The sequence below is a fragment of the Microbacterium sp. MF43 genome, from assembly GCF_012847295.1.
In the GTDB taxonomy this organism is placed as follows: Bacteria; Actinomycetota; Actinomycetes; order Actinomycetales; family Microbacteriaceae; genus Microbacterium.
In genome coordinates this window covers 228,428-343,770 of sequence record NZ_JABBDY010000004.1, presented here as the reverse complement: position 1 = coordinate 343,770, position 115,343 = coordinate 228,428, and the positions used below count along the sequence as shown (strand labels likewise).

The window sequence follows — 115,343 nt, the reverse complement described above, 5'->3', positions numbered from 1 at the left end:
CCGGTGCGCAGCGACAGGTGGATGTGGCAGCTGTTGCCCTCGCGCTCGTTGAACTTGGCCATGAACGTGACGGCCTTGCCGTGCCTGTCGGCGATCGCCTTCGCGCCGTTCTTGTAGATCGTGTGCTGATCGGCGGTCTCGAGCACCTCGGCGTAGCGGAACGCGATCTCCTGCTGACCCAGGTTGCACTCGCCCTTGACGCCCTCGGTGTAGAGGCCCGCGCCGTCCATGCTGACACGGATGTCGCGCAGCAGGGGTTCGAGCCGACCCGAGGCGAGGAGGTCGTAGTCGACGTTGTAGTCGGTGGACGGGGTGAGGTCGCGGTAGCCCTTCGCCCAGGCATCCCGATACGAATCATCGAAGACGATGAACTCGAGCTCGGTGCCGGAGTAGGCCACGAGACCCCGGTCGGCGAGGCGCCGGCGCTGCGTCTTGAGGATGTCGCGGGGAGACTGCACCACCGGGTCGCCGCCTTCCCACGCGAGGTCGGCCATCACGAGGGCGCTGCCCGGATGCCACGGCACGCGGCGGAGCGTCGCAGTGTCGGGCAGCAGCATCATGTCGCCGTAGCCCGTCTCCCAGCTCGACATCGCGTAGCCGTCGACGGTGTTCATGTCGACATCGACCGACAGGAGGTAGTTGCACGCCTCTGCGCCGTGGCCGAGCACCTCCTCCTGGAAGAGCCGCGCCGAGACGCGCTTGCCGACGAGCCTTCCCTGCGCGTCGGCGAACGCGACGATGACGGTGTCGATCTCGCCCGCCGAGATCGCGGCGTCGAGGTCCGCAACGGTGAGATTCCCCGGCATGCGCACATCCTCCTGTCTCACGCGTCGCGAGCGCGGTCCGCTCGGCCGCGCTCCGGTCCACTGTAACGAGATTTTCCTCCCCAAAGGTAGACACAGCCCACCAATAAGCGCCACAATCAGCGCAAGACGCACCCCCTGCGTCCAACCCGAGTGCACGGAGGATCGATGTCACAGTCGAGCGATGGTTCCGCGAAGGTTGCTGGGGCGACCTATACGCGTGCTGGCCAGGACTACTTCCAGAAGCGGACGCTGAAGCGATCAGCCGGCGTGTGGGGGCTGTGGGGACTAGCCGTCGCCGCCGTCATCTCCGGAGACTTCTCCGGCTGGAACTTCGGCATCGACTTCGCAGGCTTCGGGGGCATGCTCATCGCCTTCGCGATCCTGGTGGTCATGTACTACGGCATGATCTTCTCGATCGGCGAGATGGCGGCCGCCATGCCTCACACAGGGGGTGCGTACTCGTTCGCGCGCTCCGCGATGGGGCCGTGGGGCGGTCTGGTCACAGGCCTCGCAGAGACGATCGAGTACGTCGCGACCACGGCCGTGATCGTGTACTTCTCGGCGTCCTATGCCGATGCGATCACGAGCGAGCTCCTCAACTTCTCGATGCCCACCTGGATCTGGTGGATCATCCTGTACGCGGCCTTCATCGCGCTCAACGCCGCGGGCGCCTCGATCTCGTTCAAGTTCGCGATCGTGGTGTCGATCATCTCGATCGGCATCATCCTCGTCTTCTCGGCGATGGCGCTCTTCTCGGGCCAGTTCAGCTGGGACAAGCTCTTCGACATCCCGCCGGACCCCGGCCAGACGGCGTTCCTGCCCCACGGCTGGATCCCGATCCTGTTCGCCCTCCCGTACGCGATGTGGTTCTTCCTCGGAATCGAAGAGCTTCCGCTCGCCGCCGAGGAGTCGCACAACCCGCAGCGCGACATCCCGCGCGCCGGGTTCATCGCTCGCACGACGCTCATCATCACGGGCCTGCTCGTCCTGTTCCTCAACACGGGCGTCGTCGGAGCCGAAGCGACCGGTGTTGCCGGTGAACCACTGCTGGACGGCTTCCGGGCGATCGTCGGAGATGAGCTTGCCGCCGTCCTCTCCCTGTTCGCCCTCATCGGCCTCCTCGCGTCGCTGCAGGGGATCATGTTCGCCTACGGCCGCAACATGTACTCGCTCTCCCGCGCCGGCTACTACCCCCGGTTCCTTTCGCTGACCGGAAAGCGGGCCACGCCGTGGGTGGCACTCGTCGTGGGCGCCGTGATCGGCTTCGTCGCACTCCTCCTCGTCGACGCACTCGGCGGCACAGGTGGCGTGGCGGGCGCCATCGTCCTCAACATCGCGATCTGGGGAGCCGTGATCGCCTACGCGCTGCAGATGGTGTCGTACGTGATCCTGCGACGGAAGTACCCGAACGTCGAGCGGCCGTACCGCAGCCCGTGGGGCATCCCCGGAGCCGTCATCGCCGGCGCGGTGTCAGTGCTCATCTTCTTCGGATTCTTCATCAACGAACCCGCGCGACCGGCCATCGTCGCCATCGCGGTGGTGTACGTGATCATCCTTCTCGGGTTCGCCTTCTTCTTCCGGCACCGCCTCGTGCTCTCGCCCGAGGAGGAGTACGCGATCTCCGGCGGCCTGCACCGTGACCCGCAGGCGGAAGGATACGACGCGATGGAGACCGAGGTCTTCGGCAGCGACAAGCCCTAGCAAGGGGTAAGCGCGGGGTCGGAGCGGTCCGGGGGGACGCTTCGACCCCGCATCCTTTTCTGGGCGCGTCGGGCAGACGAATCACGAAAACGAGGGCCTTGTCCCCCATAAGGGGGACAGGATGCGCGTTTCTAAAGCGAATCCTGAGCACTTTGTCCACCGAAGTGGGGACAGACAAGGTTCAACCAATCCACGTAATCTTGTACGCGAGGTGTCCCCAGCACCTCGGAGCGTGATGTCCCCAGCATCACCTCACACATTGTCGAAGATCCGCGCCTTGGGGGCGCCCGTCTAGATCGACAGTGGCAGGCCCCCGGGAGTCCCCAACCCCGGGGGCCTTTTCCGTGCCTCGGACGACTACGCGCCGAAGCCGCGAGGTCGCGGCCAGTCGGGGGCCTCGTCAGTAGAGCAGGAATTGGGCTGTCGACTCCGCCTCGATGCCGGCGATCTGCACCGACAGGTGATATGACGCCCCGCCTCCCGGTGCGCGCTGGCGCGTGTCGTCGTCGCACGTGTCGACCGACGAGCGGGTGCGGTCCCAGACGAGCGGTGACGCGCTCGCCACGGACTGTCCGGCCTTGAGTGTGACGACCATGTCGCTCGACTCGGTCTGGCAGTCGGTGGAACGCCACCAGACATCCGATCCGCTCGTCACCGTGAACACCTGGCCGCTCGTGCCCACGTTGAGCGTGCAGTCGGCCGGGGAGGTGTTGGTGAGCTTGATCGTGAGAGCCGGCTGCTGATCGGCGGCGTAGGAGCTGCGGTCGGTGACCGCCTCGACGGCGACATCGCCGTCGTCGCAGGGATCGAGGGCGGGCTGTCCCGTGCCCGACGGAGTCGGTGCGGGTGTGGCGACAGCTTCGGCGGTCGGCGTCGCCGTCGGCGTCGCGGGAGGGGTGGGGGAGGCATCCGGTGTCTGCGACACCTGGGGCGACGGATTCTCGGATGCCGCGCCCGCCCACGGCTGCGCCACGAGAAGCCACACCACCCCCGCGACGATCGCGAGGAGCGCCAGCAGCAGCACCAGCCGGCGGCGTCGGTACACCGCCGGGGAGTGGCTTCTGCGGGGGCTCGTACCGGTCACCTCTCCAGCGTAGGTCGAGGCATCCGCCCCACCCGTCCGGCACGCCCGCTCCCGGCCTTCACAGGTGGCGCAAGGGCGGGATCGATAGGGTCGAACGGACATCGAGGAGGACCCCATGAAGTGCCCCACCGACGGTTCCGTGCTCGTGATGAGCGAGCGCTCCGGCGTCGAGATCGACTACTGCCCCACCTGCCGCGGCGTGTGGCTCGACCGCGGCGAGCTCGACAAGATCCTCGAGCGCGCGGCGCGCGAATCGGCGGGCGCAGCACCCGCAGCGCCGGCGGCGTCGGGGTACGGGCAGCAGGGGTATGCCCCGCCCGCGCAGGACCCTTACGGTCAGCAGTCATACGACCCGCGTTACGACCAGCGGGGCTACAACCCGGGGCACCGCCCGAAGAAGAAAGAGCACTGGCTCAGCGACCTGTTCGACTGAGCCCGCCCCCGAGAGGCTCAGAGCAGGAAGAGCAGCACGACCTCGAGGATCCCGGTCAGCATCGCAAAGAGGATCACCGAGAGCACCGGGACAGCGAGAACCCACGCGGGCGACATCCGCATGAGCCAGATGGCGAACACCAGCAGCGCGGCCCACGCCGCCCACAGGATCGCCAGGCCCCACAGCGGCAGGAATTCCGTCGCGCCCGCGTAGAGCCCGGCCGTGCCCAGGAACGCGAGCAGGCCGACGCCTCCGAAGACGTACGACCAGATGCCGGGCCTCAACCGAGGACCTTCAGCATGCGGGTGTTGCCGAGGGTGTTCGGCTTGACGTGGGCAAGATCCAGGAATTCCGCGACACCTTCGTCGGGTGAGCGGATGAGCTGGGAGTAGACGTCGGGATCGACGACCTGCTCGCCGATCGGGGCGAACCCGCGCCGGGTGAAGAAGTCGACCTCGAACGTCAGGCAGAACAGCCGCGACAGACCGAGGCGGCGTGCGTTCTCCTCGAGCGACTCGACGATCGCGCGGCCGACGCCGTGGTGCAGCCACTCGTCGACGACGATGAGGGTGCGGATCTCACCGAGGTCCTCCCACATGACGTGCAGCGCCCCGCAGCCGACCAGGTTGCCCGCCGCATCCTCGGCGACGACGAACTGCTGCGTGGCCTCGAAGAGCACCACGAGGTCCTTGCCGAGCAGGATCCGGCGCTGCACGAACGGCTCGAGCATCGCCTGGATGCCGCGCACGTCCTGCGTCCGCGCCGGACGGACCGTGAACTCACTCACCCGTCCAGCGTAGGGCCCCGGCCGACCCGGCCGAGGCCGCGGGCGTCGAGGATTCACGAGCCACGCCGTGACAACGCCTCAGCGCGCGACCTGCGCGGCGTTCTGCCTGGTACTTCGACGCCGATCGCGGGGCCGGAAACGACGAAGAGCGGATGCCTGCAGCATCCGCTCTTCGCGTCGTCCTTCAGAACTCAGGCGTTGGCCGCGAGATCCGGCGTGGCCGTGATCTCGCCGTTGTGGACCACCCCGACCGCAACCTTCTCGCCGCGCGGACCGTGGTCGAACACGAACTCCCCGTTCTGTGCGTCGACCTTCACGTGGTCACCGGGCTCGAGCTCTCCGTGCAGGATCTTCTCGGACAGCCGGTCCTCGACCTCGCGCTGCATCGCACGACGCAGCGGGCGGGCACCGAGGGCGGGGTCGAAGCCGATCTCGATGAGCTTGTCCTTGGCGGCGTCCGTCAGCTCGAGCGTCATGTCGCGGTCGAGCAGACGCTCGCCGAGGCGCTTGGTGAACAGACCAACGATCTGCCGCAGTTCGTCCTTGTCGAGCTGCGGGAAGACGATGATGTCGTCGACGCGGTTGAGGAACTCGGGCTTGAAGTTGCGCTTGAGCTCTTCGTTGACCTTGCCCTTCATCCGCTCGTAGGTCGTGCCGCTGTTGCCCTCGACCTGGAAGCCCACGGGGCCGCCGGCGATCGCCGACGAACCGAGGTTCGTCGTCATGATGATCACCGTGTTCTTGAAGTCGATGACACGACCCTGACCGTCGGTCAGGCGACCCTCCTCGAGGATCTGCAGGAGCGAGTTGAAGATGTCGGGGTGGGCCTTCTCGATCTCGTCGAAGAGCACGACCGAGAACGGCTTGCGCCGGACCTTCTCGGTGAGCTGGCCGCCCTCTTCGAAGCCGACGAATCCGGGAGGGGCACCGAACAGACGCGAGACGGTGTGCTTCTCACCGAACTCCGACATGTCGAGCGAGATCAGCGCGGCCTCGTCGTCGAAGAGGAACTCGGCGAGCGCCTTGGCGAGCTCGGTCTTTCCGACGCCCGTGGGTCCGGCGAAGATGAACGAGCCCGAGGGGCGCTTCGGGTCCTTGAGTCCGGCCCGCTGGCGGCGGATCGTCTTCGACAGGGCGGCGATCGCCTCTTCCTGGCCGATGACACGCTGGTGCAGCGCCTTCTCCATGAACACGAGCCGCGAGGACTCCTCCTCGGTGAGCTTGAACACCGGGATGCCGGTCGCCTGCGCGAGGACCTCGGCGATCAGCCCCTCGTCGACGACGGCGTGGCTGGCAACGTCACCCGAGCGCCACTGCTTCTCGAGGCGCAGCCGCTCGGCGAGCAGGGACTTCTCCTCGTCGCGCAGCGAAGCGGCCTTCTCGAAGTCCTGCTCCTCGGAGGCGACCTCCTTGTTCTCGCGCACCTTGGCGATCTTCTCGTCGAACTCCCGCAGCTCGGGCGGGCTCGACAGGATCGACAGGCGCAGGCGCGCGCCGGCCTCGTCGATCAGGTCGATCGCCTTGTCGGGCAGGAAGCGGTCGGAGATGTAGCGGTCGGCGAGGTTCGCCGCCGCGACGATGGCTCCATCGGTGATCTGCACCTTGTGGTGCGCCTCGTAGCGGTCGCGCAGACCCTTGAGGATGTTGATCGCGTGGGGCAGGCTCGGCTCGGCGACCTGGATCGGCTGGAAGCGGCGCTCGAGCGCGGCATCCTTCTCGAAGTGCTTGCGGTACTCGTCGAGCGTTGTCGCACCGATCGTCTGGAGCTCACCGCGCGCGAGGAGCGGCTTGAGGATCGACGCGGCGTCGATGGCGCCCTCAGCGGCACCGGCGCCCACGAGCGTGTGGATCTCGTCGATGAAGACGATGATGTCGCCGCGCGTGCGGATCTCCTTGGTGACCTTCTTCAGGCGCTCTTCGAAGTCGCCGCGGTAGCGCGAACCGGCGATGAGCGAGCCGAGGTCGAGGGAGTAGAGCTGCTTGTCCTTGAGCGTCTCGGGGACGTCGCCCTTGACGATGGCCTGCGCGAGACCCTCGACGACGGCGGTCTTTCCGACACCGGGTTCGCCGATGAGGACGGGGTTGTTCTTGGAGCGGCGCGACAGGATCTGCATGACGCGCTCGATCTCCTTCTCGCGCCCGATCACCGGGTCGAGCTTGTTGTCGCGCGCGGCCTGCGTGAGGTTGCGGCCGAACTGGTCGAGCACCTGCGAGCCGCCCTGCGTGGTGCCCTGGGTCTGCTCGCCTGCGCCGCTCGCGACGCCGGCCGGCTCCTTGCCCTGGTAGCCCGAGAGCAGCTGGATGACCTGCTGGCGCACCTTGTTGAGGTCGGCGCCGAGCTTGACCAGCACCTGGGCGGCGACGCCCTCGCCCTCGCGGATGAGGCCGAGGAGGATGTGCTCGGTGCCGATGTAGTTGTGGCCGAGCTGGAGCGCCTCGCGCAGCGAGAGCTCGAGCACCTTCTTGGCGCGCGGGGTGAACGGGATGTGCCCGGTCGGCTGCTGCTGACCCTGGCCGATGATGTCCTGCACCTGCTCGCGCACGGCGTCGAGGGAGATGCCGAGGGATTCGAGTGCCTTGGCGGCGACTCCTTCGCCCTCGTGGATCAGACCGAGCAGGATGTGCTCAGTCCCGATGTAGTTGTGGTTGAGCATCTTCGCCTCTTCTTGGGCGAGGACGACCACCCGACGTGCGCGGTCGGTGAATCTCTCGAACATCGTTCACTCCTCCGGGGCGCCACCGGTGCGCGGATGCACTCCTGGCGCCTTACATCGAGGGTAACGAGAGGGTCGGGGCCGCAAGTCCGTGTTCGCCAGGGGCGGATCGGTCGTGACGTACGGGGACGGATGCCGCGGCATCCGTCCCGTTTCGGTTCTTGACGCGTGCACTGCGCCGCCATATCGTTTTTCAATAACAACGTTTATCGATATGGAGGCGATCGTGCCGACAGAGGTCCTCTTGGTTACGGTGGTCCTGCCGATCGCGGTGGGCACCGCCCTCGTGCTCGTCATCGTCGCGCGCCGGCGTCCGCCTCGCGGAGGGAATCTCACCCCGCTGGAGTCATGGATCGTCTCACTCGTCGGCGCGGGAGGAATGCTCGCCGCAGCGCTCGGCACGCTCAGCCTCGTCACGAATGCAGTCGTCGTCTTCGGCTCGGAACCCTCGATCGTGAATGACATCGGGTACTACGGCTCACCCATCGACCGCCTCGACGGCGTCGAGCATCTCGTCAACAGCGGGTACCAAACCGCATGGGTCGAGGTGAGCGGCCTCCCGCTCGGTCCCCGCTGGCTCCTTTATCTCGAGACGGCTCTCCCGGCGCTCACCTCCATCGCGATCGGGGTAGCCGTGGCCTGGCTGTCGATCATGCTCCTCCGAGGCAGGCCCTTCACGCGCGCGTTGCCTCATGTGATCGGCGCCGCAGCTGTCGCAGTCGTGATCGGCGGCTTGGGAGGGCAAGTGGCAGGCGCGTTCGGGCGCACGGCGACCGTGGAGTATCTGGGCGTGAGAGAAGTCACCGGGGGCGACGACGGGAATGGCCCGTATCCCGGCCTGAGCCTCTTCACAATGAACCTCGACTTCGCGCCCATCGGCTGGGCGCTCGGCCTGGCGCTCGTCGCGGCGGCCTTTCAGATCGGGGTGCGCATGCAGAAGGACACGGAGACGCTGGTGTGAGCCCCGCCGAAGAGGACGGCCCGTCCGGGGTCCACTGCCGCCTTGACGAGCTCCTCGAGGAGCGCGGCATGACGCTCACGCGCCTGTCGGAGCTCGTCGGCGTCTCGGTCGTGAACTTGTCGATCCTCAAGAACGACCGCGCGCGGGCGATCCGTTACTCCACGCTGTCCGCGATCTGCCGGGCTCTGGACTGCGAGATCGGCGAGCTGCTGGTCCGCGCCGACTGAGCGGCGGGCCGAGCGCTGCCGTTTCCTGCACGCGCTGCGTGGATCGGTGCAGCGCGCGCAGGAAAGGGGCGCGCCATGCGAAGGGACGGATGCCTCGGCCGAGGCATCCGCTCCCCTGCCGACTCAGTTGGGGATGATCGGGATCCGCACGTTGTCGAACTCCGCGCCGGTGAGGATCGCGAAGATCTCGGCGTCCTCGTCTTCGACCTCGAGCACGGAGGCGACCGTGCCGCGCGGGGCCATGTCCATGGTGCAGACCTGGTCGGCGGGCGGGGTGACGAAGGTGACGGTGATCTCGGTCGCGCTCGTCGCCTCGGTGTTCTCGACGACGGGCACGCACGAGGACGAGCCCCACGTGAGAATGACGAACTGGCCGTCGACGTCGGTCCACCCGGCGCTCGGGAGGTAGTCGGTCTCGCCTCCGGTCTTGAGGCCCGGCACGCCGCCGAGGTCGGTGTCGCCCGTCCAGCCGTCGCCCGTGACCTTGATCTCGAGGTCCTGCTCGGGATCGACGTCTCCGGGAACCTGAACGAGTGAGACGCGCGGCACGAGATCCGCGGTGCACGCGGTGTCGCCCTCCACCTCGACCAGCGTGACGTTCAGCACGCCGTCGGCGTACGTCGTCTCTTCGGCTGTGGGGATGCACGTGGAGCTGCCCTGCGTGACGATGCCGATCGCGCGGCCGCCGTCGAGCCAGGCGGCTCCGACCTCCTGTTCGTTGCCCGAGCCGTTGTCGTCGTCACCTCCCTCGGATGCCGACGGGGTGGTGCCGCCGCTTCCGGTGGCGCATGCCGCGAGCACACCGGTGAGGAGGACTGCCAGGCCGAGGCCGGCCAGAGCGGAGCGAGTGCGAGGAGCCATGGGAGAACCCTTCCGTGAACGGAGCGGACGCCGGGCCGAGGCATCCGTCGACCTTATGGTGTCCCAACCGGGACGGGAATCTCAGGGGTCTCGGTCACGCTCGGGTCACAATCACCCCGAAGATCACCTATTGCAGCGCCGAGGTCAGCCTCGCGAGATTGTCGAGCACCGTCGAGCGCAGCGGCTGCTTCATCCACTCCTCGAGGGTCAGCTCGCGGCTCAGCGAGCGGTAGCCGTCTTCGACCGCGCGCATCTGGCGGATGAACTCCTCGCCGCGCACGAGCATCGAGATCTCCATGTTGAGACCGAACGAGCGCATGTCCATGTTGCTCGAGCCGACGATCGCGACCTCGTCGTCGATCGTCATCGACTTGGAGTGCAGGATGAAGGGGCGCTGGTACATCCAGATCTTCACGCCGGCGCGCAGCAGCGCCTCGTAGTAGCTGCGCTGGGCGTGGTACACGAGGGCCTGGTCGCCCTCCTCCGAGACGAACAGCTCGACGTGGATGCCCCGTTGGCACGCCGTGGTGATCGCGAGCAGGAGAGCCTCGTCGGGCACGAAGTACGGGCTCACGACGATCGCCTGGCGCTGGGCGGCGTACAGGAGCGCCGCGAACAGCTTGAGGTTGTTCTGGAACTCGAAGCCCGGCCCCGACGGCACGATCTGGCAGTCGAGGTCTCCCGGACCGGACTTCACGTCGAACAGGTCGATCTCGTCGGTGAGGATCTCATCGGTCTCGCTGTACCAGTCCGACAGGAAGACGGCGTTGACGGATGCCACGACCGGCCCCTCGATGCGCACCATGAGGTCGACCCAGTGGAGGCCGCGACGGATGTTCTTGCGCAGGTTGTAGGTGGAGTCGGTGACGTTCTGCGAGCCCGTGAACGCGACGCGCCCGTCGATGACGACGAGCTTGCGGTGATTGCGGAGGTCGGGACGCTGGTACTTGCCCTTGAGCGGCTGCACGGGGAGCATCAGGTGCCACTGCGCCCCCATCGCGGTGAGCCGCTTGAGCGTCGCCTTGTAGAACGGCTTTCCGCGGTTCGCCCAATGGTCCAGCAGAACACGGACGGTGACCCCGCGCGCGCTCACCTCTTCGAGCGCGGTGAAGAAGTTGTCGGTCGCGTGGTCGGCCTGGAAGATGTAGAACTCGACATGCACGTAGCGCTCGGCCTTGCGGATCGCATTGGCCATCTCGTCGAGGCTCTCCTGGTAGCCGCCGATGATGTGCGCGGAGTTGTCGCCGGCCAGGGGCATGGCGCCGAGGGTGCGGTTGAGGGTGACCAGCGAGGTGAACCAGTCCGGCGCATGAGGGCGCAGCGTGCCGAAGTCGAGCGACGCGCTCGTGTCGTGGATGTAGTCGTTGATCCGCTCCTGCTTGCGGCGGCGCTTGCGCGGCAGCCGGGGATTGCCGATCAGCAGGAACAGGAAGACGCCGATGATCGGGATGAAGTAGATCGCGAGCAGCCACGCCATCGCGGCGGTGGGGCGGCGATTGCGCGGAACGATGATGATCGCGGCGATCCGGATGACGAGGTCGGTCACGAAGACGAGCACCAGCCACCACGTCGCGTCGAACGTGACAGTGATCACGAATGCTCCTCGCGTTCCCCGGATGCGTGTGCCCCACCTTAGTGGGGACCGGGGTCAGCGCTCGGATGCGGTGGGTGTCTCGACGGATGCCGCGACCGGCGGCAGGCCGCGCTTGGCGCGTTCCTCGGCTTCGATGCGGGCGTATTCGCGCCGTTCGGTGCGGTCCGCGCGGATGATGCTGCGGAGCACGAAGAAGAAGATGGCACTGACGACGATCGTCGGGAGCAGCGTCCACACGACGGCGACCCAGTAATCGTCCATGCATCAAGGATACGCGGCCACCCACCGCCGCTCTCGCGCTTCCCCCACAAGCGGAGCGCATCACGCGATGTTCCCAGGGGGGCGGATGCCTCCCCCGCCGGTCTCCCGCCCACGGCAGAGTCGGTCGGCATGACGACGATCATCAAGGCGGCCGACGCCGCGGAGTTCCTGTCCCTCGTCCCGCGCATGCTCGGCTACCAGCCCGCCGAGAGTCTCGTGATGATCCCCTTCGCCGGGGCGAGGAGCCTCGGCGCTCTGCGCTTCGACGTACCTGGCGACGACGAGTCCGTCGACAGCATCGCCGCGACGGTCCTGGGCATGGTGTGCCGGCTGCCTGAGGCCGACGCCGTCGCAGCCGTCGTGTACAGCGCGGCCGAGTTCGCCGGTGGCGGGATGCCGCACCAGGCGCTCCTCGCAGCCGTCGAGCGCCGCGCCGACACGTGCGGGCTGCGCACCACCGACGCGCTGTGCGTCGCTGCTGACGGCTGGGGCTCGAGATACGACCCCGCCCTGCCCGCCGGCGGCCGGCCGCTCGCCGAGCTCGACGTCCTGCCGGAGGGCGCCGACGCGGTCCCCCCTGCCCTCGGCGACCAGTCCGACGGCGCGACCCTGCCCGAGGTCGGACTGCTGCGCGCCGAGCGAGTCGGGCGGGCGTTGCGCGCATTCGACCGGGCGGTGGAGCTCCTCTGCGGGGAGGACGACCGGGCGAGGACGGCGGGCGAGGCATCCGTCGACGACGACCGGGTCGACCCGACGGCGCTCGCCACGGTGTGCCACCTCGACGACCTCCCCGCTCTCTTCGAGGATGCGCTCGCGTGGCACCCCGACGACCTCACCCCGTATCAGAGCGCAGCGCTGGCGTGGTGCCTGTCGAGGCCGTCCCTGCGCGACGTCGCCCTCGTGCAGTGGACCGGCACGATGGACGACGGCGACGAGGCGTTCGAGGCGCAGCTGCGGTGGGAGTCCGGTGAGGAGTATCCGGTGCACCTCGCGATGCGGCTGTGGGGCGACGGCGACCGACCCGACGTCGAACGCCTCGAGCGCGCGCTCACGCTCGCGCGGCACGTGGCCGCCGAAGCCCCTCGCACGTCGAAGCCGGGCCCGCTGGCGATGTGCGCATGGCTCTCGTGGGCGCTCGGTCGCTCGACCCATGCCGACCGCTACGCCGCCGAGGCCTGCGCGATCGAGCCGGAGCACGGCCTCAGCGAGATCGTGCGCTCCTTCGTCCACGCCGGCCACCTGCCCGACTGGGCGTTCCGGCGCTCCTCGGGGGCGCGATGACCGCGTGCTACTTGACGAGCGGGAAGAGGATCGTCTCGCGGATGCCCAGCCCGGTGATCGCCATCAGCAGGCGGTCGAGCCCGAGCCCCATGCCCCCGGTGGGCGGCATGCCGTGCTCGAGAGCCCGCAGGAACTCCTCGTCGATCCGCATCGCCTCGAGGTCGCCGCGCGCCGCGAGCTTGGCCTGCTCGACGAAACGCTCGCGCTGGATGACCGGATCGACCAGCTCGGAGTAGCCGGTGGCGAGCTCGAACCCGCGCGTGTAGAGGTCCCACTTCTCGACGACGCCGGGGATCGAGCGGTGCTCCCGCACGAGCGGGCTCGTGTCGATCGGGAAGTCCATGACGAACGTCGGGCGCGTCAGTCCCGGCTTCACGAAATGCTCCCACAGCTCCTCGACGAGCTTGCCGTGGGTCGCATGCGGCGGAACGTCGACGCCGACCTCGTTCGCGAACGCGACGAGCTCGTCGAGCGAGGTCTCGGGTGTGACCTCGCGACCCGACGCCTCCGACAGCGAGCCGTACATCGGGATGCGGTCCCACTGCCCGCTCAGGTCGTAGACGGTGCCGTCGGCCCACGTCACCGTGGTCGAGCCGGCGATCGCGACGGCCGCGTTCTGAATGAGCTCCTGCGTGAGGTCGGCGATGCCGTTGTAGTCGGTGTACGCCTGGTACGCCTCGATCATCACGAACTCGGGGCTGTGCGTCGAGTCGGCGCCCTCATTGCGGAAGTTGCGGTTGATCTCGAACACCCGGTCGATGCCGCCCACGACAGCGCGCTTGAGGTAGAGCTCCGGCGCGATGCGCAGGTAGAGGTCGGTGTCGAAGGCGTTCGAGTGCGTCGTGAAGGGGCGGGCGGATGCCCCGCCATGCTGCACCTGCAGCATCGGGGTCTCCACCTCGATGAAGCCATGGGACGCGAAGGTCTGACGCAGGCTGGCGTTGGCCCGGGACCGCGCGATGACCGTGTCCCGCGCGCGGTCGCGGACGATCAGGTCGAGGAACCGGCTGCGCACGCGGCTCTCCTCCGAGAGCTCGGTGTACATGTTGGGCAGCGGAAGGATCGCCTTCGATGCGATCTCCCACTCCGACACCATGATCGAGAGCTCGCCGCGGCGGCTCGAGATGATCTCGCCCTTCACGAAGACGTGGTCTCCGAGGTCGACGAGCTCCTTCCAGCGCTGGAGCGACTCCTCGCCGACCGCCGCGAGCGAGACCATCGCCTGAATGCGGCTGCCGTCGCCGGCTTGCAGCGTCGCGAAGCAGAGCTTGCCGGTGTTGCGGCTGAACACGATCCGACCGGCGACGCCCGCCGTCTCACCGGTCTCGGCGCCCGCCTCGAGGTCGCCGAACCGCGCGCGCAGCGACGGGATCGAGTCGGTGATGGGCAGCGTGACGGGATAGGGGCCGCCCGAGGCATCCGCCCGTTCTTCGATCAGGCGCTCGCGCTTGGCCAGGCGCACCGCCTTCTGCTCGAAGATGTCCTCCTCGGACGGCTCGGGCGCGTCGGCGCGCGTGTTCGCGGGCGAATCGGTCATGGGTGGGGCTCCTCGCAAAGTCGCCGCCAAGTCTATCGGCGGCGCCTCGGCTCTCCCTGTGGGGGCGGATGGCTCACCCGACCGCCGGTGGAAGGTCGAGGGCATGACCGAGCGGCGCCCACCGCACATGGTCGCGCACCTCCGGGTCCGCCTCGGCGAAGACCCGCGTCGCGGCCTCCTCCTGCTCGGAGAAGTGACTCCACCCTTCGACGTGGACCGGCACGGCGGCATCGGGCTGCACTGCTTCGATGAGGGTCACGGCGTCGGCCGCGCTCATCGTGTACGCGAGCGGACCCGTCAGCGGGAACTTCACCGATCCGAGGTGGACCAGCGCGACCTCGGGGCGCATGCCGGTCACGGCGCGACGCAGACGGCCGTACAGCACGGTGTCACCGGTCATCCAGAGCCCCGGCCGGGCGGCACCCGAGAGAGTGAGCGCGAACCCCACCACGGGGCCGACGATCGGACGCGTGAGCGGCGCGCCGTGCCGGCAGGGGGTCGCCAGCACCTCGATCGACGGCTTGCCCTCGGCGGTCAGCGTCGTGCCGTGCCCGGCGGCGAGTCCGCGGATGTCGCGGTGCGGGACCGCCTTGGCCCCCGCGACCGTCGTGAGCACGGTGGTCGCGCGCGCGAGAGCGCCTGCGCCGGCCTCGTCGAGGTTGTCGGCGTGGTGGTGGTGGCTGAGCAGCACGACATCGATGTCGCCCAGATCGTCGAGTGAGACCGCAGGCCCCGTCGTCTTGCGCGAACTCGTTCCCGCCCCGAACGAGTAGGTGCGGCCCGGCGGGTCGAAGGTCGGATCCGTGAGGATGCGCCAGCCTTCCCATTCCACGAGCGCGGTCGGTCCGCCGATCCTGGTGACGCGCATCGGGCCCCCTCCGTCAGCCGATGTAGATCGCCGCGTTGTCGATGAACCGGTGTCCGGCGACGCTCGCGGCGATCAGCGCCAGCGCCCTGCCCTCGTGCCCCTCGTCGACCGGCAGGAAGGAGACCGGGTCCACGACGCTGAGGTACTCCAGCCGGATGCGCGGCTCGCCCATGAGAGCCGACTGCGCCGCGGCGATGCAGGCGTCGACGCCGCGATCGGCGTTGGCGGCCGCGGCATCGAGGGCGACCGGGAGCCGGCCGACGGCGACCCGATCGCGATCCTCGAGCATGCCCACCCGCGTCGAGACCGGAAGCCCGTCATCACCGCGGACCGTCTCGACCGTGACGACCTCGACGTCGAAGAAGAGGTCGCGGATCATGCGCCGTACGAGGAAGACGCGCTGCGGGTCGCGTTCGCCGTACACCGCGACATCCGGCTGGACGATGTGGAGAAGCTTCGCTTCGACCGTCAGAAGCCCGTCGAAGTAGTACGGACGCGTGCGACCCTCGTACCGCAGGCCGAGGTCTCCCGCGCTCACCTTCGTCGTCGCCGAGCCGTTCGGCAGAAGCTCGGTGGCGTCCGGCGCGAAGATCAGATCGACGCCGAGCGACTCGAGCAGACGCTCGTCCTCGTCCGGAGTTCGCGGGTACGCGGCGAGCTCGGCCGCATTCGCGAAGCGCAACGGGTTCACGAAGATCGAGACGACGACGATGTCGGCGACCTCGCGGGCCCGATGGACCAGGTCGATATGTCCGTCGTGGAGCGCCCCGATGGTCGAGATGAGGGCGACCCGCGCCCCGTCGGCGGCGGCCGCCTTGGCCTCGGCCAGGCGCGCGCGCAGCTCGACGACGGTGCTGATCATCCGTCGATCGTAGCGGTGGGGTCGCCCGGCGACCCCGAAGCGGCTGCGGCGAGGGCCTGATCGATCGTGGAGTGCACGAGGGCGGAGAGGTACGCGCCGGGGTTGGGCACCCCCGCTTCGGCGAGCAGCCCGGCGGCCTGGCGGATGATCGACCTCGAGAACTCCGTGGCCGCGCCGACGGCCTCGGCGTAGGTCGGGCGATCCTCTTCGGCGATGACGACCGGCTCGCAGCCCAGTTCCACGGCGAGCGCCTGCGCGATCGGCAGGACAGGCCCGGGTGCCGTGACCGCGGCGTAGCCGGTGGACAGCTGGCGCAGGTCGATCGACGTCCCGGTGAAGATGACGGCGGGGTGGACGGCCAGCGGGATCGCGCCCTTCGCCACGGCGGGGCCGAGAACCGCGGTCCCGTAGGCGGGGTCGGTGTGCAGCACGAGCTGTCCGGGCTGCCACGCCCCGAGCGCCGCGAGTCCCGCGACGAGGGACTCGAGCTGGTCGTGGGGCACCGCCACGATCACGAGCTCGCTGCGCCGCACCACCTCGGTCGCGTCGAGGGTCGGCACGCCGGGGAGCACGGCCTCGACCCGCTCCGGGTCGGAACCGGCGGTGATGCCCACGATGGCGTGACCGGCCCCGCCGAGGGCCGCGCCGACCACCGGCCCGACGCGGCCGGCGCCGATGATCCCGACGCCGAGTCGCCCGTCGCGGTTCACGCTCGGCCCTCCGCTGCCCCGGCCTCCTGCGCCCATCGATGGGTCCGGTCGCCGGAGGCGCCCAGCACCGCTCCGCGCGACGCGTCGGCGAAGAGCCTGAGCGCGACGTCGCGGTCGATCGCCGCGAGGCCCGCATAGACGGGGCCGGCGACGACGTGCGGACGCAGAGACGCAACCCGCGAGGCACGGTCGAGGGGACCCTGGTGCAGTCCGATGCTCTGGAGCCGCGCGAGCGGAAGGATGCCGAGCCGTCGCCAGATCAAGCCCCGCCGCAGCAGGAGGAGGTCGTCGGTGAGCCGGAAGCCGTTGCGCCGGTACGACAGCGGACGGATCCACCACGCGCGCGGCGGCGTGTTGACGAACGTGTCGTCAGCACCGGGACCGAGCATCCCCTGCTGCACGACGAGCGGCCATTCCACATCGGGGACGTCGGGCTGCAGCAGCCGCAGCACGCGCTCGACGTCTGCGGCGGTGCCGACCGGGAGGGCGGTCGTGAACTGGTCGGTGTTCGCGTCGGTCGCGCTGCGTCCGCTCAGACGGTTGATCCGGATCATCCACCACCCGGCGGGTCGCCAGAGGATCGGCTGCGTGACCTCGAGCGCATGGACTCGGCCGGGCGGAACGATCTCGGTGATCGTGGTCAGCAGCCCGAAGGTGATCCGCACCCCATCCGGGGTCGGCGCGATCGAGTAGCGCAAGGACCGCACGATCGAGCGCACCCAGTACGCCGCGAAGCCGATGAGCGTCGGGACGAAGGCGAACAGCAGCCAGGTCACGCCGAGAGACACGCCGACGATCACGGCCACGGTGGCCAGCACCAGCGCGACGGTCGACATGCTGACGATGTGCGACAGCACGAGCCGCCCGACCGGGATGTGGACCACTGAATCGGGCACCTCCACCGGCGCCTCCGGTCCCTCGATCAGCCCCGTCAGCTCCCGCCCGACGGTGTGGCTGAGGGCCGCCAGCCGGCCGTCGGTTCGGGACGGGTCGGCGGATGCCGCGGCATCCGCCAGCCTTCTTCCCGACGCGAGCCGCAGGATGTCGGCCCGCACCGCCTCGGCGTTGGCGGTGGAGAGGTACTCGAGCTTCACGTTGGAATCGGCTCCAGCGCCGACGACCTCGAGCTTCGCCATGCCGAGCAGACGGGCGATCATGGGCCGCGTGAGGTTCACGCCCTGCACGCGGTCCAGGGGCGCGCGACGCTGAGTGCGGAACAGGATGCCGCTGCGCACCTCGACGTCGTCGCCGGTGATGCGGAAAGTGTGGAAGCGCCACGACATGTAGAACACGGCGACGATGATCAGCAGCACGCCCAGGACGGCGAGCGCCGCCACGAGGTAGAGGTTGTTCGCGATGACGAAGTCGATCGGGTCGCCGCTCGTCTCCCACTCCACGATGTCGTCCGGCACGTCCTCGTCGAAGGAAGGCGCGAGACCCGGGAGGAAGAGGAACAGCAGTCGGTCCCGCAGGTTCGCGATGACGATGCCGATGACGACCAGAAGGAACAGCCCGCCGCGAAGGAGCGGCGTCAGCGGATGGAGTCGATGCCACTCGCCGTCGCTCAACGGCGACCGGACGAGGCTCTGCGGTGGGACCGCGTGCGCGGGTACCGGGTCGGTCATAGTCCTGTGCGCCGGCTCTCCGCCACCGCGACCAGGTGGTCGCGCAGGGTCTCGGCGGTCGTCTGCTCGAGGCCGGGGATGACGACGCCGGTCGTGGCGGCAGCCGTGACGAACTTGAGCTGTGCGATGCCGAATCCCCGGTCGAGCGGTCCATGCGTGATGTCGACGAGCTGCATGCGCCCGTAGGGGACGGCGACGAAGCGCTGCCACAGGATGCCCCGGCGGAAGACCAGATCGTCGGTGCGCAGCTGGTACCCGATGGAGCGCGCCTGACGCGGCAGGATCGCCAGCGTCCACACCAGGACGACGGTCATGATCCCGCCCGGGATCCACGCCCACATCTGGTCCATGAGGAGCGTGAGGACGAGCGTGGCGGCCACCACGATCAGCAGGAACGATCCTGTCGAGATGAGCTGCACCCGCACGTACTTCGGCGAGATCTGGTGCCACACGCCCGTCTCGAGGATGAGCCGGTTCTCGGAGCGCGGCTCGGCGAGCCGCTCGAACGCCGCTCCAGCCGGCTCAGTGGCCGTGGATGCGGGGCTCGAGTCCGGGGTCGTCGCCTCCGGGCTGTTCGTCATCGTCGTCCTTCCGGATGGTGCACAGGTGCTCCGCCACGAGGGCTGCCACCACCAGCAGCGCACCGCAGACGGCAGTTGCGATCACCGTCGCCATCGAGCCTAGCGAGGGAGTGACGGGCCGGGTCGCCAGGAAGGCGAGCAGCCCCAGCGCCAGCCCGCCGATCGCGGCGCCGACGATGCTCGACGCCTTCGCGAGCATCGCCACGCGCACTGCGCGGAAGGGATTCACCGTCGAGCCGGAGCCGCGGGTCGCCCGCCGGATGGGCAGGGCGAGCGCCACGACGATGGCACCGAGCACCACGAGCAGGATCGGCAGGGTGACCGCGGGAGTGAACGTCGGGCGCCCGGATGCCGTGAGCAGCTGATTCACGACGAAGCCCGCCGCTCCTCCCAGCACCGTGGCCACGACGAGCACTCCCGCTCCGGTGCGCTTCACTGCGGGCTCCTCAGCCGGGCGAGCGCCTCGTCGACGCGCCCCACCCCTGGGAGCACGGCATCAGGGTCGACGGCGAGCCACGGCTCCAGCACGAAGTCGCGGTCGGCCGCACGCGGATGCGGCAGCGCGAGGCGCGGCGACGCGCTGCGCAGATCCCCGTACGCGATGAGGTCGAGGTCGAGCGTGCGGTCGCCCCACCGCACCCGCCGCTCGCGACCGTGGCGCTCCTCGATCGCGTGCAGGTAGCCGAGCAGCACCGAAGGCGCGAGCCGCGTCCGCACGATCGCGACGGCATTGAGGTAGGACGGAGCCGAGGCATCCGGACCCTCCAGCGTCACCGCGACGGATTCGATCGGATCGGACGCTCTCACCGAGTCCACGAGGGGCAGCCGACTCAGGGCGTCGACCGCAGCCGCGATCGTGGCGCGCCGGTCGCCGAGGTTCGCGCCGAGGGCCACGACGGCGTCGACGGGGGCGCGCGGCACGCGGTCGACATCCCCGTGGATGCCCTGCGCGAGACGTCGGTTCATCGCACACCCCTCGTGCGCTCGATCGTCACCGAGACGTCCGCGAACGACAGCGGGATCGGCGCCTGCGGCTTGTGGACGGTCACCCGGGCCGAGTCCACCGGCTCGAGTCGGATCAGGTGGTCGGCGATGCGCTCGGCGAGGGTCTCGAGAAGGTTCACCGGCTCACCGGCCACGATCGCCGCGATCTGCTGCGCCATCTCGCCGTAGTGGACGGTGTCGGCGACGTCGTCGCTCGCCGCCGCCCCGCGCGTGTCGACGCGCAGCGTGACGTCGACGACGAAGTCCTGGCCATCGCGGCGCTCCTGGTCGTACACGCCGTGCCGGCCGAAGACCCGCAGACCGGTCAGCGTGATCTCGTCGGTGATGCCCATCGGCTCTCCCCTTCCCAGGCGGCGGCGATCCGGAGGGCGTCCCGGGTCCACGCGACGTCGTGAACGCGCACCGCCCACGCACCCGCCTGCGCGGCGAGCACGCTCGTGACGGCGGTCGCCAGGTCGCGGCGCCGTTCGTCCACGTCCTCCCCCTGCGCGAGACACTCGGCGAGGAACCGCTTTCGACTCGTGCCGATGAGCACACGCGGGCCGAGACCCGTCAGCCGGCTCGTGCCGCGCAGGGTCGCCCAGTTCTGCTCGCCCTTCTTGCCGAAGCCGATCCCCGGATCGATGATCACGCGCGACGGCGCGATACCGGCGACCGCCGCGGCTTCGACCCGCTCGCCCAGCTCGACCAGCACCTCCGCCACGACGTCGGCGTACTCCGCTCGCGCATACATATCGGCCGACGGTCCGCGCCAGTGACCGAGGGCGACGTCGGCGCCGGTGGGCGCGACAGCGGCGAGCAGGTCGGGATCGGCGAGTCCGCCCGACACATCGTTCACGATGCGCGCGCCGGCCCCGACGGCGGCGACTGCGGTCGAGGCGTTCATCGTGTCGATGCTGACGACGGCGCCCGCCTCGGCGAGCGCGCGCACCACCGGGAGAACGCGCTCCTGCTCGAGGGACGGCGCGACGCGCTCCGCGCCGGGGCGCGTCGACTCACCGCCGATGTCGAGGATGTCCGCACCGTCGGCGAGCAGGCGCCGGCCGTGGGCGACCGCCGCGTCCACGTCGAAATAGCGGCCGCCGTCGCTGAAGGAGTCGGGCGTCACGTTGACGATGCCCATGATGAGCGTCATTCACGGCCTCCGGCGTGACCGGCAGACAGGAGCGAGATGAGCTCTGCCCGGGCCACCGGGTCGGCGAGCTCGCCCCGCGCGGCGATGGTCACGGTCGAGGCATCCGCCTGTCGCCCGCCCCGCATCGTCACGCACTCGTGGGTCGCATCCAGCACCACGAGCACGCCGCGGGTGTCGAGCGACGCCGAGATCGCATCGGCGATCTGCTCCCCCAGGCGCTCCTGCACCTGCGGGCGCGACGACAGGATGTCGACGACCTTCGGCAGGGCGCCGAGTCCGACGACCTGCTCACCCGGCAGGTAGGCGATGTGGGCATGACCGCGGAACGGCAGCAGGTGGTGCTCGCAGACGGACCGGAAACGGATGTCTCGCAGCATCACCGCTCCGGAGGGCAGGGTGTCGGGCGCCGGCCCGCGCGTCACCGAGATGGTGTGAGCGAGGGGAGCCGAGGCATCCGCCCCCACACCGGAGAAGAACTCCGAGTAGGCGTCGGCGACCCGCTCGGGCGTGAGGCGGAGTCCCGGGCGATCGGGGTCTTCGCCGATCGCCTCGAGCAGTTCACGCACGAGCGCAGCGACGCGCTCTCGGTCGACGGCCACGGGCCGAGCCTACGCGGTCGCGGGGCGCGCCTGACCGCTGGGGCGACGCTTCGCGGCCTTCTCGGCCGCCGGCTGCTCGGCCTCGGTCTGCGCTGCCGTGCTCACCGGTTCGGCGCGCGAGGGCACCTGCACCGGGGGCAGCACCGACACCGGGCGCTGTTCGCTGGACAGCCACTGCGGACGCGGGGGAAGGCGCTTGACGTCTTCGAAGATCTCGGCGATCTCGACGTGGTCGAGCGTCTCCTTCTCGAGCAGCGCGAGAGCCAGCCGGTCGAGGATCTCGCGATTCTCGTTGAGCACGTGGTACGCCTCGTTGTGGGCCTGCTCGATGAGGCCGCGCACCTGCGCGTCGACGCGCTCGGCGACCCGCTCCGAGAAGTCGCGTCCGTGACCCATGTCGCGGCCCATGAAGACCTCGCCGGACGACTGACCGAGCTTGACCGGGCCGACGTCGGTCGTCATGCCGTACTCGGTGACCATCTTGCGGGCGATGTTGGTGGCCTTCTCGATGTCGTTGGATGCGCCCGTGGTCGGGTCGTGGAAGATGATCTCCTCCGCCACGCGACCGCCCATCGCCCATGCGAGCTGATCCTGGAGCTCGTTGCGGGTGATGGAGTACTTGTCGTCGAGCGGCATCACCATCGTGTAGCCGAGCGCCTTGCCGCGCGGCAGGATCGTGATCTTCGTGACCGGGTCGCTGTGGTTCATCGCGGCGGCGACCAGGGCGTGGCCGCCCTCGTGGTAGGCCGTGATGAGCTTCTCCTTGTCCTTCATCACGCGCGTGCGGCGCTGCGGACCCGCGATGACACGGTCGATCGCCTCGTCGAGGGCGCGGTTGTCGATGAGCTGCGCGTTCGAGCGCGCCGTGAGCAGCGCGGCCTCGTTGAGGACGTTCGCCAGGTCGGCGCCGGTGAAGCCCGGCGTCTTGCGGGCCACGACCTCGAGGTCGACGCCGTCCGCGAGCGGCTTGCCGCGGCCGTGAACCTCGAGGATGCGCTGGCGTCCGCGCAGGTCGGGCGCATCGACGCCGATCTGGCGGTCGAAGCGACCGGGGCGCAGGAGTGCCGGGTCGAGGATATCGGGACGGTTGGTCGCCGCGATCACGATGACGTTCGCCTTGGGATCGAAGCCGTCCATCTCGACGAGCATCTGGTTGAGCGTCTGCTCGCGCTCGTCGTGCCCGCCGCCCATCCCGGCTCCGCGGTGACGTCCGACCGCGTCGATCTCGTCGATGAAGATGATCGCGGGTGCGGTCTCCTTCGCCTGGTTGAAGAGGTCGCGCACGCGGCTCGCGCCGACGCCGACGAACATCTCGACGAAGTCCGAGCCCGAGATCGAGTAGAAGGGCACCCCCGCCTCGCCCGCGACGGCGCGGGCGAGCAGCGTCTTGCCGGTGCCGGGAGGGCCGTACAGCAGCACGCCCTTCGGGATGCGCGCGCCCACCGCCTGGAACTTGGCCGGGTCCTTGAGGAAGTCCTTGATCTCCTCGAGCTCCTCGATCGCCTCATCGGCGCCGGCGACGTCGCCGAAGGTGACCTGGGGCATCTCCTTCGTCACGAGCTTGGCGCGCGACTTGCCGAACTGCATGACCTTGCTGCCGCCGCCCTGCGCGCTCGAGAGCAGGAACCAGAACAGCAGACCCAGCAGCAGGATCGGCAGGAGGAGCGAGATGAAGCCGTCGAACCACGTCGCGCGCGGGACCGCGTCGTTGAAGCCGTCCTTCGGCTCGGCGGCGCTGATCGCCTCGACCACCTCATTGGCGCGCGCCGACACGTAGTAGAACTGCACGTCGCTCGCGCCCTCGTACTCGTCGGAGAGCTTCATGTCGACGCGCTGATCGCCGTCGGTGTTGAGCACCTCGACGACGGTGTCGCCGGCCAGCAGCTCGAGCCCCTCCTGCGTCGAGATCTGCTTCGCGCCGTTCAGGCTCGAGATGAGCGAGAACCCCACGATGAGGAAGACCCCGATCAGCAGGACGTAGAAGAGCGGGTTGCGAGTGATCTTCTTGAAGTCCATGGTGCGGGCGCCAGCCCGATCCCTTTCGTCGACGACCCGCCCCGAGGCGGACGGCTGCCTGGCGGCGGTTGAATCAGGGTATCGCGGGGTTCCTAGGCGCTGACTGTGCATTCGCCCCGGGCGTAATCGCCCGGACCGGTGGCGTTCTCACCCTCGTCAATCGAGCGCAGTGCGCCGCCCTCGGCCGCTGAGCGAGCGCAGCGAGACGAAGCGCGCCGCCCTACGAGTACACGTGCGGGGCGAGGATCGCGACGTCGCGCAGGTTGCGGTACTTCTCGGCGTAGTCGAGGCCGTAGCCGACGACGAACTCGTTGGGGATGTCGAACCCGACGTACTTGCAGTTCACCTCGACCTTGGCGGCGTCGGGCTTGCGCAGCAGCGCGAAGACCTCGATCGACTCGGCGCCGCGCAGCTCGAAGTTCTCGAGAAGCCAGCTCAGTGTCAGACCAGAGTCGATGATGTCCTCGACGATCAGCACGTGCTTGCCGTGGATGTCGGTGTCGAGGTCCTTCCGGATCTGCACGACGCCGCTCGACTTGGTGCCGGCGCCGTACGACGACACGGCCATCCAGTCCATCGGCGCGCTGGTCGGCAGTGCCCGTGAGAAGTCGGCCATGACCATGACGGCGCCCTTGAGCACCCCGACGAGCAGGAGGTCCTTGCCGGCGTAGTCCTCAGCGACGCGAGCGGCGATCTCCTCCAGCTTGGCCAGGATCTGATCCTCGGTGACGAGGATCTCGGTCAGTTCGCTCTGGATGTCGGCCGCGCGCATGCAGAGAGTCTAGGACGATCGGCCGGGAGCGCCCTCAGCCCCGGGGCGGCCGCGCGGTGAACTCGATGCGGCCGCCGACGCGGCGGGCGAGGCATCCGGGCAGATCGATCGGTCCTTGTCCGGACCAGTCCGTGACCAGACGCGCGACTTCGAGCGTCTGCGCGCGCGTGAGGCTCTCGTGGAACTCGCTGGCCACGACATGCCGGATGATGCGATGCCGCAAAGCCGCGGGGTTCGCCGCGAGGGCCCCGACCGATACCGAGATGCCCGCCTCGACGTGCTCGACGATGTCCTCGATCGTCTCGTCGATCATCTCGTCGAACGCCTCGGCGTCCTCGCGCAACTGCGCGGCTGTGCGGGCGAGCGCCTCGGCGACACCCGGCCCCAGCTCCGCCTCGAGCACGGGCAGCACCCGCTCACGGACGCGGACGCGCGTGAACCGGGCGTCGGCGTTGTGCGGGTCGTCCCAGGGCTCGAGGCCCTCGGCCGTGCAGGCGGCGCGCGTCGTCGCGCGGCGCACGCCGAGCAGCGGGCGCAGCAACGAGACGCCGTCGAGGTCGAATGCCTCGGCCATCCCCTGAAGGCTGGCAGCCCCCGCGCCGCGGGCGAGGCCGAGCAGAACCGTCTCCGCTTGATCGTCGAGCGTGTGCCCCACGAGCATCGCCACCGCGCCGGCGTCGCGCGCGGCCTTGCGCAATGCACGGTACCGCGCGTCTCGCGCGGCCGCTTCCGGGCCGCCGGCGCCTGCGACGTCGACCCGCACCACGCGCGCATCGGCGCCGAGCGCCCCCGCCGTGGCGGCGGCGGATGCCGCGGCATCCGCCGAACCCGCCTGCAGCCCGTGATCGACCGTGACCGTCACGACGCGGAGGCCGAGCTTGGGCGCCTCGAAGACGGTGGCCGCGGCGAGCGCGAGGGAGTCCGCACCGCCCGACAGCGCCACGAGCACGACCGCGCCTGGGTCCACGCCGGAGAGCGCGGAACGCGCCGCCCGACGCACCTCGGCGACGGCGGGGTCGAGTCCGGGACGATGGGTCACGCCACCACGGTACCGAGGCCGAGGCGGGCACAACTCCTCCTCCGTCGTGTGGAGGTGGGTCCGCACCGGCGGCGCTGCCGAGCCAGGAGGAGTTGTGCACGCTGCGGCGCTCCGCCCGCGCTGCGCCGATCCGCCCGTTGGGACGGGCGGCTGCCAGCGGCATCCGGTCCGCTTCGCTCGCCCGACGACCGGGAACTAGGCTGGTCGCGGCATCCCACCGTCTCTTCGAAGGAGTACCACCATGGGCGCGTACGACGCCGTCATCGAGATCCCCCGCGGCAGCCGCGTCAAGTACGAGGTCGACCACGGCACCGGCCGCGTGTTCCTCGACCGCATCCTGTACACCGCGTTCGGCTACCCGACGAACTACGGATTCTTCGAGAACACCCTCGGCGAGGACGGCGATCCGCTGGACGTGCTGGTGCTCCTCGACTTCGACCTCGCGCCCGGCGTGCTCGCCTCGGTGCGCCCGGTCGGCGTGCTGAAGATGAGCGACGAGGCCGGCGGCGACGACAAGGTCGTGGCCGTGCTCGGCAAGGACCCGCGCTGGGCCCACGTCCAGGATGTCGCCGACATCCCCGAGTACACGCGCAAGGAGATCGAGCACTTCTTCGAGCACTACAAGGACCTCGAGCCCGGCAAGTGGGTCAAGGTCGACGAGTGGGCGGGCGCGGCCGAGGCCGAGCGCCTCGTGGGCGAAGCTTTCGACCGCTTCAAGGAGCACGAGGGCGAGACCCGCACGCAGGGTGAGGGCGTCGCACCCAACACTCTCTGAGATCTTCACAAGCGAAGAGCGGATGCCTCGGCATCCGCTCTTCGTCGTCTCAGGCGGTCTGGGCCTCAGACCGAGATGCCGCGGGCGCCCATGAACGGGGTCGGGTCGACGGGCGTGCCGTTGACATAGACCTCGAAGTGCAGGTGGCAGCCGAAGGAGTTGCCGGTGTTGCCCTCGCTTGCGATGAGCTGACCCGCGCGGACCGACTGACCGCCGCGCACGAAGATGCCACCGGGACGGATGTGGGCGTAGCCGGTGCTGACGCCGCCGCCGTGGCTGATGCGGATGAGGTTGCCGTAGCCGCCGGAGTTCCATCCCGCGTATTCGACCACTCCGGCATGGGCGGCGTAGATCCCCGCACCGCAGCCGGCGGCGAGGTCGACACCGCGGTGGAAGCCGGGCGAGCACGACCCGTTGCCGCAGACGACGCTGCGAGGTCCGAAGCCGGAGCTGCGCCAGCCCGAGGACGGACGGGCCCAGCCGGAGCCGTTGACCGCTCCGCCGCCGCCTCCTCCGCCGCCGCCACCGCCGCCACCGCTGCCGGCCTGGTTGTTGAGGCGCTCGGCCTCCTCGCGGGCACGGCGCTCGGCCTCTTCCCTCGCTTTGCGGGCAGCCTCGGCGCGGGCGCGCACGCCGGCCTCGTACTGAGCGATGGTGCGGCTGGTGGTGTCCTGGAGCGCAGCGAGCTGGGCCTCGAGCACGAGCTGTCTTGTCTGCTGAGTCTCGAGGGCGGCCTGCGCGGCCTCGGCGGCCGCCTGCGCGGCGACCATCTTCTCGTGGGCGATCTTCTGCAGACGGTCGCGCTCGACCCGCTGCTCCTCGGCCAGGCTGGTCAGGCTGAGTGCCGCGTCGCGCGCGGTGACGGCCTCCGCGTAGACGGCCTGATTCCGCTCGACGAGCTTGTCCATCGTCCCCAGTCGGGCGAGGAGGTCGTCGGCGCTGGCGGCCGAGCCGGCGAAGAAGAGCTGCAGCGAGGTGTCGTCGCCGCCGTTGCGGTAGAGCTGCGCGGCGACGCGCCCGGCCTTGTTCGCGGCGTCGACGGCGGCCTGAGCCTGCTCGTCGGCCTGGAGCTGGAGCTGCTCGGCGCGGTATGCGGCGTCGAAGTACTCCTGCTCGGCGACGTAGAACTCTTCGCCGGCCTTCTGCGCCTGAGCGTTCTTCGCGGCGACGTCATCGGCGAGCGCCGCGATGAGCCCCTTGATCCGGGTGACCTCGGCGCCCTTGGCCGCCTCGTTGGCCTTTGCGCGTGCGACGTCGTCCCACGACGGGTAGTCGGCGGCGAAGGCCGGCGCGATCAGCGGACCGCCGAGAGCTCCCAGCGTCGCGAGACCGACGGCGCCGAGGCCGAGCGCACCGCGCCGGCTCAGGTGCGGCCAGAGGGTGCGGCGCTCACGCGGCGAGGGCGCGCAACCGCACTCGTCGAGGGCGTCATCGGCTTCCACCGGATCTCCCCTCCGTGTGCGGACTCGTTTCACATTAGCAACATCAGTCACAATCGCAAGCGTGTCGCGCTCACGCGAGTCACCGCCTCGGGCGAGCGGTCACCACGTCAGTGTCGCCCCGCGAAGCGCTCCGCACAAGGCCGGCGCGCGCTCGATTGGCGCATTCGTCACTCATTGCGTATGCTTGACCCTCGGTAAGTGAGCCCCCCGGGTTCACCCGGCCCCATCGTTTAGCGGCCTAGGACGCCGCCCTTTCACGGCGGTAGCACGGGTTCGAATCCCGTTGGGGTCACTCCGGAAGATCACAACTTAACAGCATGGCCCTGTAGCGCAGTTGGTTAGCGTGCCGCCCTGTCACGGCGGAGGTCGCGGGTTCAAGTCCCGTCAGGGTCGCTCCAAGCGACGGGCCCTTTTTCGAGAGGGCCTTTCGTCTAGGACGCGGCATTCACGAGTGCCGTGCGGCTCTGTAGCTCAGTTGGTAGAGCGTTCGACTGAAAATCGAAAGGTCACCGGATCGATGCCGGTCGGAGCCACAAGGGTGATCGTTACAGTCACCCCAGAAACCCTCGCGTAGCTTCTACATCGCGGGGGTTTCGTCTTTGGGGCCGACGTCGATGTCGGAACCTCAGGAAATGCTGAAGTTCTGTGGTTCGGGGGTGTCCCCCATATGGGGGACAAGGTACATTGGCCTTGTTGCGAATCCCGGGCAATCTGGGGAAGAGGCTACTGGGGAAGCCGGCCCGAGGTTCGCATCGAAAAACGGGGGAACGCGGTCTGGGGCCGCGGGATTTTTCCGCAGCAGGGGGAGCTGCGGACGGCCTCCTCGGGAGAACGGCTCAGACCGGTCCCGAGGGGGCCGAGATCGTTGATCGGACCGCACCGCGCACCCCCTGTTGCGAGCGCGAGGGAGCCGATAGTGTCCCTGCCAACGGCCTCCCCCAGGGCCGCGTGCCCGCACGCCGTCGTGCGCGCCACGCCTGTCGGAGGTGTGTATCCGTTTCGCCTGAGCAGTGAAATCGAGAGGGGCACTTCCGATGACCACCACCCACATGTCCAGACGCTGGCGCGTGCGCGCCCTCGCAGGCGCCGCCGCACTGGTGCTCGGCGCCTCGGTGCTCAGCGCCACCGCCGCCACGGCGCTGGCCGACCCGCGCGAGGGACTCGATCCGGGCTACCTCACTCCGGACATCGCCACCAGCAACATCGATCTGCTGTCGACCACGCCGCGTGTGGCGCCGTTCGACGCTCCTCCCGGGAACTTCGGCTTCGTCAACTCCGACCTCGCCTTCACCGGTGACTACGCGATCGTCGGCGGCTTCAACGGCTTCCAGGTGTACGACATCTCCGATGCCGGCGCGCCGGAGCTGTACAGCTCGTTCGTCTGCCCCGGCGGTCAGGGCGACGTGTCGGTCTACGGGAACCTGCTGTTCATGTCGGTCGAGGAGACCCGCGGACGCATCGACTGCGGCACGCAGGGCGCTCCCGGAGCGGTGAACCTCGAGCGGTTCCGCGGGGTGCGCATCTTCGACATCAGCGACATCGACAACCCGGTGCAGCTCCCGGGCGTGCAGACGTGCCGCGGATCGCACACGCACACCCTCGTCACGGATCCGGATGACCCGGCGAACATCTACGTGTACAACTCGGGCACCTCCACCGTCCGCTCGGCGACCGAGCTCGCCGGTTGCGAGAACGCCAACACCAACACGCAGGCGCCGGTCACGTCGGGCAACCCCACCCAGTGGCGCATCGACGTGATCAAGGTGCCGCTCGCCGCCCCGCACACGGCGGCGATCGTGAATCAGCCACGGCTGTTCCAGAACCCCGAGACGGGGGCGTTCAACGGCCTGCTGAACACGCTCGTCGGCACGCCGCACCCGTCAGGACCGGCGTACAGCCCGCTGCCGAACACGAACACGTGCCACGACATCACGGCGTATCCCGAGATCGGCCTGGCTGCCGGCGCGTGCCAGGGCAACGGCATCCTGATCGACATCAGCGACCCGGCGAACCCGGCGCGCATCGATGCCGTGTCGGACCCGAACTTCTCCTACTGGCACTCGGCGACGTTCAACAACGACGGCACGAAGGTGATCTTCACCGACGAGTGGGGCGGCGGCACCTCGGCCCGCTGCCGCGCGCAGGATCAGCCGCAATGGGGCGCGAATGCGCTGTTCGACATCGTCGACGGAAAGCTCGTGTTCCGCAGCTACTGGAAGATGCCCGCTGCGCAGACGGTGCAGGAGAACTGCGTCGCCCACAACGGCTCGCTCGTGCCGGTGCCGGGTCGTGACATCTTCGTACAGGCCTGGTATCAGGGCGGCATGACGGTGCTCGACTTCACGGACACGGCGAACCCGGTCGAGATCGCGTACCTCGACCGCGGCCCGATCGACGAGCCGAACCCGGCGGGCATCAACCTCGGCGGGTACTGGTCGACCTACTGGTACAACGGCGCGGTGCTCGGCAGCGAGATCGCGCGCGGGTTCGACAGTCTGGCCCTGACACCGAGCGACTGGATGTCGGCGAACGAGATCGAGGCGGCCGGAGAGGTCCAGCTCGACCAGTTCAATGCGCAGCTGCAGACGAAGCTCGTGCACGACCCGAGCTTCGCGGTGGTGCGGTCGTACATCGACCAGGCCGAGCGCGCGGGCACGCTGAGCGCCAAGCAGCTCCGCGAGGTGCGCAAGCACGTCGACGAGGCCGAGGTGCTCGCCGGGGACGGCTCAGCCGACCGCGCGGTGGTCGCGCAGCTGACCAACGCGGCACGCAAGTCGGGTGCTGCTGCCGATTCGGCGCTGGTCAGTGCGCTCAACGCGCTGGCGGCGACGTTCAGCTGAGATGAGGCGGGGGCGGCGGCGCCGCCCCCGCCTCATGACGGATGCCTCGGCGGTCGCGCGATCGCCGAGGCATCCGTTGTGTGCGGGGCGTCGCCCAGGGTCGTCTCATGCGCGGCGGCGCGCGGAGGGCGCGCGAGCGAGCGATCCGGGTCGGAAGCTCAGCGCTCCGCGAGCATCTGCTGCATGCGGGCGATCTCGATGCTCTGATCGGCCTCGACGTGGCGCGCGAATGCGTCGATGTCGGACTCCTGGCCGCCGCCGGAGCCGTAGAGCTCGGCGACCATCTCGAGGGCGCCCTGGTGGTGACGGATCATGAACTCGAGGAACATCTCGTCGAACTCGTCACCCTCGGCCGCCTCGAGCTGAGCCAGCTCGTCGTCGGTGAGGAGTCCGGGCATGGAGTCGGCGTCGTGCTCGTGCGAGGCATCCGGGTCGCGCACCGGCTCGCCCCGGCGCTGCAGCCAGGTCTCGAGCTGCGTGATCTCGTCGGTCTGGCTGACCTCCATGCGCTCGGCGAGGAGGCGGATGTCGTCGTCGGAGGTGCGCTCGTCGACGTAGCCGGTCATCTGGATCGCCTGCGAGTGGTGATGAAGCATGTCGCGCACGAAGAGGACGTCTTCTTCGACGTACTCGGGGGAGTCCAGCGCCGCGGCCTCGCTCGGGGAGAGGGTGCGATTCGGCTCGCCGGGCGCTCCCAGTTGCACGACCGGGGTCGTGGGGAGCGGGGCGGCGTCGTCCGCCGGCGGCGTGCACCCGGTGAGTCCGAGCACCGTCAGCGTGACCGCGCCGACGACCAGCAGTCGCGTCTTCGCCATGTTCACCTCTCGTCGGGGATGCTCCCATCTTGCGCTCCGACGGCGACGTTCCCAAGCGATCGAAACAAACAATTAACCGTTCGGGTAGCGGTAACGCTCAGGAGGCCGATAGGTTCCCACTCATACAACTGCATATCCGTGATGTATGCGAAGTGCGCGAAGCCCTCTGGGGATGACGTGCGGAATGCGCTTCGGCCTGGGGAAAAGATCCACATATCGATGACGCAATGCTGATGATTCAGAAGGGCCCCACCCGCATGAACACACGATCACCCCGCTCCGCTCGCTGGCGGGCGCGCACGCTCGCCGCGGTCGGCGCACTCGCCCTCGGACTGTCGATGGTCGCCGCCAGCACCGCGACCGCCGACACGGTCGACGACCCCCGCGAGGGCCTGGCGGCGGGCTTGCACGACGCCGAGCAGGCCGCGAGCAACATCGCCCTGCTCTCGGCGCAGCAGAAGCCCTCGCCCTTCACCACGAACTCCGACCTGGCGTTCACGGGCGACTACGCGATCGCCGGGAACTACTACGGCTTCCAGATCTACGACGTGAGCGACCCCGCAGCCCCGTCGCTCGCCGGCACCTTCGTGTGCCCCGGCGGCCAGGGCGACGTGTCGATCTACGGGGACCTGCTGTTCATGTCGGTCGAGTCGGCCCCCGGTCGCCTCGACTGCGGCACGACCACGGTCTCGGCCACCGACCCGCAGAACTTCCGCGGCGTGCGCATCTTCGACATCAGCGACATCCTGAACCCGGTGCAGATCACCGCGGTCCAGACGTGCCGCGGCTCGCACACCCACACGGTCGTCGAAGACCCCGACGACGCCGACAACGTCTACGTGTACGTGTCGGGCACCGCCGGTGTACGCACCACGACCACCGCGCTGCAGGGCTGCGTGAACCCGACCAACGCCAACACCGAGGCATCCCACCTCGACGCCAACGGCAACCCCATCGACACCGCCCGTTTCCAGGTCGAGGTCATCAAGGTCCCGCTCGCGAACCCGGCCAGCGCCGCCGTCGTCAACGAGGCGCGCCTCTTCGCGGCCGAGAGCGGCAGCCCCGCCGGCCTCTGGCCCGGCGGCAGCCACGGCGAAGGGTTCCAGAGCACCTCGGCGACCGACGCCTGCCACGACATCACCGCGTACCCCGAGATCGGCCTGGCCGCCGGTGCGTGCGAGGGCAACGGCATCCTGATCGACATCAGCGACCCGGTCAACCCGGTGCGCCTCGATGCCGTGACCGACCCGCGATTCGCGTACTGGCACTCGGCCACGTTCAACAACGACGGCACCAAGGTCGTCTTCACCGACGAGTGGGGCGGCGGCAGCAGCCCGCGCTGCCGTGCCGAGGACCCGAAGAACTGGGGAGCGAACGCCATCTTCGACATCGTCGACGGTCAGCTCGAGTTCCGCAGCTACTACAAGATGCCCGCCGTCCAGACCGCACAGGAGAACTGCGTCGCCCACAACGGCTCGCTCATCCCGGTCCCCGGCCGCGACATCATGGTGCAGGCCTGGTACCAGGGCGGCCTGTCGATCTTCGACTTCACCGACAGCGCCAACCCGGTGGAGATCGCGTACTTCGACCGCGGCCCGAACGACGCCACGCGTCTGGTCACGGGCGGCTACTGGTCGACGTACTGGTACAACGGCAACGTCTTCGGCAACGAGATCGGCCGCGGCTTCGACAGCCTCGCGCTGCAGCCGAGCGAGTTCCTGAGCGCCAACGAGATCGAAGCGGCCGGTGAGTGGACCCTCGACCTGTTCAATGCGCAGGCTCAGCCCAAGATCGAGCACGCGCCGAGCTTCGCAGTCGCGCGTTCGTACATCGACCAGGCCGAGCGGGACGGCAGCCTGAGCGGCGCGGCGCTGGCCGAGGTGCGCAAGCACGTCGACCAGGCCGAGAAGCTCTCGGCAGGCCCGTCCAGCGACCGCGCGATCAAGGCGCAGCTCGACAACGCCGCACGCAAGTCCGGCCTCGCCGGGTCGCAGGTCGAGGCGGCGCTCCTGGCGCTCGCCGGAACCTTCGGCTGATCGGCTCGGGAGGTCGGCGCGATGCCGGCCTCCCTCGGCAGGGCCCGGTGGTCTTCAGATCGCCGGGCCCTTCCCCTGCCGTCAGTCGAGCGTGACGTCCACCTGGATCTCGGCGGCGATGCGCTCGATCTCGGCGGCGACCTGCGCGACGTCGGCGTCGGCGGGAGCGGCAGCGACCACGGTCGCCTCGAACAGGCGACCTCCGGCCATCGCCGCGTCGCGGGTCTCGGTCGTCATCCGCTCGATGCTCACCCCCTGCGCACTGAGCGCCGACGACAGCTCCCGCACGATGCCCGGGTGGTCGTTGCCCAGCACGTGCAGCACGATCTGCTGAGAGGGCGCCGACGACTCGCCGGCCGCGAGGACCGCGACCGTGTGCAGGCCGTCCAGCCCTGCGAGCGCTGCACGCAGAGCGTCCTCCCGCTCGGCAGGCACCGATACCTCGACGATGCCCGCGAAGGCGCCGGCGAGCTCGGCCAGCTGGCTCGTCTCCCAGTTGCCGCCGTGCGACGCGACGACGTCGGCGACCGCCGCGACGATCCCGGAGCGGTCGCTGCCGACCACGGTGAGCACGAGAGTAGTCATGGGCCACAGCGTACCCATCGCCGTCAGCGCGCGGGGCGGAGCTCCTGCGGCGCGGGGAACGGCAGCCGGAACCGGTCGAGGACGGCGCCGACCGCGGACGCGGCCCCGTACTCGTCGCCCACGACGATCACCCCGCGCGGGCTCGCCTCGGCGATCCGCACCGGCCGCTGGGTGCCGTCCGGCAGCGTCAGCACCCAGCGGTCGGCGAGGTAGCCGATCCCGAGCGCCTCCAGCAGCTCCTCGCCCTCGAGCCAATCGACCGGCTCCGGCGTCAACTCGCGCCCGAGGAGGTCGCGCACGCGGAATCCCTCGCCGTCGGAGACCATCCAGCCGAGCACCTCTCCGTCAGGACGTCGGTGTTCGATCCAGTCCGCGGGCAGCACGGCGGCGAGCCTACCAGCGGGGGCGGCCCCGCTGCGGGCGGTGCGCCCGAGGCGCGGCCGAGGCATCCGCTCGACTAGAGCTCGCCGGGAGACATCGCCTGGGCATCGAGCTCCTCGACGAAGCGGCGTGCGCGCGTCGGCTCGATGCCCGCCTTGCGCGGCGCGTAGACGACGAGCGAGTGGAACACGAACCGCACGACGAACGCGACGACGAGCGTGAGGCCGGTCGCGACGACCGCGGAGATGTGCCAGGTCTCGACGAGGAGCGCCATGATCGGGATGCGGATGAGGGCCTCGGCATTGTTGAAGCTGAACGACTTCGCGAAGCGCAGCCACACGCTGCCCGCCGCCTCGCGCATGTCGTGGAAGACGAAGCGCTCCAGCAGCAGGAAGTTGCCGATGATGGTCGTCTCGGCCGCGATGACGGCGGCGAGGATGTAGTCCACGCCGGCAGCGGTGAGCCCCCACACGATCGCGAGGTTCACGATCGCGCCGAGCCCGCCGATCACGGCGAAGAGCGACATCTTGCCGAACCTCAGGGCGGTGAGCTGCGTGAGGAAGTGCAGCCCCTGGCGCAGCGACGCCTTCGATTCGCCGGCGTGACGGCCGGCGAACGCGAACGGGACCTCGGCGACGCGCAGGTTCTTGCGGGCGAGCATCTCGAGCAGGATCTTGAAGCCGCGAGGGCGCAGGGTCGCGGCGTCGACGGCCCGGCGGTCGACGAGGAAGTACCCCGTCATCGGGTCGGTCACCTCGCGCAGCCGCACGGGGAACATCGCACGCGTGAGCGCCGTCGCCGCCTTCGACACGAGCACCCGCGTGCGGTCGGCGAGCCCCGTCGCGGTGCCGCCGCCGGCGTAGCGCGATGCGATGACGACATCCGCATCCCCGCGGCTGAAGCGTTCGAAGAGCACGGGGATGAGCTCGGGCGGATGCTGCAGATCGCCGTCGATCACGAGGCACGCGTCGGACTCGGCGAGCGCCATGCCCTCCACGACCGCACTCCCGAGTCCTCCGGCGCGAGACGACCGGTGCACGAGGCGCACCGGGAGCGAGGCGGATGCCGCGACCTGACGGATCACGTCGGGGGTGTCGTCGGTGCTGTCGTCGACGAAGATCACCTCGGCGTCGATGCTCTCGGTCGCCGCCGAGACACGCCGGATCAGCTCCGCGACGTTGGGAGCCTCGTTGTACGTGGGGACGATGATCGACAGCTGCACTGCATCCCATCGTCGCACGGGAGCGGGAAACCGCGAACCTGAGCTGTGGAGCACCCGGCGCTCGCCCAGGCTGCATCCGCGAGAATGGAGTCATGACCTCCCCCTCGACGATCACCATGTTCGGCGCCGACTGGTGCCGCGACTGTGTCCGCACCAAGCGTCAGCTGGACTCGCTCGGCATCCAGTACACCTACGTGGACCTCGTCGCCGATCCCGCAGCCGCCGACGTCGCGCGCGAAATCTCCGGGCGCACGAACATCCCGGTCGTCGTTTATCCGGATGCCTCGCACCACGTCGAGCCGTCGAACGACGACGTCGAGACCAAGCTCCGCGAGCTCTCGCTCATCTGACCTCTCGGCCGGCCCGCAGCCGGCGGTCCCCGGCTCCGGCGAGTCGAAGAACGCCACGTCGGCGCGCGTTCGTAAACTGACCCTTTTGCCGATCGCCCCTCAGGCGTACACTGCCGACCATAGGGGGCTCTGGGGGCCTCCTTACGGTCAATGACCCGAATCATCGGCCGTACCGCTGAGGGTGGGTGCGCGAGTCCGCTCGTCCCTGCCTCTGCAGAGAGTTGTTGCACATGGCTGCTGGGGAACGCTTCGGCGTGCGCTATGGAGGGGATCCGCGATGGTGACCGCGGACCCCATAGCCTCGTTCGGCTTCGAACAGGTGAGCACTCTCCGCCCCTTGCCCGCGGGAGGGGCGGCGACTGCCCCCACCCACACCGCTCCTTCCGCGCTCGCTCCCCGTACGGCGCCGACGCTCGAGCGTCGGCGCATGTGGGAGAGGCGCTACGTTCGCCGGTTGCGGGCTTCCGACGTCCTCGTGGTCCTGACCGCGACAGCGGCTGCGGGGTGGGCCGATGCGGTCGCTCACCAGGGCACCGTCGAGAGCGCGCCCGAGTTCGTGCGAGCGCCGCTGCTGGCGGCTGCGGTGTGGGTGGCGATGCTCGCGCTGTTCCACACGCGAACGATCGACATCGTCGGATCCGGCTCCGTGGAGTACCTCCGCGTAGCCCACGCGACCGGCCTCGCGTTCGGCATCCTCGCGATGCTCTTCGTCGTGGTCCAGTGGCCGGGGGTCCGCATCCAGCTGATCGTCGCCCTGCCCTTGGGTCTGCTGGGGCTGCTGATCGGGCGCTGGGAGTGGCGTCGGTGGCTGACCCGCCAGCGACGCCGGGGACGGTGCACCTCGCGCGCGATCGTCGCCGGCACCCGAGACGACGCCGGATACGTGATCCGCGGTCTCGAGCGCGCACGAATGCTGGGCTACGACGTCATCGGCGTGGCGACGACCGACACGGCGGCGGCCGGACTCGTGGTCGACGACCATGTGTACCCGCGTACGGGTGCCGCTTCCGACGTCGCCGAGCAGGCACGACTGCTCAGCGTCGACACGATCATCGTCGCGAGCCGGCCGGAGGACGATCCGGACTTCATCCAGCACCTCAGCTGGGAGCTCGAGGGAACCGCCGCAGAGCTCATCCTCTCGAGCCGATTGGCCGATGTGGCAGGCCCCCGGATCTCGCTACACCCGGTCGACGGCCTGCCGCTCATCCACGTCAAGATCCCGGAGTTCGAGGGCGGTCAGCACCTTCTGAAGCGGGCACTCGACATCGTGGTGGCGGGTGTGGCGCTTCTCCCCCTCGCGCTGATCACGCCCGTGATCGCTCTGCTGATCGTCATCGACTCGAACGGGCCGGTGTTCTTCACCCAGACCCGCATCGGCCGCGACGGCCGCGAGTTCCGGATGCTCAAGTTCCGCACGATGCGCCCGAACGCCGAGTCCGAGCTCGCCGCGCTCGCCGCGAAGAACGAGGGCGCGGGGCTTCTCTTCAAGGTCAAGGACGACCCCCGCGTCACGCGCGTCGGGGCGATCCTGCGCCGCTACTCCCTCGACGAGCTGCCGCAGTTCTGGAACGTGCTGCGCGGAGACATGAGCGTCGTCGGCCCGCGTCCTCCGCTGCCCAGCGAAGTGACCGGGTATGACGGCAGAGTCACCCGCCGGCTCTACATCAAGCCCGGCATCACCGGCCTCTGGCAGGTGAGCGGCCGCAGCGACCTCTCGTGGGACGAGAGCGTACGTCTCGATCTCCACTACGTGGAGAACTGGTCCGTCATGACGGACCTCATGATCATGTGGCGCACCGCCAAGGTCATGTTCGAGGCGAAAGGAGCGTACTGACCGGCGCCGAACCCGACGGCGCCGGTCAGTCGTCCTCGCGCGGGACGCAGGGACGGGAAGGAGCACCGAGATGGTGAGCGTGGTCATCGCCGCCCACAACGAGGAAGCAGTCCTCGGCGCGTGCCTCGACTCCCTGCGCAATCAGGTCGCGGTGGGCCCGATCGACATCGTGGTGTCGGCGAACGGATGCACCGACGGCACCGCACGCGTCGCCAGGGAGGGCGGGGCGCGCGTCGTCGAACGTCCCGAACCCGGCAAGGCCGGAGCGCTCAACGCCGGTGACGCGATCGCCCGGGGCTATCCGCGCATCTACCTGGATGCCGACATCGTGCCCTCTCCGGGCGCCGTCGACGCCCTCGTCTCCGAACTGGAGCTCGGCCAGGCCCTTGCGGTCGTCCCTCGCCGGCGCCTCGACACGACGGCCCGCCCCTGGCCTGTGAAAGCGTACTTCGCGGTCAATGAGCGGCTCCCGGCCTTTCGCGACGGGCTCTTCGGCCGGGGCATGATCGCCCTGTCCGCCGAGGGCCGCGCCCGGTTCGCGCAGTTCCCTCCCCTGATCGCCGACGACCTGTTCCTCGACGCGCAGTTCTCGTCCGCAGAGAAGTGCGAAGCATCCGGTGCCATGGTCGTCGTCGAGACGCCGCGCACGACGCGCGACCTCGTGCGCCGCCTGGTGCGCGTGCGCCGAGGCAACGCCGAACTGCGCGATGCGTCGGCGCAGGTCGGCGTGCGCGTGCGGGACGCCGATCGCACCGCCTGGCTGCGAGAGGTCGCCCGCGACCCTCGCCTCCTTCCGGCAGCGGTGCCGTATGTCGTGATCACCGTGGTCGCCGCCGTCCTCGCTCGTCGCGCATCCCGGCCCACCGCGGCGTGGGGACGAGACGAGAGCACGCGCGTGCAGGCCGTTGCACCCGGGGCGGGAACGCGATGAACGTCAACCTGTGCTTCCACGGCATCGGCGTCTGCGAACGCGAGCGCGAGCCCGGCGAGGCGAGGTACTGGGTGGATGCCGATCGGTTCCGTGCCATCGCGGATGAGATCGCCGCCCACCCGGGCGTGCGCCTCAGCTTCGACGACGGGAACTCGACCGACATCGACGTTGCACTGCCCGTGCTCGCCGAGCGAGGGCTCACGGCGACGTTCTTCCCGCTCGCAGGTCGCCTGGGCGAGGGCGGCAGCGTCGCCGCCGGCGACCTGGGCGTCCTGCGAGCGTCAGGGATGGCGATCGGCAGCCACGGATGGGCGCACGTCCCGTGGCGGGGCCTCGACAGCGCGGGCCTCGCGCGCGAACTGACGGACGCTCGCACCCGGCTCGAGACGGCGAGCGGCGCATCCATCTCGGAGGTCGCGCTTCCGCTCGGCCGATATGACCGGCGGCTCCTCCGCCGGCTCAGGGAAGCCGGCTATACGGCGGTGTACACGAGCGACCGCTTCCCTGCGCGCGAGGCGTCCTGGCTTCGCGCCAGGTACAGCGTGACCGCCGAGGACACCGTCGAGTCGGTGCGGTGGATCATCCGGCATCGGCCCGGCATCGGGGAGGCCAGGCACGTACTGGCCAGCGCGGTGAAGCGCCTGCGCTGACTGTTGACGGACGACGACGGACGGGGGAACCGTGGACGAGAAGGATCGGGCCGAAAGCGGGCCCGAGGCTCCGGCCGGCCCGGACGCCGCCCACGCGCCACGCCGCGCGCGCCGCGTGCTCATGATCGGCGTCGCCGCAGCGGCGGTCCTCGTCGCCACGATCGCCGCCGGCGTGCTCGCCGGCGGCGGTGGAGGTCTGTCCGCACAGCAGACGGCGACACCGACCCCGACCGCGCTCCCGACTCCCGGCTCCGATCCGGGAGCAGCGCCGGCGGACGGCAGCGAGGTGCCCGACCCGCTCGACAGCGGCGCGCCCGAGGCATCCGGACCCGGCACCGCGCCCGCACCGGAGACGACCCCGTTCCCGGGCGGCACGCTTCCCGCGTCGGCCTCGGCGAGCGGCGAACTGGTCGACGGCTTCCCCGAACCGCTCATGACCCCGATGTCGGCCTCCGAGGTCCTCAACAGCGAGATCGCCACCGAGGGGGACGTCACACAGGTGACCCTGGTGGCGCGCACCGCCGCCTCCGCCGACAAGATCCGCGAACACTATCGGACGCTGTGGGGCGACTCGGGTCTGCAATCGGTTCGTCCGCAGGACTCCGGCGCCGCATTCGCCGACCCCTCGACCTCGCTCACCCTCGGGTTCGCGCCGGAATCCGGGACGGGGACCGTCTACGTCCTCTTCGGCGTCTTCCGGTCGCAGTGAGCCGAATGTACATCTCGCTCACGAATCCCGCGCGCGGACGCACGACGGGTCCGCGCGCCCCCGGGGTTCGAACCGTGTCATCGACCGTCGTCACCCTGGGCGTCGTGTCGATGCTCACCGATATCTCCTCGGAGTCGGTGGCCGCGGTCATGCCGCTGTACGTCACCGGCTTCCTGGGTCTCTCGACGATCGCATTCGGGTTCCTGGACGGCCTCTACCAAGGCACGAGCGCCCTGGTGCGCATCGCCAGCGGCTACACGGCCGACCGGGTCGGCCGTCCGAAATGGGTCGCCTTCAGCGGTTACGCGCTCGCCGCGGTCGCTCGCGTCGGGCTGCTGTTCGTGTCGGGGTTCGGCGGCCTGCTCGCGGTCATGACGGCAGATCGAATCGGCAAGGGAATCCGCACCGCTCCGCGCGACGCCCTCATCACGGCCCGCTCGCGGCCCGACAACCTCGCCACGTCGTTCTCGGTGCATCGCACGCTCGACAACATCGGCGCGGCGCTCGGACCGCTGATCGCCTTCGCCCTGCTGTGGATCGTCCCGGACGGCTACGAGGTGGTCTTCGCGGTATCCCTCGCGTTCGCCGTCGTGGGCCTGGTGATCCTGGGGCTCGTCGTGCCCAACGTCCGGCTGCGCGCGCGGGCGCGAGACGTCGCGGTCGCGGGGAACGCGGAGGGTCGGACGCGCTTCGCGTGGGGAGTGGTCCTTCGCGGGCCGATGCGCAGGGTGCTGGCCGCGGCGGGCATCCTCGGACTCGTCACGATCGGCGACGGATTCGTCTATCTGCTGCTCCAGTCGCGGGGCGACTTCGCGACCCTGTGGTTCCCGCTCCTCTACGTCGGGACCAACGTGGCCTTCATCGCCTTCGCGATCCCGATGGGCAGGCTCGCCGACCGGATCGGCCGCGCGCGGGTCTTCGTGTTCGGCCACGTCGCCCTGCTCGGCGCGTACGTCGTCGCTGTCCTGCCGATCGTGGATCTGGCCGCGACCGTCGCCTGCCTGCTGCTGCTGGGCACGTTCTACGCCGCGACCGACGGCGTGCTGGCGGCTCTCGCGTCCGAGCTCACCACCCCCGAGACGCGCGCCACGGGAATCGCCGCAGCCCAGACGACGGTCGCCGTCGCGCGCTTCGGTGCGGCCGCGGGATTCGGCGTGCTGTGGTTCGCGGTGGGCCCGGAGGCCGCGACCATCGTCGTGGCCGTGCTGCTGGCGATCGCGATCCCGGGTGCGGCCCTCCTGCTGCGATCGATCCTCCGCGGCGAGCGGCGGTCGGCACCGTGAGCCCCCGCGCGAAGTGGATCGCCGTGGCGATGGTCGCCGCAGTGGCGTTCGGCGCCGCGGGCGCGACAGCGGTCGCGGCCTGGCAGAGCTCCGACCAGCGACGCTCGGGCCCCAGTGCGGTCGACACCGCCGCCGGTGAGTGGGGCTCGGGGCCGCGGATCGTGTTCCGCAACACCGCCGCCGGGGCCGCATACGGGCACGTCGCGAGCGTCGAGCTGGAGGATCCCAGCGGCCCCCGTGCCCTCGCCGACGTCCAGTGCGATCGCGTCGACGCGGTCGACGACTTCTACGCCTGCCTGCGGGCGGACCGGGGCATCGCACCCTCCTACTCCGCCACCGTCTACCGCACCGACGGCGAGGTCCTCGCGCAGTGGCCACTGGCCGGCATCCCGAGCCGCACCCGCATCTCCGACGACGGGACGCTTGTCGCAACCACCGCCTTCGTGGGCGGACACTCTTATGCCGGGGGCAGCTTCTCCACCGAGACGGTCATCCGCGCGGTCGACGGTGCCGTCGTGGGCAACCTGGAGGAGTTCGACCTCATCGTCGACGGTGCCGTCATCGCACCGGCGGACCGCAACTACTGGGGTGTGACGTTCGCGGGCGACGGCACGTTCTATGCGACGGTCCGCACCGGCGACCGCACCTCGCTCGTCAAGGGCGATGCGCAGCGGAGGACGCTGGTCGAGGTGGCCGCCGACGTCGAATGCCCCTCGCTCTCGCCCGACGGCACGCGCATCGCGTTCAAGAGGGCGACGGCCGGATCCGGCGAGACGGTCCATTGGACACCCGCCGTCATGACGCTCGCGTCGGGCGAGGTCGAGCTGCTGCCCGAGAGGCGAAGCGTCGACGACCAGATCGAGTGGCTCGACGACGACACGATCCTGTACGGGATGCCGCACGCCGACGTCGCCGGCGACTCCGACGTGTGGGCCCTGCGCGCGGACGGCACCGCGGAGCCTGTCATGCTCGTGCCTCACGCATGGTCTCCCTCCGTCGTGACGGAGGACTGATGCGTCAGCCCTTGCCTGTCCCTCGCCCGCGGCGGCGCGCGACCGACCACGCGATCCCCGCTCCGATCACGGCGCCGAGCGCGTTCGCGACGACATCGCGGACGCTCGCCTGCCGGGGCGGGACGAGGAACTGCGCGAGCTCGACGACGACGGAGATGGCGATGCACACGACGACTCCCCGCAGGGGCCGGTCCATCAGGATCGCGAGCAGCAGCCCCAAGGGCACGAAGACGACCACGTTCGCGGCGAACTCGATCCATCCCGAGCCGAACCAGGTGAGACCGAATCCGTCGCGGAGCACATCGTCGATCGCGTGGACCGCGTCCGCGTACGAGACCGGCGCGATCAGGAGGATCAGGACGAGCGCCGCGTACACGCCGAGGGCGGCGAGAACGGGCCGTCGGTCGCGCGCGGGCGTCATCGCACCCCCGTTGCGGACGGGGGCCGTCGGCATCGGATCCGGGCGTTCTCAGGGGAGGGCCGCATGACCGGTCCTCGCATCGCGATCTGCGTCGTGACGTACGAGAGCGCACCACTCATCGCGGATCTGGTGGCGTCCCTCCCCGCGGGAGCGGCGGGCACGGACTGGGTCCTGGTCGTGGCCGACAACGCCTCGACCGACGGCACCGTGGCCGAGGTGCGCCGCCGCGCACACGATGCGGTCATCGTCGAGGTCGGCGCGAACCGCGGCTACGCCGCCGGCGTGAATGCCGCCGTCGCCGCCGCGGGAGACCGCGACGCGTATCTGGTGCTCAATGCCGACGTGCGCCTCGCGCCGGGCTGCGTCCGTGCCCTCTACGGCGCATTGACGCCGGCGGTGGGCGTGGTGGTTCCGCGCCTCATCGACGCCCGAGGTGAGGTGATCTGGTCGATGCGGCGCGAACCGACGCTGCTGCGCGCGTGGGGGGACGCCCTGCTCGGCGCCGAGCGGGCCGGGCGGCATCCCCTCCTCGGCGAGGTCGTGACGCGGCCCGAGCTCTACGAAGCGGCGCGCGACACGGATTGGGCGGAGGGATCCACGCAGCTCATCAGCGCGGCATGCCTCAGCGCGTGCGGACCCTGGGACGAGTCCTTCTTCCTCTACTCCGAGGAGACCGAGTTCGAACTGCGCGCCCGCGACCGCGGCTTCGCGACGCGATTCGAGCCCGGCGCGGGGGCGCGCCACCTCGAAGGCGGCTCGTCGACGTCGCCGGGCCAATGGTCGCTGCTCGTCGCCAATCGGGTGCAGCTCTACGCGCGACGTCACGGCGTCCTGGCCACCGGTCTCTTCTGGTTCGCCACGGCAGCCCGTGAGGCCAGCCGGGCGCTGCTCGGTCGAGCGACGAGCCGAGCCGCGATCCGCGACCTGGTGAGCGTGCGGCGGATGCGCACCGCCAAGAGTCCTGACTGGCTCGCCGGTGTGCGGGTGTGACACGGCTCACTCGTCTTCGGGCGCGGAGCGGATGACCGGCTGAAGTGCACGGATCGCCGCGTCCGCGGCTCCGACGGTCCGGATGCTGCCGCACATCCCCGCGAGGAGGAACAGCACGCCCGCGCTGATCGGGAAGGACAGCCCGTCGAAGAACGCGAACATGACGCCGATCACGATCATCGACACGGCGAGGGCGTAGCCGAGGAGCCGCACGTCGCGCTCCGTCGATGCCGCCCGCGCGCGCGCTGCGCTCCAGACCGCGGCCGCGAGGAAGCCGGCGAAGGCGATGATGCCGAGCAGTCCGAGCTCGACCGCCATCAGCACCCACTGGTTGTCGAAGATGTAGTACCTCGGCAGGAAGATGCCGAAGCCCGACCCGACGACCGGAGAGCTCGCGATGAACTCGGGCGCGCGGTCGAGTCCGTTCACGCGCGACAGGGTGCTGGGGTCGTCTCCGGCGCCGGTGAACAGCCCCAGTGTCGTCGAGAGGAGCCCGGGGATGGCGACGACGACCACGGCCGCGAGGCCGAGACCGCCCGCGAGAACGCCGAAGCGGAACCGACGCGGAAGTGCGGGGATCATTCCGATGGCCCCGATCGCGAAGCCGATGACGGCCGAGCGCGACACGCCGACCAAGGACGACACCGCGATGAGGGCCACCGGAAGCCACCACACCAGAGTGGCCGGGCCGTGCCGCCACCGGAATCCGCGCGAGGCGCCTGCGGCGATCGCCAGGGGGAGGACCGCGGTGATCGTCGAAGCGTATTCGAGAGGATGGATGGCGGTGCCTGCCGACCGCACGACCCCGCCGCGTTCCGCCACGCCCGCCCCTGGGCCGGACAGCCCGGGGAGGCTGCTCCAGAAGTCGATGATGGCCTGACCGGTCAGGAACTGGGCGATGCCGAGCGCGGCAAGGAGGCTCGCGCCGATCACCACCGCGCGGACCATCCGCGCGAGGTCGTTCATCGTCCGCAGTCCGTCGATCGCCACGAGGAACACGCCTGCCCAGGATGCGAGTCGGAGGAGCGCCGTGAACGCGGGACTGACCTGATCGCTCGGCTGGCCGCGCAGGAGGGCGACAGCGAAGCTCACGAGCGCGACGACCACGAGTGCGCCGAAGGCGAAGCGGACAGGCTGAGACACGCCGCGCACATCGAACGACCTGGCCTGAAGCCTCGAGACGGCCCAGAAGACCATCAGCACCAGCCCCCACAGCAGCGACGGGCGACCCAGCGAGCCGAGCGCGGCGATCGTCGTGTTCGACGGCACGGCCAGCAGCAGCACGAGGTAGACGGTGAGCAGCGTCACGGGGTCGATCCGGCGGCGGACGGGCACCACCGGGTGCCGGCTCGCGGGGACCGGGGCCGGGGCCAGGGGTGCGTCGGTACCGCTCATCTCGACGGCGTGGCCTCGGTGCGCTCCAGACCGCTGCCGGAGGAATCCTCCGCAGCGACGCCCCCCTCCGCCTCGGCGAGCGGCTCGGCGGCCTCCGACGCGCGGGCGAGGTCGGAGTCCGGGTGCAGGACGAACGGGCGCCCCTGCTTGCGGCTCGGCTCAGGCGCCCAGCCCGGCGCATCGGTGCCCCCACCGTCCGGCTCCCGCACGGGGCCGCCCTCCGCCACCGTGTCGGGGCGGCTGCTCGCTTCGTCTTCGGCGGCCGCCGAAGACGTGCCCCTCCGCCGACGCTGCAACGCGAGCCCATCGACGAGGCTCGCGAGGAGGACCACCAGCACGGCGACGCCGATCCCGGCGAGCGCCACCGCGAGATAGCGGTCGCGCTGCTGCGGCACGCTGGTCGCGTCGACGGTGACGGGGATGACGGTCATCTGGTTCGCGGCGGTGATCCCCTCCTCCGTCTGGAGCTCCTCGAGCACGTCCGACGTCCGCGTCACCAGAGTGTCGATCACGGCCGCCGCACCGTCGTCGGTCGGAGCGGTCACCGTGATGAGGATGACCGGCCCGGCCGTCGACCCGTCCCGTGTCACCTCGATCTCGACCCCGGGGTACTGCTCCTCGATCTCGTTCAGAACGTTCTCGGAGCCCACGGCACGGACGAGGACATCGGCGGCGTTGGTGAGTCCGCCGAGGAAGAGGAACGGGTTCCCGTCTTCGGGCACCGATCGCGCTCCCGGCAGAAGCAGCTGGGTCGCGGTGCGCTCGTACCCGGGCTCGACCACGAACCAGGCGGCGATCGCCGTCGCCACGGCCACGATGAGCCCAGGGATGACGATGTACCAGCGACGCCGGAGTCCGCGCGTCACTTCAGCGATATTCACGGTCGCACCTCCTTTGCGGGCAGGGGACGGGCGCGCGCGGGCACGCGGCCCCGCGTCACTCGGGCGGCGCTCGATCGCGGCAGCGCCGAGGCCGACTCCCACCGTGCCGCCACCCACCCCGCGACGAGGAGTGCAGCGGCGACCAGCGCCGCGAATGCTGCGAGGGTTCCGACCCTGCCCGCCACGATGCGCTCAATCGCCAGGGTGAGCGGCACGACCGAGATCTCGATCCTCTGATCCGTCGGCACGGCGAGTTCGTCCTGCCGCTCCTCGGCCAGGCGCAGCACCTTGGCGACGAGGTCGGCCTGCGTCTCCTCGACCCATTCCCGGGACCGCCCGACGACCTGGATCTCGACCTCGGCCACCGAGAAGTCGGTCGCCCATTGGTTGCCCGAATACGGCAGGCTCACAAGGACGCCCTCGCGCACGCCGGCACCGTAGAAGGGGGCGGCGTCCTCCGAATAGGTGGCCGCCGGTCGGCCGTTGTTGATCTCCTGCGCCACCGCGCCGGCGAACGCGATGAGGCTCTCATCCGTCGTGCCGTTGCTCGCCGAGAGGCTCGTGCTCGTCGGGAACATGAACGATACGACCGTCCGCGTCGAATAGACCCCACCGTCGCGCAGAAGGAGCATGCCGAGAAGGAGCGCCATGGCGAGCAGCGCGAGGACGACGTACCAACGTCGCGCCATCGCGATCAGGATCTCGCGGACGGTCATGAACACAGCCTCCCCCAGTGCAGGCTGACTACAGAGTAGGGCAGGAATCGGCCGAGGGCTACGTCTGGTCGCCGAGATCTGCCGTACGATTCGGCCCATGAACGCCACCGACGTCGTGCTCCGCCCGATCGGAGCGGACGACGCCGCTGCCGTCTGCGCGTTCCTCCACGCCCAACTGAACCGCCGGATTCCCGTGCACCGATGGTCCGCGCTGTTCGCGCCGCCCTGGTCGACCGATGCGGCGAACCACGGATTCCTGATCGAGGCATCCGGCCGGATCGTCGGCGCGTATGTGGCCGTCTACGCCGATCGCGTCCTGGCGGGCGCCGCGGCGAGGGTCTGCAACCTCGCCGCCTTCTGCGTCCTCGAGGAGTATCGCCCGCACAGCTTGCGCCTTGTGCGTGCGGTGCTGGGGCAGCCCGGGCTCGTCTTCACCGACCTGTCTCCCAGTGGGAATGTGATCGCCCTCAACGAGAGACTCGGTTTCGATCATCTCGACACCGCCACGTCGCTCGCGCTCAACCTTCCGCGGGTGGCACCGCGAGGCATCCGGATCTCGAGCGATCCCATGGTCGCGGAGGCGACCGTCACCGGAGAGGACGTCCGGCTGCTGAGAGACCACCGCGGGGCCCGCGCCGTCCGCCATCTGACGATCCGATCGGGTGAGAGCTCGGCATACCTCATGGTGCGCAAGGTGCGGCGCAAGGGCCTCCCGGTGTTCGCGACGGTGCTCCACGCGGGGGGCGACCGGGCTCTGCTCGTCCGCGCATGGCGGGCCGTCGGCGCCCACCTGCTGGTGCATCACGGCGCCGTCGCGACGCTGGTCGAGCGCCGCGTGCTGCCGGAGGTCTTCGGGCGCGGGCGGGTGCTCGCCCGCCCGCGCCCGAAGATGTTCCGTGCGAAGGACGTTCCCGCCGCCGAGATCGACGATCTCTACAGCGAACTCGTCCTGCTGGAGTGGTGACTCCCGGACGTCAGTTCGCCGGTGCGACCAGCGTCCCGTCGGACCACTTGTTGTTGCTCCACACGTTGCCCGGCGCGTTGACGTCGAACGAGGTGATCGCGCCCCAGTAGCCGCACTTGCCGCCGGCACCTCGCGTGAACACGTTGTTCGTGAACCTGATGTCGTTCACCCCCGCCGAATACGGCTTGCCCGCCGTCGATCCGCCATAGGCGCAGAACCCGCCGGTGGTCGGAAGGAACAGGTTGCCGTCGATCACGTTGTCCTGGACGACGGCGAAGTCGCCGTAGCCGGTGAGCGCTGCCGAGCAGCCCGCGTCCGGCGGAACATCGGGGGCGTCGCAGGCGATCGTGTTCCCGCGGATGGTGCTGCCCGAGCCGACACGGATGCCCGATTCGTGCGCGGTGCCGCTCTCGTCGCGGAACTGGCCGTGGACGTACGAGGACTGGACCGTGCAGTTCAGGAAGCAGTTGATCGAGCGGTTCCCGCCGGTCACGTGGACGCGTGTGGCCGTGAAGTTGGCGTCTCCGATACCGGTGCCCATGCGGTCCCCGATGTCGACATTGCTGTCGGCGATCGAGAACGACCCCGACCCGTCGGTGCCCGTGTAGACGGTGCCGTTGATCTTCGAGCGGGTGATCTTCACGCCGGCGGCGCGGATCGACAGGGAGCAGTTGACGATCTTGGCGTCGATGACGGTACCCGCGGTCGTGATCGTGCACGGTCCGGTGTACGCCGACAGAGAGGTTCCGGCCGGGACGCCCGTGTTGGACGCCGACGGGAATCCGGTGGACGGCGCCGGTGCCGGGGCAGGTGCCGGCGCCGGAGGAGTCGGCGTCGGGGTCGGCGTCGGGGTCGGCGTGGGCGTGGGGGTCGGCGTTGGCGTCGGTGCCGGTGCCGGTGGAGTCGTCGGGGCCGGCGCAGGAGCAGGCGCCGCCGCCACCCTGGTCGGCGTGAACAGGACATCCACGAGGTACTGGCTGCTCTTGTACGTAGAGGTCGGGAAGGCGACCTTGCCGCCGTAGCGGAAGACGCCCGAACTCGCCTCCAGCTTCAGGGCGCTCGACAGGGACCTCGCGCTGAAGTACCGCTTCACCGCGTACTGACCGCGCGGAGCGTGATAGGACACGACGTAGCGCTTCCCCGCCTGCAGAGTCACCGGCTTGGCGAAGCGCGCGGTCTGCCAGCCCGTCGCCGACTCGCGCGTGAAGGTGACCGACGCCAGCTTCGTCCCCCGCTCGGTCCACAGCGTGCCGACGTGCGTACCGGTGTTGTTGCGGGTCTTGTAGAAGCTCACGCCCGAGGCGACGCCCGAGGTCACGACGGTGAACTTGGTGCCGACCTCGACCGACGCGCGGTCGGAGTGAGAGGTCAGGCCGGTGGGGGTGCGTCCGCCGAAGAGTGAGCCGGGAACGACGGCGGCACCGGCGGACGGCGAGAACACCGCGAGGCTGACGATCAGTGCGGCGACGACCGCGGCGACGAGCAGTGCGATCGGCCGCTGCTTCCGTCGCGGGAGGGCCGCGTGCCGAGGGTGAGCGAGGGTCTGAACCGAATGCATAGAGCGATACCTGACGTTTTCTTGCGTGGACCAGCCCTATTAGAGCCCACGTCAGGGGCGCCCTCAAAGCTGACGGCGATGAGCATACTCTCATCGCCTCATCTTCCTCTCCTCTTCGGGGCGGGCCAGCGCGCCGTCTGGCGCATCGGATCCGGCGGCCACGAGCAGGTTCGTCGCGAAGGCGACGGAGCTCGGACGAGGCTCGATCCGTCGCGCGAGAACGTCTGCGATCCAGTCGGCGCGCACGAAGGGTCCACGCGCGAGCGGAGCGACGACTTCAGGATGCGCGCGCCAATACGCGACCACCAGTCCGGCGAGCGTGTCTCCGCCGGCAGGCGCGCGATTCCCCCGGTTCAGCCGCTGGAGCGCCTTGCGCGCCAGCCGGCCCGCCCGGCCGGCCGCGTCCGACACGGCGGTCCTCGCCGTCGGATGGGCGTACGCCTGCGGTGCCAGTCGTCCTTCGAGGGGCAGTCGTCCGAGCTCGGGGTCGAGTGCCATCTGAAGCTGCCCGAGGAATCGCGAGCCGGCCTTATCGTGCGGCGCGAGCCGCGTCGCGATATCGAGGAACCGGGCATCCAGCATCGGATTGATGAGAATGCGCTCATAGTCGGCCGCGGTGTCGGTCGCACCGGCCCACCGCTGCATCCGGTGCCTGAGATACAGGGCGTCCGTCGCGCGATACCACTCCGCGCCTCCCCCGCGAAGCGCGCGGTCCACCTCGTCGACCGCGGTCTCGCGCGCCCAGGCGGCGAACTCCTCGTCGAGCATGCCGTGTTCCACCGACTCGTTCGCGAACATCCGCCACGCGGCGAGCCGCTCGGAATCCCGACGCGTATAGGTCCGGTCGCGGACGACGCCGACGTAATAGAAGCCGCGTGCGACCTCGCCGCCCAGACCCGAGATGCGCACGGGCGCGTCCGTTCCCCGCTCCGTCAGCGCGAGCGCAGCGAACGCGATCGGATCGGCCATCCCGTCGAGAGCTCTCGCCGCTTCGCAGACCTCATCCCAGGCATCCGCCGGATCGACTCCGTCCAGTCCGTCGAGTTCTCGCACCTGATGCTCCAAGCCGAACCTGGCGGCGAGCTGCGATGCCATCGCGACGTCGCCGCTGCCGGGAACGGCGAGCGTGAGCGCGCGAAGTCCGCGGCGCCGAGCGGGATGGACCGCGCTGAGCAGCAGCCGGGAGTCCTGGCCGCCCGTCAGTTGCAGGACAGCGTCCGGATGGTCGTCCAAGAGCGCTTCGAGCGACGTGCGCAGCAGCTCGACGGCCTCGGAGACGGCGTCGGCCAGCCCGATCTCAGCCGGCTCCTCGAACTCCGCGCCTGTGACGCGGACACCGTCGGCCCCAAGCGTCGCGACGTGCCCGGGCGAGAGCTTGCTGATCCCCGCCGACAGTGTCCGCTGACCGAGCTGCCAGCCGAGCAGCGACTGGACCGCGACGGCCACATCGTCGGGTCCGGCGCCGATCGCCCGTCCGGCCACGAGCGCCGACGTCGACATCACCGCCGGTCCCCCGCCGGGAGCGCTGTGGAACAGCGGCCGGAAGCCCATCGAGTCCGCGGCCATCGTGACGCCCCGCACGCTCGCCTCCGCGGCTGCGAAGGGCGGCAGCATTGCGCCGATCATCGCCGGGTCGCCCGCCATCCCCTCCCGGATCCGCCGCCGGGAGACGGCCCCGTGTGCGACGCGGGAGATGGGCGACAGGACGAGCAGCTCGGCGTCGGCCCGGCCGTCGAGGCCCCAGTGGGTGAGATCGACCGGACCGACGCGTCTTCCCGTGCCCGAGTCAGGGTCCGGCCGCTGGACCGTTCCCTGGGCCGCGAGGAAGCCGGGGAGTGCACCGCGCCCGATCATGTCGCAGCCCGGGTGAGCTTCCCGTCGACGAAGTCGGTGAGAGTGCCGACGGTCGCGAACAGCTCCGCGCCGAACTCGTCGTCCTCGATGCGGATGCCGAACCGCTCCTCGATCGCCGCGACGACGGCGAGCACACCGAACGAGTCGAGCTCGGGGAGCTCGCCGAACAGCGGCGTGTCCCGGTCGAGGTCCTCCGGATTCCGCGAGAGCTCCAGGCTCTCGACGAGCACCCTCCGTACCGCTTCTTCACTGTCGACCATGTCGTCCCCCTTCGGCTCGCATCCGTGACGTCATACGAGCACCTCGGCCGGCGCCGGGTGCCCAAGGAAATTGATGGGGCTCGCGGTGAGGCCGTAGGCCCCCTGCTGGAAGACCACGATGAGGTCGTCCACGTCGGCGGCGGCCAGCTCGGCATCATCGCCGAGCAGGTCCAGCGGGGTGCACAGGCAGCCGACCACCGTCACCGTCTCGACCGGGGGCCCGGCGGCGGCCGTCCCCACGGCGAGCGCATAGTTGCGCCGGATCGCCTGGCCGAAGTTGCCGGATGCCGCGAGCTGATGGTGCATCCCCCCGTCCACCACGAGATAGGTGCGGCCGCGCGAGACCTTGCGGTCGAGCACCTTCGTCACGTACACGCCGCATTCGCCGACGATGAACCGTCCGAGCTCGATCACGGTCTCGGCATCCGGGAACGTCGGCCTGATGCGGCCGTCGATCAGCGTCTGAAGCCCCGTGGCGACGACGGTCAGGTCGAGAGGGCGATCGCGATCGGTGTACGGGATGCCGAAACCGCCGCCGAGGTTGAGGTAGCGCAGCGGCCCGGCCAGACCGCCCGCGAGCGTCTCGATCAGATCCACGGTGCGTCGCTGCGCCTCGGCGATGATGGCGGCGTCGAGATTCTGCGCCCCGGCGAACACGTGGAATCCGCGGATATCCACCTCGGCCGCGTCGGCGGATCGAAGGAGCTCGGGCACCTGTTCGGCGTCCACGCCGAACTGCTGCGGCCCGCCTCCCATGCGCATCCCGGAACCCCTGACGGAGAAGTCGGGATTCACGCGCACCGCGGCAAGGGGCACGAGACCGAGGTCCCGGCCTGCCGTCGCCACCCGCGCGAGCTCGCGGGCGGATTCGATCTCGACGAGAACCCCGGCCGCGACTGCCTGCCGGATCTCGCTGGGCGTCTTGCCCGGCCCGGCGAAGCTGACGCGATCGGGGCGGATGCCGGTGTCGAGCGCGGTCCGCAGCTCCAGGCCGGAGGCGACGTCGATGCGGTCGACCCGCCGGGCCAGGTGCTGCACGATCGCGGGCATCGGATTCGCCTTCATCGCGTAGCTCAGCTCGACTTCGCGGGGCAGGGTGGCCCTCAGCAGGTCCACGCGCTCGTCGAGCAGCCGCCGGTCGTACGCGAAGAACGGCGTCTCCCCGACCCGCGCCGCGAGCCTCGACAGTGGCATGCCGCCGACGCTCAGCTCGCCCGCGGACGTTCCGAAGGCGGCGATGTGCTCGCGCGGATTCATGAGCCCGCCTCCGTCGCGATCAGCACCCGATCGAACTTGCCGTTGGGCGACCGAGGCAGTCGCTCCCGCACGTCGACGTGCGCGGGCACCATGTAGTGGGGGAGGGTCCGTCGGAGCGCCGCGAGCAGCGAATGCGCCTCGAGATGCCCGTTGGCCGGGGAGGCGACCAGGACGATGCGCTGCCCGAGGGCCGCGTCGTCCACGCCGACCGCGACCGCGTCTCCGACGAGGCCGGTGGCGTAGGCGGCCTCCTCGACCTCGGTGGGACTCACCCGGTAGCCCGAGGTCTTGATCATGTCGTCCCGTCGTCCCACATAGAAGAGGTATCCCTCGTCGTCGGCGACCACCGTGTCTCCTGACCACACGGCCCGTTCCGGGGTGCGCCACGACGGCGTGCCCGGCATCGGCCGGAACCGCTCGGCCGTTCGCTCGGGGTCGTTCCAGTAGCCCAGCGCGACCAGCGGGCCCCGGTGCACGAGCTCTCCCTCTTCGCCCGGTCCGCACCGGGTGCCGTCGGCGCGCAGCACCAGCACCTCGGCGTCCGGGATCGCCTTCCCGATCGACCCGGGACGGCGATCGATCTCCGCAGGATCCAGGTACGTCGACCGGAAGGCCTCGGTCAGGCCGTACATCAGGAAGGGCCGCGCGCCGGGGAACAGCCTCCGCAGACGGTCGAGGGTCGGGCGCGGCATCCGTCCGCCTGTCGTCGCGAAATAGCGCAGCGCTTCGCGAGCGGCAGGGGGCCATTCCACCTCGGCGAGCTGGATCCACAGCGGTGGGACGCCCGTGATTCCCGTCACGCCGAAGCGCTCGCACGCGCGCCCGACGTCGCGAGGCAGCAGGTAGTTGAGGAGCACGCAGTGCGCACCGACCGCGAACGCCGTCGTCACCTGGCTCAGGCCCGCGTCGAAGCTCAGCGGCAGGACGCTGAGGATCACGTCGTCGGCCGTGTTGCCCAGGTAGGAGCTGACGCTCTCGGCGCCCGCGATCAGGTTGCGATGACTGAGGACCACGCCCTTCGGCCGGCCGGTGCTGCCGGAGGTGTAGAGGATGGCCGCCGGATCGAGATCCACACCCGGAGAGGGGGGCGCGACGCCGGCACCGGCGCGCGGCCATTCGTGCACGCGCACGCGCGCGGGCGCGGGGCCCGCGTCGCCGACGGTCAGGACGTGCTCGACCGCGGAGCCGGCCAGGGCGGGCTCGAGCTGTGCGAGCCGCTGATGCGACGTCACCAGGAACCTCGCTCCCGCATCCACGAGGATGTGCTCGACCTGCGCGGGGCGGAGCACGGGATTGACCGGCACCGACATCCCCCCGGCGAGCGACGTCGCGAAGATCGCGACGACGGTCTCGATCCGCTTCTCCATGTACACGGCCACGCGGTCCTCGCGCACCAGGCCGAGCGAGAGCAGGAAGGATGCTGCTCGGCGCACCTCGTCCCACAGCTCGGCGTAGCTGAGCGTGCGGTCATCGCTCGTCAGCGCGGGTGCGTCCGGGGTCGCCGCGGCCCCGTGCGCGACCAGATCGTGGAGGTGCGTGCGGATCACGGCGCTCGCCTCTCTCTGAGGTACCGGTCGAACGCGATCGCGTCGCCGAGGTCGACGTACCGGCGGCCCTGCGGATCGGTGCCGTTCCGCGAGACCTCGGCCTGGTGCCGCCCGACGGACCGGCCCCGCCCGGTGAGCTCGTCGAACACGCCGACATACGCCTCCGACTGCGGTTTCCAGTCGAGTTCGGACGCCACGCGCGCGCGGGCCCGGCGACCCAGGTCGGCGCGCAGCGCCGGATCGTCCATCAGGCGCTCGACGGCATCCGCGAAGCCGGCAAGGTCCCCCGAGGGGACGTACAGGACGGTGTCCCCGCCCGAGATGCGAGTCTCGGCGAGGTCGAAGGCGACCGACGGCAGGCCGTAGGCCATGTACTCCATCGTCTTGTTCATGGTGGACACGTCGTTCAGCGGCGTCTTCAGGTCGGGGCACAGACCGATGTCGGCCCGGCTCAGATACTCGGCGATCTGCACGCGGTCGACGCGGCCGGTGAAGGTGACGTGCTCGTCCAGCCCCAGCGCGGTGCACTGCGCGCGCAGGTCGTCGAGACAGTCCCCGAAGCCGAGGAGCGTCGCCGTCAGCTCGAGGCGCCCCCGCGCGTGCACGAGTTCGTCCATGACGAGCAGCGCCTGGTCCACGCCGTCCTGCGGGCCCATGATTCCGAGGTACACGAGTTCGATCCCGCCCGCCGGCCGCGGGGCGCTGGGATAGATCGGGCGCATCTGAGTGGTGTCCGGCCCGCTGCGCACGACGGTGACGTGCTCGGCAGGCAGTCCGCCCCGCTCCAGTGCGACCCGCCGGTAGGACTCGTTGACCGAGATGACGCGCTCCGCGGTCCGGAAGGTGCGGCGCTCGAGCCAGCGGAGCATCGAGTACTCCAGCCGTCCCACCACCCCGCGGGGCTCGCCGAATCGGGACAGGAACAGCTCGGGGTTGAGATCGTGGTGGTCGAAGACGAAGCGCACGCCGAACGGACGCCACAGGAGCGCCAGCAGCCAGTAGGTGTCCGGCGGATTGCACGCCTGCATGATGTGGAAGCGCCCGCGACGACGCACCTTCAGGGAGAGCGCCGCCGTTCGCAGCCAGCAGTAGGCGAACTCCCACGCGAAGCCGATGAGACCCTTCGCCTCCGGCGGCGGGGCGTACTTGTAGATGTCGACGCCGTCCAGGTGCTGGCGAGCCGGATCACCCGGCCCGCGTGGGCAGATGACGCTGACGCGGTAGCCCTCGTCGACCAGCGCCTGGCACTCCAGCCACACCCTCCGGTCCAGCGGCACCGGCAGGTTCTGCACGATGATCAGCACGTGCGTGGGCGGGGTGCGGTGCTTCATGCCGTGGCCTCCCGGTGAGTGCTCGATACGACGTGACGTTCCCCCGCGCCGTACACCTCGTCCTCGATGATGCGCACGGTCTCCGCCCCCGTCGGCGCCCAGGTGCGGCCGAGAACGGATGCCGCGGCCGCCGCCGCGCGGGCCTCGCGGTCCTGCGCGTCGATCGCCTCGCCCAGCGCGCCGGCGAGGGCCGAAGCGGTCGGTGCCGCCCATCGCACGTGCGGATTGGGGAGTACGACGTGGGCGAGGGGCAGGTCGTTGACGACCGGTATCGCCCCGGCCGCGAGCATCTCCTCCGCCACGAGCGTGATGTTGGTGAACGAGAGAGCCAGTCCCGTGACCGTGCGGCCGTAGAGGTCGTTGAGCTCGGCGACGCTGAGCCGGCCGTGGAAGACGAAGGGCACGTCGAGGCCGCGCGGGCGCGCTCCGTAGACGTGGATCGGCTCGTCGGGATGGGCGTGGTGGAACAGCCGCAGGGCCATGCACGCGAGCTGGTGCCCCCGCCGGGGGAAGTCCGGGCGGGAGTAGAAGACCACACCGCTGCGAGGCACCCGGGGGGAGGGCGGCCGATAGGCGGACGCATCGCAGCCGAACGGCACGACGTCGCTCCTCAGCCCCGTCTCCGCGTGGACCATCCCCGCCGCCATCTCGCCCAGGGCGATCCGCCGGAACGGCAGTCGATAGGTCATCGCCGCCAGCTCGTACTCCGCACCGTGGCCGTAGAAGTACGGCTCGTAGTCCTGGATGAAGTACAGCCTGCGCACCGGCTCCCGCCCGTACCGGACGATCAGGTGCGCCGATTCCCAGCCGGATGCGACCACGGCGTCCACCCCGGTGATCCCCTTCGTCACGTCCCGCACCTCCGCGGAGACGCCGGGCCAGTGCGCCCTCACCACCGCTTCGGCACGCGCCGCGTCCAGCCCGTGCTTGTCGTAGAGGTAGAGCGTGCAGCGATGGCCCCGCCGCTCGAGGGCCTCGACGATGCGGAAGAGAGTGGTGTGGCCCCCGGAGCCGGGCGCGGGAGGCGTCGCCACCCATCCGATGTCGAGCGGAGCCCGCGGATCGGGACGCGTGGCCGGCACGGGGAGCTCCGCGGGCACGTCTGTGAGGATGTCCGCGAGGTCGAGGTTGAAGAGGAGATCCGCGGCACCGGTCGCACGGTAGGCGCGCTGAGCGAGACGCTCGGCGATCCCCCGCGGTCCGACCGCGACCGCCCGCTGCGCGTTCGCCCTCCACCTCGACAGTGCGCTCATGACCGTGCCCCCCGGCGTGCGAGGCGCGAGCGTGCTTCGCGGACGAGATCGAGCAGCGCGGCGGACATCAGCCAGCGGGAGAGGGCGACGTGCGCGACCAGCACGACAGCGCCCACCAGCGCGAGCGAGGCGATGGGCGGCCACTCCCCCACGAGGTTCAGCACCACCCACCCGACAAGGGCGGATCCGGCCATCACGGCGAGTGCGGCCAGGATGCGGCGCGCGATCGACCAGAGGGGGGCGCCGAGCAGGCGCGACACCAGGATGCAGCGGGCCACCGTCGCGACGGCGGCGACCCCGACGAAGCCGAGCGCGACCGCGTCGATGCCGTGGCTCACGGTCAGCGCGGTGACCAGGATCGTGAGCGCGTCGACGCCCACCGCGTAGGCGAGCCAGGTTCCCGGCCGCCCCAGTCCATAGCAGAGTCCGTGGTCGAGGGTTGCTGCGACGGTGAACATCGCCGCCACCGCGAGGGCCTGCGAGGCCGCGACGCTCGACGACCACTGCGGCCCGAACAGGAACGGCACAAGGACCGGCGCGCTGACGAGGATGAAGGTGAGCGAGGGCGCGATCACCACGTACGAGAGGCCGAGCGCGCGGCCGTACCCGCGCCGGGTGCGTTCGGGATCGTCGCGCACCTGCGAGAAGACGACGGTCGAGACCGGTGCGATCGCGGCCCCGCCGACCTCCTGACTGGTCTGCACCAGCCGCTGCGAGATGCTCAGCTGACCCAGCGCCGCGGCGCCCAGCACGTTCGAGATGATCGCGTTCTCGACCCACTGCCGGGCGGTCGCGATGAGGTTCACCCCGACCACCTTCGTGCCGAACGCCGCCATCGTCCGCAGCGCCGCCATCGCGAACCGGAACTGCGGACGCCAGCGGGCGGCCACCCAGGCCGCGACGAGCGTCACCGCCTGGAGGACCGAGATCTGCACCACGAGCGCCCACACGCCCGCCCCGACGAGGGCGAGCACGATCGCGACGACCTGCGCGGTGAGCGCTGCGACGGCCGTCTGGATCGACAGCGCCCGGAACCGCAGTTCGCGGCGAAGGAGCGCGATGGGCACGGCCGCGAGGCTCGCGAACACGATCGCCGGGCTCATCGCCGCGATCACACCGGCGACGCCGGGGACGCCGAACAGCGCTTCCATGAGGGGTGCGGTCGCGACGAGGAGACCCGCCAGGACGACGCCCGAGCCCGCGGAGTACCAGAAAGCCGTGCTCGCGGCGACCGGGGTGAGGGTCGGGGTCTGCATGAGGTAGGTGCCGAACCCCAAGTCGGCGATGAGCGTGACGACCGGGACGACCGTCATCGCGACGGCCACCAGTCCGAAGTCCGTCGGCGTGAGCAGGCGGGCGAGGATCACCACGGTGACGAATCCCCCCGCCTTGACGAGCCACGTCTGCCCGGTGAGCCACGCGACGCTGGACGCGGCGCGAGACCCCAGGGGGCCGATGGCGCGCGTGGTCATGACGGTCTCCTCACCGCAGCGCCGAGCGCAGCGACTCGATGACGCGGGCCTGCATCGCCTCGGTGAGTCCGGGATAGATGGGAAGGGAGAGGATGCGCCGCGCTTGGCGCTCGGCCCGAGGGAAGCGGCCGTGCAGTCCGAGGTCTGCCTGCTGGAAGGCCGGCAGCAGGTGCACCGGGCGCGGATAGTGGATGCCGACCCCGATGCCGTCCGCGGTCATCAGGGCGTGGACGCGGTCGCGATCGTCCACCTGGACGACGAACTGGTGATAGACGTGCGCCTCGCTCCGCGCCGCGGGGGGCAGGAGGATCCGATCGTCGCCCGCGAGCGCGTCCCGGTAGCGATCGGCGATCGCGCGCCGCTCGGCGTTCCACCTGTCGAGGTGAGCGAGCTTGGCAGCCAGCACGATCGCCTGCAGTCCGTCCAGGCGCGAGTTGGACCCCACCACGAGGTGCTCGTAGCGGGCCTCGCCGCCGTGATTCCGCAGCGCGCGCACCGCCCGGGCGATGGCGGGCGACGCGGTCGTGACGGCGCCGGCATCCCCGTACGCCCCGAGGTTCTTGCCCGGGTAGAAGCTCGTCGCGGCCACGTCGCCGAGCGCTCCGGATACGAGACCGTCCCGCCGGGCGCCCTGGCTTTGCGCGGCGTCCTCGATGATCGCCACATCGGGTCCGACGATCCGGCGTATCTCCGCCACGTCGGCGAGCGCGCCGTACAGGTGAACGGGGATCACGGCCCTCGTGCGCGAGCCGACCACAGACGGCAGCATGCCGGTGTCGAGCAGGAAGTCGTCCCCGCAGTCGACGAGCCGGACCGACGCGCCCACGCGCACGACCGCCTCCGCCGTCGCGACGAAGGTGTTGGCGGGGATGACGACGTCGTCGCCGGGCCCGACGCCCACCGCCCGCAGCGCGAGCTCGAGCGCATCCGTGCCGTTGCCGACGCCGATCGCGTGATCGACGCCGACGTACCGCGCATAAGCCCGCTCGAATGCCTCGACCTCCGGGCCGAGGACGAAGGTCTGCTCGGCGAGCACTCGTGCGAACCCCGCCTCCACGTCGCCGGCCACGGCCCGGTGCTGGTGCGCGAGGTCGAGCATCGGAACCGGATCGGCCAGCACGGTGCGCTCGCGCGCGGGCCACTCCGGTGTCGGATGCGCGGGGGCCTCCCCGATGGGCGTCGCCAGGGCCGAGCGCAGCTCCGCGAGCGCCGCCGACTCGTCGGCGCCCGCCGCCCTCGCTTCCGCGGCCAGTCCCTCCGCCTGAACGAGCAGGGCCTGCCGGGCCTCCTCGAGGCGCTGCGCGGCCGTGGGCTGCGAGCCGGTCCAGTCGGAGAGCACCTTGAACGCGGCAAGGCGCTCCCGCAGGTCGGCCACGCGCGAGCCGAAGTCCGCCAGGTGCATGTTCTCGCCGTGGACGCGGTAGTAGGCCTGGATCGGGCCGTGGATCTGGCCGACATCCCAGCGCGCGGCGATCCGCAGCCAGTACTCCAGGTCGCCGGTGTGGGGCAGTGCGGGGTTGTACAGCCCGATCTCGCGCATCGCCGAGGTGCGCACCAGCGCCTCGGGCGACGCGATCGGGTTGTATCCGCTCTGGGTCACGCCGCGCGTCCACTCGTCGCCGTCCCAGATCCGCCACAGGTGGTAGCGACGGTTCCTCGTGGGCAGCTGCTCCGCGTCGTCTGCGAACGTCGCGATCGGCCCGTACACGAGTCCCACCTGGGGGTAGCGCTGCATGAGCGCCACCGATCGCGCGAGCGACCCGGGCGCGAGGACGTCGTCAGCCGAGACGAGGGCGACGAACTCGGTCTCGACCCTCTTGAGGCCATCGTTGTAGGTGCGGATGTGCTTCTGGTTCTCGCGGTGCACGACCGCGCGGACCCGAGGCCGGGTCTGCGCCAGTTCGCGCGCCACGTCGGCCGATCCGTCGGGGGAGGCGTCGTCGATGATGAGCACATGTGCATCCACGTCGCGCTGCGAGAGGACGCTGTCCACGGCGGCGGGCAGGTAGCGCCCGTAGTTGTAGCAGGGGATCACCACGGTGACGTCGGACCTGCCCCGCGGATGACGCGGGACCACGATGTGCTTCATAGCTTGACCCTCTCGAGTTGACGGGCGGGCACCCCGGCCCAGATCTGTTCGTCGGGGACGTGGGTCAGGACGACCGCGCCCATGCCGACCGTGGCCGAGCGGCCGACGGTCGTGGATTGACGCACCGAGGCATTCGTGCCGATGTATGCCATCTCGCGAATGCGTACGCGGCCCGCCAGCGAGACCCCGGCGGCGAGGGTGGCGAAGTCCTCGACGACGTCGTCGTGCGTGAGGGTGCAGTTCGGCATGATCACGCAGTGGCGGCCGATCGACACGTCTGCCGTCACCACCACTCCGTCCAGAACCACGCTCCCGCGGCCGACGCGGCTGCTTGCACCGATGCGCGCACTTTCCGCGACATACGTCGCGTACCGCTCTTCGCGCACGCCGAGGGCGTGCAGGCGACCGGCCACCCGGCTTCGGGCGGAGCCGCTGCCCACGCACACGAGCAGGTCCTCGGAGAGCGCGGCGGCATCCGCGACGCGGCCGACGACCGCGACTCCCGACACGGCGGCGCCCTGGAGGTGCTCGTCGTCATCGAGGATGCCGGCGATCCGCGGCATCCCGGCGGCGATCACCTCCCGCGCGAGACCCCCCGCGCCGATCAGCAGCACTCCGCTCACCGCGTTCGCCCTCCCTGGGAGGCCAGGGTCGCGATGACGCGGTCCTGGTCGGCCTCGGACAGCTGGTGGAAGAGGGGAAGGATGAGCGTGTTGTCGGTGAGCCGGTCGGTGACGGGCAGTCCGCTGGGGGGCGTCAGCGACTCGTAGGGCACCTGGCGGTGGGCCGCCATGATCCCGCGCCGGGCCGAGATCTCCGCTCGGGCGAGCGCCTCGAGGAGACCCTCGCGATCGAGACCGTACCCCTGGCCGACCTCGACCCAGAACGACTGGTAGTTCGATGTCCCGTAGTCCGGATCCTTGACCGCACGCAGTCCGGGGATGTCGGCGATCGCCTCCTGGTATCGCCGGGCGAGCGCCCGGCGCCTCTCGACCACTTCGGGCAGCCGGCCGAGCTGGACGATCCCCATCGCCGCCTGCATGTCCGTCATCCGGTAGTTGAATCCGATCTCGTCGTAGCGCTCCGGCGGAGGAAGGACGGCGCGGTGACGATCGGCGGCCGACACGCTCATGGCGTGCTCGCGCAGTCGGGCCGCGCGCCTCGCCCAGTCGTGCCGGGTGGTGGTCAGCATCCCCCCCTCGCCCGTCGTGAGGATCTTGCGAGGGTGGAACGACCACGCGGAGATCTCGGCGCCGGCGCCCACCGGAGCGCCCCGGTACGTCGAGCCGGCGCCGCAGGCGGCATCCTCGATCACGACGATCGACAGCGGATCGGCCAGGTGCCGCAGGTCCGCGATGTCGACGGGCACTCCGCCCTGATCGACGGCGATCACCGCGCGGGTGACCGGAGTCAGTGCGGCTGCGACGGTGTCACCGGTCACGTTGCCCGTCACGGGGTCGACGTCGGCGAAGACGGGGCGGGCGCCCACGTAGGTGACGGCGTTCGTCGTCGCGATGAACGAGAAGGACGGCACGACCACGTCATCGCCGGGACCGATTCCGGCGACGACGAGCGCCAGGTGCAGCGCCGTGGTGCAGCTCGATGTCGCGACGGCGAAGGGCACCCGCATGGCTGCGGCGAACTCCCGCTCGAATCGCGCGACCCTCGGCCCCTGCGCCACCCAGCCGCTGGCGATCGCCTCGGCGACGGCATCCGCCTCCTCCTTCCCGAGCCACGGCCGCATGACGTCGATGCGCGCACTCATGTCGCCGCGGCCTTCCGGCCCGCCGCGACCTCGTCGCGCAGTGGGGCCCACCAGTGCACGAGTCGCCGAAGACCCTCGTCGAGTCCGATGCGGGCTTCGAACCCGAGGTCCCTCCGCGCCGCGGAGGTGTCGGCCAGCCGGCGCGACACCCCGTTGACCGCGCGCTCAGGGCCGTGGACGACGTCGAGGTCCGAGTCCATCGCACGCAGCAGCGCCTCGGCGAGCTCGAGCAGGCTCGTCTCGGTTCCGCTGCCGATGTTGTACGTCCCCGCAGTGACGTCGGAGGCCGCGGCCAGGATGTTCGCGCGCGCCACGTCGGGGACGCACACGAAGTCCATGGTCTGCCGCCCATCGCCGAAGATGAGAGGCGGCTCGCCATCGGCGATCCTCTCCATCCAGCGCACGAGCACCTCGGTGTACAGGCCGTGCACGTCCATGCGCGGCCCGTAGACGTTGAAGTAGCGCAGGAGGACGTAGTCAAGCCCGCGCATCGCCCGGAAGCTGCGCACGAGCCCCTCGCCGAAGGACTTGGCCGCGCCGTAGATCGTGTCGTCGTTCTCGTGGTGGTGGCGCTCGTCGGTCGGGAATCGCTCCGCCATGCCGTAGACCGAGGCGCTGGATGCGGCGACCAGCTTCCCGACCCGATGGCGCGCCGCGGACTCCACCACATTGAACGTGCCGTCCACCAGGACTTCGAGAGCGAGCCGCGGCTCCTCCGCGCACTGCGTGATGCGGATGGCCGCCTCGTGGAAGACGACGTCCTTCCCCGCCACCAGCTCGTCCACCAGCCGGGCGTCGCGGATGTCGCCGTCGACGATGCGCACCCGGCCGGTCGCCTCGGCGGCATCGAGATTCGCCCGCCGGCCGCGCACGAAGTTGTCGAGCACGTCCACCCCGGCTGCCCCCGCGTCGAGAAGCTGATCCACGATCGTCGATCCGATGGTCCCCGCGCCGCCCGTGACCAGCACGTGCGCACCTTCGAGAGCAGTCACGCGAGCACCTCCGACTTCACAGGGACCTCCATCGGATGCGGCGCCCCGGCGGCGCCGAGGCTCTGGGTCGCGGCATCCAGCACCGAGAGAACCCGCAGTCCCGAGAGCCCGTCGGTGCGCGCCGGACGCTCGCCGACGATCGCCCCGGCGAACTCCGCCACGACCTCGGCGAGGGCCTCCCGCTCGGGCAGGGCGGGAGACCAGGTGTCGCCCAGCCGATACGACACCCGGGCGGCGCGCGCAGCGGCGGAGGTGGCCGGCTCGAGGTCGACGCCGCGGTCGTAGAGACTCACGCGCTGGGAGGGGTTGAGGTCGTCCCACACGAGGGTGCGCCGTGTCCCCCCGATCACCATCTGGCGGATCTTCGTCGGGCTGAGCCAGTTCACGTGGACATGCGCGATCGCGCCGCCGCGCAGGGGCATCGCGAGATAGCCGACGCAGGAGCGCCCGGTTCCCAGCGGATCGGCGCCGTGCGCCGACACCGAGACGGCGTCGAGGCCCCCGGGGAGCACGAAGTCCATGATCGACAGATCGTGAGGCGCCAGATCCCAGAACACGTCCACGTCGGGCTGGACGAGCCCCAGGTTGATGCGCACGCTGTCGACGAAGAGGATGTCGCCGAGGAACCCCTCCTGGATCAGCTCCTGCATCTTGAGCACGGCGGGTGTGTAGCAGTAGGTGTGGTCCGTCATGAGGACCAGGCCGCGCTCCCGCGCACGGTCGACCATCTCACGGCCGAGGCCGAGTCCTTCGGCGAGGGGCTTCTCGACCATGACGTGCTTGCCGGCGTCGAGAGCCGCCATGACGATCGGGTGATGCGTGCGCGCCGGGGTGGCGATCGCGATCGCGTCGATCGTGGGATCGGCCAGAACATCGCCGAGCCGCTCGGTCACGGCGACACCGCCGACCTCGTCCGCCACGCGTCGCGCGCGGGCGGTGTCGAGGTCGCAGATCCCGTGCAGCCTCCAGTGCGGGCTGGCACGGAAATTGCGTGCGAGATTCGGCCCCCAGTAGCCCGCGCCGACCACCGCCACGTTCAATTGCGTCATCTGAATCGCCCCCAGATCAGATTGGTGTTCGTCAGTCGTCCGGATCGAAGATCACGTCGACCCAGTACTTGTGTGCTGTCGTGGTATTCGGGAAGTTGCGGCTGTAGATGTAGGCGCCGCCGTTGGCGACGGTCGAGAGCGGCCCGGACGTGACGACCGCGGACAGCCCGTTGTTCGTGACGGGATATCGATTCGCGGTGCTGTAGAGACCGACGCGGTACTCTGCGCCGACCGTCAGCCGCACCGGCGTCGACAGCGTCGCCGTCTGCCACCCGGAGGCGGTCTCGCCGGAGAAGGTCACCTGCGCGAGCCGCGTCCCGTTCGACGACCAGAGGTACCCGGTGTGCGTGCCGGTGTTCTGGGTGCCCTTGTAGAAGCGGATCGACCTCACCACCCCCGGCACCGACGCGCGGAACCGCGTCGCGACCTGGATGTCCAGGACCGTCGTGGTGTTCGCGTTGGCCGGCGTGGCCGTCGTGCCGAAGAGGTTCACCTGATCGGGCTTGACCTGGGTGGTGAACGTCCATGTGCCGCCCGTCACCGTCGTCCCGTTGGCCGTGACCGTTGCCGAGAAGGTCCTGGCCCAGGCGAGCTGCGCCGTCGGGGTGAAGGTGACGACACCGGTCGCGGTGTCGAGGCTGGACGTCCCCGGCACCGCGACACCGCCGGAGGTCACCGCGATCGAGGCTGTGAGAGCCGACGCCAGTGTCGCGGTGACCCGCGCCGTCGTCGGGTCCACGTTGGTCGCGCCGGCTGCCGGCGTCCGCGTGGTCAGAGTCGCGCGCGGCATCGTCGAGAACGACCAGGTGCCGCCGGCGACGGCTTTGCCGTCCGCGGTCGCCGCGACGGTGTACGTGCGGCCCCACTCAAGCGATGCCGCCGGCGTGAACGACACGACCCCGGTCGCCGCGTCGAAGCTCGAGCTCCCCGCCACGGCGACGCCGTCCGCCGTGAGTGCGAGCGACGCGGTGGCGGCGTTCGCGAGGGACGCGGTGATGCCGGGCGTCGTGGGGGAGACGTTGACGGCGCCAGGGGCCGGCGTCGTCGACGTCAGGGACGCGTCGGGTCGGGTCGCGAACGACCAGGATCCGCCGGACATCACCGCGCCGTTCGCGGTGATCGAGACAGTGTAGGTCCGGCCTCGGTCGAGAGGCTGCGCGGGAGTGAACACGGCCACGCCGGTCGCCGCGGTGAAGCTCGACGTCCCGGCGACCGGGGTCCCGCCCGATTCCACCGCGAGCGACACCGCCGTCGCGTTGGACACCGTCGCGCTGATCGCGGCTGTCGCGGGGTCGACGTTGGTCGCATCGGCCGCGGGAGTGCGGGCGGTGACGACGGGCGCCGGGGCCGCGCTTCCGGCGAAGGCGATCTCGGCGTCGACGAAGTAGGCGGACGAGTCGAACGAGCTGGCCGGAAGGGTGCCGCTCGGCCCGTAGGAGAACCTGCCGTTGGTGCCCGCAGGCGCCCTCACGTACCCGTTGGCGACCGGATCCGCGAAGTAGCGCGAGGTGACCGCATACCTTCCGGCCGGGGCGTGATACGACACGAGGTACACGGTCTCCGGCGTGAGTGCGACGGGGGTCGACAGCTCCGCACGCTGCCAGCCGGAGGCCGTCTCCGACGTGAACGTCGCCGTCGCCAGCAGATCGCCGTTCGCGTTCCACAGGTGCCCGACATGCGTCCCGGTGTTCTCGACGCCCTTGTAGAAGCGGATCGCGGTCACGCTGCCCGGATAGTCGATCGAGAACTGGGTCCCCACCTCGACGGCGCTCGTGTCGGTCGTGGCGGTGACGGCCGGCTCCGTGCTGCCGAACAGGTTGCCGACGACGCCGGTGAGGTCGGGCACGCGCGTGGTGAAGCTCCACTGCGAGATCACCTGGCCGCCCACCCGCACGGTCGCCTGATACGTCGTGACGTCGTCGAGCGGGTCCTGCGGCGTGAACGTCACCGTGCGGGTCGCACCGTTCCACGCCGAGACGCCCGCGACGGCGGCGCCGCCCCGGTTCAGCTCGACCACGGCGGTCGGGGCATCCGCCGACATCACGGCCGTGACCTTCGCGTCCAACTCGACCGCGGTGCCTTCGGGCGACCTCGACGTCACGGTGAGCGGCGGCGGCGGGTCGCCGGCCGAGAACTCCACGTCGACGAAGTAGTTCGTCGCGCCCCACGTCGACTGAGGCATGACGCCGCCGGTGCCGTAGCGGAAGACGCCATTGCCCGGAGCGATCGCCGTGAGCGGCCCGCTCGTGACGGGAGCGGAGAAGTAGCCGCCCGCGTAGGCGTACCGTCCCTGCGGCGAGAGGTACGAGACCGTGTAGACCTCACCCGCGGCGATGGCGACCGGCGAAGTCAGCTCCGCTCGCTGCCACCCGTCGGCGGACTCGTTCTGGAACAGCACCGTGGCGAGGGCCTGGCCCGCCGGCGACCAGAGGGTTCCGGTGTGCGCGGCCGTGTCCGCCGCGGGCTTGTAGAAGCGGATCGCAGTGATGCGTCCGGGAAGCGTCGAGCGGAAGGCCATGCCGAGCTCGACCGACGAGCCGTCCGCGGCGGCCGAGGCCGTGGGGGTCGCGGTCCCGAAGAACGTCACACCCTGCGGGTTCGGATCGGTCGCCGTGCGGAACGACCAGCTGCGGTCGGGTGATGTGCCGGACGCGCTGACGAGGCCGGACACCGTCACCTGCACGGCGGTGTCCCACGGCAGGGGCGAGTCGGGCGTGAACGTGACGGTCTTCGAGTCCGCCGAGAGGACCGCCGTCCCGGCCACGGGCCCGCCGGCGGCCACGGTCACCGTCGGCGACGCGCTGAGCTCCTCCGTGAAGGTCGCCGAGATCGGCGACGTGGCCAGGACGTCGGTCGCACCGGCGAGGGGCGACGTCGACACCAGGTGCGGTCCGCTCGCCGATCGCACGAAGACGGGGTCGACGAAGTAGCTGCTGGTCGAGGATTGCGACGGGAACCCGGTCGCGTAGGTGAACGCACCGCCGCTCTCAGGGACCTGGAGGGGTCCGCGCGAGTATCCCGTGGAGAACGCGCTCGGGCTCACCGAGTACGCCCCGACCGTCGCGACGTACGACACGACGTAGGCGGTCCCGGGGTTGACGGCGATCGGCGCGTCGAACCAGGCGGTCTGCCAGCCGGTCGCCGACTCCGACGAGTACGAGGCGGTGCCGAGGGACTGTCCGGATCCGCTCCACAGCGTCGCCGTGTGGGAGCCGGTGTTGCCGGGGCCCTTGTAGAAGTTGACGGCCGCGATGAAGCCCGCCTCGGTGACGCTGAAGCGCGTGCCCACCGTCACGCGTGACGTGTCGGATGCCGCGGGCACCGTCGGCACGTCGGAGCTGGTGTAGAGCGTGCACGGGCACTCGTTGGACGACGTCGAGTTGGCGGTCGTGAACGTCCACGCCGGTCCGGGATCGAAGGTCGTCGCGTCGACGGGCGTCGCGGTCACGGTGACCCGGTACCCGGTGACCGGGTCGAGCGCGGCGGACGGGCTGAAGCGCGCCCGGCGCGCGGTCTCGTCGTAGGTCGTCGTGCCGGCGACGGGTGTGCCGTCGGCCTTGGCGAGCGTGACGGTCACGGACGCGGGCTGGACGGGGCGGGTGAAAACCGTCGACACGAGCGTGTCCCGCGCGACGCCGGTGGCCCCCACGGCCGGCGACTGGGAGGTGAGCCTCACGGGAGAGTCCTGCGCGGCCTCGAAGGCCACGTCGACGAAGTAGTTCGCATCCCGGTACGTGGTCGTCGGGTAGCCGCCGGCGCTGCCGTACACCCCTGCGGCCGATGCGCCGCTCGTCGCCGGTGCGTGCAGCGGTGCCGTGGCCTTCGCCTTGTACGGCCAGTACCACTCCTCGTAGGCGTAGCGTCCCTGGGGCGCTGTGTACGACACGGTGTAGAGCTGCCCTGCCACGATCGGCACCGGATCCGAGAACAGCGCCGTCTGCCAGCCGGTCGCCGTCTCACCCGCGAACACCACCGAGGCCAGTCGCGTCCCCTGTGCGTTCCACAGCGAGCCGGTGTGCTGGCCGCCGTTGCCCGCGCCCTTGTAGAACCGGACCCCCGTGGCGAAGCCGTCGACCTCTGCCGTGAAGCGGAGGCCGAGTTCGGCCGCCGATCCGTCGTCGGTCGCGGGGGTGGCGGGCATCGTGCCGCCGAAGACCGAGTACGGCCCTCCGACGGTGACGGCGACGCTCGCGCCGGCCGCTGAGAAGTTCGCGCTGTCGTCGATCGCGCGGGCCTTGACGGTCGCCTGGCCCGACCCCTGCTGCACATAGGAGAAGGTCCACGTCGTGGTGCCCTGCGCCAACCGCCAGGTGGCACCTCCGTCCGTGGAGACCTCGACCCCGGCGACTCGGCCGCCCCCCGTGTCAGCGGCTGTGCCGGTGACGGTGACGACGGTGCCGTGCGGGATCGCCTGGCCGTTGCTCGGCGAGGTGATCGTGGTGGCCGGGGCGGTGGCGTCCGTGCTCTTCGTGGCCGCCGCCATCCCCGCCATGAGGCTTCCCGGCTGTGCTCCCATATCGGCGAGCAGGTTGATCTGGGCCTGCTGCATGCGCGCGTCGGGGGGCGCGCCGTCGCCATCGTGCTCCTGGTCGAGTCCCCAGCCCCATTGGATGCTGGCCGCCGAGAACACCAGCGCCCCGCTGGCCGCACGGTAGAGCGTCACATGATGCTCCGTCGCCCCCGGGACGACCGTGTTGCCGTAATCGGTGAGGTACTGCGGTGTCGGCCCCAGCGTCGTGGACAGCCGGATGAGCCCGGGCGGCCGGAACCCGTTGTCGATGTCCTCATTCGACTCGTAGCCGACGGTGTGCGGAGCCAGCGCCGCGGCTGACCCCGCGCCCAGTGACGTCAGGTTGGTATTGCGCCAGAGCCGCGTCTTGCCCTGCTCGGCGTTCACGGTGACGGCGAGGTCGTTGTGATTGACCATGTACATCGTGCCCGTCAGGGCGTTCTCGGGGCTGTGCCCGCCCTGGGCGGCGTCGGCGAACCGAGGATCGCGCCACGTTCCGGTCCACTGCGCGTTCGGGTCGATCTTCGCGTTCGCCCACGTCTCCTTGTAGGACACCAGCGTCCGATAGGGAGTCGCGGCGCCGTCGACGGATGCCTCGTAGCGCGTGCGCCAGTATCCCTCGTTCCCCGACAGGAACTGGAGGTTGACTCCCGCATCTCGGGCCGCGGCGATATTGGCACGCTGCGGTCCCGACCAGTACTCGTCATGCCCGACCGAGAGGAACACGTTGTGGTTGAGCAGCTCGGAGCCGCGGCGATCGGTGTCGACGCCGGCGATGTAGCTCATGTCGTAGCCGTTGCGCTCGAGGAACCGCACCGTGGCGTACTCGGAGCTGAAGTAGAAGTCTCGCCGCGTCGTCCCCTCGCGGGTCGCGAAGGGGCGGTTGTAGCTGACCTTGTAGGCGCGGCCGTGGGCAGCGCCCTGGTAGAAGTCGGACCCGCCGTAGGAGTTGTAGGCGTGCCAGGTCGGGTCCGAGGTCTGGAACAGCACGTCGGAGGCGCGGCCGTCGTTGCGCACGACGAAGATGATGTGGCTCTCACCGCCCGTGTCGTTGCGATGCAGGAGAGCGATGTATACACCCGACACCGCGTCCGCCGGCACGTTCCACGACCCCGAGACGCCCCAGGTGCCGCAGTCGTAGAGTTCGGTCGTGACGTCCGAGATGCACGAGGGCTGGCTCTGGGGGAGCGTCGCGGAGGGTGTCACCGAGTCGACCTTGCGCGCACCGAGCCCCTGGTACCAGCCGGTGCGGTAGATGTCGATCCGGTACGACCGGGCGTTGGTGTCGATCTTGAAGTCGACCCGCTGGCCGGCGTTGACGCTGATGTCCGTCGCGAAGCCCTGGATCGTCGGGTCGCCCGCACCGGAGATGTCCCAGATCGCCGGATCGGTGCCGGGCTTCTGGTTCTCGCACACGATCGGGTTGATGTTCGGGCCGCACGGACTGGCGGCCTCGGCCACGGGCGCGGGCGAGGCCGCGACGAACGTCGCCGCCAGCAAGAGCGCGGCCACCCCGAGGGCGACCGTCCTCAGCCGGCGTGTACGGCGAATCGCCCCAGATCGGTCGACAAAAGTCTCACCCATGCTCCCAGCTCCCACTGCTGAATGGGCGGCCGGACTGCACGCTTCCCCGCGCGCAGCATCGGTCACTCGTTTGGAGAGCACTGCGCGAATACCCCCAGGTATTCAGGAAGATTCGGGTTTCCTGTCGCAGTGTTCGGGTCTCTCCCCCGTTCGGGAGTGTAGACCCAACGCTTGCGCCGCGTCACCCCCTTCCCGGTAAACGGTTCGTCAGCTGCTCGCTGACAGGGTCGTCCGCGCCCCACGGGGCCTGACGAAGCGGCATCCGCTCTCATTAGGCTGACTGCGTGAGCGAAGGCGTCGAACGCAACACCCGGACGATCGAGGGGTCGGTCGTCACAGACTTCGCCGATCGCATGAGCTACGGGGGGTACCTCGACCTCGGCACGCTGCTGGCCGCGCAGCGGCCGCTGAGCGATCCCGAGCACCACGACGAGCTGCTGTTCATCATCCAGCACCAGACCACCGAGCTCTGGCTCAAGCTCGTGCTCCACGAGCTGTCCGCCGCGTGCCGCCTGCTCCGCGAGGACCAGCTGGCGCCGGCGCTCAAGTGCATCGCGCGCGTGAAGCACATCCAGAAGACGCTCACCGAGCAGTGGTCCGTGCTCGCGACCCTCACCCCCGCGGAGTACGCCCAGTTCCGGGGCGTGCTCGGCAATGCCAGCGGCTTCCAGTCTGCCCAGTACCGCGCGGTGGAGTTCACGCTGGGCAACAAGAACGCGGCGATGCTGAAGGTGTTCGCCTCGGATGCCCCGGCACACGCCCTCGTGCATCAGGCGCTGGAGGCGCCCAGCCTGTATGACGAGTTCCTGCGGCTGCTCGCCCGCTCGGGCTACGCGATCCCCGCTGAGGTGCTCGAGCGCGACGTCACCCAGGCGTGGACCTTCACCCGAGAGCTCGTGCCGCTGTTCGCCGAGATCTACGCGGACCCGCAGGCGCACTGGGCGGCTTACGAGACGTGCGAGGAGCTCGTGGACCTGGAGGACAACTTCCAGCTGTGGCGGTTCCGGCACCTCAAGACGGTCGAGCGCATCATCGGCTTCAAGACGGGCACGGGCGGCTCGAGCGGCGTGCCTTTCCTGCAGCGGGCGCTGCAGCTGACGTTCTTCCCCGAGCTCTTCGCGGTGAGGACGGAGATCGAATGAGCGGCACCGGCCCCCGACGGGTGGCGGGGATCGGCGCCCGGCGCGAGACGACGCCCACCCCGCGCGGCGAGAGGGGGAGCTGACGTGCACATCGACCCCTTCGCGCTCCGCGAGCTGGTCGGGCCCGCGGCGCGGACGTGCCGGCGGGCGCTCACGGGCGAGAGCGGAGTCTGCCTGCCGCCGCTCGTCGATCACCACGTTCACCTGCACCTCATCGACGAGCAGGCACTCGCCGGCGGCGGCATCGCGGGGGTGCTCGACCTCGGCGGCGACCCGGTCTCGCTCGCCCGGCGCCCGGCAGGGCTCCCCCATGTCGCCTACGCCGGGGCCTTCCTCACCGCGCCGGGCGGTTACCCGTCGGGGCGGGTCTGGGCTCCGGACGCCATCGTGCGCACCGTCAGCGATCCCTCGCCGCACCCCGGCGCACCGGGGGGAGCAGCGACGGCGGTCGACGAGCAGGTGTCGTTCGGGGCATCCGTCGTCAAGGTCGCCCTCAACGCCGCCGCCGGTCCCGTGCTCGACCCCGCCACGCTGCGCGCCGTGGTGCGCGCGGCACACGGCCACGGGCGGAAGGTGGTCGCTCACGTCGAGGGCGAGGGCATGACCGAGCGGGCGCTCGACGCGGGGGTCGACGTGCTCGCCCACACCCCCTTCACCGAAGACCTCTCACCCGCCGTCGTCGCGCGCGCCGCGGCATCCGGTCAGCGCTGGATCTCGACGCTGCGCATCCACGATCCCGAATCGGCGCGGCGCGCCGAGGCGAACCTCGCCGCGTTCGTCACCGCAGGCGGCTCGGTGCTGTACGGCACCGATCTCGGAAACGGCGACCGGCCCGTCGGGGTGCAGGCGGATGAACTCGCCGCGCTCGACCGGTGCGGGGTGCGGGGCGAGTCCCTGATCGACACGCTGTGTGACCCGTGGCCGGCGACCGCCGCCGAAGGCGTCTCGACCTTCGTCCCCGGTGCGCCGCCGACGACTCTCGACGACGTTCCGGCCTGGCTCGGCCGTGCGACGGTCGTCCCCTCGGAGGAGCTCATCCATGACGACCACTGACACGCTCTCGGCGCTCGAGGCCGAGGCATCCGCCCTCGACGACGCCGACCCGCTGCGCGGCCACCGCGACGCGTTCGTCGGCGCCGACACGTCGCTGGTGTACTTCGACGGCAACTCGCTCGGCCGTCCGCCGCGGGCCAGCGTCGAGCGGCTCGCGACCTTCGCGACCGAGGAGTGGGGCGGGCGGCTCATCCGCGGGTGGGACGAGTCGTGGATGGAGCTGCCGTTCGCGATCGGCGACACGATCGGACGCGCGGTGATCGGCGCCGCACCCGGCCAGACCGTGGTCGGCGACTCGACGACGGTGCTCCTCTACAAGCTGGTGCGCGCCGCGTTCGACGCGCAGCAGGCGGCCGACCCGGCGCGGGTCGAGATCGTCGTGGACCGCGACAACTTCCCCACCGACCGCTACCTCGTCGACGGGATCGCCCGCGAGCGCGGCGGGCGCGTGCGCTGGGTCGACGTCGACCTTTCGGCCGGCGTCACGGCACAGGCGCTGCGCGCGGCCGTCGGGCCGCAGACGGCGGTCGTGGTGCTCAGCCAGGTCGCCTACCGGTCGGGTTACCTCGCGGATGCCCCGACCCTCACCCGCATCGCGCACGACGCCGGCGCCCTCGTGGTGTGGGACCTGTGCCATTCCGCCGGATCGGTGCCCGTCCGGGCCGACGAGTGGGACTTCGACCTCGCCGTCGGGTGCACGTACAAGTACCTCAACGGCGGGCCGGGGTCACCCGCGTTCGCGTACGTCGCGACGCGGCACCAGGATGCACTCGCGCAGCCGATCCAGGGCTGGATGGGCACGGCGGACGTGTTCGCGATGGGGCCCGAGTACCGGCCGGCGGACGGGATGCGTCGGTTCCTCTCCGGCACCCCGCCGATCGTCGGGATGCTCGCGATGCAGGACACCCTCGCACTCATCGAAGAGGCCGGCATCGACGCGATCCGCGCGAAGTCGGTCGCGCTCACCGACTTCGCGGTGCGCGTGGCGGACAGCCTGCTCGCACCTCTGGGCGTCGTCGTGGCCTCGCCGCGGGATGCCGCCGCGCGGGGCGGGCATGTCACCCTCTCGCATCCGGCGATGCGGGCAGTGACGGCGCGGCTGTGGGCGCAGGACGTGATCCCCGACTACCGCGATCCCGGCGGCCTGCGGATCGGGCTCTCGCCCCTGTCGACGAGCTTCGCCGAAACCCTGGCCGGCCTGCGAGCGGTGCGGGAGGCCGTGGCCGAGCTCGGCTGAGGTCGCCAGGTCCGGCAGCTCGTTTCGTCTCGGTCGCTCCGCTCCCTCGCTCGACGACCGGAAGGGCGCCCACTGCCCCGGGTCGTCGAGCGAGCGGAGCGCGGCGGTGCACCGGGCGAACCTCGCGACGACCCTCCCCTTACACTGGCGCGATGAGCACCGACGCTCCCGACGCGCTGCCGGCCGCGGCATCCGGTTCCCGCCCGATCCATACCCGGCTCTCGCGCGGCACGATCGCCCGCTACGCGACCGGTTCGCTCGGGACCGGCGGGTTCGCGACGCTCCCGGGGCTGGTGCTGACGTACTACCTCACCGACTCGCTGGGCGTCGCCGCCCTGGCGGCCGGGCTCGTCATCACGCTCGCCAAGGTGTGGGATGTCGTGATCGACCCGATCATCGGCGCCCTCACCGACCGCGACCTCGCCCGCCACGGCAGTCGGCGCCGGCTCATGCTCGTCGGCGCCTACAGCATTCCGCTTCTCTTCGCCCTCACGTTCGCGGCGCCCCCGGAGGTGGGACCCGCGGTCGCCGCGATCTGGGTCTTCGTCGCGTTCACCCTGACCGCCACGGCGTTCAGCCTGTTCCAGGTGCCCTACATCGCACTTCCGGCGGAGTTGACGCCCGCCTACGACGAGCGCACGCGCCTGCTCACCTGGCGGGTCGTCGTGCTGACCCTGGCCATCCTGCTGTTCGGCGCCGGCGGGCCCGCACTGCGTCGCACGTCCGACGACCCGGTGATCGGGTACCTCGTGATGGGCGTGGTCGCGGGTGTGGTGATCGGGCTCGGCATGCTCGTCTCCACGACCGTCGCCCGCCGTGCGCGCGCGACGAGCGAGGTCATGAGCGGAGGAGAGGGAACGACGGGAGGATCGGATGCCTCGGCGTCGTCCTCCGTTCGTCGCATGTCCTCCGCTCGTGACACCGCGCCGGCCGGCCCGGCGATCCGGGAGCACTTCAGCGAGGGCATCCGTTCCCTGCGGCGCAGCGCGCCGTTCCGCGCTCTCCTCGCGACGTTCGTGCTGCAGGCTCTCGCGACCGGCCTCATGCTCGCCGGCGCGCAGTACGTCGCTCGATGGGTCCTCGACTCCGAGGCGGCGGTGGAGCTGCTCTTCCTCGCCCTGATCGCGCCCGCGCTGTTCGCCGCGCCCGCGTGGGGCGCCGCGTCCCGCCGCATCGGCAAGGAGCGCGCCTTCGCGATCGCGAGCGTCGTCTTCGGCGTCGCGGCGCTGTCGATCCTCGGCATGCTGTGGGCGCCCGGGCAGTGGATCTACGCGCCGGTGGCCGTCGCCGGCGTGGCCTACGCCGGCATGCAGTCTCTTCCGATGGCGATGCTGCCCGACGTCATCTCGCACGACGAGCGCGCCAACGGCCCCGGGCGAGCAGGGGCTTTCAGCGGCGTGTGGACCGCGGGCGAGACGGTCGGCTTCGCGCTGGGCGCGACGGTGCTCACGCTCATCCTCGCCGCGACCGGATACATCTCGTCGACCGCGGGAGAATCCGCCGGGCAGCCGGATGCCGCGATCACCGGCATCATCGTCAGCTTCAGTCTCGCCCCGGCCGCTCTCATCGGGCTGAGCCTCATCGCGCTGGCGCGGTACCCGCTGCGCCGTGGCGACATCGAGTCGCAGCCCCTCTGAGATCGCGTGTCAGCACGGCGTCGTAGACTGAGACCCCCGCCGCCCGAAGGAGAGCGCTCGTGCCCCAGGCCGCCCCGGTGACCACCACCCCCGCCCGCACGAAGAAGCCTGCCCTCCCCGACGAGGTCCGCGAGCCGCTCGACGCCGCGGTCGCCGACCTCGCGCGCGGGGCGCGCACCTGGACCCACCTCACCCTCGCCCAGCGGGCGCGCCTGCTCGATCGCGTGCGCGCAGCGGTGACCGCCGTCGCCGAGGAGTGGGCGCACGGCGCCGCCGCGTCGAAAGGGCTCGCACCGGGGCATCCGCTCGCCGGAGAGGAATGGCTCTCGGGACCGTACGCGACCCTCGTAGCGCTCGATGCCTATCGCGACACCCTCGCGGCGCTGGCCAAGGGCGAGAGCCCGCTCAAGCGGGTGAAGACGGATGCCGCCCCCGGCGGCCGCGTGAGGGCGCACGTCTTCCCGCTCGCCCCCGTCGACGGCGTGCTGCTGTCGGGCTACACCGGCGAAGTGTGGTTCGGGCCCGGCGTGAGCGAAGCCGACGTGCGCGCCGATGCGGGCCTCGCCCAGCTCACGCCCACCGAATCCGGCGGTGTGGGTCTCGTCCTCGGCGCGGGCAACGTCACCTCGATCCCCGTGCTCGACGTGATGTACGAGCTCATCGCGCACAACCGCGTCACCATCCTCAAGGTCAACCCCACGCAGGACGCTCTCGTCCCGGTCTTCGAGCGCGCGCTCGCACCGCTCATCGAGCCCGGGTTCGTCCGCATCGTGACGGGCGGCGGCGACGTCGGGGCGTACCTCACCGAGCACCGCGACATCGCCCACGTGCACATCACCGGGGCAGCGCCAACGTTCGATGCGATCGTGTGGGGACCGTCGTCGGGTTCCGGCGCGGCGAGCACCGCCCGCCGCCGGCGCGAGAACCGGCCCAAGCTGAACAAGCCCATCACCGCCGAGCTCGGCGGGGTGTCTCCGATCATCATCGTCCCGGGCGAGTGGAGCGAGGCCGACCTCCGGTTCCAGGCCGAGCACGTCGCGACGATGCGGCTGTACAACTCCGGGCACAACTGCATCGCCGGGCAGGTCGTGCTGCTGAGCGCCGACTGGCCGCAGCGCGAGGCGTTCATCGCCGCGCTGCGCGACGCCCTCGACGCCGCGCCGAGCCGCCCGCTGTGGTACCCCGGCAGCGACGGGAAACTGGCGGCCGCGGCATCCGACTATCCCGACGCCTCCTGGTCGACGGACGGCACGCGCGCGCTGGTGCAGGCGCGTCCGGGCGAGGCGTCGGCCCTCGAGACGACCGAGTACTTCGCGCCCGTCCTCGGGGTCGTGGCGCTGCCCGGCAACGGACAGGAGTTCCTCGACCGCGCCGTGGAGCACGCGAACGACGAGCTCGCCGGCACGCTGGGCGCCAACGTGCTCATCGACCCGGTGACGCAGGCCGCGCTCGGCGACGGCTTCGAGCGGGCGATCGCCGACCTGCGCTACGGCACCGTGTCGATCAACTCGTGGACGGCGTTCGGCTTCCTCACTCCGACGCTGCCGTGGGGCGGCTTCCCCGGCGCGAGCCTGCAGGACGTGCAGAGCGGCATCGGCATCGTGCACAACGCCTTGCTCCTCGACCGCGTCGAACGCGCCGTCACGCGCGGTCCGTTCCGGCCGTTCCCGCGGTCGCTCGCGCCGACCGCGCTGCGCCGCTCGAACGGGAGGGCGTTCTCGGTGCTGCCGAAGCCGCCGTGGTTCGTGACGTCCCGCACCGGCGCCGCCGTGAGCGAGGGCTTCACGAGGTTCCGGATGGACGGGGACTACGCCAAGCTCTCCGCGACGCTCGTGCGGGCCTTCCAGGCATGAGCCCCCGCCGCAGCGGCGACCTCGCCGCCGACTACATCGTCGTGGGCGCCGGCTCGGCCGGCGCGGCGCTCGCCGCACGCTTGAGCGAAGACCCCGCCGTGTCGGTGCTGCTGCTCGAAGCCGGCCCGCCCGATCGTGCCCTCGAGCTGCACGTCCCGGCGGCGTTCTCGAAGCTCTTCCGCGGACCCTACGACTGGGGCTACGACACGGTGCCGCAGGAGCGGCTCGGCGGTCGCACGATCTACTGGCCGCGCGGCAAGACGCTCGGCGGCTCGTCGTCGCTCAACGCCATGATGTGGGTCCGCGGATTCGCCGCCGACTACGACGAGTGGGCCGAGACCGCAGGCGCCCCGTGGTCGTGGAGCGCGCTCCTGCCCTACTTCCGCCGCGTGGAGCGAACGCAGGACGCGGCCGACGACACCTACGGCACGAGCGGAGCCCAGTCGGTCGAGCACCAGCGCGACCCACGCCCGCACACGGCGGCGTTCCTGGCCGCCGCGCGCGAGCGGGGGCATCCGGTCACTCGTGCCAACCTCGCCGAGGGGCAGGGATTCAGCCAGACGATGGTGTCGCAGCGCCGCGGAGCGCGGGCGTCGACCGCCGACGCGTATCTGCGGCCGGCGCGGCGGAGGCGCAATCTGCGCGTGGTGACCGACGCCCTCGTGCGCCGCGTGACCTTCTCACCCGGCAGCTCGGCGGAGTTCGCGCACGACGACGCCCCGACGCCGCCGCGTGCGACGGGCGTGTACGTCGACCTCGACGGCGTGACCCGGCACGCCACCGCGCGGCGTGAGGTGATCCTGTGCGGCGGCGCGATCAATACGCCGCAGCTGCTGATGCTCAGCGGCATCGGACCCGCGGACCATCTCGCCGAGCACGGCATCCCGGTGCTCGTGGACGCGCCGGAGGTCGGGTCCAACCTGCAGGACCATCTGGTCGCCGGGTTCGCGCCTGCGGCGCGCGGCGGCACGCTGTTCGGTGCCGAGCGCGTCGTCGAGCTCGCCCGCTACCTGACATCGCGGCGCGGGATGCTGACCTCCAACGTCGGCGAGGCGATCGGGTTCGTGCGGACCGAGGTCGCCGAGCGAGCCGGCGTGCCCGACGCGCTCCCCGACATCGAGATCCTCTTCGCGCCCGTGCCGTATGTCGGCGAAGGGCTCATCCCGACTCCGGCCGAGGGGATCACCGTCGGGGCCATCCTGCTGCGGCCGAAGAGCCGCGGCACGATCCGGCTCGCGTCGGCGGAACCCACCGCGAAAGCCGTCATCGATCCGGGATACCTCACCGACGCCGACGGCATCGACGAGGCGACGCTGCTCGCCGGACTGGCTGAGTGCGAGCGGCTGATCGGCACCGAGGCGCTGCGTTCGGTGACGACGGGCGGGTGGGTCCAGCCCGAGGGCGGCGAGACGATGACGGCGGCCGAACGGGCGGAGCTGTCGCTGCGCCGCTACTCCCACACGCTCTATCACCCCGTCGGCACGGCGCGGATGGGGACGGATGCCTCGGCACCCGTCGATCCCGAGCTGCGAGTGCGCGGGGTGAGCGGGCTGCGCGTCGCCGACGCCTCCGTCATGCCCACGGTCATCCGCGGCCACACCAACGCCCCGGCGATCGTCATCGGAGAGGTCGCCGCCGACCTGATCCGCGGTCGTTGAGGGCGAGCGCGTTTCGCCCCGGTCGTTGAGCGGGCGCAGCGAGACGGAACGCCCCGCCGGAAAAGGCGCTCGGGAGGACCGGCACCGAACGGCGCGATCCTCCCGAGCTGCGAGGGGACATCCCCCTGGAGTCATCCTCGCGCGGGCGCCGGCTTCCGGTGCCGGCGTCCATGCGGTAGACACCGAACCCCGCGAGCCATTACGCCGCTCAGAGGGAAGTCTCAGGAAAGGGGGGCGGGTCAGCGACCGCCGCGGCGGTTGCCGCCGTTCTGGCGCACCACCGAGCCGACCATGAGCTTTCCGCCGCTGCCACCGCTCGACGCGCGGCGGCCGGGCGTGCGCGGGTTGCCTTGCGCTGGCTGCGAGGAACGGGTGTGACCGGCGCTCTGGTCGGAGCGCTGGTGCCCGCCCTGGGCCCGATCCGTCGAGCGACCGGCACCCTGACCCCGGCCGTGGCCGGAGGACTGCTCCGAGCGGCCGCTGGTGGAGGCATCCGCTCCCCGGCGCTGACCTCCACGGCCACCGCCGCCGTTGCCGCCCTCGCGCGCGGCGCGCTTGCGCTGGGCGTTCGCGCCCTGGCTGGTTCCGCCGCCGCGCACCTGCTGCACCGGCTCCGGCTTGACGTACGGGGCGACCTCGCCGACGAGCGCGGCGACCTCGGCCGACTCGGCGTGGACGGTCACGGGCGACACCGAGATGGCAGCCTTGCGCAGCAGCTGCGCGACGTCCTTCTCCTGCCCGGGGAGGACGAGGGTGACGACGGCGCCCTCGGCGCCGGCGCGGGCGGTGCGACCGGAGCGGTGCAGGTACGCCTTGTGCTCCATGGGCGGGTCGACGTGGATCACGAGCTCGACGTCGTCGACGTGCACGCCGCGCGCGGCGACGTCGGTGGCGACGAGCACCTTCGCGGTGCCGGCCGAGAACGCGGCGAGGTTGCGGTCGCGCTGCGGCTGCGACAGGTTGCCGTGCAGGTCCACAGCCGGGATGCCCTGCGAGGTCAGCTGCTTGGCGAGCTTCTTCGCGTGGTGCTTGGTGCGCATGAACAGGATGCGGCGCCCCGTGCCGGACGCGAGGGTCTTGACGACATCCTTCTTGGCGTCGGCGTCGGTCATCGTGAACACGTGGTGCGTCATCGCGGCGACCGGCGAGTGCGCCTCGTCGACCGAGTGCAGGACCTCGTTGTGCAGGAAGCGGTTCACGAGCTTGTCCACGCCGTTGTCGAGCGTCGCGCTGAACAGCAGGCGCTGGCCGCCCGACGGCGTGGCGTTGAGGATGCGCGTGACACCCGGGAGGAAGCCGAGGTCGGCCATGTGGTCGGCCTCGTCGATGACGGTGATCTCGATCGCGTCGAGGTGCGCGTAGCCCTGCTTCATGAGGTCTTCGAGTCGACCCGGGCAGGCGACGACGATGTCGACGCCGGCGTTGAGGGCCTGCACCTGGCGGTTCTGGTTCACGCCGCCGAAGATCGTCGTCGTGGTGAGCCCGTAGGCCTTGGCCAGCGGGGCGAGGACGGCGTCGATCTGGGTCGCGAGCTCGCGGGTCGGCGCCAGGACGAGTCCGAGCGGGCGGCCCTTGCGGCGCGAGCCGCCGGCGAGCGCCCCGCCGAGGCGCGCGACCATCGGGATGGCGAAGGCGAGCGTCTTGCCCGAGCCGGTCTTGCCGCGGCCGAGCACGTCGCGGCCGGCGAGCGTGTCGGGGAGCGTGTCGACCTGGATCGGGAACGCGGTGGTCTTCCCCTGTGCCGCGAGGGCGGTGACGAGGGGCTGGGGCACGCCGAGCGTGCTGAAAGTGACGTCAGTCATTGAGGAGTTTCTCCGGGCGCGCTACGCACCCTGGTCGGTGGCCGGTGGCGTATCTCGCCCACGGGTCGCCGTACGAAAGTGTTCAGCCGACGGCGTCCGGGAGTGGAACCCCGGGACGGCGGCGAAGGAAGCGTTCTACGACGCAAGAAGCGCGAATGCGCTGCAAGTCCTCCCACCCTATCAGGGCGCGGCGGGAGCTTCCTGGACGGCCTCATCGCGAGGGCCCGCGAATCGGTCGGTGGCGGCTCGCAGGGCGCGGGCGATGCCCGGCTCGGTCGCCGAGTGCGAGGCATCCGGAACCATCACCAGTTCCGCTTCGGGCCACGCCCGGTGCAGGTCCCACGCCGTCATGGGGGGCGTGCACGTGTCGTAGCGCCCTTGCACGATCACCGCGGGGATGCCGCGGATGGCGTCGACGCCGGCGATCAGCTGGCCCTCGTCGAACCAGCCGCCGTGCATGAAGTAGTGGTTCTCAATGCGCGCGAACGCGGTCGCGGTGGCCTCGTCGGTCATCGAGGCGACCAGGTCGGGATCGGGCAGCAGCGTGAGCGTCGAGGCCTCCCATGTGGTCCATGCGACGCCCACCGGGACGTGGATCTCGGGATCGGGGTCGAAGAGCCGGCGGTGGTAGGCCTCGATCATGTGCGAGCGCTCGAGCACCGGAATGGGGGCGACGAAGTCCTCCCACAGATCGGGGTGGATAGCCGACGCGCCGCCCTCGTAGAACCACTCGAGCTCGTGACGGCGCAGCGTGAAGATGCCCCGCAGCACGAGCTCGCTCACGGCATCGGGGTGCGTCTGCGCGTACGCGAGGGCGAGCGCGCTGCCCCACGAGCCACCGAAGACCTGCCAGGTCGCGATGCCGAGGTTGCGGCGCAGCAGCTCGATGTCGGCGACGAGGTGCCAGGTCGTGTTGTGCCGCAGATCCGCGCCGGGATCGCTCGCGTGCGGCGTCGATCTGCCGCAGCCGCGCTGGTCGAAGAGCACGATCCGGTAGCGCTCGGGGTCGAAGAAGCGCCGCTGCCAGGGCGAGGTGCCCCCGCCCGGGCCGCCGTGGAGGAACACCACCGGCTTCCCCTCGGGGTTGCCGCTCTGCTCCCAGTACACCCGGTTGCCCTCGCCGACGATGAGCTGGCCCGTCTCGTAGGGCTCGATCGGCGGGTAGAGGATCTGGTCGAGGTGCTCGTTCACAGGTTCTCGCCCGGGATGCCGAACGTCTCGCAGGCGCTCACCCCGCTCCGATAGCCGGTCTGGAACCAGCGCTGCCGCTGCTCACTGGATCCGTGGGTCCAGGTCTCGGGGTTGACGGCACCCCCGGACTGCTGCTGGATGTGGTCGTCTCCCACGGTCTGGGCGGCATTGATGGCGTCCGCGATCTGCTGCTGGGTAGGGGCCTCGAGGAAGGGAACCCCGTTCTCGTCGACCTGCTCGGTGAAGTCGCCGATCCACGCACCGGCGAAGCAGTCGGCCTGCAGCTCCATGCGCACCCCATTGCTGTCGGGTCCGGTGCCGTTGTTCGGGTTGTCGGCCATGATGCCGGTGATGTTCTGCACGTGGTGCCCGTACTCGTGCGCGAGCACGTAGAGCTGGGCGAGCGGGCCGGCGGTCGCGTCGAACTGCTCCCGCAGCAGTCCGAAGAACGTGGGATCGACGTACACGCCCTGCTCGGGCGGGCAGTAGAACGGTCCGGTCTGGTTCGACGCGGTGCCGCACTGGGTGCTCGTCGCGACATCGACGATGATGAGCTGCGGTGCCTGGTAGCCCTCGATCTGCCCCTCCCAGTATTGGTCGAGGGCGAGGGATGCCGCGGCGAGCCGGCAGTCGTCGCTGGCGTTCGCGTCGGCTCCGGTCTCGCAGTTCTCGATCTTCGTCCCTTCGCCGCCGCTGGCCGCACCGCCGCCGCCGAGCAGCCCCGACAGATCGGTGCCCGTGAAGAGCTGGAAGAGGAGCACCGCGATCGCGCCGATGCCGGCGATGCCGCCGCCCGCGATGGCCGCGCCCCCGCCACGGCGCCGCGCGGTGTTGCCGCCGACGCTGGCGTTGTCGTTGAACGTCATGGGCACACGGTACCCCCGGTGCTCCCCCCGGGCGAGGAGACTTGACACCGCAATAGGCTCTGGGCATGGCGAGCTCACCCATCACCGTCACGATCACCGGAGCCGGGGGTCAGATCGGCTACGCGCTGCTCTTCCGCATCGCCGCCGGAGACATGCTCGGACCCGACCGCCCGGTCCGGCTGCGGCTGCTCGAGATTCCGCAGGGCCTGCGTGCCGCTGAGGGCGCCGCGCTCGAACTGCAGGACTGCGCGTTCCCCCTGCTGCAGGACGTGGAGCTGACCGACGACCCGCGCGTCGCGTTCGAGGGCGCGAGCATCGCGCTGCTCGTGGGGGCGCGGCCGCGCGGGCCGGGCATGGAGCGCGGCGACCTTCTCGCCGCGAACGCCGGCATCTTCGGCCCGCAGGGCGCCGCGATCGGCGAGACGGCGGCCGGTGACGTGCGCGTCGTCGTGGTCGGCAACCCGGCGAACACCAACGCGCTCATCGCGGCGGCCGCGGCCGCGCCCGGCGTGCCGTCCGACCGCTTCAGCGCGCTCACACGGCTCGATCACAACCGCGCGGTCGGCCAGCTCGCCGACGTGCTCGACGTGGGTCCGGGGGAGGTGCACGGGGTGGCGATCTGGGGCAATCACTCGGCGACGCAGTTCCCGGATGCCTCGCACGCAACCGTCCGCGGCGTGCCGGTGCCCGAGGCGCTGGCCGAGCGCCTGGGCGGGCGCGAAGCGGCCCTGACCTGGCTCGACGACGTCTTCATCCCCCGGGTCGCGAAGCGCGGCGCCGAGATCATCGAGGTGCGGGGTTCGTCGTCGGTCGCGTCTGCCGCGAACGCGGCCATCGAGCACGTACGCGACGAGCAGCTCGGCACCGGCGACCGCTTCACGTCGGCGGCCGTCGTCTCGCGAGGCGAGTACGGCGTTCCGGCGGGCCTCGTGTGCTCGTTCCCGGTCGTCTCGGACGGCACGGGCTACCGGGTGGTCGAGGGCCTCGCTCTCGACGACCGCGCACGGGCGCGCGTCGAGGCATCCGTCGCCGAACTCGCCGCGGAACGCGAGGCGGTCGAGGCGCTCGGGGTGCTGTAGCGGTGGAGCTGCTCGTCCTCGCCATCCTGGGGATCGTCGTGATCGCCCTGGCGACGGCGATCGCGCCGAGGCTCAACATCGCCGGACCGCTGATCCTGGTGCTCATCGGGATCGGCGTGGGGCTCCTCCCCTTCGTCAGCGTGCCGCAGGTGAATCCCGAGTTCATCCTCGTCGGGGTCCTGCCGCCCCTGCTGTACTCGGCCGCCGTCGCGCTGCCGGCCATCGAGTTCCGGCGCGACTTCGGGCCGATCGCCGGGCTCTCCTTCGTCCTCGTGATCGTCAGCTCGATCATCGTCGGCGGCTTCCTCATGCTCGTGATCCCGGGACTCGACCCCGCCATCGCCGTCGCGCTGGGCGCGATCCTCAGCCCGACCGACGCGGTCGCGACCTCGATCGTCAAGCGCCTGGGCGTCTCGGGTCGCGTCGTCACGATGCTCGAAGGCGAGAGCCTGCTCAACGACGCCACCGCCCTGGTGCTGCTGCGGACGATGATCGCGACCGCCGCGATCGCGACCGCGGGCTCGGCGGTGGAGGACGCCGAGGTGAGTGCCGGCTTCCTGCCGGCCTTCGCGTGGGGCGTGCTCGTGGCCGTGGTGGTCGGCGCCGTGGTGGGGTGGCTGAACCTGCGCCTGCGATCGCTCATCGGCCATTCCGCCGCCAACACGGCGATCGGGTTCGTGATCCCGTTCGCCGCCTACCTGCCGACCGAGGAGCTCGGCGGCTCCGGACTCGTCGCCGCCGTCGTCGCCGGCATCGTCACCGGCCAGGGCTCGGCACGCTGGTTCACCCCTGAGCAGCGCATGTCGGACGAGCACAACTGGCGCACGATCGAGCTGGTGCTCGAGGGCGCGGTGTTCCTGCTCATGGGCCTCGAACTCAAAGACATCGTCACGGGCAACATCGAGGACCACAACGGACTCGGCACCGGCCTCGCCATTGCGCTGGGCGCACTCGTGCTGCTGCTCGCGGTGCGGGGCGTCTACGTCTCGCTGCTCGTGTGGGCGCAGAGCCGGCGAGCCCGCAGTGCGCGACGAAGGCGGCTCGAGCGGATCAGCGACACGATCGACGACATCGCGAGCGGGGAGCGGCCGGTGCGCCGCGCCGATCCCCGGCGCCGCGGGCGGGGCGGGGATCGTGCTCTGGAAGACCCCCGCACCCAGCGGCGGCTCGCGGCGATGCGGGGCCGCGTGACGCGGTCTCTGCGCGACCTGAACTACTACCAGGCTTCGCCGCTCGGGTGGAAGCACGGCGCGGTCATCGTGTGGGCGGGCATGCGGGGCGTCGTCACGCTCGCCGCCGCGCAGACGCTCCCGACCGGCACTCCCGAGCGTGCCCTGCTCGTCTTCGTGGCCTTCGCCGTGGCGGTCATGAGCCTCATGCTCCAGGGCTTCACCCTGCCGTGGCTGGTCCGCATGCTGCGGCTGCAGCCCACCGACGAGCACCGGGTGGACCGCGCCGAGCAGGACGAGCTCGATGAAAGGCTGAGGGATGCCGCGGCATCCGCCCTGTCCGATCCCGCGCTGCGCCGGCGCGACGGCCGGACCTTCCCGGCCGAGCTGGTGGCGTTCGTCGGCACGAAGCTCATCGACCCGCCGGACGACGAGACCACGGCCGCGGCACGCGATGCCCTCGAGCTCCGCCTCGTGCTGATCGAGGCGATGCGGCGTCGGCTCAACGAGCTGTCATCGGGCGGCGAGTTCAGCACCGGCGCGCTGCGGCACGCCCTCGCCGAACTGGACGCCGACCAGCTGAGCCTGGAGCTGCGCCTCGACGACCAAGGGTGACCTCGACACCCCGTGTTTCCGCGAGTCGGCGCGATGGCGGAGAATGGACGCGGCGAAGGGGCATGGGATGACGGGTTCGGGCGGAACGACCGAGAGCGCGCCGGGACGGACGAGCACGCTCCGGGTCGGGCGATCGCGCGACGACGCCGCTGCTGAGACCAGTCCGATCCCCGTGCCGCACACCGCGGCCGAGTGCCCGAAGTGCTTCACCGAGCTGCAGCGCGACCGCGACTGGTGGCTCGCCCGCCCGTCGGGGGCGCGGCTCGTCGGCCTCGTGGTCTCGCGCGACGACATGCCGTCGGTCGTCGAGCAGCGCAACGATCTCACGCGCTTCGGCGTGCCCATCGAGGGCTTCCGTCATCCCGCCCCCGAGACGCTCGAGTCATGGGAGGAGCGCCTGGTGCGCCTCTTCGGCACGCTCGGTCGCGGTGACGTGCTCGTCGTGGCGAACGTGCACGCCCTCGGCCGCGACATCGACGAGGAGACCCGCACCGTCGCCGAACTCCACCGCCGCGGCGTGGTCGTCAAGGTGCTGAGCCACGGCGGCAAGCACCTGTACGACGCCGGACGCTGACGCCGCGGCTCAGGTGTCTCGGCCGGCGTCCGAGGCGCGCTCGAGGTCGAGCAGCGGGAGGTCCTCGCGGGTGACCAGGCGTGCGGCGATCGCATGCTCGACGAGACGCACGCGGCGGTTCGTGGCGTAGGACCGCGCTCCCCCGCGCATGCCGGGCACGCCGATGCGGTCGAGCTTGTCGCACACGTTGTCGAGCTTGCGGTTGAAGCGCGTCAGGGTCCAACCGAGGCGCTCCGCCGCCTGCGCCGAGGTGGGCAGCTCGCTCATCCCCGTTCCCTCCCGCCTCAGGACGGGCTCGGCGAGAGCGAGGATCATCACGCGCTGCGAGTGCGTGAGCGGCACGTCGCCGATGGTGCTCAGCCCGTCGTCGTCGCCGAACGACTGCGTCTCGCGGAAGGCGGGCTCGGCGACGTGGATCGTCAGCTCATAGGTCGTGGGGCCCGCACTGAAGATCACCGCCGTCGCCGCGAACACCAGCGGGAGCCGCGCGCCGGGCGCGAGCCACGCCTGCACCCGGCCGCCCGTGTCGGTGACGGTCGCCGACAGGCGGCTGCCGACGTTCGACAGGAGCCACAGTCCGCCCACGTTCTCGATGGTGAGGAAGTGGCGGTGCAGGAACAGGTTGTCGTCGATCGCGAGGTCACCCTCGCGACCCACCGTGAACACGGCGCCGGGTTCGACGGTGAACGCCTCCCCCGCGAACTCGACGGTCAGCTCGTCGGTCATGCTCGCGCTCACGGAGCGCACCCCCTCACCGGATCGGACGACTGTCCGTTCTGTCTCACGAGAAGCACCTCGACGCACGTCGTCCCGGACGCGTCGAGAGGCACGGTGACCTCGGTCTCGGTGATCGGCTCGAACTCGGGTTCCTCGTCGGGCCGCGCGACCACGCCGACGAGGTAGCGGTCCCCCTCCTGAGGGTCGGGGTTCGTCCACGCGAAGCGCACGCCGTCGGCCGCGACCGTGCCCGCGAGATCCTCGGGCTCAGGGACGACGGCCGAGACGGGGTCCTTCGGAACGGACGAGGCGGCAGGGGTCGGCTGGGCCGTCCCTCCCACGAGGATGCCGGGGAGGGACACGCCGACGATCACCGCCGCGAGCACGACGAGGACGGCAGCGCCGAGGCCGATCCACAGGCCCTTGCGGGGGCGTCCGGCCGGCGGAGCGGCGCCTGATGGCGTCGCCGCCGCTGACGCCGATGCGGATGCGGATGCGGATGCCCTGTCCGTCGGCGCGCCGGCGGCGGCTTCGGTGAAGACCGGCGTGGGAGGGCGCAGGACGGTGGCGTCGCCGGCGGCGGGCACGTCGACCGGACCGCGGACCCGGGTTGCGGCGGCGGATGCCGAGGCCGGCACCGCGTCGGCGCGGAGGACGGTCTGCGCCTCAGCCGGCTCGTACACGGGAGGCGTGCGCGGCGCGGCGGGGACGGTGACCGCCGACGGTCGCGTCGGCCCGGCGGCCGGCGTGGTCTGCGGGTCGATGCTCACCACACCGCGGACGCGGGTGAGCCCCTCCTCCTCGTCCTCGACCGCGTCGTCGGCGATGCTGTCATCGAGGATGTCGATCGGCGTCACGGAGTGGGAAAGCTCGATCTGGACCTTCTGCAGCGCCCGTGCGAAGGCGATGGCGGACTCGTAGCGGTCGCCCGAGGACTTCGCCATCGCGCGGGCGAGGGCGCGCTCGAGCGAAGCCGGAGCATCCGCGCGGCCCAGCGGCGGGAGGGGCGTGGTCTCGATGCGCTGGATGAGATCGGCCGCGGTGTTCCGCTGTCCGGGAAGCTCGAACGGCGAACGACCGGCGAGCAGCGTGTACACGGTCGCACCGAGCGCGTAGACGTCGGAACGGGGATCGCTGCGCGGAACGTCGGCGAACGACTCGGGCGGCGACCAGGGAATCGAGAGGCCCGCCGACTCGGCTGCCGCGCTCGTCGTCGACGCGATGCCGAAGTCGGTCAGAGCGGGGCGGTTGTATTCGGTGACGAGGATGTTGGCGGGCTTGATGTCGCGGTGCAGCACGCCGGCCCGGTGAGCGGTCTCGACCGCCGCCGCGACCTGGACGCCGACCCGCAGCGACTCGGCGACCGAGAACGGCTCGCGCCGGTAGCGCACCTGCAGGTTCGGCTTCGGGCAGTACTCCATCACAAGGTACGGTCGCCCATCGCGCGCGACGCCGGCCTGGTAGATCGTGACGATCGTCGGGTGGGTCGACAGCATCGCCATGACGTTGGCCTCGGCCGTGAACTCCGCGACCGATCCGCTCGACATCCGCTCGGTCAGCAGCACCTTCACCGCGACGCGACGGCGCGGGAGAGCCTGCTCGTAGAGGAAGACGTCGGCGAATCCGCCCGAGCCGAGCACATCGACGTAGGTGAAGCCCGGCAGATCGGGCGGAGACATGGGGGCGCGCTTGCCGCTCACGACAGCTCCTCGATCGCCACCGTGATGCCGTCGCCGAGGTCGATCACGTCGCCGGGGACGACGACCGTGCCCTCCCCGGGATGCAGCCGCATGGGGTCCACGCCGGTCCGCAGCAGCGTCGTGCCGTTGGTCGTGTGCAGGTCGGTGGCCACGATGCTGTCGCCCTCGACACGCAGCTCGACATGGCTGCGGGAGATGTCCTGCTGCGGGCTGTCGACGGCGACGAGGTGCGGCAGATCCGTCCCCGAGACGCGGGTCGAGCGCGGTCGCCGGCCGATGACGACGGTGCGATCGAGGGTGAGCACCTGCCCGGTCGACACGCGAATGCGCCCGGGTGCCGGCGGGCGCGGCGGCGCGAGCGGCGAGGGTGCGGAGTCGCCCGTTCGCAGCGCGCGCGCCTCGGCGAGCGACACCGTCTCTCCGTCGTGGTCGCCGAGCACCACCGGGGCGGGTGTCGGGCGCACGATCGTCGCGTCGACCTCGGCCGGCTCGGCGGCGGGCTCGGGTTCAGGCTCAGGGTCGGGGTCGGGCGGTTCGTGCGCCGGGATCAGTGTCGACTCGGAGGGCAGGAGCGTGTCGGCCACCGACAGCACGGCCGCGGAGTCGATCAGCCCCGGCGTGGACGGCGGGCTCGGGACGGGGTCGACAGCAGGCGGAACGACGATGGCCGGAGGCGGGACGGATGCCTCGACGCCCCGCGCGGGCGTGGGGATGGATTCGCGAGCCTCCGGCTCGTCGGACTCGGTGGTCGCGGCAGGGGTCGCCGACGCGTCGACGGCGGCCCGGACCTCGGGGGTCGGTGCGTCGACGGCGGACGGCACCCACACGACGGCGGCGGCCAGGATGACGCCGTCGCTGACGGGGAACTCCGGGGGCGAGGCATCCGTCCCCGCCACGAGTTCCACCCGCGAGACATCCGGGATCACGCGCTCCGTCCACGTCGTGACGCCCTCGCCCGAAATCCGCTCGGCGGCGCCCGCCCGGGTGTCGAGGGCGAACCGGCCGCGCACGGCGAGACGCACGGCGCCCTGCTCGGCGAGCGCGACCGCGAACGGCGGCACCGCGGAGAGCGACGTGCCGTAGGCGCCGGTGAGGGCCTCGAGCACCCCGCCGAGACCGCGACCGTCGGCGAGGAGCGCGTGGATGCGGGACGCGAGCGCGGGCGAGGTGTCTCGATCCAGCACGGCGAATCCGTGCGGCGTCACCGCGACCGGATGCGCGCCCGGCGAATAGCGGACCGACATCAGAACCCCCCTGCAGCGACGACGCGGGGCAGCGTGTCGCCGTCGATCTCGTCGGCGACCGGCGCCGTCGGAGCCGTGTGATCGCCGGGACGGCCGTCGCGGGCGCGCACGGACGTCGCGTCGACCACCAGCGCCGTGATGTTATCGCGTCCGCCTCGCAGCATCGCCTCGTGCACGAGACGGGTGGCGGCTGCCTGCGGATGGGTCTCGGCCACCAGGATCGCGTGGATCGTGTCGTGGTCGAGCTCGGTCGACAGGCCGTCGGAGCACACCAGGATGCGGTCGCCGCCCTCGGCGGGGATCAGCCAGTAGTCGGCGTCCGCGTCGCTCCCGGCGCCGATGGCGCGCGTGATGACATTGCGGCGCGCGTCCTGCGATGCGGTGGCCGCGTCGAGCTGGCCTGCGTCGATCAGCTCCTGCACGACCGAGTGGTCGACGCTCACCTGCTCGAAGTCCCCTTCGCTGAGACGGTACGTGCGCGAGTCGCCGAGGTTGATCGCGAGCCAGTACCCGTCGCCGTCGACGTCGGCGATCACGACGCCCGTCAGCGTCGTGCCGGCGACGGCGCCCTGTCCGGGCGGAAGCGCCTCGACGCGGCGGCGAGCGGCGGCGAGCGCACGGCGGACGTCGTCGATGTCCAGGCTCGGCCGCCCCGCGAGCGCCGCGAACTCCTCGATGACGGCCGCGCTGGCAAGCTCCCCGCCGTGGTGCCCGCCCATCCCGTCGGCGACGAGGAACAGCGGCGGCGCCGCGATGTGCGAGTCCTCGTTGATGCGCCGCCGCAGGCCGGCGTCGGTGGCTGATCCGAAGACCACCTTCATGGGCGCGGTCATGCCGACAGCCCCACGACGGCCGATCGGTCGCCCAGTTCGAGCCGGTCTCCGGGCCGAAGCGACGTCGGGTGCCCCGCAACGAGCGGATGCCTCCCCCCGTCGCGCACGAGCACCGTGCCGTTCGTCGAGTGCCGGTCGGCGATCCAGGCGCCGGACGCATCGCCGCCGATCTCGAAGTGCGTCTTGGACAGCGACAGGGTCTCGTCGCGCACCGGAACGCTGACCGTTCCCGACTCCGCGGCGGGATTGCGCCCGTACAGCGTGCGACCGTAGACCGCCATTCGGGACCCGTCATCCCACGTGAGGACGGCGAGCACCGGCGCGTCGGCGAAGAGCGCGGCGCGCTGCGCCGGCGGCGGCGCCGTGCGGGTGATGTCGCGCTGCGTCCCGGCGCGGAGCACGGGCCCAGCGGACGGCTCCGCCGCGCGCAGGGATGTCACGCGCGTGCTCTCGGCGAGCCGCGGGAGCTCAGGGAAGGGGTCGATTCGCACGGCCGGCGCAGGGGCCGGCTGCCGGGCTGGCGCGGGCGCGGCGGCGGGCATGCGGTCGGGCTGCGCGGCCGGGGCGGGCGCGGGTGCCGCGAGGAACCACGGCTGCGGGTCGGCTGCGGGCTTCGGCCCGGCCACGCGTGGCACGGCGGCGGTGAACGGTACGACGAGGGCGGGCGCGACGGCGACCGGGGCCACGGGAGCGGCAGGCGTCGGAGCGTTGACGACGAGGGTGCGAGCCGCGCGATCGTGCCAGCCCTGACGGCGCGGGCTCGCGTCGAACAGCGGGGTGAACCACCCGACGAAGATCGCGCAGGAGAGCGCCCACACGAGGTTGCGCGCGAGAGCCGGCCAGAATCCGACGGGCCCGCCCTCGGCTTCGCGAGCGAGCTTCAGGTCGAACGCGCGCTGGCCCACGGACCCCGCGCCGCCTTGCAGCGCGGTGTGCACCACGGCCCAGGTCACCATCCCCGCCGCCGCGGCTCCGACGGCGACCAGAAGCGCCGGGCCGAGCGCGGCCACCCCGCTCGTGGCCAGCACGACCGCGAAGGCGATGCCGGCGCACAGGACGCCGACGGCGCACGCGACCAGGAGATCGACGGCGTACGCGGCGGCGCGCAGACCGATCGATGCCGGTGCAGCGGGGAGCGGGTGGTCGGTCATTCGGTCTCCAGGGGGCGAGGGTCGGAGTCGGGCGCGACTGTGCGCTTCGAACGGGAACGGCGTGCCGTGCGGGCCGGGCGCTCGGGCCCGGGCGTCGCGGAATCGGCCGCTTCGGAACCCGGCTCACCGGTGCCGGTCCCACCGGACCCCGGCTTGTGACCGGCGCGCGGCGGGCGCGGCGCACGGGCGGGAAGGGCGAATCGCGTGCCCGCGAGCAGCGAGCGGACGCTCAGGCGAGCGCCGAGCCGAGCCCACAGCGAGCGTCCGGCGCCCATGCCGCCGACGATCTCGTCGACCTGGCGCCAGAACTCGGACACGTCCTCCGGGGTCGGCTCCGTGGGACCGAAGACCTCGAGGTCGGCCCGCTCGGCCAGCGTCGTCACGCGCGGCTCGGCGAACGCCGCGTCGACGACCCCCGCATCCTCGCGCCGCGTGCCGCCGGGACGCACCGGCGTGCCGTAGTCGGTCGCGCGGTCGATCAGCTCGTCCCAGCCGCCGCTGATGCGGTCGGCGGCACGCTCGGCGTCACGGCGCTTGCGGCGCCGGGCGGCCTTGAGGGCGCCGATCACCACGAAGGGGGCGGCAAGGAGAGCGAGCAGCCCGGCCACGCCGAGGGCGATCACGACGATGAGCGCGAGGAGCGCCGCATCGAAGCCGCTCTCGTCCTCGGATTCGCGGTCGTCGGGCACGGTCGGCGGGAGGTCGACGGGCTCCTGCGGCGGGGGCGGGGGCTGCAGCACCTGGGGCTTCGGGTCGGCCCGGGGCTTGGTGGTCTGGTCGTTGGGAACCTGGTCCTCGGGCGGAGTCGGGTCGAAGGTGACCCACCCGTGATCCTCGAAGGCGACCTCGACCCAGGCATGGAGCGTGTCGCCCGTGGCCGCGAACACCGCCTGCCCCTCGGCCTCCTCCTCGGGGTAGAACCCCATCACCACCCGCGCGGGGATGCCGATCTCGCGCGCGAGCAGCGCCATGGCCGTGGCGTACTGCTCGTCATCGCCGACCATCTGGTCGCTTCCGAGGAGGGTCGAGATCCGCTCCGCACCGTGGCCGGCGCGCGAGAGCACCTCGCCTTCGAGCCCGTGACTGAAGAAGCCCTCCTCGGCGAGGAAGGTCTGCAGCGCGCGCACCTGCTCGACCGGCGTGGTCGCCTCTGCGACCGCCTGCGACGCGATCTCGGCGAGGTCCTGCGGAACGCCCTCCTGGTCGGGCAGCGACACCGGCGCGAAGTCGCTGTCGGCCAGCGCGTCGTCGCTCGGCGACGACGGCACGAGCGTCTCGAGCGTGTACTCGTCCCCCGCGCTCAGCCGCTGGGTGACGACGGCGGTCTGGGTGCCCTCGTTGTAGAAGGCCGACCGCCGCAGGTCGTCGGCGCGATCGCCGGCGAAGGTGATGCTCCGGACGGCGCCGACCTCGGGCATCCACACGCCCTCGAGGGCATCGACCTCGACGTGCACGGTCGCGGGCGTGCCCTCCGCCTCGGCGGACATGTTCCCGCGCACCGGCCCGAAGGCGCTCGACGTTCCCGCGCCATCGTCCGACACGTTGTAGACGGTGCCGTCGTAGGCGTCCATGGTGGCCAGTCGCACGCGGGCGCCCTCCGGCATGCCCGTTACGGTGAACAGGGGCTCGTCGGGGAAGTCGCGGACGTACGCGCGGAAGGACTGCAACGGGCTCGCGTACTCACGGATGTCGAACGGCGGGATCACGACGTCGCGCAGCACGTACCGGGGGCTCTCGGGTGCCGCCAGCGCGCTCGCCCCCGCGCCGATGAGCGTCGCGACGACGACGACCGCGCCGCCCAGGAGGAGCCGGCGCGTCGCGACGCCGCGTGGGGCGTGGTCGTCACCGAGCGGCACGGCGCCGGTGCCGTGCTCCCAGCTCTGGCGCATCGCGAGCCAGACCGCGGCCACGAGGGCGAACACCACGCCCTGGACGAGCGGAGCCGCCGGCTGCGAGGTGCCGAGCGCGATCTGCACGGCGAGGAATGCCGACGCGGGGATCAGCGTCCATGCGGGGTTGCGCAGGCGCAGGGCGAGCGACGTCGTGAGCACGCCCGCGACGAGGGAGAGCACCAGCGGCACGACCAGATGGCCGTCGGATGCCGCGACCGGCGCGACCGTCGTGAGCAGCTGCTTCCACGACGTGACCACACCGGTGGCGAGCCGGCCGACGGTGTCGAGCGTCGGAACGAATCCGAGCACCGCCGTGTGCGGGAGGGCGAGAGCCCCGCCGAAGACGAAGTACGCCAGGACAGTGAGGCCGGCGAGGGGAAGGATGCCCCACCGCAGCCACGCGCACAGAACCGCCACTCCCATCCCGAGCAGCGCGCCGCCGACGGCCGCCGGAAGGTACGCGGGCCCCCCGAAGGTCGGCCAGAACCCGACGATGGGCACCGCGAGCAGCGCCGCGACGGCGGTCAGATCGAGAACCCAGCGTCGCCTCGAGAGCGCCGGGGCGACCGCGCTCATGCCAGCACCTTCCGCAGCGCGGCGGGAAGCTGGTCGAGCGAGCCGACCGTCACGACGCTGGCGTCGGCGATCCGGCGCAGGCTCGGCGCCGCGCCGGAGTGCGCGACGACCGCCAGAGCGCGCGCGCCGAACGGCAGGCGCGCGCACGCCGCCCGCAGGCTGTTCGCGTCGACGGTGCTCCCGCACACCAGCACGACCACGCTCGCGAGGGGCAGGGTCGCGGCGACGACTCCGGCCAGCTCGACGACACCGCCCGCGCGCGGGCGGGAGTGCACGACGGCGCTCAGCGAATCGAGGAACTGCTTGCCGGTCGCAGACGGGAGCGAGCGCTCCTGCACGCGCACCTCGACACGCTGCGAATCGCGGAGCGCGCGCAGTCCGAGAGATCCGGCAGCCGACACCGCGAGCTCGAACTCGTCGTCATCGCGATAGTCGCCCGGATGCGTCGAGAGGCCGATCACGAAGTGCGAGCGACGGGTCTCCTCGTACTGGCGCACCATGACGCTGCCGGTGCGCGCGGTGGACTTCCAGTGCACGTGGCGCAGGTCGTCGCCGGGCTGGTACTCGCGCAGCGCGTGGAACGAGACGTCGTCACGCGAGAGATCGGTGGCCGGAAGGCCCTCGAGGTCGCGCAGGAAGCCGAGGGACTGCCCGTCGAAGAGCACCGTCTTGGGATGCACGAACAGGTCGACGGGCTCATCCTTGCGGTGCACGCGCTCGAACAGGCCCAGGGGATCGCCGCGCACGACGCTCACCGGGCCCACCTCGACGACGGCGCGCCGCACGGTGGGAATCGCGAAGAGCTCCTCGGCCGACGCACCCGGGGCGAGGCGCGACACGTGGAACTCGCCGCGGCCGGCACCGACGGGAAGCACGACACGCGAGGGGAGGATCGCCCGCCCGCCCGAGTTCGACAGCGTCAGCGCACCGACGGCCCGCTCGCCGACGACGACCCGGGTCCGCGTCAGGTCGAGCGTCACGTCGTAGGCCGTGCGGCCGATCAGGAAGAGCGCGCACAGCGCGAGGAGGACGGTCAGCACGATGGCGGCGACCGTGAGCTCCCACCATCCGAGCGAGGCGCCCGCGATCCACAGCGCGGCGGCCCCGGCGATGAGCACCCAGGCAGCGGGGCGCACGACGTCCAGCACGCGCCGCAGGCGTCGCCAGGCGCGTGCGGCGCGCTCCCCCCACCATTCGAGGCGATCCCGTGCCGGAGCCGCCTCGCCGAGTGCTTCCGTCGTCATCAGGCAGCGGACCTCGCCTGCGGTGCGGCGACGTCTTCGAGAACCCGCGCGATGACCGTCTCGGCCGTCGTGCCGGCGAACTCCGCCTCCGGGTCGAGCACGAGGCGGTGGGTCCACACCGGAGCCGCCAGCTCCTTGATGTCGTCGGGCGTGACGAAGTGGCGGCCCTGGGCGGCTGCCCACACCTTCGCGATGCGGATCATGGCGAGCGAGCCTCGCACCGACACGCCCAGGCGGGTCGCGGCATCCGCCCTCGTCGCCTCCGCGAGCTGCGCGGTGTACCGGAGGACCGCCGATTCGGTGTGGACCGTCGCGGCGAGGTCGGCCATGTCGGCCACCGCGCCGGTCGTGATGATCGCGGGAAGGCTGGCCGCGGGGTTGCGGTCGGCGGCCCCGGCGAGGATGCGCTCCGCCGCCGCGAGGTCGGGGTAGCCGATCGACGTGCGCACGAGGAAGCGGTCGAGCTGGGCCTCGGGCAGCTTGTAGGTGCCGGCCTGCTCGATGGGGTTCTGCGTCGCGATCACGAGGAAGGGACGACCCGCCTCGTGGGTCACGCCGTCGACGGTCACCCGCGACTCCTCCATGACCTCCAGGAGCGCCGACTGCGTCTTGGGCGAGGCGCGGTTGATCTCGTCGGCGAGCACGATCGACGCGAACACCGGCCCCTTGTGGAACTCGAAGCGGTGCGACGCCTGGTCGTAGATCGTGACGCCCGTGACGTCGGAGGGCAGCAGGTCGGGGGTGAACTGGATGCGGCTGCTCGTGCCCTGCACGGTCGCGGCGAGCGCCTTCGCCAGGCTGGTCTTGCCCGTTCCCGGCGCGTCCTCGAGGAGCACGTGCCCCTCGGCGAGCATCGCCGACAGCACGAGCCCCACGACTTCGCGCTTGCCCAGGACGGCGCGGTCGACGTTGTCGATCAGGCGGGCGAAGGTGCCCTGGAACCAGGCGGCCTGCTCGGGGGTCATGGTCATCGTCGTGTCTTCCCTCTCGTGGCGACGCACGCTCGCGTCACCATTGCGTCGTCTCGTATCTCGTCCCGTTGAGGACCACCCACACGTTCGCTCCGGGCTGGCCGTAGTAGCACTGCAGCTGCGTCCGGCCGTTCGCGGGGAAGTTCACCGGGCCCTCCCAGTTGTTGAACTTGCTCCCGGCGCCCCAGCACTCGTAGCGGTAGCTGCCCGCGGGGAAGTCCTGCGTGTTCACCACGAAGTAGGCGCAGTACGAGCTGCCGCACCCGGGCTGCCCCTGGGCGCTCGCTCCGCGCGTGACCCACGCGCGCGGCTGCGGCCGGGGTGCGGTCGTGGCCGAGTCGGACACCACGGACGAGACCTGCCCCTCGGAGTCATACGCGCGCACCCGGATCTCGCGGGTCTGGTCGTAGCCGTAGTCGATGCGGCGCGAGCCGTTGTTCGCCACGTTCTCCCAGCCCCCGCCTGCGATGTTCACCTGCACCTGGCTGATGGCACGACCGTTGCGCGCCGGCGCACTCCACTCGAACACGATCGCCGTGCCGTCGCGGGTCGCCTTCGCGCCCGGGTTGAGCACCGGACCGTAGGGGACCGCCTGGTTCGAAGCCGCCGACGGTGTGCCGTCGTAGCGGACGCCGTCCATCGCGGTGTAGGCGCGCACGCGGACCGTGTAGGTCTGGCCATTCGTGAGGCCGCCGATCGTGGTCCCGTCCCAATCGGCGCGCCAGGCGTTGTTGTTGAGCGAGTACTCGTAGCGCAGCTCACCCGCCTGCGCGCCGTTGCCCGGTGCGGGGTCGTAGGTCACGACGATCGCGGAGTTGCCGTTCGGCGTCGACGCCCGCACGTTGGAGGGTGCGCCCGGCGCGACGAACGCGCGCCGCGGGGCCGAGGGCGGGCTGTCGGCGCCCCACCCGGCCTTGTTCCGTGCGGCGACGGTGAAGGTGTAGTCCGTCGTGGAGGCGTTGATCGCGAGCGTCTGCGACGTCTGGCCGCCCGGCACGAGCAGCGTGTTCACGACTGCGCCGCCCTGCAGCACGTTCAGACGGTACTCGGCGATCGCGTCGCCGTTGTTGGCGGGCGGGGTCCACGAGACCCGCATCTGCGCCTGCGTGCCGACGGGGTCGAGGCGTTCCGTCGACGGGGCTGCCGGGGCATCCGGGATCCGCGCGGGAATCTCCGTCGCCGACCACGCGCTCCAGCTCGACGGCTCGGGTGCGCGGTTGTGCGCCTGCACCCGCACCTGGTACGCGACCCCGTTCTCGAGGCCTTCCCACACCGTGCTGTTGCCGGTCAGGCCGGTCTTCTGCACGATGCCCGACGGCGGGGCCGGCGAGATCTCGAGGCTGAACGACTCCACCGGAGAGCCCGGGGTGCTCGGCGTCACCCACGACACCTGCAGGCTGCGGTCGCCGAAGACCAGCGTCGGCGGGTTCGGGGTGTCGGGCCGCGCGTCGGGGCGGGCGGTCTCGGACGGCGCCGAGGGGTCGGACGGGCCCACGCGGTTCACCGCGACGACCGTGAAGTTGTACTCGACGTTGTTGGTGAGGCCCGTGATCGTGCAGGTCGTGGCCTCGCAGCGCTGAGTGAAGCTCCCCGCGGTCGACGAGACCTCGTAGTGGGTGATCTCGGCGCCGTTATCGGCCGGCGGGGTCCACGACAGCACCACCGTGCGGTCCTGCACGCTCGAGACGACCGGGGTGCCGGGGGCGTCGGGCTTGCCCTGCACCGTGAGGCGGATGCGTCCCTCGACCTCGCGGTCGGTGTCGCCGGTGGCGTCGGCCACGCGGTAGCGCACGACCATGGTGCCGAAGAAGTCCTCGGCCGGCGTCACCTGCACCTGGTCGCCGGAGATCTCGGCGACGCCGCGGCCCGTCTCGGGGAACACGCCCACGATCTGGAGCGGCGTCTCGGGGAAGGGGTTGCGGTCGTTGCGCAGCACCGGCACGGTGACCGTGTCGCCCTGGTGCGCCTCGGCGATGATGTCGTCGTTCGCGGTCGCGAGCTCGCGCGTCGACGCCGTGACCCGGACGGTGACGGTGCCCTCGACGGGGTCGGTCTCCCCGTCGGACACCCGGACCGTCAGGCGCTCGAGCGTGCCCTTCGGGGTGTCGGATCCCGCGCTCACGCGCAGTTCCTGGTCGACGATCGACGCCGAGAGCCCCTGCGGCACGCCGCCCACGATCTCGTACCTCATGCCGTCGAGGTCGTCGGGGTCGGGGTCCGTCGTGAGGGCGCGGAGGTCCAGACCGGTCGGGTCCTCGCCCGGCGCGACGTCCATCTGCCCGTCGACGAACTCCGGCTGCTGGTTGTCGGGCGGGAGCACCGTGATCGGCATCGTCAGCGTCGCCTTGCGTCCCTCGGGATCGTCCGGACCGGAACCCGTGGTGACTTCGAAGGTGAGCGCGTCCTTGCCGAAGTACCCCTGCTTGGACGTGTAGACGAGGGTCGTCTGGTCCTTCACGAGGTTCGACCCGTCGGAGTTGACCGCGCTGACCTTGGCGGCCTCGGTGATCACCACGCGTCCGCCGCCGGCGGCCTGCACGTGGTCCTCCAGCGGGATCTCGATCGTCTCGCCGCTTCGCACCTCGATCGCATCGGTCGAGATGAGGGTCGGGGGAAGCGACGACAGCGCGGGCACGTGGATGAAGGCGGATGCCTCGGACCCGTCGCGGTCGGTGATCGTGTAGGTCACCAGGCGGTCGGTGTCGTCGAGCTCGATGCGCACGGAGCCGTCGCCGAGCACGCGGGCTCCCGACCCCGCGACGGAGACGTCGAGGTCCTCGACCGTGCCGTCGGGGTCCTCGTCGTTCGCGAGCACCTCGACGTCGACCGTCGTGCCGTCGACGTCGACCGCGCGCACGTAGTCGTCCCGAGCGATCGGACGCAGCAGCGGCACGTCCTCCGAGACGGTGACCTGGATGACGGCGGTGGCCTTCGCGCCGCGCTCGTCGCGGATCGTGTACTGCACCGACGTCTCGATCTCCTCGTCCGGCGCGGTGACGAGCACGCGGTCGCCGGAGACGCGGGCCTCGAGACCCTCGACGTCGGCGACGATCAGGCCGTCGCGGAGGAGCGAGAAGGCGTCGCCGTCGGGGTCGGAGTCGTTGGCGGTGACCGGCACCGCGACGGTGCGGCCCGGTCGCATGACGACGGAGTCCTTCGCGGCGTAGGGCGCCTGGTTGGCGCTCTCGGCGGGTGCGATGCCGATGCGGATCGAGCCGGTCGCCTCGGCGCCCAGCCGGTCGCGCACCCGGTAGGTGAAGGCGTCCACGCCGCCGGACTCGTCGAAGGCCTCGTACACGATGTAGTTCGAGCCGACCTCCACGACGCGGCCCTTGCCGGGCGGGGAATCGATGCCCTCGAGCCGCACCGAGTCGCCGTCGGCGTCGATGCCGTCCAGCGGAATGGCGATGCGCACCTCGCTGCCGGCGAGCGCCCGGGCGACGATGTCGCGGGGACGCGGTGCGGCGTTGGTCTCCTCATTGACCGGCAGCACCTGGATGGTGACGTAGCCGGCGTCCTTCTGGCCGGTGCTGTCGATCACCTCGTAGGTCGCGTAGACCGTGCCCGGCTCGTCGGATGCCCGGAAGCGGAGGACGTCCTGCGAGACGAACATCTCGCCGTCCTCGGGCTCGATGAGCGGCGGGACGAGATCGGGCGCGACATGGATCGCATCGCCGTTGGGGTGGTAGTCGTTCTCGAGCACCGGGATGTTGACGACGTCGCCGGCGCGCACGACGACCTGGTCGTCGTTGGCCACCGGCGGACGCAGCTGCGCGGGGGCGGGGATCGGGATCACGATCACCTCGCCCTCCGAGGACTTCAGCCCGTTGGAGACGCGGTACGAGATGCGCACTTGCGTGCCGAGGGCGGCCTGGTCGCTGATCCGGAGCGTCTCGTGGTTGAGCACCGCCACCGTGATGCCGGAGTTGGGCTCGACCGTGACGGACTGCACGACCAGGATGCCGCCGGCCGGGTCGGAGTCGTTGGCGAGGACGTTGACGAGCACCTCGCCGCCGCTGGGGAGGAGGGCGACGTCGCGCACGGCGACGGGCGGGAGCGTGGTGTCGGCCTCGGCGAGCACGTCGATGCGCACGAGACCCTCGGCGTTCTTCGACCCTGCCGCGACGAGGTACTGCACGTAGTAGGTGCCCGGCACATCCGAGCGGAATCCGAAGGTCTTGTTGGCGAAGTCGGGCGTGATCGTCGCGCCGGGCACCTCGTCGACGCGCACGAGCCGCAGCTGCTCCCGGCCCGAGCTGGTGTCGTTCGCGAGCGGCGAGACCGTCGCGACCTGACCCGCCTGCACGACGACGCGGTCGGCGTTGGTGATCGGGTCGGTCGAGCCGACGGGGCGCACGTCGAAGCGCACGATGCCCGCCGCCTCCTCATCGCCGTCGGACACCACGATCTGCACGTCCTTGCGGCCCTGCGTGCCGCCCACCGCGCGATAGGTGATGCGCCCGTCCGAGGTGAAGTCGGCCTCATCGCCGGGCGCCGGGGTCACCGACTGCAGGAAGACGTCGTCGCCGTCGGGGTCGATCCAGTCCGGGAGGACGTTGTACGACACGACGCCGCCGGCCTCGACGACGACGGTCGTCACGCGCTTCTGCACCGGCGCGGCATTGACGCTCCAGTCGTGCACGCTCAGCGTCACCGCGCCGGTATCGGTCCCGCCCCGGCCGTCGTCGATCGAGTACGCGAAGGACGTCGTGCCGCTGGCGTTCTCGGGCACCGCGACCTGCAGCGCCGCGCCGTCGTTGATGGCGGTGACCTCGCCGAACGACGGCCCGCCGTCCGCGACGGCCGCGATGAGCACGTCGCCGTCGGGGTCGCTGTCGTTGTCCAGCACCGGCAGCAGGGTCGTCCGGCCCGGGCGAACACCGAAATCGTCGTCCGTCGCGATGGGCGGCGTGTTCTTCTCGGAACGCTCGGGGAGGGTGGTCTCGACCGTCTCCTCGGTGGTCTGCTCGTCCTCTTCGGCCTCGCCCTCGGGCGGGGTGATCTCGTTCCAGTTGTCGACGCGCTGCATGCTGTCGCTCGCCATCCACGCCGCACCGCCGATGACGTCGTTGAGGACGACGACGTCGCGGTTGACGCGGAAGCGGAGGACGGATGCCTCGTCGAGCCCGTCGATGTCGGTGGCGAGATCGTCGGCATCGCCGACGCAGTCGCGCAGGAACTTCGCCGAGCCGTTCCACGCGGAGTAGGAGCATCCCTCGAGGAAGACCGGCGCCGCCGGCTCTCCCTGGGCTCCCGTGCTCTCGGCCACCGGCTCGGAGCCGTCGAGCGGCACGTGCACGAGCGACGAGGTGGTCGCGAGGGTGACGGCATCGTTCTGCGCGGACGGCTGCTGCAGGACGGCGGTCTGCCCACCCTCGACCGGGGTCTGCCGCCCATCCACGAAGAGCGTGCCGCTGTCGGAGTCGAGGATCGCCGGCCGATCGCCCACGGCCGTGATGGTGAGCGCCGCATCCGGCTCGAGGCCCTCGATGCCCGAGCGCTCCGGTTCCGACGGCACACCCTCGGCGTCGGTGCGGACGGTGACGACATCGGCGTCCTCGGGCGAGACGGCGTAGACGGTGCCGTCGAGCCCGACGGTGACATCGGCGCCCTCGCCCAGGGTCGCGAGCGGCTCGGCGGCCTCGACCGCGAACGATCCGAGTCCCGCCGCGGGAACGACCCACAGGTCTCCGGACTCTCGATCCAGGATGCCGACGGTCGTCCCGCCGAGCACCACCTTCGCGCCCGCGGGAATGTCGGCCGACTCGGTCAGAGCGACCATCGCGGGATCGACGGAGGTCACCGTCGCATCGGTCTCGTCGACGACCAGCACGTTGGCGCCGGACTGGAGGATGTCGTAGTCGCCGCTGGCCGTGCGGAGGCCGCCGTCGAGGACCTGCGACTCATGGTTGAAGTGCCCGACCAGCAGCGCGGACTGCTTCGTCACCCAGACGCCCCCGTCGTGCAGGTCGACCTCGGTCGTCGGATTGCCCTGGTACACGAACGCCATCGTGGTGATGGCGACGGCGGCGGCCGTGACGATGCCCGCCGAGGCGAGGGCACGCGGGCGCGCGCGCAGCCACGCGAATGACGTCATCGGACCTCGGCCTCCTCCGGCGGTCTGGTGCATGCGTGGCGAGCGCAGTGGCGTGGGGACGTTTCAGCCTAACCCGGGAGCGCAAGACGCTCCCGTGGCGGGATGCCGCCGGGGAGATCGTATTCCGGACGTCGCGTTGCCGCCGATGGGGACAAACACCCATGGGCGGTCGCGGTCAGCCGGCGACGTAGGCCCGCAGGTGCTGGGCGGTGAGCGAGTCGCCCTTCGCCACGAGGTCTGCGGGGGTGCCCTCGAACACGATCGTGCCGCCGTCGTGTCCGGCACCCGGCCCGAGATCGATGATCCAGTCGGCGTGCGCCATGACCGCCTGGTGGTGCTCGATGACGATCACGCTGTTGCCCGCCTCGACGAGCCGGTCGAGCATGCCGAGCATCGTGTCGACATCGGCGAGGTGCAGGCCCGTGGTCGGCTCGTCGAGAACGTAGACGGCCCCCTTCTTCGCCATCGAGATGGCCAGCTTGAGCCGCTGGCGCTCGCCTCCCGACAGCGTGTTGAGCGCCTGACCGAGCGTGATGTAGCCGAGGCCGACGTCGATCATGCGCAGAAGGGTCGTGTGCGCGGGGCCTTTCGTGAAGAAATCGGATGCCTCGGCCGCCGACATCGCCAGCACTTCGGCGATGTTCCTGCCGTCGAGGGTGTATTCGAGCACCTCGTCGCTGAAGCCGGTGCCGTCGCACGTCTCGCACAGCGTCTCGACGGTCTGCGTGAAGCCGAGCGTCGTGATGATCACGCCGAGGCCCTTGCACGCGATGCACGCGCCCTCGGAGTTGGCGGAGAACAGCGCGGGCTTCACGCCGTTCGCCTTGGCGAACGCCGACCGGATCGCATCGAGGATGCCGGTGTAGGTCGCCGGGCTGCTGCGCCGCGAGCCCTTGATGGGTGCCTGGTCGACCACCACCACGTCGTCGAACGCCGGAACGTTGCCGTGGATGAGCGAGGACTTGCCCGAGCCTGCGACGCCCGTGACGACCGTCAGGATGCCCAGCGGAATGTCGACGTCGACGTTCTTGAGGTTGTGCTGCGCGGCACCGCGGATCTCGAGGGCGCCCTTCGCCGTGCGGGTGTCGGGCTTGAGGCGGGCGCGGTCGTCGAGGTGCCGGCCGGTGACGGTCCCCGAGGAACGGAGCCCCGCGACATCCCCCGTGTACTGGATCTCGCCGCCGTTGCGCCCCGCGCCCGGGCCGAGGTCGACGATGTGATCGGCGATCTCGATGACCTCGGGCTTGTGCTCGACGACGAGCACCGTGTTGCCCTTGTCGCGCAGCTGCTGCAGCAGCGTGTTCATCCGCTGGATGTCGTGCGGGTGCAGGCCCGCCGTCGGCTCGTCGAAGACGTACGTGATGTCGGTGAGCGCCGAGCCCAGGTGCCGGATCATCTTGGTGCGCTGCGCCTCACCGCCCGAGAGCGTGCCCGAAGCGCGGTCCAGCGACAGGTATCCGAGGCCGATGTCGACGAAGGAGCCGATGGTCTGACGCAGCCCCACCATCAGCGGGGCGACGGCGGGGTCGTCGATCGTGTCGAGCCAGTCGGCGAGATCCGAGATCTGCATGGCCGCGGCATCCGCGATGCTGACACCCTTGATCTTCGAAGACCGGGCTCCTTCGTTGAGCCTCGTGCCGCCGCAGTCGGGGCACGGCATGAACTTGACCGCTCGCTCGACGAAGGCGCGGATATGCGGCTGCAGCGCGTCGCGGTCCTTCTGCAGCATCGCCTTCGTGATCTTCGGCACGAGACCCTCGTAGGTCATGTTGATGCCGTTGACCCGGACCTTGGTCGGCTCCCTGTAGAGGAAGTCGTGGCGCTCCTGGTCGGTGTAGTCCTGGATCGCCTTGTCGGGGTCGACGAAGCCGGACTCGGTGAAGCCCTTCACCATCCAGCCGTCGACGTTGTAGCCGGGGATCGTGAGGGCGCCCTCGGCGAGCGACTTCGTCTTGTCGTAGAGCTCGTCGAGGTCGACGTCGCTCTTCTCGCCGAGGCCCTCGCACGACGGGCACATGCCGCCGGTGATCTCGAAGCTGCGCCGCTCCTTGACCTTCTGGCCGCCCTTCTCGAACGTCACGGCGCCGGCGCCCTTGACCGAGGGGATGTTGAACGAGAACGCCTGCGGCGACCCGACGTGGGGCTGGCCGATGCGACTGTAGAGGATGCGCAGCATCGCGTGCGCGTCGGTCGCGGTGCCTACGGTCGATCGCGCGTTGGCTCCCATGCGCTCCTGGTCGACGATGATCGCCGGGCTGACGTTCTCGAGCGCGTCGACCTCGGGCCGGTTCAGCTGGCCCATGAACTGCTGCACGAACGTCGGATACGTCTCGTTGATGAGCCGCTGCGACTCGTTCGCGATCGTGCCGAAGACGAGCGACGACTTGCCCGAGCCGCTCACGCCGGTGAAGACGGTGAGCCGGCGCTTCGGGATCTCCACGTCGACGTTCTTGAGGTTGTTCTCGCGGGCTCCGACCACACGGATCTTCTCGTGGGAATCAGCGATGTGGGGGGCGGATGCCTCGCTCATGGGGTCCTCTCGATCGGCGGCGACGCTACATTCTGACCGACATCGAGGACACCGCGCTTCCTGAATCCTGCTCGATCGGCGTGCGCGTTCGACTGCGGTCGTTGAGCGAGCGCAGCGAGACGAAACGCGTCCGCACCGGGTCGATCATTCCGCGGGGGCCTCCGGCCCGAACGCGGCGGCGAGCGCGATCGAGTCGAAGAGGTTGAGCATGGCGCTCCGCAGCTCGCCGAGCGGGGTCGCGAAGCTCGCGAGCGCGACCTGCTTCGAGCCGGGCACGGCGAACCAGTACTCCGCCTCCAGCCGTGTCGCCACGGCGGTCGCGCCGTCCTCCTCGACCGTCTCCTCGTGAAGCCGGTCGAGCCGGAGCATGCTCGCCCGCGGCCCGTCCAGGCGCTTCGCCGTGTCGATGCCCGCAACCCGCAGCACCCGGAAGCTCTCCTGCAGGGTGCCCAGCACCGCATCCGCGGACGTCCCCACGGCCGGGCTCATGCGCATGCCCTCCGGCGCGTGCACCGTGAGGGACGCGGGTGTCGGAAAGCCGGGCACGATCTCGATGCACAGGAAGAGCGCGTGCGCCGAGGCATCCCGAGCCGAATCCACCGCCCGCTGGAACGCGACCCGCAGCCGGCGCCGTGCGATCGCGGCGTCGTCGGCCGGTCCGGCGAGTTCGCGCACCGCATCGTCGATATGGACGGATGCCTCGCCCTGCTCGCGCGGGTCGAGGGCCAGCCAGCGGCCGGGGAGCGCGAAGGTCAGCCGGGGCGTGATGCCCGTCGACGCGTCGGCGAGGCTCACGACCCCTCGGCGATGCGCCGGACGTCATCGGCGGTGAGCGCGAGGCGCTCGCTGCCGCCGGGCATCGTGACCCCGAGGGACTGGGCGAGCTCGGGCGTGATCACGGCGGCGTCGCGGAACGCCTCGGAGTTGCTGCCGTAGTCGCCGCGATCGCCCGGGACGAAGTAGATGCTCACTTCCCGACCGGCGGACGCAGGATCGTCCGCGAGCACCGGAGCGGCCGCCTGCGCCGTCGTCACGATGCTCTTCTCCGCGGCGTCGTCGACGAACAGCACGACGACGATCTGCGTGTTCCAGGGGGCGCCCGAGTGGGTCGCGTACGCGACGGATCCGTTGACGCCGTCGATGGCGGCGAGATCCTGTTCGAGGCCGCTCGTGTCGGGGTCGGTGGCGCACCCGGTCAGGGTCAGAGCCCCGATCGCTGCGGCGATCGCCAGCACGATGCGAATCCGTTTCATGGGCACTCAGGAACCTCTCGTGTATTCCGCGATGTAGACGTCTTCGTAGCTGTCCGCGCCCTCCTGGGCGAAGAAGATCTCGTCTCCAGGCCGCGGTTCAGGCAGGTAGCGCTCGGCCTCTGCACCATACATAGCGGCGTCGTGCGTCGGCCAGGTGAGCGGCCGGTACGTCTGCCAGTCGTTGTCGAACCGCACGTAGTCGATGGGGTCGAGGCCGAGGAACTCGAGGGTGTGAACGGGATCGATCCCGTTGTTGATCTGGGTGACCCGCACGTGCGGCGGCATGTCGCTGTAGTGCTTGTCGATCGCCGATCCCGCGGTGAAGACGGACTGCACGCGATCGGCGACGCGAGGGTTGGTGGCGAGCTCACCGGCCATCATGCCGCCGAGAGACCAACCCGTGAACATGATCGGCGCCTCGCTCTCGAAGACTCCGGCCTCGGTCATCGCGTCCCACACCGCCTGTTCGTACTGCGTGGGCACGCCGGGGAAGATCGACAGCATGGCGTCGGTGCGCGCATCGTTGAGCCCGCCGTCGGTGTTGAAGGGGTCCCAGTTCTGCGTGCTGGGCAGCTGAACCCGCCACGAGATCACCGTCCCGTCGGCATCGCGGATGGCGACGACTCGGATCTGCGTGAGGGCGTCCTCGCCCTGATCATCCTGTTCCGACAGGTCGGTCATCAGGCCCTGGTAGTCCCGTGCCTCGAGAGCATCGTCACCCGGCTTCGGCTTCTGGTGGGCGCCCGAGACCCGCTGCGGCTCCCCGGACATCTCGCCGAGAGCCAAGGCCAGCAGGGCGATCGCGAGCACCGCCGCCAGCACGAGGAGCCCGACGACGCCGAAGCCGACGAAGACGAGTCCGACGACGAGCAGACCGATCAGCAGCATCGCGGCGACGACGAGCGCCGAGACGAGGGAGCTGAGCAGTTCCTGCAGCCCGTCGACCACCGCCGACAGCACGTGCGACGCCCACTCGCCGACCAGGTCGAAGAATTCCCCCACGCCTTCCCAGAACTGGTCCCAGTTGTCGCCCCACGAGTCGGCGCCGTGCTCGATGGCGGTCTCGATCGCGTCGATCGCACGGTCCGCGGCATCCCAGATGTCCTGGCGGGCCCGGTTCAGCGTGCGTCGCGCCTCTTCGACCTGCCCCGCGGAGTGCGCGGCGCCGCTCTGGGCTGCCCAGAGCTGTTCGTAGAGGACGTCAGTAGGCGAGCCCTCGGCCTCGGCCCGGGTGATGGAATTGTTCAGCTCGTCGAGATCCCCCTGCAGCCGGACGGATCGTGCCTGGTGGAAGTCGGCGTCCTGCACCGCCGCCCTCGCCGTCGCCTGGATCGGCCCCAGCTCGACCGCATACGTCGTGAGTGCCGTCGCGGTGCCGCCGTAGCGCTGGCGAGCGCGGCGAAGACCGGCGGATGCCTCGGCCGCCGAATCCTCGACCGCCTCCGTCGCACGGCTGCGCTGATCGTCGACGAGATCGCGCAGGGCATCGGCGGCGCGCGAGATCGCATCGGCGGTCGATTGGAGGCGCCGAGCGCGTCGCTCGAGCTCGTCCGGCCGGCCCTCGAACACGTCCTCGAACTCGGCCGCGAGACCCGAACTCACGGCGCATTCCCCTCGGTGTCGAGACCGTCGCCCAGCGTGCGATCGAGGTCGGTGAACGTCTCGTCGATCGCGTCGAGCCAGTCGCGCACGGCGACGAGCTTCTCCTCGAGCTTGCCTCGGTTGTGATCCCAGTTGCCGGCGAAGTCGCGCACCCTGCCCGCCAGACGGTGCTCGCCGGTCAGCTCGGCGAGGTCCTCACCGACGCGGTCGGCGCCGCGGAAGGTCGCGAGAGCCGCCTCGACGCGGACCTTCGCGCCGCGCAGTGCGGTCAGATCGAGATCGACGTCGGCCATTCGGCTCCTCCGCACGGTGGGTTCGGTCGAGAGCCTAGGGACCGTGCACCACCGTGGCGATGGGGACAATCCCCCACCGCGGGGCCTCATGCTCGTTCAGGCAACCCGGCACCCCTTATGCCGATCAGGCCGCGCGCCAGCATCCGTCGACGTGGTCGTCGACCATGCCCGCGGACTGCATCAGCGCATACATCGTCGTCGAGCCGACGAAGCGGAAGCCCCGCTTGCGCAGCGCCTTGCTCATCGCGTCGGACTGCGGCGTGGTCGCCGGCACGTCGGCGAACGTCGCGGGGCGGGGCCACGCCGCGGGCGCGAACGACCACAGGAACGCGTCGAGCTCGCCCTCCTCCATCTCGAGCACGAGCCGGGCGTTGGAGATCGTGGCGAGGATCTTCGCGCGGTTGCGGATGATGCCGGCGTCGCCCATCAGCCGCTCCACATCCGTGTCACCGAACCCGGAGACGACCTCGGGTTCGAAACCCGCGAAGACCTCCCGGAACCGCGGTCGCTTGCGCAGGATCGTGATCCACGACAGCCCTGCCTGGAATCCCTCGAGGCTCATCTTCTCGAAGAGCGCGCGATCGCCGTGGAGCGGGACTCCCCATTCCTCATCGTGGTACCGGCGGTACTCGGCGTCGTCGCCGACCCATGCGCAGCGCGCGATGCCGTCAGGACCGAGGCGGGTGTCTGTGCTCACGCCGCGACCCTACCCGGTGCCCCCGACGCGTTTCGTCTCGCTGCGACCGGGACGAAACGCGCCCGCCCGCTCTACCGCTTCTTGAGCGACTTCTCCGAGACCGGCGCCTCGCCCGACGCGGCGAGCGCGGCGTAGTACTCGCGCGCCTCGTTCTGACGCTCGAGCTCGGCGCCCGACGCGATCGGCGCACGCACGTGCTCCGGGGCGAAGCCGTACGCGTCCACGAGGTCCTGCGCGTGCGGGCGCAGGCGGGCGGCGAGCCGGTCGATGTAGCGGCCGACGCTCGCGGCCCGCTGAGCGGACAGGCGGCCGTTGATGAGGTACCACGCGAGGTGCTTCTCGATGAGGTGCAGACCGAACAGGTCGCGCAGCCACGTCAGCACGTGCTTCGTGCCCTCGTCGGAGATGCGGTTCACGCCGTCGGTGAACGCCTCCCACTGCAGCAGTTCGCCGTGCGCGCGTGCCGCTTCGATGAGCTCCGCCTGATGGCTGTTGAAGAGCGCGGCAGCCTCTGCCGGTGAGAGCTTGGACGCCGGGCGCAGGGCGGCCGCGACATCCGACACCATCTGCTGCACGCGTCCGGCGAGGAGGTCGTGCTGCTGATCCTCACGAAGGCCGAGCTCGACCGACCGCGCCGTCGACCCGAAGTCGGCGACCGACTGACCGAGCTGACGCAGGCCCGCGCCGTGGAACACCTTGCCGGCGGTCTGGCCCACGGCGAAGCGGGCGAGGGTCGCGGCATCCGCCCCCCTGAACTGCTTCGCGAAGTCGGCCAGCAGCCTCTTGCCCACGAGCTGCAGGAGAACATTGTTGTCGCCCTCGAAGGTGACGTAGACGTCGAGGTCCTGGTGCAGTCCCACCATGCGGTTCTCGGCGAGGAAGCCGGCGCCGCCGCACGCTTCGCGGGCCTCTTGCACGGTGTCCAGCGCGTTCCACGTCGACAGCGGCTTGAGCGCGGCGGCGAGGGTCTCGAGGTCCTCGCGCTCCTCGGCGGTGTCGGTCCGGCCCGAGAAGACGCCGTCGTACTTGCGCAGCAGCTCGTCGTGGCTGAAGAACTGCGCGTAGTTCTGCGCGAGCAGCGGCAGCAGCCGGCGCTGATGCTTGCCGTAGTCGAGCAGCACGACCTCGGGCGTTCCGGAGCCCGAGTCGAACTGACGCCGCTGGTTCGCGTAGGTCACCGCGATGTGGAGCGCGAGCGCGGTGCCGGTCGTCGCGGCGCCGTCGAGCGAGACCCGTCCCTGGACGAGGGCGCCGAGCATCGTGAAGAACCGGCGTCCGGGGCTGGGGATGTCGGAGCTGTAGGTTCCGTCCGGCGCGACGTCGCCGTAGCGGTTGAGCAGATTCGTGCGCGGGATGCGGACGTTGTCGAAGTGCAGGCGGCCGTTGTCGATCCCGTTGAGACCGCCCTTCACGCCATCGTCCTCGCCGCCGATGCCCGGGAGGAAGTTCCCCTCGTCGTCGCGGAGGGGCACGAAGAAGCAGTGGACGCCGTAGTTGACGCCGCCCGTGATGAGCTGCGCGAAGACGGTGGCGGCCTTGCCGTGGAGCGCCGCGTTGCCGAGGTAGTCCTTCCACGCCCCGCGGAAGGGCGTGTGGATGACGAACTCCTCGGTCTCGGCGTCGTACGTCGCCGTGGTGCCGATGGCCGCGACATCCGATCCGTGACCGGTCTCGGTCATCGCGAAGGCGCCGGGCAGGCTCATGTCGATGACGCCGGGAAGCCACGTGTCGTGGTGCTCCTTGGTCCCGAGCTGGAAGATCGCCGAGCCGAAGAGGCCCCATTGCACGCCGGATTTGATCTGCAGGCTGGGGTCGGCGAGGACGAGCTCCTCGAAGCCCGCGAGGTTGGCGCCGTTGTCGCCGTGTCCGCCGTACTCCTCGGGGAACGCGCGACGCGACCCGCCGTGCTCGACGAGGAGGTGCAGCTGGGTGAGCGTGCGCTCGCGATGCTCGGACATCGGCTGCCCGTCGATGCGCCAGAACGCGGGATCCTTGATCATCTCGCGGGCCTCGCGGCGCGTCTCGGCCCACGTGCCGAGGAGAAGGTCGGTCACGGCGGCCGCATCGATGCGGGGCTCGGATGCCTCGGCTGCGGTGTGCGGTGCGGTGGGCGCCCCGCCGGCGGGCGTGCGCTTGCTGATGGCGGGCTTGCGGGAGCGGACGGCGGCGTCGGCCATATGCGTCACCTCTCGGTGTCGGAGACAGGAAAGTCGTTTTCGACGGTAGGACTCCCACAACGCCCACTCAAACCGGTTGGAGCAGCTCCACAACACACGGGCGCGTCGAGTCGTGGTCGTGTTGTGCGGACCCCACACCCGGGCAGGATGGCGGGATGCGGGTCATGCTCGAGCAGTGGACGGGGGACGATCTGGAGCTGCTGCGCCGCGCCAACTCGCCCGAGCTGACGCGATACCTCGGCGGGCCCGAGGCCGAGGACGCGCTCCGGCAGCGCCACGAGGAGTACCTCGCCGGCGTCGGCGTGCGGATGCACCGTGTGGTCGTGGACGGTGAGCCCGCCGGTTACGCCGGATGGTGGGAACAGGATCACGAGGGCGAGCCGGCGTACGAGGTCGGGTGCGTCATCGAGCCGGCCTGGCAGGCTCGCGGACTCGCGACGTCGGTGCTGCGCGAGGTGGTGCGGCGCGCCGTCGCGGAGGCGGACGGGCGACCGATCGTCGGCTACGCGCACGCCGAGAACGAGGCATCCCATGCCCTCTGCCGTCGCGTCGGCTTCGAGCTCGAGGGGACGGGGCTGTTCCCGGACGAGCACGGCGGCGAACCCGTTCCGGTGAACGTGTGGGTGATCCGCCCCCGCTGAGAGACGGGTTGCCGACGTCGGAGGGGCTTTCCAGAATGGGGAGTCGACGAGAGGCGGCGCGATGCAGGTCGAACTGCGCCCGTGGAGCGAGGGCGATCTGCCCGTGCTCCAGCGGGCGAACACCCCCGAGATGACGGCGCACTTGGGCGGCCCTGAGTCCGACGACGAGGTACGGGAGCGCCACCGCCGGTATCTGCGACTGAACGCCGCCGGCGAGGCGTGCATGCTGCGCATCGACGTCGACGGCGAGCCCGCGGGCGGAATCGGGTACTGGCAGACCGAGCACGACGGGGTGCCCGCGTACGAGACGGGTTGGAGTGTCGAGCCGCGGTACCAGGGCCGCGGAGTGGCAGGCGCAGCGCTGCGGCAGCTGACTCACCGTGTCGCGGCCGACGGGCAGCGCGCACTGCTCGTGGCCTACCCCGGCGCCGGCAACGCCGCGTCGAACGCGCTCTGCCGACGTGCCGGATTCGAGCACCGCGGGTCGGGCACGACACCCTGGCGTGGCGGGGAACTGACGTTCAACACCTGGGTGCTCGACGTCTCGCCGCTCGACGTGTCAGGCCTCACGGCCGACGTCGAGGAACGGTTCGACGGCGACGCACTCGACCGCGAGCGCTGGTGGCCGTTCTACACGCCGCACTGGTCGTCGCGGGATGCCTCGGCCGCCCGCTCGTCGGTCGGCGCATCCGGACTCGAACTGCGGATCGACGATGAAACGCGGCCCTGGGCGCCCGACCTCGACGGCGACCTGCGGGTGTCGCACCTGCAGACCGGTCAATACTCGGGACCCGTCGGAAGCGCGATCGGACAGCATCGCTTCCGCGACGGGCTGACCGTGCGCGAGGAGCAGCCGGAGCACCGCGGCTGGCTCGTGCGTCACGGCGTCATCGAAGTGAGGATGGCGGCGATCCGGCACCCCGACGTGATGGTCGCGTTCTGGCCGATCGGGTTCGAGGAGCGGCCCGAGGACTGCGGGGAGCTCTGCATCGCCGAGATCTTCGGGAGCGAGCTCGACGACGACGGGGGCTGGGTCGGCGTGGGAGTGAAGCCGCAGAACGACCCGCGACTGCGCGAGGAGTTCGAGAAGGTGCGCGTCGACGGCGATCTGACCGACATGCACGACTACGCCGTCGAGTGGACGCCCGAGCGCGTGCGGTTCTTCATCGACGGGCGATGGGTCAAGACATCCGTCCAGTCGATCGACTACCCGGTGCAGTTCATGCTCGACGTGTACGAGTTCCCACGCGTTGACGGCACTCGCGCCGTCGACGCGCTGCCGCACGTGCTGCGGGTCGAGCGGGTGCGGTCGTTCGCGTTGGCCTGAACTCGCGCGGGCTGCCCGGCCGTCGCGGCCGGAGCGCACCCCGCCCCGTCCGGACACCGGCCGGTCAGGCCGCCGCGATCACCTCGAGCACGGCCTCGCCGTAGGCCTCGCGCTTCTTGGCGCCGATCCCGGTCACCCCGTCGAGGTCGGCGAGCCTCTCCGGCCGCACCTCGGCCAGGGCGCGCAGCGTCGAGTCGCCGAAGACGATGTACGCGGGCACTCCGAGTTCGCGGGCGACCCCCGCGCGCCATTCGCGCAGCGCCTCGAAGAGCGGGCGGTCCCGCTCGGCGAGCGTGTCGGACGCCGAGACCTTGCGCACACGGGGCGCGGAGCCAGACCGGCCGAGCACGTCGCGCCGCAGCGGCACCGGGGTCTCGCCGCGCAGCACGCCGGCCGCGGGCTCGCCGAGCGCGAGCGTGCCGTACTCGCCGCGGGCGATGAGGATGCCCCGGGCGAGCAGCTGCCGGATCACGCTGCGCCAGTCCTGCTCCGACAGGTCGGCCCCGAGGCCGTACGTCGAGAGCGAGTCGTGCCCCTGCTGCCGGATCCGATCGGTCGACGAGCCGCGCAGGATGTCGATGAGGTGGCCGGCGCCGAAGGACTGCCCTCGCTCGCGCTGCAGGCGCACGATGGTCGACAGCAGCTTCTGCGCCGGCACGAGGCCGTCCCAGGTCTCGGGGGCTTCGATGCACGTGTCGCAGTTCCCGCACGGTTCGGACGGCTCACCGAAGTAGGCGAGGAGGTTCTGGCGGCGGCATCCGACCGTCTCGCACAGCCCGAGCATCGCGTCGAGATGCTGACCCAGCCGGTTCTTGAACGCCCGGTCGCCGGGACTCTGGTCGATCATGCGCCGCTGCTGCACGACGTCGCCCAGCCCGTAGGCCATCCACACGACCGAGGGGTCGCCGTCGCGGCCCGCTCGTCCGGTCTCCTGGTAGTACCCCTCGACCGACTTCGGCAGGTCGATGTGGGCGACGAAGCGCACGTCGGGCTTGTCGATCCCCATGCCGAACGCGATGGTCGCGACCATGACCACGCCCTCGTCGCGCAGGAACCGCGACTGATTCGCGGCGCGGACGGATGCCTCCAGCCCGGCGTGATACGGCAGCGCGTCGAAGCCCTGCGTCCGCAGGAACTCGGCTGTCTGCTCGACGGACTTGCGGCTGAGCGCGTACACGATGCCCGCCGACCCCTCGGGCTGCGAGCGGATGAACGCGGCCAGCTGACGCCGCGGGTCGGTCTTGGCGTCGATGCGGTACTGGATGTTGGGCCGGTCGAAGCTCGACACGAAGTGTCGTGCCTCGGGGAGGCGAAGGCGCTCAGTGAGCTCGCGGTGCGTGGCGGGCGTCGCGGTCGCCGTGAGGGCGAGCCGCGGCACGCCGGGGAACCGCTCGGCGAGGTCGCCGAGCGCGAGGTAGTCGGGCCGGAAGTCGTGACCCCACTGCGACACGCAGTGGGCCTCGTCGATCGCGATGACGCTCAGCCTGCCGCGGGCGAGGAACCGCAGGGTGGCCTCGGTGTTGAGACGCTCGGGTGCGACGTACAGCAGGTCGAGCTCGCCGGCGAGATAGGCCTGCTCGACCGCCGCCCGTTCGTGCGGGGCCTGCGTGGAATTGAGATAGGCCGCCCGCACGCCGTTGGCGAGCAGTGCGTCGACCTGGTCGTGCATGAGCGCGATGAGCGGGCTCACGACGAGTCCCGTTCCGGGGCGCAACAGCGCGGGCAGCTGGTAGCAGACGCTCTTTCCGCCGCCCGTGGGCATGAGCACGACGGCGTCACCGCCGGCGATCACGTGCTCGACGATCGCGCCCTGCTCGCCGCGGAAGGCGTCATAGCCGTAGACCTCGTGAAGCACCGCCCGGGGGTCGGCACCCGCGAAGTCGCGCCGCGGCGCAGACGCGAACGCGGGAACCGCATCGCTCTCGGCGCCCTCGAACCGCCCGGAAGGCTCGGCGTAGGGAGGCTCGTCGAACTCCGGCGGTGGCGCGAAGTCATCGGGGTCCCACATGAGATCGGCGTACGGGTCGCCTGGGGGGATGCTCATCCCTCCCAGGGTAACCGCGGCCGCCGACGCCCGCCCCGGTTCCCCGGGCTCGGTGGACCGCCGCGCTCGACGCGCGCCCGGGGAGGAGGCGCCGCGCCTGTCGGGTATGGTCGGGGCCATGCAATGCCGATGAGCCGTCCCCGCATCCGTACGCCGGCGCGTCGAGCGCCGAACCGGCCGCGTCTCGGCGGCCGCGGCATCCGAAAGGCATCGCATTGTTCTTCCCCTCCGACTCCCTTCCCCTGCGGGGCCGCACCGCGCTGGT

At 70.8% G+C, this 115,343-nt stretch carries 94 protein-coding genes and 3 tRNA genes (2 of these 97 running past the window's edge); 32 read left to right on the top strand and 65 right to left on the bottom strand.

The annotated features are described in order from the left end of the window. On the bottom strand, nt 1–806 hold the 5' portion of the coding sequence (locus HF323_RS13545; protein ID WP_169583180.1) for a glutamine synthetase family protein. 550 nt of this gene lie to the left of the window's left edge; only the first 806 of its 1,356 coding nucleotides appear in the window; its start codon is at nt 804–806; its stop codon lies off the left edge, out of view. A gap of 165 nt (nt 807–971) precedes the next feature. On the opposite strand from HF323_RS13545, the gene HF323_RS13540 reads away from it, so the two are divergent. Continuing rightward, the gene (locus HF323_RS13540; RefSeq protein ID WP_169583178.1) at nt 972–2,507 is read left to right on the top strand and encodes an amino acid permease; all 1,536 of its coding nucleotides are present in this window, start codon (nt 972–974) and stop codon (nt 2,505–2,507) included. A 400-nt stretch (nt 2,508–2,907) separates the two neighbouring features. On the opposite strand, the gene HF323_RS13535 is transcribed toward HF323_RS13540, so the two are convergent. Further along, nucleotides 2,908–3,591: a hypothetical protein gene (locus HF323_RS13535; protein WP_188241706.1), complete on the bottom strand. Its 684-nt coding sequence runs from the start codon at nt 3,589–3,591 to the stop codon at nt 2,908–2,910. Between the two features lie 115 nt (nt 3,592–3,706). Between HF323_RS13535 and HF323_RS13530 the strand changes: the two genes are divergently transcribed. Then, on the top strand, nt 3,707–4,024 hold the full coding sequence (locus tag HF323_RS13530) for a zf-TFIIB domain-containing protein (protein WP_169583176.1): 318 nt from the start codon (nt 3,707–3,709) through the stop codon (nt 4,022–4,024). A 17-nt stretch (nt 4,025–4,041) separates the two neighbouring features. Here the strand turns inward: HF323_RS13530 and HF323_RS13525 are convergent, their stop codons facing one another. The 3 genes from HF323_RS13525 to HF323_RS13515 form a co-directional block, all read right to left on the bottom strand. Beyond that, entirely contained in the window at nt 4,042–4,308 is a 267-nt protein-coding gene (locus HF323_RS13525) for a hypothetical protein (protein WP_169583174.1), read from the bottom strand. Next, nucleotides 4,305–4,811: an amino-acid N-acetyltransferase gene (locus HF323_RS13520; RefSeq protein ID WP_169583173.1), complete on the bottom strand. Its 507-nt coding sequence runs from the start codon at nt 4,809–4,811 to the stop codon at nt 4,305–4,307. Before HF323_RS13520 ends, HF323_RS13525 begins: the two co-directional genes overlap by 4 nt. Nucleotides 4,812–5,002: 191 nt before the next feature. Continuing rightward, nucleotides 5,003–7,528, bottom strand: a complete 2,526-nt coding sequence (locus HF323_RS13515) for an ATP-dependent Clp protease ATP-binding subunit (protein WP_169583170.1) — start codon at nt 7,526–7,528, stop codon at nt 5,003–5,005. A 223-nt stretch (nt 7,529–7,751) separates the two neighbouring features. Between HF323_RS13515 and HF323_RS13510 the strand changes: the two genes are divergently transcribed. Together HF323_RS13510 and HF323_RS13505 are read left to right on the top strand one after the other, a co-directional pair. After that, nucleotides 7,752–8,486, top strand: coding sequence for a hypothetical protein (locus HF323_RS13510; RefSeq protein ID WP_169583169.1), 735 nt, complete (start codon nt 7,752–7,754; stop codon nt 8,484–8,486). Next, entirely contained in the window at nt 8,483–8,713 is a 231-nt protein-coding gene (locus HF323_RS13505; protein WP_169583166.1) for a helix-turn-helix domain-containing protein, read from the top strand. Before HF323_RS13510 ends, HF323_RS13505 begins: the two co-directional genes overlap by 4 nt. A gap of 123 nt (nt 8,714–8,836) precedes the next feature. On the opposite strand, the gene HF323_RS13500 is transcribed toward HF323_RS13505, so the two are convergent. From HF323_RS13500 to HF323_RS13490, 3 genes are all read right to left on the bottom strand, one after another. Continuing rightward, nucleotides 8,837–9,574, bottom strand: a complete 738-nt coding sequence (locus tag HF323_RS13500) for a hypothetical protein (RefSeq protein WP_169583164.1) — start codon at nt 9,572–9,574, stop codon at nt 8,837–8,839. A gap of 127 nt (nt 9,575–9,701) precedes the next feature. Then, nucleotides 9,702–11,168: a cardiolipin synthase gene (gene cls / locus HF323_RS13495; RefSeq protein WP_188241707.1), complete on the bottom strand. Its 1,467-nt coding sequence runs from the start codon at nt 11,166–11,168 to the stop codon at nt 9,702–9,704. A 54-nt stretch (nt 11,169–11,222) separates the two neighbouring features. Further along, nucleotides 11,223–11,429, bottom strand: a complete 207-nt coding sequence (locus tag HF323_RS13490; protein ID WP_169583162.1) for a hypothetical protein — start codon at nt 11,427–11,429, stop codon at nt 11,223–11,225. A 129-nt stretch (nt 11,430–11,558) separates the two neighbouring features. Here HF323_RS13490 and HF323_RS13485 point away from each other — a divergent pair, with 129 nt between their 5' ends. Next, nucleotides 11,559–12,710, top strand: a complete 1,152-nt coding sequence (locus HF323_RS13485; protein WP_169583160.1) for a DUF4192 family protein — start codon at nt 11,559–11,561, stop codon at nt 12,708–12,710. Nucleotides 12,711–12,717: 7 nt separating this feature from the next. Here HF323_RS13485 and lysS read toward each other — a convergent pair whose 3' ends face one another. From lysS to tilS, 14 genes are all read right to left on the bottom strand, one after another. Beyond that, the gene (gene lysS, locus HF323_RS13480; protein ID WP_169583157.1) at nt 12,718–14,247 is read right to left on the bottom strand and encodes a lysine--tRNA ligase; all 1,530 of its coding nucleotides are present in this window, start codon (nt 14,245–14,247) and stop codon (nt 12,718–12,720) included. 73 nt (nt 14,248–14,320) lie between these two features. Continuing rightward, nucleotides 14,321–15,115: an MBL fold metallo-hydrolase gene (locus HF323_RS13475; RefSeq protein WP_169583155.1), complete on the bottom strand. Its 795-nt coding sequence runs from the start codon at nt 15,113–15,115 to the stop codon at nt 14,321–14,323. Nucleotides 15,116–15,128: 13 nt separating this feature from the next. Beyond that, complete coding sequence (gene panC / locus HF323_RS13470; protein WP_169583153.1) at nt 15,129–15,977, bottom strand: pantoate--beta-alanine ligase; 849 nt, start codon at nt 15,975–15,977, stop codon at nt 15,129–15,131. Beyond that, the gene (locus tag HF323_RS13465) at nt 15,974–16,687 is read right to left on the bottom strand and encodes a DUF2520 domain-containing protein (protein ID WP_188241708.1); all 714 of its coding nucleotides are present in this window, start codon (nt 16,685–16,687) and stop codon (nt 15,974–15,976) included. Before HF323_RS13465 ends, panC begins: the two co-directional genes overlap by 4 nt. After that, entirely contained in the window at nt 16,684–18,312 is a 1,629-nt protein-coding gene (locus HF323_RS13460) for a PH domain-containing protein (protein ID WP_169583149.1), read from the bottom strand. The genes HF323_RS13465 and HF323_RS13460 overlap by 4 nt, the downstream gene beginning before the upstream one ends. Beyond that, nucleotides 18,309–18,893, bottom strand: a complete 585-nt coding sequence (locus HF323_RS13455) for a PH domain-containing protein (protein WP_169583142.1) — start codon at nt 18,891–18,893, stop codon at nt 18,309–18,311. Before HF323_RS13455 ends, HF323_RS13460 begins: the two co-directional genes overlap by 4 nt. Beyond that, complete coding sequence (locus HF323_RS13450; RefSeq protein ID WP_169583133.1) at nt 18,835–19,329, bottom strand: DUF3180 domain-containing protein; 495 nt, start codon at nt 19,327–19,329, stop codon at nt 18,835–18,837. The genes HF323_RS13455 and HF323_RS13450 overlap by 59 nt, the downstream gene beginning before the upstream one ends. Next, nucleotides 19,326–19,859 carry a 2-amino-4-hydroxy-6-hydroxymethyldihydropteridine diphosphokinase gene (folK, locus tag HF323_RS13445; protein ID WP_169583131.1) on the bottom strand — a complete coding sequence of 178 codons (534 nt, stop codon included), beginning with the start codon at nt 19,857–19,859 and terminating at the stop codon, nt 19,326–19,328. Before folK ends, HF323_RS13450 begins: the two co-directional genes overlap by 4 nt. Further along, nucleotides 19,856–20,230, bottom strand: a complete 375-nt coding sequence (gene folB / locus HF323_RS13440; protein ID WP_188241709.1) for a dihydroneopterin aldolase — start codon at nt 20,228–20,230, stop codon at nt 19,856–19,858. Before folB ends, folK begins: the two co-directional genes overlap by 4 nt. Next, nucleotides 20,203–21,033 carry a dihydropteroate synthase gene (folP, locus tag HF323_RS13435; protein WP_169583129.1) on the bottom strand — a complete coding sequence of 277 codons (831 nt, stop codon included), beginning with the start codon at nt 21,031–21,033 and terminating at the stop codon, nt 20,203–20,205. The genes folB and folP overlap by 28 nt, the downstream gene beginning before the upstream one ends. Then, nucleotides 21,030–21,632, bottom strand: a complete 603-nt coding sequence (gene folE, locus HF323_RS13430; protein ID WP_169583127.1) for a GTP cyclohydrolase I — start codon at nt 21,630–21,632, stop codon at nt 21,030–21,032. The genes folP and folE overlap by 4 nt, the downstream gene beginning before the upstream one ends. A 9-nt stretch (nt 21,633–21,641) precedes the next feature. Further along, nucleotides 21,642–23,648 (bottom strand): ATP-dependent zinc metalloprotease FtsH, encoded by a 2,007-nt coding sequence (ftsH, locus tag HF323_RS13425; RefSeq protein WP_169583125.1) that lies wholly within the window; start codon nt 23,646–23,648, stop codon nt 21,642–21,644. A 220-nt stretch (nt 23,649–23,868) separates the two neighbouring features. Next, nucleotides 23,869–24,420 carry a hypoxanthine phosphoribosyltransferase gene (hpt, locus tag HF323_RS13420; protein ID WP_169583123.1) on the bottom strand — a complete coding sequence of 184 codons (552 nt, stop codon included), beginning with the start codon at nt 24,418–24,420 and terminating at the stop codon, nt 23,869–23,871. Nucleotides 24,421–24,454: 34 nt separating this feature from the next. Next, the gene (gene tilS, locus HF323_RS13415; protein WP_169583121.1) at nt 24,455–25,459 is read right to left on the bottom strand and encodes a tRNA lysidine(34) synthetase TilS; all 1,005 of its coding nucleotides are present in this window, start codon (nt 25,457–25,459) and stop codon (nt 24,455–24,457) included. Nucleotides 25,460–25,700: 241 nt separating this feature from the next. On the opposite strand from tilS, the gene HF323_RS13410 reads away from it, so the two are divergent. Continuing rightward, a complete protein-coding gene (locus tag HF323_RS13410; RefSeq protein WP_169583112.1) occupies nt 25,701–26,234 on the top strand; it encodes an inorganic diphosphatase in 534 nt (177 codons plus the stop codon). Nucleotides 26,235–26,299: 65 nt separating this feature from the next. On the opposite strand, the gene HF323_RS13405 is transcribed toward HF323_RS13410, so the two are convergent. Then, nucleotides 26,300–27,676: a M23 family metallopeptidase gene (locus HF323_RS13405; protein WP_169583110.1), complete on the bottom strand. Its 1,377-nt coding sequence runs from the start codon at nt 27,674–27,676 to the stop codon at nt 26,300–26,302. Between the two features lie 219 nt (nt 27,677–27,895). On the opposite strand from HF323_RS13405, the gene HF323_RS13400 reads away from it, so the two are divergent. From HF323_RS13400 to HF323_RS13385, 4 genes are all read left to right on the top strand, one after another. Beyond that, a tRNA-Glu gene (locus HF323_RS13400) sits at nt 27,896–27,968 on the top strand. Between the two features lie 27 nt (nt 27,969–27,995). Then, nucleotides 27,996–28,069, top strand: a tRNA-Asp gene (locus HF323_RS13395). Nucleotides 28,070–28,136: 67 nt separating this feature from the next. Further along, nucleotides 28,137–28,209, top strand: a tRNA-Phe gene (locus tag HF323_RS13390). Between the two features lie 501 nt (nt 28,210–28,710). Next, nucleotides 28,711–30,516, top strand: a complete 1,806-nt coding sequence (locus HF323_RS13385) for a hypothetical protein (protein ID WP_211160582.1) — start codon at nt 28,711–28,713, stop codon at nt 30,514–30,516. A 158-nt stretch (nt 30,517–30,674) separates the two neighbouring features. Here the strand turns inward: HF323_RS13385 and HF323_RS13380 are convergent, their stop codons facing one another. Then, nucleotides 30,675–31,331 carry a DUF305 domain-containing protein gene (locus tag HF323_RS13380; protein ID WP_169583109.1) on the bottom strand — a complete coding sequence of 219 codons (657 nt, stop codon included), beginning with the start codon at nt 31,329–31,331 and terminating at the stop codon, nt 30,675–30,677. A 227-nt stretch (nt 31,332–31,558) separates the two neighbouring features. Here HF323_RS13380 and HF323_RS13375 point away from each other — a divergent pair, with 227 nt between their 5' ends. Next, nucleotides 31,559–33,367, top strand: coding sequence for a hypothetical protein (locus HF323_RS13375; RefSeq protein WP_211160581.1), 1,809 nt, complete (start codon nt 31,559–31,561; stop codon nt 33,365–33,367). Nucleotides 33,368–33,448: 81 nt separating this feature from the next. Here the strand turns inward: HF323_RS13375 and HF323_RS13370 are convergent, their stop codons facing one another. From HF323_RS13370 to HF323_RS13360, 3 genes are all read right to left on the bottom strand, one after another. After that, on the bottom strand, nt 33,449–33,952 hold the full coding sequence (locus tag HF323_RS13370; protein WP_169583107.1) for an ACT domain-containing protein: 504 nt from the start codon (nt 33,950–33,952) through the stop codon (nt 33,449–33,451). A gap of 23 nt (nt 33,953–33,975) precedes the next feature. Next, nucleotides 33,976–34,335 (bottom strand): hypothetical protein, encoded by a 360-nt coding sequence (locus HF323_RS13365; protein ID WP_169583324.1) that lies wholly within the window; start codon nt 34,333–34,335, stop codon nt 33,976–33,978. A gap of 74 nt (nt 34,336–34,409) precedes the next feature. Then, on the bottom strand, nt 34,410–35,555 hold the full coding sequence (locus HF323_RS13360; protein ID WP_169583105.1) for a glycosyltransferase family 2 protein: 1,146 nt from the start codon (nt 35,553–35,555) through the stop codon (nt 34,410–34,412). Nucleotides 35,556–35,647: 92 nt separating this feature from the next. On the opposite strand from HF323_RS13360, the gene HF323_RS13355 reads away from it, so the two are divergent. From HF323_RS13355 to HF323_RS13325, 7 genes are all read left to right on the top strand, one after another. Beyond that, nucleotides 35,648–35,905, top strand: coding sequence for a glutaredoxin domain-containing protein (locus tag HF323_RS13355; protein ID WP_169583103.1), 258 nt, complete (start codon nt 35,648–35,650; stop codon nt 35,903–35,905). Between the two features lie 427 nt (nt 35,906–36,332). After that, a complete protein-coding gene (locus tag HF323_RS13350) occupies nt 36,333–37,739 on the top strand; it encodes a sugar transferase (protein ID WP_223169397.1) in 1,407 nt (468 codons plus the stop codon). Nucleotides 37,740–37,809: 70 nt separating this feature from the next. Continuing rightward, the gene (locus HF323_RS13345) at nt 37,810–38,670 is read left to right on the top strand and encodes a glycosyltransferase (protein ID WP_169583099.1); all 861 of its coding nucleotides are present in this window, start codon (nt 37,810–37,812) and stop codon (nt 38,668–38,670) included. After that, nucleotides 38,667–39,320 (top strand): polysaccharide deacetylase family protein, encoded by a 654-nt coding sequence (locus HF323_RS13340; RefSeq protein WP_211160580.1) that lies wholly within the window; start codon nt 38,667–38,669, stop codon nt 39,318–39,320. Before HF323_RS13345 ends, HF323_RS13340 begins: the two co-directional genes overlap by 4 nt. A 31-nt stretch (nt 39,321–39,351) precedes the next feature. Next, entirely contained in the window at nt 39,352–40,029 is a 678-nt protein-coding gene (locus tag HF323_RS13335; protein WP_169583095.1) for a hypothetical protein, read from the top strand. A 5-nt stretch (nt 40,030–40,034) separates the two neighbouring features. Then, nucleotides 40,035–41,312, top strand: coding sequence for an MFS transporter (locus HF323_RS13330; protein WP_169583093.1), 1,278 nt, complete (start codon nt 40,035–40,037; stop codon nt 41,310–41,312). Then, nucleotides 41,309–42,325 (top strand): hypothetical protein, encoded by a 1,017-nt coding sequence (locus tag HF323_RS13325; RefSeq protein WP_317451070.1) that lies wholly within the window; start codon nt 41,309–41,311, stop codon nt 42,323–42,325. The genes HF323_RS13330 and HF323_RS13325 overlap by 4 nt, the downstream gene beginning before the upstream one ends. A 4-nt stretch (nt 42,326–42,329) precedes the next feature. Here the strand turns inward: HF323_RS13325 and HF323_RS13320 are convergent, their stop codons facing one another. Further along, entirely contained in the window at nt 42,330–42,746 is a 417-nt protein-coding gene (locus HF323_RS13320) for a VanZ family protein (RefSeq protein WP_169583091.1), read from the bottom strand. A gap of 63 nt (nt 42,747–42,809) precedes the next feature. On the opposite strand from HF323_RS13320, the gene HF323_RS13315 reads away from it, so the two are divergent. Next, on the top strand, nt 42,810–43,736 hold the full coding sequence (locus tag HF323_RS13315) for a glycosyltransferase family 2 protein (protein WP_169583089.1): 927 nt from the start codon (nt 42,810–42,812) through the stop codon (nt 43,734–43,736). Between the two features lie 6 nt (nt 43,737–43,742). Here HF323_RS13315 and HF323_RS13310 read toward each other — a convergent pair whose 3' ends face one another. Genes HF323_RS13310 through HF323_RS13300 form a run of 3 tightly spaced genes read right to left on the bottom strand, consistent with a single transcriptional unit; the run spans nt 43,743 to nt 46,728 of the window. Beyond that, complete coding sequence (locus HF323_RS13310) at nt 43,743–45,131, bottom strand: O-antigen ligase family protein (protein ID WP_169583082.1); 1,389 nt, start codon at nt 45,129–45,131, stop codon at nt 43,743–43,745. Beyond that, the gene (locus HF323_RS13305) at nt 45,128–46,012 is read right to left on the bottom strand and encodes a hypothetical protein (RefSeq protein ID WP_169583081.1); all 885 of its coding nucleotides are present in this window, start codon (nt 46,010–46,012) and stop codon (nt 45,128–45,130) included. The genes HF323_RS13310 and HF323_RS13305 overlap by 4 nt, the downstream gene beginning before the upstream one ends. Further along, nucleotides 46,009–46,728, bottom strand: coding sequence for a hypothetical protein (locus HF323_RS13300; RefSeq protein ID WP_169583080.1), 720 nt, complete (start codon nt 46,726–46,728; stop codon nt 46,009–46,011). Before HF323_RS13300 ends, HF323_RS13305 begins: the two co-directional genes overlap by 4 nt. A 97-nt stretch (nt 46,729–46,825) precedes the next feature. On the opposite strand from HF323_RS13300, the gene HF323_RS13295 reads away from it, so the two are divergent. Beyond that, complete coding sequence (locus HF323_RS13295) at nt 46,826–47,692, top strand: hypothetical protein (protein ID WP_169583079.1); 867 nt, start codon at nt 46,826–46,828, stop codon at nt 47,690–47,692. Nucleotides 47,693–47,702: 10 nt separating this feature from the next. On the opposite strand, the gene HF323_RS13290 is transcribed toward HF323_RS13295, so the two are convergent. The 14 genes from HF323_RS13290 to HF323_RS13225 form a co-directional block, all read right to left on the bottom strand. Continuing rightward, nucleotides 47,703–49,250, bottom strand: a complete 1,548-nt coding sequence (locus tag HF323_RS13290) for a DUF4082 domain-containing protein (protein ID WP_169583078.1) — start codon at nt 49,248–49,250, stop codon at nt 47,703–47,705. A gap of 90 nt (nt 49,251–49,340) precedes the next feature. Continuing rightward, nucleotides 49,341–51,104, bottom strand: a complete 1,764-nt coding sequence (locus HF323_RS13285; protein WP_169583077.1) for an asparagine synthase-related protein — start codon at nt 51,102–51,104, stop codon at nt 49,341–49,343. Further along, on the bottom strand, nt 51,101–51,364 hold the full coding sequence (locus HF323_RS13280; RefSeq protein ID WP_169583076.1) for a phosphopantetheine-binding protein: 264 nt from the start codon (nt 51,362–51,364) through the stop codon (nt 51,101–51,103). The genes HF323_RS13285 and HF323_RS13280 overlap by 4 nt, the downstream gene beginning before the upstream one ends. A 30-nt stretch (nt 51,365–51,394) precedes the next feature. Then, entirely contained in the window at nt 51,395–52,621 is a 1,227-nt protein-coding gene (locus HF323_RS13275) for a pyridoxal-dependent decarboxylase, exosortase A system-associated (protein WP_169583075.1), read from the bottom strand. Beyond that, nucleotides 52,618–54,168: an acyl-CoA ligase (AMP-forming), exosortase A system-associated gene (locus tag HF323_RS13270; RefSeq protein ID WP_317451071.1), complete on the bottom strand. Its 1,551-nt coding sequence runs from the start codon at nt 54,166–54,168 to the stop codon at nt 52,618–52,620. Before HF323_RS13270 ends, HF323_RS13275 begins: the two co-directional genes overlap by 4 nt. Beyond that, nucleotides 54,165–55,499, bottom strand: a complete 1,335-nt coding sequence (locus tag HF323_RS13265; protein ID WP_169583074.1) for a glycosyltransferase family 4 protein — start codon at nt 55,497–55,499, stop codon at nt 54,165–54,167. Before HF323_RS13265 ends, HF323_RS13270 begins: the two co-directional genes overlap by 4 nt. Then, entirely contained in the window at nt 55,496–56,752 is a 1,257-nt protein-coding gene (locus HF323_RS13260; protein ID WP_169583073.1) for a glycosyltransferase family 1 protein, read from the bottom strand. The genes HF323_RS13265 and HF323_RS13260 overlap by 4 nt, the downstream gene beginning before the upstream one ends. Then, nucleotides 56,749–58,224: a lipopolysaccharide biosynthesis protein gene (locus tag HF323_RS13255; RefSeq protein WP_169583072.1), complete on the bottom strand. Its 1,476-nt coding sequence runs from the start codon at nt 58,222–58,224 to the stop codon at nt 56,749–56,751. Before HF323_RS13255 ends, HF323_RS13260 begins: the two co-directional genes overlap by 4 nt. Nucleotides 58,225–58,234: 10 nt before the next feature. Continuing rightward, nucleotides 58,235–60,313, bottom strand: coding sequence for an aminotransferase class I/II-fold pyridoxal phosphate-dependent enzyme (locus HF323_RS15760; RefSeq protein ID WP_169583071.1), 2,079 nt, complete (start codon nt 60,311–60,313; stop codon nt 58,235–58,237). Beyond that, nucleotides 60,310–60,936: a NeuD/PglB/VioB family sugar acetyltransferase gene (locus tag HF323_RS13245; RefSeq protein ID WP_169583070.1), complete on the bottom strand. Its 627-nt coding sequence runs from the start codon at nt 60,934–60,936 to the stop codon at nt 60,310–60,312. The genes HF323_RS15760 and HF323_RS13245 overlap by 4 nt, the downstream gene beginning before the upstream one ends. Next, the gene (locus tag HF323_RS13240; protein WP_223169399.1) at nt 60,933–62,078 is read right to left on the bottom strand and encodes a DegT/DnrJ/EryC1/StrS aminotransferase family protein; all 1,146 of its coding nucleotides are present in this window, start codon (nt 62,076–62,078) and stop codon (nt 60,933–60,935) included. Before HF323_RS13240 ends, HF323_RS13245 begins: the two co-directional genes overlap by 4 nt. Beyond that, entirely contained in the window at nt 62,075–63,070 is a 996-nt protein-coding gene (locus HF323_RS13235; protein WP_169583069.1) for an NAD-dependent epimerase/dehydratase family protein, read from the bottom strand. The genes HF323_RS13240 and HF323_RS13235 overlap by 4 nt, the downstream gene beginning before the upstream one ends. Further along, nucleotides 63,067–64,119: a Gfo/Idh/MocA family oxidoreductase gene (locus HF323_RS13230; protein WP_169583068.1), complete on the bottom strand. Its 1,053-nt coding sequence runs from the start codon at nt 64,117–64,119 to the stop codon at nt 63,067–63,069. The genes HF323_RS13235 and HF323_RS13230 overlap by 4 nt, the downstream gene beginning before the upstream one ends. Nucleotides 64,120–64,150: 31 nt before the next feature. Then, nucleotides 64,151–70,141, bottom strand: a complete 5,991-nt coding sequence (locus HF323_RS13225; protein ID WP_317451072.1) for a DUF4082 domain-containing protein — start codon at nt 70,139–70,141, stop codon at nt 64,151–64,153. Between the two features lie 356 nt (nt 70,142–70,497). Here HF323_RS13225 and kynA point away from each other — a divergent pair, with 356 nt between their 5' ends. From kynA to HF323_RS13195, 6 genes are all read left to right on the top strand, one after another. After that, nucleotides 70,498–71,355: a tryptophan 2,3-dioxygenase gene (gene kynA / locus HF323_RS13220; protein ID WP_188241710.1), complete on the top strand. Its 858-nt coding sequence runs from the start codon at nt 70,498–70,500 to the stop codon at nt 71,353–71,355. 84 nt (nt 71,356–71,439) lie between these two features. Further along, entirely contained in the window at nt 71,440–72,408 is a 969-nt protein-coding gene (locus HF323_RS13215) for a hypothetical protein (protein ID WP_169583066.1), read from the top strand. After that, a complete protein-coding gene (locus HF323_RS13210; RefSeq protein ID WP_169583065.1) occupies nt 72,395–73,645 on the top strand; it encodes an aminotransferase class V-fold PLP-dependent enzyme in 1,251 nt (416 codons plus the stop codon). Before HF323_RS13215 ends, HF323_RS13210 begins: the two co-directional genes overlap by 14 nt. 152 nt (nt 73,646–73,797) lie before the next feature. After that, complete coding sequence (locus HF323_RS13205; protein WP_169583064.1) at nt 73,798–75,282, top strand: MFS transporter; 1,485 nt, start codon at nt 73,798–73,800, stop codon at nt 75,280–75,282. Between the two features lie 77 nt (nt 75,283–75,359). Continuing rightward, nucleotides 75,360–77,135, top strand: a complete 1,776-nt coding sequence (locus tag HF323_RS13200; RefSeq protein WP_169583314.1) for an aldehyde dehydrogenase family protein — start codon at nt 75,360–75,362, stop codon at nt 77,133–77,135. After that, nucleotides 77,132–78,793: a GMC family oxidoreductase N-terminal domain-containing protein gene (locus tag HF323_RS13195; RefSeq protein WP_169583063.1), complete on the top strand. Its 1,662-nt coding sequence runs from the start codon at nt 77,132–77,134 to the stop codon at nt 78,791–78,793. Before HF323_RS13200 ends, HF323_RS13195 begins: the two co-directional genes overlap by 4 nt. A 239-nt stretch (nt 78,794–79,032) precedes the next feature. On the opposite strand, the gene HF323_RS13190 is transcribed toward HF323_RS13195, so the two are convergent. From HF323_RS13190 to HF323_RS13180, 3 genes are all read right to left on the bottom strand, one after another. Beyond that, entirely contained in the window at nt 79,033–80,595 is a 1,563-nt protein-coding gene (locus tag HF323_RS13190; protein WP_169583062.1) for a DEAD/DEAH box helicase, read from the bottom strand. A 180-nt stretch (nt 80,596–80,775) separates the two neighbouring features. Further along, a complete protein-coding gene (pip, locus tag HF323_RS13185) occupies nt 80,776–81,786 on the bottom strand; it encodes a prolyl aminopeptidase (RefSeq protein WP_169583061.1) in 1,011 nt (336 codons plus the stop codon). Further along, nucleotides 81,783–82,652 (bottom strand): neutral zinc metallopeptidase, encoded by an 870-nt coding sequence (locus HF323_RS13180; protein ID WP_169583060.1) that lies wholly within the window; start codon nt 82,650–82,652, stop codon nt 81,783–81,785. The genes pip and HF323_RS13180 overlap by 4 nt, the downstream gene beginning before the upstream one ends. A gap of 65 nt (nt 82,653–82,717) precedes the next feature. On the opposite strand from HF323_RS13180, the gene HF323_RS13175 reads away from it, so the two are divergent. From HF323_RS13175 to HF323_RS13165, 3 genes are all read left to right on the top strand, one after another. Continuing rightward, a complete protein-coding gene (locus tag HF323_RS13175; protein ID WP_169583059.1) occupies nt 82,718–83,731 on the top strand; it encodes a malate dehydrogenase in 1,014 nt (337 codons plus the stop codon). Between the two features lie 2 nt (nt 83,732–83,733). Then, the gene (locus HF323_RS13170) at nt 83,734–85,515 is read left to right on the top strand and encodes a sodium:proton antiporter (RefSeq protein WP_169583058.1); all 1,782 of its coding nucleotides are present in this window, start codon (nt 83,734–83,736) and stop codon (nt 85,513–85,515) included. Nucleotides 85,516–85,582: 67 nt separating this feature from the next. Beyond that, a complete protein-coding gene (locus tag HF323_RS13165; RefSeq protein WP_223169400.1) occupies nt 85,583–86,089 on the top strand; it encodes a recombinase family protein in 507 nt (168 codons plus the stop codon). A 9-nt stretch (nt 86,090–86,098) separates the two neighbouring features. Here HF323_RS13165 and HF323_RS13160 read toward each other — a convergent pair whose 3' ends face one another. The 16 genes from HF323_RS13160 to HF323_RS13085 form a co-directional block, all read right to left on the bottom strand. Then, nucleotides 86,099–86,815: a hypothetical protein gene (locus HF323_RS13160; protein WP_188241720.1), complete on the bottom strand. Its 717-nt coding sequence runs from the start codon at nt 86,813–86,815 to the stop codon at nt 86,099–86,101. Between the two features lie 8 nt (nt 86,816–86,823). Further along, nucleotides 86,824–88,506, bottom strand: coding sequence for a serine/threonine-protein kinase (locus HF323_RS13155; protein ID WP_169583056.1), 1,683 nt, complete (start codon nt 88,504–88,506; stop codon nt 86,824–86,826). Next, nucleotides 88,503–89,750, bottom strand: coding sequence for an FHA domain-containing protein (locus HF323_RS13150; RefSeq protein WP_169583055.1), 1,248 nt, complete (start codon nt 89,748–89,750; stop codon nt 88,503–88,505). The genes HF323_RS13155 and HF323_RS13150 overlap by 4 nt, the downstream gene beginning before the upstream one ends. Beyond that, a complete protein-coding gene (locus HF323_RS13145; protein ID WP_169583054.1) occupies nt 89,750–90,583 on the bottom strand; it encodes a protein phosphatase 2C domain-containing protein in 834 nt (277 codons plus the stop codon). The genes HF323_RS13150 and HF323_RS13145 overlap by 1 nt, the downstream gene beginning before the upstream one ends. Beyond that, nucleotides 90,580–91,734, bottom strand: a complete 1,155-nt coding sequence (locus tag HF323_RS13140; RefSeq protein ID WP_169583053.1) for an RDD family protein — start codon at nt 91,732–91,734, stop codon at nt 90,580–90,582. The genes HF323_RS13145 and HF323_RS13140 overlap by 4 nt, the downstream gene beginning before the upstream one ends. Further along, nucleotides 91,731–94,202 carry a transglutaminase domain-containing protein gene (locus HF323_RS13135; protein ID WP_169583052.1) on the bottom strand — a complete coding sequence of 824 codons (2,472 nt, stop codon included), beginning with the start codon at nt 94,200–94,202 and terminating at the stop codon, nt 91,731–91,733. The genes HF323_RS13140 and HF323_RS13135 overlap by 4 nt, the downstream gene beginning before the upstream one ends. Further along, on the bottom strand, nt 94,199–95,446 hold the full coding sequence (locus HF323_RS13130; RefSeq protein ID WP_169583051.1) for a DUF58 domain-containing protein: 1,248 nt from the start codon (nt 95,444–95,446) through the stop codon (nt 94,199–94,201). Before HF323_RS13130 ends, HF323_RS13135 begins: the two co-directional genes overlap by 4 nt. Beyond that, entirely contained in the window at nt 95,446–96,417 is a 972-nt protein-coding gene (locus tag HF323_RS13125) for a MoxR family ATPase (RefSeq protein ID WP_169583050.1), read from the bottom strand. The genes HF323_RS13130 and HF323_RS13125 overlap by 1 nt, the downstream gene beginning before the upstream one ends. 37 nt (nt 96,418–96,454) lie before the next feature. Continuing rightward, nucleotides 96,455–102,514, bottom strand: a complete 6,060-nt coding sequence (locus HF323_RS13120; protein WP_169583049.1) for an Ig-like domain-containing protein — start codon at nt 102,512–102,514, stop codon at nt 96,455–96,457. Between the two features lie 175 nt (nt 102,515–102,689). After that, a complete protein-coding gene (locus HF323_RS13115; protein WP_169583048.1) occupies nt 102,690–105,044 on the bottom strand; it encodes an excinuclease ABC subunit UvrA in 2,355 nt (784 codons plus the stop codon). A 144-nt stretch (nt 105,045–105,188) separates the two neighbouring features. Further along, the gene (locus HF323_RS13110) at nt 105,189–105,839 is read right to left on the bottom strand and encodes a hypothetical protein (protein ID WP_317451073.1); all 651 of its coding nucleotides are present in this window, start codon (nt 105,837–105,839) and stop codon (nt 105,189–105,191) included. Next, nucleotides 105,836–106,297, bottom strand: coding sequence for a hypothetical protein (locus tag HF323_RS13105; protein ID WP_169583047.1), 462 nt, complete (start codon nt 106,295–106,297; stop codon nt 105,836–105,838). Before HF323_RS13105 ends, HF323_RS13110 begins: the two co-directional genes overlap by 4 nt. A 6-nt stretch (nt 106,298–106,303) precedes the next feature. Then, nucleotides 106,304–107,899, bottom strand: a complete 1,596-nt coding sequence (locus tag HF323_RS13100; protein ID WP_169583046.1) for a hypothetical protein — start codon at nt 107,897–107,899, stop codon at nt 106,304–106,306. Continuing rightward, nucleotides 107,896–108,192 (bottom strand): hypothetical protein, encoded by a 297-nt coding sequence (locus HF323_RS13095; protein WP_169583045.1) that lies wholly within the window; start codon nt 108,190–108,192, stop codon nt 107,896–107,898. The genes HF323_RS13100 and HF323_RS13095 overlap by 4 nt, the downstream gene beginning before the upstream one ends. Nucleotides 108,193–108,316: 124 nt before the next feature. Beyond that, nucleotides 108,317–108,889: a DNA-3-methyladenine glycosylase I gene (locus HF323_RS13090; protein WP_169583044.1), complete on the bottom strand. Its 573-nt coding sequence runs from the start codon at nt 108,887–108,889 to the stop codon at nt 108,317–108,319. Nucleotides 108,890–108,960: 71 nt separating this feature from the next. Then, nucleotides 108,961–111,066, bottom strand: coding sequence for an acyl-CoA dehydrogenase (locus HF323_RS13085; protein WP_169583043.1), 2,106 nt, complete (start codon nt 111,064–111,066; stop codon nt 108,961–108,963). Nucleotides 111,067–111,221: 155 nt separating this feature from the next. Between HF323_RS13085 and HF323_RS13080 the strand changes: the two genes are divergently transcribed. After that, nucleotides 111,222–111,707 carry a GNAT family protein gene (locus HF323_RS13080; protein ID WP_169583042.1) on the top strand — a complete coding sequence of 162 codons (486 nt, stop codon included), beginning with the start codon at nt 111,222–111,224 and terminating at the stop codon, nt 111,705–111,707. 61 nt (nt 111,708–111,768) lie between these two features. Next, on the top strand, nt 111,769–113,034 hold the full coding sequence (locus HF323_RS13075; RefSeq protein ID WP_169583041.1) for a GNAT family N-acetyltransferase: 1,266 nt from the start codon (nt 111,769–111,771) through the stop codon (nt 113,032–113,034). Between the two features lie 64 nt (nt 113,035–113,098). On the opposite strand, the gene recQ is transcribed toward HF323_RS13075, so the two are convergent. Further along, a complete protein-coding gene (gene recQ, locus HF323_RS13070) occupies nt 113,099–115,078 on the bottom strand; it encodes a DNA helicase RecQ (protein WP_169583040.1) in 1,980 nt (659 codons plus the stop codon). A 215-nt stretch (nt 115,079–115,293) separates the two neighbouring features. Here recQ and HF323_RS13065 point away from each other — a divergent pair, with 215 nt between their 5' ends. Next, on the top strand, nt 115,294–115,343 hold the 5' end (the start) of the coding sequence (locus HF323_RS13065; protein ID WP_169583039.1) for an SDR family oxidoreductase. The gene runs 826 nt beyond the window's last position; only the first 50 of its 876 coding nucleotides appear in the window; it begins with the start codon at nt 115,294–115,296; its stop codon lies off the right edge, out of view.

Excerpts from the sequence above, each read along its gene's own strand:
- HF323_RS13540 (WP_169583178.1), top strand. The coding sequence starts at position 972 with ATGTCACAGTCGAGCGATGGTTCCGCGAAGGTTGCTGGGGCGACCTAT.
- HF323_RS13530 (WP_169583176.1), top strand. The coding sequence starts at position 3,707 with ATGAAGTGCCCCACCGACGGTTCCGTGCTCGTGATGAGCGAGCGCTCC.
- HF323_RS13515 (WP_169583170.1), bottom strand. The coding sequence starts at position 7,528 with ATGTTCGAGAGATTCACCGACCGCGCACGTCGGGTGGTCGTCCTCGCC.
- HF323_RS13500 (WP_169583164.1), bottom strand. The coding sequence starts at position 9,574 with ATGGCTCCTCGCACTCGCTCCGCTCTGGCCGGCCTCGGCCTGGCAGTC.
- HF323_RS13490 (WP_169583162.1), bottom strand. The coding sequence starts at position 11,429 with ATGGACGATTACTGGGTCGCCGTCGTGTGGACGCTGCTCCCGACGATC.
- HF323_RS13485 (WP_169583160.1), top strand. The coding sequence starts at position 11,559 with ATGACGACGATCATCAAGGCGGCCGACGCCGCGGAGTTCCTGTCCCTC.
- lysS (WP_169583157.1), bottom strand. The coding sequence starts at position 14,247 with ATGACCGATTCGCCCGCGAACACGCGCGCCGACGCGCCCGAGCCGTCC.
- HF323_RS13475 (WP_169583155.1), bottom strand. The coding sequence starts at position 15,115 with ATGCGCGTCACCAGGATCGGCGGACCGACCGCGCTCGTGGAATGGGAA.
- panC (WP_169583153.1), bottom strand. The coding sequence starts at position 15,977 with ATGATCAGCACCGTCGTCGAGCTGCGCGCGCGCCTGGCCGAGGCCAAG.
- HF323_RS13460 (WP_169583149.1), bottom strand. The coding sequence starts at position 18,312 with ATGACCGACCCGGTACCCGCGCACGCGGTCCCACCGCAGAGCCTCGTC.
- HF323_RS13455 (WP_169583142.1), bottom strand. The coding sequence starts at position 18,893 with ATGACGAACAGCCCGGAGGCGACGACCCCGGACTCGAGCCCCGCATCC.
- folK (WP_169583131.1), bottom strand. The coding sequence starts at position 19,859 with ATGAACCGACGTCTCGCGCAGGGCATCCACGGGGATGTCGACCGCGTG.
- folB (WP_188241709.1), bottom strand. The coding sequence starts at position 20,230 with ATGGGCATCACCGACGAGATCACGCTGACCGGTCTGCGGGTCTTCGGC.
- folP (WP_169583129.1), bottom strand. The coding sequence starts at position 21,033 with ATGACGCTCATCATGGGCATCGTCAACGTGACGCCCGACTCCTTCAGC.
- ftsH (WP_169583125.1), bottom strand. The coding sequence starts at position 23,648 with ATGGACTTCAAGAAGATCACTCGCAACCCGCTCTTCTACGTCCTGCTG.
- hpt (WP_169583123.1), bottom strand. The coding sequence starts at position 24,420 with ATGCGCGCGGCCGACATCCAGAGCGAACTGACCGAGATCCTCGTCACC.
- HF323_RS13410 (WP_169583112.1), top strand. The coding sequence starts at position 25,701 with ATGGGCGCGTACGACGCCGTCATCGAGATCCCCCGCGGCAGCCGCGTC.
- HF323_RS13385 (WP_211160582.1), top strand. The coding sequence starts at position 28,711 with ATGACCACCACCCACATGTCCAGACGCTGGCGCGTGCGCGCCCTCGCA.
- HF323_RS13380 (WP_169583109.1), bottom strand. The coding sequence starts at position 31,331 with ATGGCGAAGACGCGACTGCTGGTCGTCGGCGCGGTCACGCTGACGGTG.
- HF323_RS13375 (WP_211160581.1), top strand. The coding sequence starts at position 31,559 with ATGCTGATGATTCAGAAGGGCCCCACCCGCATGAACACACGATCACCC.
- HF323_RS13370 (WP_169583107.1), bottom strand. The coding sequence starts at position 33,952 with ATGACTACTCTCGTGCTCACCGTGGTCGGCAGCGACCGCTCCGGGATC.
- HF323_RS13355 (WP_169583103.1), top strand. The coding sequence starts at position 35,648 with ATGACCTCCCCCTCGACGATCACCATGTTCGGCGCCGACTGGTGCCGC.
- HF323_RS13350 (WP_223169397.1), top strand. The coding sequence starts at position 36,333 with ATGTGGGAGAGGCGCTACGTTCGCCGGTTGCGGGCTTCCGACGTCCTC.
- HF323_RS13345 (WP_169583099.1), top strand. The coding sequence starts at position 37,810 with ATGGTGAGCGTGGTCATCGCCGCCCACAACGAGGAAGCAGTCCTCGGC.
- HF323_RS13340 (WP_211160580.1), top strand. The coding sequence starts at position 38,667 with ATGAACGTCAACCTGTGCTTCCACGGCATCGGCGTCTGCGAACGCGAG.
- HF323_RS13330 (WP_169583093.1), top strand. The coding sequence starts at position 40,035 with ATGTACATCTCGCTCACGAATCCCGCGCGCGGACGCACGACGGGTCCG.
- HF323_RS13320 (WP_169583091.1), bottom strand. The coding sequence starts at position 42,746 with ATGACGCCCGCGCGCGACCGACGGCCCGTTCTCGCCGCCCTCGGCGTG.
- HF323_RS13315 (WP_169583089.1), top strand. The coding sequence starts at position 42,810 with ATGACCGGTCCTCGCATCGCGATCTGCGTCGTGACGTACGAGAGCGCA.
- HF323_RS13310 (WP_169583082.1), bottom strand. The coding sequence starts at position 45,131 with ATGAGCGGTACCGACGCACCCCTGGCCCCGGCCCCGGTCCCCGCGAGC.
- HF323_RS13300 (WP_169583080.1), bottom strand. The coding sequence starts at position 46,728 with ATGACCGTCCGCGAGATCCTGATCGCGATGGCGCGACGTTGGTACGTC.
- HF323_RS13295 (WP_169583079.1), top strand. The coding sequence starts at position 46,826 with ATGAACGCCACCGACGTCGTGCTCCGCCCGATCGGAGCGGACGACGCC.
- HF323_RS13290 (WP_169583078.1), bottom strand. The coding sequence starts at position 49,250 with ATGCATTCGGTTCAGACCCTCGCTCACCCTCGGCACGCGGCCCTCCCG.
- HF323_RS13285 (WP_169583077.1), bottom strand. The coding sequence starts at position 51,104 with ATGATCGGGCGCGGTGCACTCCCCGGCTTCCTCGCGGCCCAGGGAACG.
- HF323_RS13280 (WP_169583076.1), bottom strand. The coding sequence starts at position 51,364 with ATGGTCGACAGTGAAGAAGCGGTACGGAGGGTGCTCGTCGAGAGCCTG.
- HF323_RS13275 (WP_169583075.1), bottom strand. The coding sequence starts at position 52,621 with ATGAATCCGCGCGAGCACATCGCCGCCTTCGGAACGTCCGCGGGCGAG.
- HF323_RS13265 (WP_169583074.1), bottom strand. The coding sequence starts at position 55,499 with ATGAAGCACCGCACCCCGCCCACGCACGTGCTGATCATCGTGCAGAAC.
- HF323_RS13260 (WP_169583073.1), bottom strand. The coding sequence starts at position 56,752 with ATGAGCGCACTGTCGAGGTGGAGGGCGAACGCGCAGCGGGCGGTCGCG.
- HF323_RS13255 (WP_169583072.1), bottom strand. The coding sequence starts at position 58,224 with ATGACCACGCGCGCCATCGGCCCCCTGGGGTCTCGCGCCGCGTCCAGC.
- HF323_RS15760 (WP_169583071.1), bottom strand. The coding sequence starts at position 60,313 with ATGAAGCACATCGTGGTCCCGCGTCATCCGCGGGGCAGGTCCGACGTC.
- HF323_RS13240 (WP_223169399.1), bottom strand. The coding sequence starts at position 62,078 with ATGAGTGCGCGCATCGACGTCATGCGGCCGTGGCTCGGGAAGGAGGAG.
- HF323_RS13230 (WP_169583068.1), bottom strand. The coding sequence starts at position 64,119 with ATGACGCAATTGAACGTGGCGGTGGTCGGCGCGGGCTACTGGGGGCCG.
- HF323_RS13210 (WP_169583065.1), top strand. The coding sequence starts at position 72,395 with ATGACGACCACTGACACGCTCTCGGCGCTCGAGGCCGAGGCATCCGCC.
- HF323_RS13205 (WP_169583064.1), top strand. The coding sequence starts at position 73,798 with ATGAGCACCGACGCTCCCGACGCGCTGCCGGCCGCGGCATCCGGTTCC.
- HF323_RS13195 (WP_169583063.1), top strand. The coding sequence starts at position 77,132 with ATGAGCCCCCGCCGCAGCGGCGACCTCGCCGCCGACTACATCGTCGTG.
- HF323_RS13190 (WP_169583062.1), bottom strand. The coding sequence starts at position 80,595 with ATGACTGACGTCACTTTCAGCACGCTCGGCGTGCCCCAGCCCCTCGTC.
- HF323_RS13180 (WP_169583060.1), bottom strand. The coding sequence starts at position 82,652 with ATGACGTTCAACGACAACGCCAGCGTCGGCGGCAACACCGCGCGGCGC.
- HF323_RS13175 (WP_169583059.1), top strand. The coding sequence starts at position 82,718 with ATGGCGAGCTCACCCATCACCGTCACGATCACCGGAGCCGGGGGTCAG.
- HF323_RS13165 (WP_223169400.1), top strand. The coding sequence starts at position 85,583 with ATGACGGGTTCGGGCGGAACGACCGAGAGCGCGCCGGGACGGACGAGC.
- HF323_RS13160 (WP_188241720.1), bottom strand. The coding sequence starts at position 86,815 with ATGACCGACGAGCTGACCGTCGAGTTCGCGGGGGAGGCGTTCACCGTC.
- HF323_RS13150 (WP_169583055.1), bottom strand. The coding sequence starts at position 89,750 with ATGTCGGTCCGCTATTCGCCGGGCGCGCATCCGGTCGCGGTGACGCCG.
- HF323_RS13145 (WP_169583054.1), bottom strand. The coding sequence starts at position 90,583 with ATGACCGCGCCCATGAAGGTGGTCTTCGGATCAGCCACCGACGCCGGC.
- HF323_RS13140 (WP_169583053.1), bottom strand. The coding sequence starts at position 91,734 with ATGACCGACCACCCGCTCCCCGCTGCACCGGCATCGATCGGTCTGCGC.
- HF323_RS13135 (WP_169583052.1), bottom strand. The coding sequence starts at position 94,202 with ATGAGCGCGGTCGCCCCGGCGCTCTCGAGGCGACGCTGGGTTCTCGAT.
- HF323_RS13130 (WP_169583051.1), bottom strand. The coding sequence starts at position 95,446 with ATGACGACGGAAGCACTCGGCGAGGCGGCTCCGGCACGGGATCGCCTC.
- HF323_RS13125 (WP_169583050.1), bottom strand. The coding sequence starts at position 96,417 with ATGACCATGACCCCCGAGCAGGCCGCCTGGTTCCAGGGCACCTTCGCC.
- HF323_RS13120 (WP_169583049.1), bottom strand. The coding sequence starts at position 102,514 with ATGACGTCATTCGCGTGGCTGCGCGCGCGCCCGCGTGCCCTCGCCTCG.
- HF323_RS13115 (WP_169583048.1), bottom strand. The coding sequence starts at position 105,044 with ATGAGCGAGGCATCCGCCCCCCACATCGCTGATTCCCACGAGAAGATC.
- HF323_RS13105 (WP_169583047.1), bottom strand. The coding sequence starts at position 106,297 with ATGAAACGGATTCGCATCGTGCTGGCGATCGCCGCAGCGATCGGGGCT.
- HF323_RS13095 (WP_169583045.1), bottom strand. The coding sequence starts at position 108,192 with ATGGCCGACGTCGATCTCGATCTGACCGCACTGCGCGGCGCGAAGGTC.
- HF323_RS13085 (WP_169583043.1), bottom strand. The coding sequence starts at position 111,066 with ATGGCCGACGCCGCCGTCCGCTCCCGCAAGCCCGCCATCAGCAAGCGC.
- HF323_RS13080 (WP_169583042.1), top strand. The coding sequence starts at position 111,222 with ATGCGGGTCATGCTCGAGCAGTGGACGGGGGACGATCTGGAGCTGCTG.
- HF323_RS13075 (WP_169583041.1), top strand. The coding sequence starts at position 111,769 with ATGCAGGTCGAACTGCGCCCGTGGAGCGAGGGCGATCTGCCCGTGCTC.
- recQ (WP_169583040.1), bottom strand. The coding sequence starts at position 115,078 with ATGAGCATCCCCCCAGGCGACCCGTACGCCGATCTCATGTGGGACCCC.